We start from the raw sequence: 110,520 nt of genomic DNA, 5'->3' as shown, positions 1-110,520 counted from the left end.
TCCGGCTGAACTGGCGGCTGATCCACTTTCGCCTTCCGGTGATCGACTATGTGGTGGCGCATGAGCTGGCGCACCTGCGGGTGATGGACCACTCGCAGCGGTTCTGGGATACGGTGGAGAGCGTGGTGCCGGACTATGACCTGCTGCGGCAGCAGCTCAAGGATGAGGCTGTGCCTCGGTGGTCTTGAGGGTGGTTTTTTTGTTTTCCGGGGCCGGGATTCCGCCCGGCGGCGGACTCACTTTCTTTTGCTTCGCCAAAAGAAAGTGAGTCGCCCGCCGGGGCGAGACCCGGCCCCCACCCCAAAAAAATCACCGCGCGTGCGTAACTCCCCCATCCACCACCAACGTAGACCCCATCACATAGTCCCCCGCCCGGGAGGCGAGATAGATGGCCGCCCCCGCCATGTCCTCCGGCACCCCGATGCGCCCCGCGGGAATCCGCTCCTTCACCTCGTCGCCATGGTCGCGCGCCAGCTTGTTCATGTCCGAGGCAAACGCCCCGGGCGCGATCGCGCTCACCACGATCCGGTCTTGCGCGAGCCGCAGCGCCATGCGCCGCGTGAGTTGGATCAGGCCGGCCTTGCTCGCCGCGTACGAATAAGTCTCCTGCGGATTCACCGAGATGCCGTCGATGGACGCAATGTTGATCACCTTCGCAAGGTGATCGGTCGCCGCCTTCTTGAGCATCGGCGTCAGCGCCTGGGTCAGGAAGAAGGGCGTCTTCAGGTTCAGGTCGACCACCTTGTCCCAGCCGCTCTCGGGAAACTCGTCGTAGGGCGCGCCCCAGGCCGCGCCGGCGTTGTTGACCAGGATGTCGAGCGCGTCCTCATGCTTCGCATAGGCAGCGACCAGCGCCTGCGCGCCCTCCAGCGTGGACACGTCGGCCGGCAGCGACACGCAATGGCCGAAGGCCGAAAGCTCCTTGGCGGTCTGGTCGCAGGCCGCGGCCTTGCGCGCCGAGATGTACACGCGCGCGCCCTGGGCCAGGAAGCCCTCGGCAATCATGCGGCCGATGCCGCGCGAGCCGCCGGTGATCAAGGCACTGCGGCCCTTCAGCGAGAAGAGTTGAGTGGTGTCCATGGTGCAGGTGTCTCCTGAATGAAAGATTTCAGGAAACGAGCTTAGTGCGCGGCGTGCCCGCAGCGCGTCACCTTGGCGGCAGTGCCAGGCTGCGCGGGCTCGTGAAGCTGCGCAGCTCGCCGCTCACCGGGTCCTGGAACGCCACCGACTTGGCCAGCAGCTGCAATGGCCTGTCGAAGTCGTCGCTGTCGGGCGGCAGCAGCGTAGGGTAGAACGGATCGTTGACGATCGGCATGCCCAGCGCCATGCAGTGCACCCGCAGCTGGTGCTTGCGGCCGGTGACCGGCGAAAGCTCCAGCAGGGCGTGCCCACCCGCCGTCTCCCGCAGCGCGATGCGCGTTTCCGAATTCGGCTCGCCGGCCTCTTCCTTCACGCGCATGAAGTGGTCGTCGTCGACCAGCCGGCTGCGGTAGGTGCCGGGCACCGACGACACGCCCGGCCGCCACGGCACCACGGCCTCGTAGTGCTTGTCGATGCGGCGCTCGGGGAACATGGCCTGGTAGGCGCCGCGCGTTTCGGGACGCACTGAAAAGAGCACCAGCCCTGCCGTGCTGCGGTCGATGCGGTGCAGCGGCACCAGGTCGTCGAGCTTCAGCTTGCGCTTGAGCCGCACCAGCAGGCTTTCCTGCAGGTACTTGCCGGTGGGGGTCACGGGCAGGAACGGGGGCTTGTCCGCCACCACGAGCTGGTCGTCCTGGAACAGCACCTGCTCGTCGAAGGGAATGCGCACCTCGGCATCGAGCGTGCGGTAGTAGTACACGCGCAATGGCGCCTGGTAGCGGCGCTGCGCGGTCACGGGCACGCCGTGCTCGTCGACCACGTCGCGGGCCTCCATGCGGGCCATCCAGGCTTCGGGCGTGATCGCTGGAAAGCGTTCGATCAGGAACTCGGCGATGGTGGGCCATGTACCTTGCGGAAGGCCGATGCAGCTCGGGCCGACGCCGTCGCGCGTGGGCAGGGGCAGGCGCTGGCCTGTCATCGCGAGAGCTCGCCCTGGAGCAGCGCCAAGGCCTCGGCGAACGAGGGCCGCGCGGACACGTCGGCCTGCATGCAGCGGTCCTTCAGCGCAACCATGGCCTGCGGCGGCGCATCGTTGCAGCGCTCGAGCAGTTCTTCCAGCAGGCAGCCGAAGGCGCGCATCTCCAGCCGCTGCAGCGCCCGGGCTTGCATCGCGTCGAGCGCACCCGTCATCCAGGCCGCGCCGAAGTCGCCGAGCAGTCCGCCGCCCTGCGCGTTCCAGAGGATGTTGTGCGCGTAGAGGTCGCCGTGCAGGATGCCGCGCGCATGCAGGTGCTGCATGGCGGACGCGATGTCGTGGGCAATGCGCAATGCCACGCCGGAGGTCCACTGCGCATCGGCCGCATAGACGTCGCGCGTGCACGACGTCAGGTTCGGTGGGCCCGCGAGCGTGCGGAAGGAAGGATCCACCAGCGCCATGACCAGGCCTTCGATGCCGTCGGGATGCCCGTCGATCCGGCTTTGCGCGGCAATCAGCGTCGGATGCGCGCCGGCCGCGATGCTGGCGGCCATCTCGCTGTGCGGCCAGCCGTCGCTGGTGACCGCACCCTTGAACAGCTTGACGGCCACCGGCTGCGACGCGGGGCCCAGCGCCGCCTGGTGGATGACGCCCGATGCCCCTTCGCCGAGCTTTGGGCCAAGCCTCAGATCGCACCAGTCGACATGCGGCACCGACTGCGCAGCGATGGCTGCTTCCTCGGCCTGCATGTCGAAGGGATTGCCGGCCCCCGCGAGCCACGACAGGCGCGGCAGCGCAAGCAGCCATGCGGGCAGCGCCTCGAAGTTGTTGGCCGAAATGCGCAGCAGCTCGAGCCGGCCGCAGGCCGCCAGCGATTCGGGCAGCGCACGCAGCCGGTTGCCGGCGAGCATGAGCTTCTGCATGGCGGTGCACTGGCCCAGCGCCTCGGGCAGGGTCTCGATCTGGTTGTCCGTCAGGATCAGCCAGCGCAGCGTCGGCAGCTGCAGTGCGGCGGCAGGCACGGTGCGGATGCGGTTGGCCTTGAATCCGACCATCTCCAGCGCCTGGCACCGGCCGATGGATTCGGGCAGCTGCGTGAAGCGGTTGTCGGAACAGAACAGCACGCGCAGGCGATGCAGCCGGCCCAGGTCGGCGGGCAGCGCGTCGAGCGCATTGCCGGAGAGGTTCAGGGTCTCGAGCGAATCGGCCAGGTCGAAGATCTCGCGCGGAAACTCGGTGAGTCCGCACGAGAGGTCGATTCGTGTTGCGCCTGCCAGCCGGCCCGCGCGCAGCTCAGCCAGCGTGTCCATCCGCCGAGTCTAAAGTGCCGGGGCCGTGGCGCTGCGGGGTCCGAAGCGGTAGATGCCGTCCTCGCCCAGTTCGCGCCGGACCTGGCCTGCGAACCACAGCAGGTGCAGGTGGGCCACGGTCTCGCCCATGGCGAAGGTCATCTGGTGCAGATCGAGTTCGCGCTTGAACAGGATCGGCAGGCCCTCGGCCGCCGTGAGCGGGCGCGCGGTGCAGGCTTCGAGCAGTTCGGCCAGGCGGTCGCGGTGGTGCTCCTGCAGCTGGTCGACGCGGCGGTGAATGCCCGTGAACGGCTTGCCGTGCGAGGGCAGGCCCAGCGTGTCGGCCGACAGCGCCTTGAACTTGTCGATGCTGTCCAGGAAGAGCCGCAGCGAATTGGCTTCGGGCTCGCCCGCATGCACGCTCACGTTGGTCGAGATGCGCGGCAGCATCATGTCGCCGCCGAGCAGCAGCTTGAGATCGTCGCAGTAGAGCGCGATGTGCTCGGGCGCATGGCCATAGCCGCTGATGCAGCGCCAGGCGTGGCCGTTGATGGCCACGGTGTCGCCGTCCATCATGCGCGTGAAGCGGTCGGGCACGGAGGGCACCATGTTGGCGTAGTAGTTGGTGCGGGCGCGGATCTTGGCCACCGCCTCGGGGTCGACGAGGCCGTGCGAGGCGAAGAAGCTCGCCGCCGCGTCGCCGCCCGCCAGCGTGTCGCCGGCGGTGCTCAGCACGCGCGCCACGTGGTAGTCGGTCGAGCTGATCCACAGCGGCGCGTTCCAGCGCGTGCACAGCCACTCGGCCAGGCCGATGTGGTCGGGGTGCATGTGGGTGACGATCACGCGCAGGATCGGCAGGCCCTGCAGCTGCGTTTCGAACACCTGCTCCCACTGGGCGCGCGCTTCGTCGTGCGCGATGCAGCAGTCGACCACCGTCCAGCCCTCGACGCCGTCGAGGTTGTCGCGCAGCAGCCAGAGGTTGATGTGGTCGAGCGCGAACGGCAGCCGCATGCGGATCCATCGCACGCCCGGCGCGACTTCCAGTGCTTCGCCGGGGGCGGGCAGGGTGTCGCCCAGGGGGTAGTGGAGTTCGCGTTCGAGGAGGTTCATGTAAGATTGACGTTTACGTAAACGTCATGGGTTGAGGGCATCATTGTAGGCAGGGCGGGGCCATCCTGCTGTCGCCGCCGCAACGCCCCTCCAGACGGCTTTTTTGACAGATATCGGTCCATGTCCGCGCAAACCTTCACCATCAGCCAGCTCGCGAAGGAATTCGACCTCACGACGCGCGCCATCCGCTTCTACGAAGACATGGGGCTGCTCACGCCCGAGCGCGCCGGCGTGCAGCGTGTCTACAGCGCGCGCGACCGGGCGCGGCTCACGCTCACGCTGCGTGCCAAGCGCCTGGGCCTGAGCCTGACCGAGGCCAGGGACATCCTCGACATGTACGACAGCCCGCGCGACACCGTGCCGCAGCTGCAGAAATTCCTGGGCGTGCTGGGTGCGCACCGCGCCCAGCTCGAATCGCAGCTGGCCGAGCTGCAGGCCAACCTGGCGGAAGTGCGCGAGCACGAGAAAAAGGGCCGCGCGGCCCTGGCCAGGGCGCAGAAAGCCGCCAGGACCGCCTGAGATCCCGACCGAACCACGACTCATCGACAATCACGCCCATGTCCGACAATCTTGATGACCTGTTTGCCCACAACCGTGCCTGGTCCGCACAGATGGAACGCGACCGGCCCGGCTTCTTCACCAGCCTGGTGAAGCAGCAGACGCCGCGCTACATGTGGATCGGCTGTTCCGACAGCCGCGTGCCCGCCAACCAGATCACCGGCCTGGAGCCGGGCGAGGTGTTCGTGCACCGCAACGTCGCCAACATCGTGGTGCACTCCGACCTCAACGCGCTCTCGGCGATCCAGTTCGCGGTCGAGCACCTGAAGGTCGAGCACATCATGGTGGTGGGCCACTACGGCTGCGCCGGCGTGAAGGCGGCGCTCAGCGGCAAGCGCATCGGCCTGGCCGACAACTGGATCCGCCACATCCAGGATGTGCGCGACCGCCACGCCGTGATGCTCGACACCCTGCCCGAAGACGTGCGCGTCGATGCGCTGTGCGAGCTCAATGTGGCCGAGCAGGTGGTCAACGTGGCCGTCAGCACCGTCATGGTCGATGCCTGGGGCCGCGGCCAGAAGGTCAAGATCCACGGCTGGACCTTCGGCGTGCACGACGGCCTGCTGCAGGACCTGGGCCTCGACGTCGACGGCGCCAAGCCGCTCGACGCGGTCTACAAGGCCGCGGTGCAACGCATCCGCTACAAGTGGAGCAAGCCGCTGAGCATCTCGCCGTCAGCCCAGGCCGGTGCCGACGGAACCGAAACCGCCGAAGCCGTCCCGGTCGTCCAGACCGGGGAAAGCAGCGAAACGAAAACCGGCTGAACCCATGTTCCCGCAGCGTCTCGATTCACCGCTGGCCTACGACATCGCCAAGGCGATGATCGACGGGTTCAATCGCCACTACACGCTGTTCCGCGCCGAGTCGGCGCGCGCCAAGCACCGCTTCGAAACGGCCGACTGGCACGGCCAGCAGCGCGCGCAGCGCGAGCGCATCGAGTTCTACGACATGCGCGTGAACGAGGCCGTGGCCCGGCTCGAGAAAGAGTTCAAGGCCGGCGACCAGCCGATGGAGGTGTGGCACCAGGTCAAGCTGCACTTCATCGGGCTGCTGGTGGACCACCACCAGCCCGAGCTGGCCGAGAGCTTCTTCAATTCGGTGACCACGAAGATCCTGCACCGGGCCTACTTCCAGAACGACTTCATCTTCGTTCGCCCGGCCATCAGCACCGAGTACATCGAGCCGCGCGGCGCGCCGACGTACAGGCCCTACTACCCGTCGCACGATACGCTGGCCGACACCATCGAGCAGATGCTGGACGACTACGGCCTGCAGGGCGGCTTTGCCAACAAGCGGCGCGATGCCGAGCGCGTGGCGCACGCCATCATGGGGCGCTTCCACCAGGTGAAGCTGCGCGCCAACTTTCAGCTGCAGGTGCTCTCGGGGCTGTTCTACCGCAACAAGGGCGCCTACGTGGTCGGCAAGATCATGAACGGCTTCGTCGAGCTCCCGTTCTCGCTGCCGATCCTGCACGACAGCCATGGCAAGTTCTACGTGGACGCGGCGCTCTTCGGCGAGGACGACCTGCAGATGCTCTTCAGCTTTGCGCGCGCCTACTTCATGGTCGACATGGAAGTGCCCTCGGCCTGCGTGCAGTTCCTGCGCTCGCTCATGCCGCGCAAGCCGCGCGCCGAAATCTACAACGCGCTGGGCCTCGCCAAGCAGGGCAAGACGCTGTTCTACCGCGACTTCCTCTCGCACCTGAACTACTCGAGCGACCGCTTCCGCATTGCGCCCGGTATCAAGGGCATGGTCATGCTGGTGTTCGACCTGCCCTCGTTTCCGTTCGTGTTCAAGGTCATCAAGGACTTCTATCCGCCGCAGAAGGACACCACGCGCGAGCAGATCAAGGGCAAGTACATGCTCGTGAAGCAGCACGACCGCGTGGGCCGCATGGCCGACACGCTGGAATACAGCGACGTGGGTTTTCCGCTCGACCGCTTCGAGCCCGAGCTGATCGAGGAGATCCGCAAGTTCGCGCCCAGCCAGCTCGAGATCGGCGACCGCGACGGCAACGGGGAGATGGAGCTCGTGCTCAAGCACGTCTACATCGAGCGCCGCATGATCCCGCTCAACATCTTCCTGCAGGAGGCCTTCGACACGCTGGCCAACCCCGAAAGCCCGGCGCATGCCAAGCGCGCGAAGGAGCAGCTCGAGCATGCGGTGGTCGAGTACGGCAACGCCATCAAGGACATGGTGGCGGCCAACATCTTTCCGGGCGACATGCTGTGGAAGAACTTCGGCGTCACGCGCGGCGGCAAGGTGGTGTTCTACGACTACGACGAGATCGAATACATCACCGACTGCCAGTTCCGCAAGGTGCCCGCGGCACGCAACGAGGAAGACGAGATGAGCGGCGAGGTCTGGTATTCGGTGGGCCCGAAGGACGTGTTCCCGGAAACCTTCGGCCCTTTCCTGCTCGGCAACGATGCGGTGCGCGAAGCCTTCATGGCGCACCATGCCGACCTGCTCGACGCTGCCTTCTGGCAGCACCACAAGGAACGCATCCGGGCCGGGCAGATGCTCGACGTGTTCCCGTACGAAGAGTCGCAGCGCTTTCCGCACGAGGGCCATGCGACCCATTTCTGATTGAGCCCCGGTCGGCGACGACCGCTTTCTTTCTTTCCACTTCCCGAAGGAGACCACCATGCCTGAATCCATCGTCATCGTCGGCGCCGCCCGCACCCCCATGGGGAGCTTCCAGGGCGACTTCTCTTCCCTTGCCGCGCACGACCTCGGCGGCGCCGCCATCAAGGCCGCCGTCGAGCGCGCGGGCATTGCACCCGACAGCGTGGGCGAAGTGCTGTTCGGCAACTGCCTGATGGCCGGCCAGGGCCAGGCGCCGGCGCGCCAGGCGGCCTACAAGGGCGGCCTGCCCGACAGCGCGGGCGCGGTCACGCTCAGCAAAATGTGCGGCTCGGCCATGAAGGCCGCGATGCTCGCGCACGACCTGCTCTTGGCCGGCACGCACGAGGTGATGGTGGCGGGCGGCATGGAAAGCATGACCAACGCGCCCTACCTCATGCTCAAGGGCCGCGGCGGCTACCGCATGGGCCACGACCGCATCTTCGACCACATGATGCTCGACGGCCTGGAAGACGCCTACCAGCCGGGCCGCTCGATGGGCACCTTCGGCGAAGACTGCGCCGCCAAGTACAAGTTCACGCGCGAGCAGCAGGACGCCTTCGCCATCGCCAGCGTGCAGCGCGCCAAGGCCGCCACCGAATCCGGCGCGTTCAAGGAAGAGATCACGCCCGTCACGGTGAAGGGCCGCGGCGGCGACACCGTCGTTTCCATCGACGAAGGCCCGGGCAAGGTCAAGCTCGACAAGATCGCAACGCTCAAGCCCGCGTTCAAGAAGGAGAACGGCACCATCACCGCCGCATCGAGCTCGTCGATCAACGACGGTGCCGCTGCGCTGGTGATGATGACCGAGTCGCACGCGAAGAAGATCGGCGCCAAGCCCATCGCCCGCATCGTCGGCCATGCCACGCACGCGCAGCAGCCCGAGTGGTTCTCCACTGCCCCGGTCGGCGCCGTGGCCAAGCTGTTCAAGAAGACCGGCTGGACCGTCAAGGACGTGGACCTGTGGGAAGTGAACGAGGCCTTCGCGGTGGTGCCGATGGCGCTGATGCACGAGCTCGACGTGTCGCACGAGATCGTCAATGTGAACGGCGGCGCCTGCGCGCTGGGCCACCCGATCGGCGCCAGCGGCGCGCGCATCATGGTCACGCTGATCCATGCGCTGAAGGCGCGCGGCAAGAAGCGCGGCGTGGCCACGCTGTGCATCGGCGGGGGCGAAGGCACCGCCGTGGCACTCGAATTAATGTAAATTCAACATTTGTTTTACATTCATTTCTATTTACTTATCAATAATATTTGTTAAGTATCAAGAGGGTATGAAATTGCTTCTCTCTTTCTGATTCCCTGATACCATCCTGCCGCCGGTAATCGCCACCGCATGGCGGATGTCGAACAGGAAGAATTCAGGGAAAAGAATGAGCATAGAGAGAGGGGCAGTGCGGGCGCAAGCCGCGCGCTATTGGGTGGTCTCGCGGAAGTTATTGCATCGATTTGTCGATGTTTTTAAAATATCTTCTTTGTTTGTGGCGGCAATCCTGATGTTGATTGCTGCGCTACCTAAATCGCCTACCGATCTCGAGATTGCCGATGCTGACGATCTGCTCTTGAAGCTGACGGCATTGGGTCGCGAAGGGGCAGTTGTTCTGTGCGATCCTGGAAGTATTGAGAAATACCTTTCCGTTCATATTGATCAAGAAAGATTAAGCAAGAATGGCGGCAACAATTCCCCTGTTGCCGTGAATGCACGAAGCCAGCCTGTTTTTGGGAATTATTGGAAATTTCGAGCCGGCACGAGCACTGTATGCCGGCTCCAATTGCAGGTTTCCGGCCGTCGATTCTGTGACACGGATTCCGCGCGCACACAACGTTTGATCGGCAGCCGCGTTCAAACTCGACTGCCTGTACCGGGTGAAGCCGATTTCTACGATCACGGGTATGAACTGGCCCGCGATTCCAGGGAAAGATCGACCATCGGATGGCGGCACCCGAGTCAGTCATGTCCCGCTGAAGTCGAAATCGCTGTGGCGACCCGCTGAATGGCAATGCGTGAACGTCGTTCGCCAGCGTGGCCCGCGCTGCTCGCAGGAGTCCTTTTTTTTGCCGCGTGCGCCATGCTGGTGTACGAGTCGACGCGCGAATACTTTCCTCGCGGCGATTTGCGCGCGTTCGACACTCGACGTGCCGAGTTGTTGAGCGCCGAACGGCGGGCCGAATACGAGCGCGAACTGTTCAGCGAGTTGTCCCAATGGAATCGCCTCAGCCGTACCTATCCGACCGAGGCTGACATTGGTCAACGCGAACGGCGATGGAGGCAACTGGCCGACGAGGGGCTCGAGTTAGCGCACATCGCCCTGCAGGTGCTTCAACCTGATGGCCGCTTCGTCTACCCTCTTGAGAAGCCGATGAATCGGTTGCTGGCCCTCGCGGAGCGAGGCGACACCGGTGCAATGTGTCTGATGACAGTGCTTGTCAGTCAAGTCAAGAATTCGCGTTGGTCCGCCCAGCATTCCGAAGTGGCAAGGAAATGGTTGCTCCGGGGTGCCGAGCGCGGGCACCCGGAGTGCCAGCTGCAGTTAGGACGCCGTCTGATCCTGGGTATCGATGGGGCGACCAAAGATGCAAAGCGCGGTCTGGCCTTGGAACTGACGGCTCGTCGGAGTGGATACGCTCATGACGTAGATGGGCTGGTATCGCATTTTCAACAGCGATGGTCGACCGACCCTGCCGATCTCACAAGGTTGTATTGTTGGTTGTCGATCGATGCTCAGTCGCGCTTGACGGATGGGCCGCAGAACATGCTGAGGCTTCTGCGCGTCGAGGCGCAGCGCAACGATTCCGAGGAGCTGATGCATCTGGCAAACCAACTCGAGAACTCGCGGTTTTCCTTGCAGGCATGTGTTGACTTGAGCAGAGGCTGAGGTCATCGCAGGCGGCCAGGACGATGCCTAGAATGCCAGCTTCGTGCACATCTGGAGACCTTGTTCATGTATTCGGCCATTCTTCGCAACACCGTGGCTGCGTTGGCTACCCTGGCTTTCCTGGCGCCAGCCGCCGGCTGGGCGCAGAAGCGCGACAACGTGCTGTTCCAGGCCGCCACCGATGCGCAGCCCGCGGTGCTCAAGACGCTGGAGCAGCTGGTCAACATCGAAACCGGCACGGGCGATGCCGAGGGCATTGCGGCCGCGGGGAACTACCTCGAGGGCGAGCTCAAGAATCTCGGCTTCACCGTCACGCGCAGCAAGTCCGCCGGGCTCGTGGTGGGCGACAACATCGTCGGCAAGCTCAAGGGCCGGGGCGGCAAGAACCTGCTGCTGATGTCGCACATGGACACCGTGTACCTCAAGGGCACGCTCGCCAAGGCGCCGTTCCGCATCGAAGGCAACAAGGCCTACGGCCCCGGCATTGCCGACGACAAGGGCGGCAACGCCGTCATCCTGCACACGCTGAAGCTGCTCAAGGACTACGGCGTGCGCGACTACGGCACCATCACCGTGCTGTTCAACACCGACGAGGAAAAAGGCTCCTTCGGCTCGCGCGACCTGATCCAGGAAGAAGCCAAACAGGCCGACTACGTGCTCTCGTTCGAACCCACGAGCGCGGGCGACGAGAAGCTTTCGCTCGGCACTTCGGGCATTGCCTACGTGCAGGTCAACATCACCGGCAAGGCCTCGCATGCGGGCGCCGCGCCCGACCTGGGCGTGAACGCGCTGGTCGAGGCCTCGGACCTCGTGCTGCGCACCATGAGCATCGACGACAAGGCCAGGCACCTGCGCTTCAACTGGACCATGGCCAAGGCCGGCAACGTGTCGAACATCATTCCGGCCAGCGCCACGCTGAACGCCGACGTGCGCTATGCGCAGAACGAGGACTTCGAGGCCGCCATGAAGACGCTCGAAGAAAAGGCGCAGCAGAAGAAGCTGCCCGAATCCGATGTCAAGGTGGTGGTCACGCGCGGCCGTCCGGCCTTCAATGCCGGCGAAGGCGGCAAGAAGCTGGTCGACAAGGCCGTGGCCTACTACAAGGAAGCCGGCGGCACGCTGGGCGTGGAAGAGCGCACCGGCGGCGGCACCGACGCGGCCTACGCGGCGCTCTCGGGCAAGCCCGTGATCGAGAGCCTGGGCCTGCCGGGCTTCGGCTACCACAGCGACAAGGCCGAGTACGTCGACATCAGCGCGATTCCAAGGCGGCTGTACATGGCGGCGCGGCTCATCATGGACCTGGGCGCCGGCAAGTAAGCAAGAAAAAATACAGGAGACACGCCATGCTGCTCAGTGCCGACCAGGAAGCCATCCGCGACGCGGTGCGCGATTTTTCGCAGGCCGAACTCTGGCCCAACGCCCCGAAGTGGGACCGTGAACATAGCTTTCCGAAAGAAGCGCACCAGGGCCTTGCGGCACTCGGCGCCTACGGCATCTGCGTGCCCGAGGAGCATGGCGGCGCGGGGCTCGACTACCTCACGCTCGCGCTGGTGCTCGAGGAGATTGCGGCCGGCGACGGCGGCACCAGCACCGCCATCAGCGTGACCAACTGCCCGGTCAACGCCATCCTCATGCGCTACGGCAATGCGCAGCAGAAGAAGCAGTGGCTCGAACCGCTGGCGCAGGGCCGGATGCTCGGCGCCTTCTGCCTCACCGAACCGCAGGCCGGCAGTGACGCATCGAGCCTGCGCACCACGGCGCGCAAGGACGGCGATGGCTACCTGATCGACGGCGTGAAGCAGTTCATCACCAGCGGCAAGAACGGCCAGGTCGCGATCGTCATCGCGGTGACCGACAGGGGCGCCGGCAAGCGCGGCATGAGCGCCTTCATCGTGCCCACCGACGCGCCGGGCTACAGCGTGGCGCGGCTCGAGGACAAGCTGGGCCAGCACAGCAGCGACACCGCGCAGATCAATTTCGACGGCTGCCGCATCCCGGCGGAAAACCTCATCGGCGCCGAGGGCGAGGGCTACAAGATCGCGCTCGGCGCGCTCGAGGGCGGCCGCATCGGCATTGCCGCGCAGAGCGTGGGCATGGCGCGCAGCGCCTTCGACGTGGCCCTGGCCTATGCCAAGGAGCGCCAGGCCTTCGGTGGGGCGATCTTCGATCAGCAGGCCGTCGGTTTCAGGCTGGCCGAATGCGCCACGCAGCTCGAAGCCGCGCGCCAGCTGATCTGGCACGCCGCCAGCCTGCGCGACGCCGGCCGCCCGTGCCTCAAGGAAGCGGCGATGGCAAAGCTGTTCGCGAGCGAGATGGCCGAGCGCGTCTGCAGCGCCGCGATCCAGACGCTGGGCGGCTACGGCTACGTGAACGACTTTCCGCTCGAGCGCATCTACCGCGACGTGCGGGTGTGCCAGATCTATGAGGGCACGTCCGACATCCAGAAACTGCTCATTCAACGCGCGCTGGCTTGAGTGCCGGCATGCGACGCCGGCCGCCGGTGCTCCGGGTCGCCGCGGCGGTCCTGCTGCTGGCGCTGGCCGTCTGGACAGTTGCCATCGAGCCGCGCTGGGTCGCGGCACGCGTCGAGCCCTTGGGTTCGGCGCAATGGCAGGCGCCCGCCGGCCTCAAGGTGGCCATGGCGGCCGATTGGCATCTCAGCACGCGCTCGGCGTGGCGCATTACCAGTGTGGAGCGCGCCGCACGCATCGTCGACCAGATCAATGCTGCACAGCCCGATGTGATCCTGCTGCCCGGCGACTTTCTTGCGGGCTCGGGCGATGACGAAGACCTGTCCATCGAAGAAATGGCTGCCGTGCTGGGCCGCCTGAAAGCGCCGCAGGGCGTGTACGCGGTGCTCGGCAATCATGACTGGTGGCACGACGGCGAGCGCACGGCGCGCGCCTTGTCCGCTGAGGGAATCCGCGTGCTGGAGAACGCCTCGATGCGCCTGCCGGACCATGAGATCTGGGTGGTCGGCATCGGCGACGACTCGACCGGCCATTCGCAGCCGGACAAGGCACTGGCCGGCGTGCCGAAGGGCGTCGCCACGCTGGTCATGATGCACGATCCCTTCAGCTTTGCGGCCATGCCGCCCACCCGGGGGCTGGTGGTGGCCGCGCACACGCACGGCGGGCAGATCAGCGTGCCGGGCTACGGCGCACTGGTGGTGCCGGGGCGCGCGCCGCGCGAGTGGGCCCATGGCTGGATCGCGCACAAGGACCAGCGCGTGTACGTGACCAGTGGGCTGGGCGTGAGCATTCTCCCGGTGCGCTTCAACATGCGGCCCGAGTGGGTGATGTTCCAGTAGGAGGCCGCGTGATTCATGCCCCGATCGGCCCGTCGCCGGCAGTCCCCCGCACGGCCCCGGGCTTGCCCCATCCGGCGAAGGGCCCGGAGGATGTTCCAATAGAGGCCTTCATGAGCGCCACTGTTCCCACCACCGGACCTTGCCCCTGCGGCCGCACGGACCGCCGAGACAAGCCCATCGGCTATGCCCTGTGCTGCGGCCGCTACCTCGAGGACTTCGAGGGCACGCCCGCGCCCGACGCCGAATCTCTGATGCGTTCGCGCTATACCGCCTTCGTGCTGGAGCGCGGCCCTTACCTGCTCGCCACCTGGCATGCGTCCACGCGGCCGGCGTCGATCGAGTTCGAACCCGGCGTGAAGTGGCTGGGGCTGGACATCCGCTCGCGCTCGGTGCTCGACGCCGACCATGCCGAGGTCGAATTCGTCGCCCGCCAGCGCAGCAGCACCGGCGCCGCCACGCGCCTGCACGAGCGCAGCCGCTTCGTGCGCGAGGGCGACCGCTGGTTCTACCTCGAAGGCGATCTGCAGACCCCCGGTTGACGCACCGGGCCACGGCCCGCACAATAGTCCCCGCTCCGGGGTGCACGCATGTGGCGTGCTGAGATGGCAAAGTGCCGACCCGCGAACTTGATCCGGGTCATACCGGCGTAAGAAGAGCTGCACTCCCCGACTCCGGTCCCGCCACCCACCCATCCGACGTGGCGGCCCGAAGTCCTCAGAGCGATTGCGGAGCACCCTTTCCCTCAACAAGGAGTGCCCCGCATGAATGCCCCCGACAAGTTCACCTCCCTGCTCTCGCTCACGCGCGAGCCCTTTCCCGCATCGCACAAGTGCCTGATCCCGGGCAGCCGGCCCGACCTGAACGTGCCGGTGCGCGACGTGCTGCTGACCAATGGCGAGACCGTGTCGCTCTACGACACCTCGGGTCCCTACACCGATGCCAAAGTCGAGATCGACGTGCGCCGCGGCCTGCCGGGCGTGCGCGGCGCCTGGATCGCCGAGCGCAACGACACCGAAAGCTACGAAGGCCGCTCGCACCAGGCGCTCGACGAGGGCCTGAAGCACGCCCACGACCACGATGCCCAGCGCCTGGCCGAACTGCGCGCCGGCGCCTCGGCGCTGCAGCGCACGCCGCGCCGTGCCAAGGCGGGCGCCAATGTCACGCAGATGCACTACGCGCGCCGCGGCATCGTCACGCCCGAGATGGAATACGTGGCGCTGCGCGAGAACGGCAAGCGCGAGTGGATGGCCGAGTACCTCGCCAACGAGGAGCGCGCCAAGCGCGTGGCCGGCAACCCCATGGGCGCGAGCATTCCGCGCATCATCACGCCCGAGTTCGTGCGCGACGAGGTGGCGCGCGGCCGCGCCATCATCCCGGCCAACATCAACCACCCCGAAGTCGAGCCGATGGCCATCGGCCGCAACTTCAAGGTCAAGATCAACGCCAACATCGGCAACTCGGCCGTCACCTCGAGCATCGAGGAAGAAGTGGAAAAGCTCGTGTGGGCGATCCGCTGGGGCGCCGACAACGTGATGGACCTGTCCACCGGCAAGAACATCCACACCACGCGCGATTGGATCGTGCGCAACAGTCCCGTGCCCATCGGCACCGTGCCGATCTACCAGGCGCTCGAGAAGGTGGGCGGCGTGGCCGAGGACCTGACCTGGGAGATCTTCCGCGACACGCTGATCGAGCAGGCCGAGCAGGGCATCGACTACTTCACCATCCACGCCGGCGTGCGGCTGCCGTTCATCCACCTGACGGCCGACCGCATGACGGGCATCGTCTCGCGCGGCGGCTCGATCATGGCCAAGTGGTGCATCGCGCACCACAAGGAGAGCTTCCTGTACGAGCGCTTCGAGGACATCTGCGACATCATGAAGGCCTACGACGTGAGCTTCTCGCTCGGCGACGGCCTGCGCCCGGGCTCGGGCGCGGATGCCAACGACGAAGCGCAGTTCGCCGAGCTGCGCACGCTGGGCGAGCTCACGCAGATCGCGTGGAAGCACGACGTGCAGACCATGATCGAAGGGCCGGGCCACGTGCCGATGCACATGATCCAGGCCAACATGGACGAGCAGCTCAAGCACTGCCACGAGGCGCCGTTCTACACGCTCGGCCCGCTGACCATCGACATCGCGCCGGGCTACGACCACATATCGAGCGCCATCGGCGCCGCGATGATCGGCTGGGCCGGCACAGCGATGCTCTGCTACGTGACGCCCAAGGAACACCTCGGGCTGCCCGACCGCGACGACGTCAAGCAGGGAATCATTGCCTACAAGATCGCCGCGCACGCGGCCGACGTGGCCAAGGGACATCCGGGCGCGCGCTCGCGCGACGATGCGCTCAGCAAGGCGCGCTTCGAATTCCGCTGGCAGGACCAGTTCAACCTGGGCCTGGACCCCGACACGGCGCGCGAATTCCACGACGAGACGCTGCCCAAGGATTCGAGCAAGGTGGCGCACTTCTGCTCGATGTGCGGACCGAAGTTCTGCTCGATGAAGATCACGCAGGAAGTGCGCGAGTACGCGGCGAAGAAGGGCGTGGCCGAGGCGGAAGCCATGGCCGAAGGAATGGCGCAGAAGTCCAGGGAGTTCATGGCCGGCGGCGGCGAGATCTATATCCCGATCCAGCCGGTGTCCTGAGCCAGGCCGGGGTCATTGCTACCATGGGGGAATTCCCCCGAACCCCTCAGCGCAATGACCCCTTTCCCCTTCGACGCCGTCCTTTTCGACTGCGACGGCGTCCTCGTCGATTCAGAACCCATCACCAACCGCGTGCTCGCCGAGATGCTCGGCGAACTCGGCTGGCACCTCACCACCGAAGAGTCGATGAACACCTTCACCGGCAAGGCCGTGAAGGACGAAACCGCGCTCATCGAATCGAAGACCGGCGTCAGGATCACCGAAGACTGGCTCAAGGCCTTCAGGGCCCGCCGCAACGAAGCCCTCGAGCGCGACCTCGTGGCCATTGCGCACGCTCCCGCGGCCATCCGCGAAGTCCATGCGCGGCTCCGGGGCCGCATCGCCTGCGCCTCGGGCGCCGACCGCCACAAGGTCGAACTGCAACTGGCGAAGGTCGGCCTGCTCGAGTGCTTCGAGGGCCGCATCTTCAGCGGCCACGAGATGCCGCGCTCCAAGCCCTACCCCGACGTTTATCTGGCCGCCGCCGAGGCGCTGGGCGTCGACCCGAAGCGCTGCGCGGTGGTCGAGGACACCGTCACGGGCGCGATGGCCGGCGTCGCCGCGGGCGCCACGGTGTTCGGCTACAGCACCGGCGAATCTGGCCATAGCGGCCCCGAGGCGCTGCGCAGCGTCGGCGCGCTGCGGGTGTTCAGCGACATGCGGGAACTGCCCGCGCTGCTCGCTTCGCACGGCCTGCAGCCGGCCTGAAAAGCAGGCCTGGAAAAACCAAGCCCCTGCCGCCAGCAAGCCCGCGGTGTTTCTGCTGCAATGGCATCAAGCAAGCCAGTCCACAAGGAGCCGGATCCCATGACTTCCGAATACAAGACCGAGCAGCCCGACCGCGCCGAGATCGATGCCCTGAAGGGCCCGGCGGTGGTCGAGTTCGGCACCAACTGGTGCGGCATCTGCAAGGCCGCCCAACCTAATATCGCCGAGGCCTTTGCCAAGTACCCGGACATCCCGCGCATCAAGGTCGAGGACGGCAGCGGACGACCGCTGGGCCGCTCCTTCAACGTGCGGCTGTGGCCCACGCTGGTGTTCATGCGCGACGGCCAGCAGGTCGCGAAGCTGGTGCGTCCCGAAGACAGCCAGTCCATCGCCGATGCGCTGGCGCTGATTGCGCAGCCGGGCTGAGTTGGTGCCTTGTTCGGGATGCCGCTGGTTCAGGGCGCGCTCCCGCCGACGGGGTACCTTGCTCCGCGAATGTCCCCCGGCCTGCGGCCTCCTCCTTGATTTCGCTGCGCAAGGCACCCCATCGGCGGGAGCGTGATTCAGAGCAGTCGTTGATCAGCGGTACACCCAGAGCGTGCCCAGGTGCACAGGGCATCGGGTGCTCCCCGCAGCGAAATAAAGGAGGAGCCGAAGGCGGGGGACATTCGCGGAGGGGAGTACCCGGTGGCCTGTGCACGCGCCCCGAACGACGGCGCCAATAGAGCACAAATCAGAATCCCGCTACAACCCCCGCAGCCGAAAGTCCCGCGGCGCATGCCCCGTCCACTGCAGGAACGCACGCGAAAAGCTCTTCTCGTTGCGAAAGCCCACCGCCAGCGCCACCTGCTTGATCGGCCGGTTGGTGCGGCGCAGCTGCTCCACTGCCATCTCGTGGCGCACTTCGTTCTTCAGCGTCTGCAGCGACGTGCCCTCCTCGTGCAGCTGCCGGTGCAGCGTGCGGCTCGACACGTTGAGCAGCGTGGCCAGCGCCTCCGCCGTCGTGGCCTCGGCGGCGCGCGAACGCAGCAGCTCGCGCACGCGCTGGCCCAGCAGGCGGTCGCGCCGGTACTGCAGCACCGTGAGCGGCAGCGCCCGCTTGAGCATCGTGCGCAGCGCACGCTCGTCGCGCTGCAGCGGCAGGGCGAGGTAGCGCTCGTCGAAGCTGATGCTCGCCTCGGGCGCATCGAAGCGCACCTCGGGCGTGAACATCAGCGGATAGGCGTCGCGGTGCGGCGGCGCTGCAAAGGGAAAGGTCGCGTCGCGCAGCGAGATGCGCGAGTCGATGGCCCAGCAGACGTACCCGTGCAAGAAGCGCAGGCTCGTCACCAGGCAGAACTCGCGGAACGCCTCGTCCAGCGGGCGGTGCTCGGCGATGCGCAGCGTGGCCACGCCGCCCGACACCTCCAGCGCCAGCGTGATGTCCTCGGTCAGCAGGCGGTGATGGCGGCACCAGCGCTTGATGGCCACGCCCAGGTCGGGCGAGGTCAGCGAGGCGCGGCACAGCATGCCGTAGCTGCCCCAGGGCAGCCGCCGCGAGAACCAGCCGAGCGCCTCGTCGTCCAGCTCCTGCATCGCATGGCCCGACAGCGCCTCGAACTGCGCGGCCGTCACCCGCGCGCCCGGCCGGGCCAGCTCGCGCGGCGTGATCTGTGCCGCTTGCAGCGCCGCGGACGGATCGATGCCGTAGCGCTCGTAGCCCTGCACGATGGCTCTCACGAAGGCCATCGGCGTGACGGCGCGGGCGGGTCGGAGGAAGGACGGGGACGACATGGTCAGGTGGTTCCGGCGTGGCGCAATTTGCAACCATTGTGGCGCCAATTGCGGCGCAGCGAGGCGTAAGCTGCATTCTTCCAAGCGCCCATCCGCGTGGGATAGCCTGCCTGCGCGCCGACCCTTCAGAGGAGACAACACACATGCACGATCCCGGCCTGAACTTCGACCTGGGCGAGACCATCGATTCGCTGCGCAGCGCGATCCAGGACTTTGCGGCGAACGAGATCGCCCCGCGCGCCGCCGACATCGACCGCGACAACCTGTTCCCGCACGACCTGTGGCAGAAGCTCGGCGAGCTCGGCCTGCACGGCATGACGGTGAAGGAAGAATTCGGCGGCACCGAGCTGGGCTACCTCGCCCACATCGTGGCGATGGAAGAGGTGTCGCGTGCCTCGGCGTCGGTCGGCCTTTCGTACGGCGCGCACTCCAACCTGTGCGTGAACCAGATCCACCGCAACGGCAGCGATGCGCAGAAGAAGAAATACCTGCCCAAGCTGGTGAGCGGCGAGCATGTCGGCGCACTGGCCATGAGCGAGCCCAACGCCGGCTCCGACGTCGTGAGCATGAAGCTCAAGGCCGAGAAGAAGAACGGCTACTACGTGCTCAACGGCGGCAAGATGTGGATCACCAACGGCGGCGATGCCGACACGCTCGTGATCTACGCCAAGACCGAACCCGAGATGGGCGCGCGCGGCATGACGGCCTTCATCGTCGAAAAGGGCTTCAAGGGCTTCTCGGCCGGCACCAAGCTCGACAAGCTCGGCATGCGCGGCTCCAACACCTACCCGCTGTTCTTCGACAACTGCGAAGTTCCCGAAGAGAACGTGCTCGGCGGCGAAGGCATGGGCGCCAAGGTGCTGATGAGCGGTCTCGACTACGAACGCGCGGTGCTCTCGGGCGGGCCACTCGGCATCATGGCGGCCTGCATGGACGCGGTGCTGCCCTTCATCCACGAGCGCAAGCAGTTCGGCCAGAGCATCGGCGAATTCCAGCTGATGCAGGGCAAGCTCGCCGACATGTACTCGACCTGGCAGGCCACGCGCGCCTACGTGTACGCCGTGGGCAAGGCCTGCGACCGCAACGACCATGCGCGCACTTTCCGCAAGGACGCGGCCGGCGCCATTCTCTATTCGGCCGAGAAGGCGACGTGGATGGCCGGCGAGGCGATCCAGGCGCTGGGCGGCGTGGGCTACACGAAGGACTTTCCGGTCGAGCGGCTTTGGCGCGATGCCAAGCTGTACGAGATCGGTGCGGGCACGAGCGAGATCCGCCGCATGCTGATCGGGCGCGAGCTGTTTGCCGAGACTTCCTGAAAGCGGCCAGCCGAACTTTCAAAAAATATAAGGAGACAACCCATGACCTTGACCCGCCGCCACGCCGCGCTGGCTGTGGCCGCCACGTTGTGCGCTACCGCTTTCGCCCAGGACAAATACCCATCCAAACCCATCACCCTCGTCGTCCCTCAAACCGCCGGCGGTGCGAACGACGCCATTGCGCGCGTGGTTGCGCAGCGCCTGTCGGAGCAAATGGGCCAGAGCGTGATCGTGGACAACCGTCCTGGTGCGGGTGGCACGGTGGCCACGGCGGCGCTGGCGCGCGCCAAGCATGACGGCTACACGCTGCTGCTCACGGCAGACAGCGCCCACGTGGTCGGCCCCGCGCTCTACAAGAATCCCGGGTTCGATGCGGTCAAGGACTTCGAGCCCATCGCGCCTGTCGCCACGGCGGGCTATGTGCTGGTGGCCAACCCCTCCTTTCCCGCCAACAACGTGGCGGAACTGATCGCGCAGGCCAAGGCCCACCCCGGCCAGTACACCATTGCCTCGGCGGGCAACGGCACGCTCAACCACCTGATCGGCGAAATGCTGCAAAAACAGGCAGGCATCCAGCTCCGGCATGTGCCCTACAAGGGCTCGGCAGCGGCGGCGACCGACGTGGTGGGCGGGCAGGTGCCGCTGTCGGTGCAAAGCCTGCCTTCGGTCATGGGCTTCATCAAGGCGGGCAGGCTCAAGGTGCTGGGGGTGGTGAACGCCAAACGCGTGGCCGTACTGCCGGATGTGCCGACCATCGGTGAAACGCTCAAGGGCTTTGGCGAAGCGCCGTGGTATGCGTTGTTTGCGCCTGCAGGCACGCCCGCGCCCATCGTGGCGCAGTTGCAGGCCGAAGTGGCTCGCGCGCTGGATCAGAAGGACGTGGCCGACAAGCTTGCCGCCGTGGGCTGCGAGCCCTTCAAGGGCACCGCGGCCCAGTTGGGCGCGCTGGTGCGCGCCGACCTGCCCAAGTGGGCGCGCGTGGTGAAGGACACCGGTGCCACGGTGGACTGATTTCTGAATAGCAACAGGGAACACGCAACATGTCTCCACAATCGAGTTTTGCCCAAGGCGATACCCGCGTTCCGCTGATCGAGCAGACCATCGGCGACTTCTTCGATGCAATGGTGGCGCGCCAGCCCGATGCGCTGGCGCTGGTGAGCCGCCATGAAGGACAGCGCTTCACCTACCGTGAACTGCAGGCCGAATCGAACCGCCTCGCCAGCGCATTGCTGAAGCTGGGCCTCGCACCCGGCGACCGCGTGGGCATCTGGTCGCACAACAACGCGCCCTGGGTGCTGATGCAGATTGCGACCGCCAAGGCCGGGCTGATCCTCGTCAACATCAATCCGGCCTACCGCACCTCCGAGCTCGAATACGCGCTCAACAAGGTCGGCTGCAAGGCGCTGGTGACGATGGCGCAGTTCAAGACCAGCGATTACCTCGGCATGCTGCGCGAACTGGGCCCCAAGCGCCTGCCGCAGTTGCGCCACACCTTCTGGATCGACGGCAAGGCCGCGGCCGATGTGCAGGAGCCCGGCATGCAGCGCTTCAGCGAGCTGCTCGCAAGCGGCGATGCGGCCGACCCGCGCGTGGCCGCCACGCAGAAGACGCTCAAGGCCACCGACCCGATCAACATCCAGTTCACCAGCGGCACCACGGGCTTTCCGAAGGGCGCGACGCTGACGCACCGCAACATCCTCAACAACGGCTTCTTCATCGGCGAATGCATGAAGCTCACGCCCGCCGACAGGCTGTGCATTCCGGTGCCGCTCTACCACTGCTTCGGCATGGTGCTCGGCAACCTCGCCTGCCTCACGCATGGCTCGGCCATCGTGTATCCGAACGACGGCTTCGATCCACTCACCGTGCTCGAGACTGTGCAGGCCGAGAAATGCACGGGCCTGCATGGCGTGCCCACGATGTTCATCGCCGAGCTCGACCATCCGCGCTTCAAGGAGTTCGACCTGTCCACGCTGCGCACCGGCATCATGGCCGGCTCGCCGTGCCCGACCGAGGTGATGAAGCGCGTGGTGAACGAGATGCACCTGGGCGAGATCACCATCGCCTACGGCATGACCGAGACCAGCCCGGTGAGCTGCCAGAGCAGCACCGACACGCCGCTCGACAAGCGCGTGTCCACCGTGGGCACGGTGCAGCCGCACCTGGAGATCAAGATCATCGACCCCGAGACCGGCGCCATCGTGCCGCGCGGCAGCTCCGGCGAGTTCTGCACGCGCGGCTACTCGGTGATGCACGGCTACTGGGAAGACGAGCCCAGGACCCGCGAAGCCATCGATGCCGAGCACTGGATGCACACCGGCGACCTGGCCACCATGGACGCCGAGGGCTACGTCAACATCGTCGGGCGCATCAAGGACCTCGTGATCCGCGGCGGCGAGAACATCTATCCGCGCGAGATCGAGGAATTCCTGTACCGACACCCGAAGGTGCAGGACGTGCAGGTGGTCGGCCTGCCCGACAGGAAGTACGGCGAGGAGCTATGCGCCTGGATCATCGTCAAGCCCGGCCAGGCCGCGACCGAAGACGAGATCCGCGATTTCTGCAAGGGGCAGATCGCGCACTACAAGGTGCCGAAGTACATCCGCTTCGTCACCGAGTTTCCGATGACGGTGACGGGCAAGATCCAGAAATTCAAGATCCGCGAAGCGATGGCCGAGCAGCTCGGCCTCGAACAAGAAAAGACAGCATGAGCAAGATCGAAACCAAACTCAACGCCCGCTCGGCCGACTTCCAGGCCAATGCCGCAGCGATGCGCGCGCTGGTCGACGACCTGCACAAGCAGTTCGCGAAGGTGGAGCAGGGCGGCGGCGAGGCCGCGCGCGCCAAGCACACGGCCCGCGGCAAGCTGCTGCCGCGCGACCGCGTGGCCGAGCTGCTCGACCCCGGCACGCCCTTCCTCGAGATCGCACCGCTGGCCGCGCATGCGATGTACCTCGATGCCAAGGGCGCCGAGTCCGCGCCCGGCGCCGGCCTCATCGCGGGCATCGGCCGCGTGAACGGCGTCGACTGCATGATCGTCTGCAACGACGCGACGGTGAAGGGCGGCACCTACTACCCGATGACGGTCAAGAAGCACCTGCGCGCGCAGGAGATCGCCGAGCAGAACCGCCTGCCCTGCATCTACCTGGTCGATTCGGGCGGCGCCAACCTGCCGAACCAGGACGAGGTGTTCCCCGACCGCGACCACTTCGGCCGCATCTTCTACAACCAGGCCAACATGAGCGCCCAGGGCATCGCGCAGATCGCGGTGGTCATGGGCTCGTGCACGGCGGGCGGCGCGTACGTGCCGGCAATGAGCGACGAGTCGATCATCGTGAAGAACCAGGGCACCATCTTCCTGGGCGGCCCTCCGCTCGTGAAGGCTGCGACGGGCGAGGTCGTCACGGCCGAGGACCTGGGCGGCGGCGACGTGCACACGCGGCTCTCGGGCGTGGTCGACCACCTGGCGCAGAACGACCTGCATGCGCTGGCGCTCGCACGTTCGGCCGTGGCCAACCTCAATGCGGACGCGGCCTCGGCCCGGGACACTGCAAGGACCGAGGTGCGCCCACCCGAGTTCCCGCGCGAAGAGCTCTACGGCGTGATCCCGACCGACACGCGCAAGCCCTTCGACGTGCGCGAGATCATCGCGCGCATCGTCGACGGCAGCGAGTTCCACGAGTTCAAGGCCCGCTTCGGCGCCACGCTGGTCTGCGGCTTTGCCGAGATCGAGGGCATGCCGGTGGGCATCATCGCCAACAACGGCATCCTGTTCAGTGAATCGGCGCAGAAGGGCGCGCACTTCATCGAGCTGTGCTGCCACCGCAAGATCCCGCTGGTGTTCCTGCAGAACATCACCGGCTTCATGGTCGGGCGCAAGTACGAGAACGAAGGCATCGCGCGCCACGGCGCCAAGATGGTGACGGCCGTGGCCACGGCCAACGTGCCCAAGTTCACCATCATCATCGGCGGCAGCTTCGGCGCCGGCAACTACGGCATGTGCGGCCGCGCCTACAGCCCGCGCTTCCTCTGGATGTGGCCCAACGCGCGCATCAGCGTGATGGGCGGCGAGCAGGCCGCGAGCGTGCTGGCCACGGTGAAGCGCGACGGCATCGAGCTCAAGGGCGGCAGCTGGAGCAAGGAAGAGGAAGAGGCCTTCAAGGCGCCGATCCGCCAGCAGTACGAAGACCAGGGCCACCCGTACTATGCAACGGCGCGGCTGTGGGACGACGGCATCATCGATCCGGCGGACACGCGGCGGGTGCTTGCACTCGGTTTGGCTGCATCGCGCAATGCGCCGATTCCCGAGCCGAAATTCGGCATTTTCCGGATGTAGCACGTGGCACCGCTTTTGCCCAATTCGAGTCGATGCGGTCACCGCGCTTCAGGGCGCGCTCCCGCCGACGGGGTACGCGGCGAAGCGAATGTCCCCCGGCCTGCGGCCTCCTCCTTTATTTCGCTGCGCAAGGCACCCCATCGACGGGAGCGTTGGACAGAGCACTGGTTGATCAGCGGTACACCACGAGCGTGCCCAGTGCACAGGGCATCGGGTGCTCCCCGCAGCGAAATTAAGGGGGAGGCCGAAGGCCGGAGGACATTCGCGGAGGGGAGTACCCGGTGGCCTGTGCACGCGCCCTGAACAAAACAACAGCGCCCCGAACAAACATCACTGACATGACCTTCACCAAACTGAAATTCGAAATCCACGACGCCATCGCACGCATCTGGCTCGACCAGCCCGACGCGCGCAATGCCTTCGACGACGTGGTCATCGCCGAACTCACGCAGGCCTTCACCGAAGCCGGCGCCGCGCCGCAGGTCAAAGCCATCGTGCTCGGCGCCAACGGCCCGGCCTTCTGCGCGGGCGCGAATCTCAACTGGATGCGCCGCATGGCCGACTACACGCGCGACGAGAACATCGCCGACGCGGGCAAGCTGGCCGCCATGCTGCGCACGATTGCCGAATGCCCCAAGCCCACCATCGCGCGCGTACAGGGCGATGTGTATGCGGGCGGCATGGGCCTGGTCGCGGCCTGCGACATGGCCGTGAGCGTGGACACCGCGTGGTATTGCCTCAGCGAAGTCAAGATCGGCCTCGTGCCCGCGACCATCAGCCCGTATGTGCTGCGCGCCATGGGCACGCGCGCATCGCAGCGCTACTTTCTCACGGCCGAGCGTTTCACCGCGGCCGAGGCGCACCGCATCGGCTTCGTGCATGAAGTGGTCGCGGCCGATGTGCTCGATGCCAAGGTCGACGAACTCCTGAAGGCGCTCACCAGCGCCAGCCCCGCCGCGGTGCGTGCCTGCAAGCAACTGATCGCCGACGTGGACGGCCGCGAGATCGACGACGCGCTGATCGCCAAGACCGTCGAAGGCATCGCCGACATCCGCGCCAGCGACGAAGGCCGCGAGGGCGTGCAGGCCTTCCTGCAGAAGCGCAAGCCGTCCTGGCTGGGCCACTGAGCGCCACGCGATGAATGCGCTCGACATGCCCCAGCTGCTCGCACTGGCCGCGGCCATTGGCTGGGCCAGCGGCGTGCGGCTGTACCTGGTCGTGCTGCTGACGGGGTTGGCCGGCTACTTCGGCTGGGTGCCGCTGCCCAGCGGATTGCAGCTGCTGGCGCATCCGGTGGTCATCGCGGCCAGCGGCTTCATGGTGTTCATCGAATTCTTCGCCGACAAGATCCCGGGCCTCGATTCGCTGTGGGACGTGGTGCACACGGCCATCCGCATTCCCGCCGGCGCGGCGCTCGCGGCCAGCGTGTTCGGCGCCGACCATGGCGCGATGGCCATCGTGGCCGCGCTCGTGGGCGGCGGCTTTGCGGCCACCGCGCATGCGGCCAAGGCCACGACGCGCGCGGCCATCAACACATCGCCCGAGCCGTTCTCGAACGTGGGTGCGTCGCTGGTCGAAGACACGATGGTGCCAACCGGGCTGTGGCTCGCGGTAGCGCATCCGCTGGTCTTCCTGGTGCTGTTCGTCCTGGTGCTGGTGCTCAGCGTCTGGCTCATCCGCAAGAGCTGGCGCTTTCTCAAGGCGCTGTTCACTCGCGTGGCCCGCATCTTCAGCGGGCGGCCCGATCCGGGCGTCACGCCTGCATTCCAACTGAAAAAGAATCCTCCGGGAGACACTCCGAATGTTTAAGAAGATCCTGATCGCCAACCGAGGCGAGATCGCGTGCCGTGTTGCAGCAACGGCCCGCCGCATGGCCATCCGCACCGTGGCTGTGTACTCCGATGCCGACGCGCATGCCAACCACGTGCGCGCCTGCGACGAGTCGGTGCACCTCGGCGGCAGCGCGCCGAAAGACAGCTACCTGCGCTGGGAAAAGATCCTCGAAGCCGCCAAGGCCACGGGCGCCGAAGCCGTGCATCCGGGCTACGGCTTCCTGAGCGAGAACGAGGAATTCGCACAAGCCTGCGCCGACGCGGGCCTGGTCTTCATCGGCCCGCCGCCCTCGGCCATCAAGGCCATGGGCCTCAAGGCCGAGTCGAAGCAGCTGATGGAAAAGGCCGGCGTGCCGCTGGTGCCCGGCTACCACGGCCACGACCAGGACCCGGCGCTGCTGCAGCGCGAGGCCGACCGCATCGGCTACCCGGTGCTCATCAAGGCCAGCGCGGGCGGCGGCGGCAAGGGCATGCGCGCGGTCGATCGGGCCGAAGACTTTGCGGCGGCGCTCGCCTCGTGCCAGCGCGAGGCGATCAACAGCTTCGGCGACGACGCGGTGCTGATCGAAAAGTACGTGCAGCGCCCGCGCCACATCGAGATCCAGGTGTTCGGCGACACGCACGGCAACTACGTCTACCTGTTCGAGCGCGACTGCTCGGTGCAGCGGCGGCACCAGAAGGTGCTGGAAGAAGCGCCCGCGCCCGGCATGACCGAGGCGATGCGCAAGCAGATGGGCGAAGCCGCGGTAGCTGCGGCGCGTGCCGTGAACTACGTCGGCGCCGGCACGGTGGAGTTCATCGTCGAGCAGCGCGAAGGCGGTGAAATGAACTTCTTCTTCATGGAGATGAACACGCGCCTGCAGGTCGAGCACCCGGTGACCGAAGCGATCACCGGCCTCGACCTCGTCGAATGGCAATTGCGCGTGGCCTCGGGCGAGGCGCTGCCCGCGAAGCAGCAGGAGCTGCAGATCCACGGCCACGCGATCGAGGCGCGCATCTGCGCCGAGAACCCCGACAACAACTTCCTGCCCGCGACAGGCAGCTTGCGCGTCTACCGCAAGCCGCAGGCGACGGCCTTCCAGCGCAGCCGCGTGCGCATCGACGACGGCGTGCGCGAGGGCGGCGAGATCTCTCCGTTCTACGATTCGATGATTGCCAAGCTGATCGTGCACGGCAGCACGCGCGCCGAGGCGCTGGCGCGGCTCGACGCAGCGCTGGCGCAGGTGCAGATCGTCGGCGTGTCGACCAATGTGCAGTTCCTGCGCGGCATCCTCGCGACCGAATCGTTCGCCAAGGCCAATCTCGACACTGCGCTGATCGAGCGCGAGCGCGCCGTGCTGTTCGACCGCGAGGCGCTGGGCCTGCCGCTGGCCGCCGCCGCCGCCATCACGCGCACGCTGGTCACCGAACGGCCGACCGGCGCGCCTGACCCTTTCGAGCGGCGCGACGGCTGGCGCTCGCACGGCGAATACCGGCGCCACTTCGACTTCGAGTTCCGCGGTGCCGAGCAGACCGCCCTGCTGACCTACAAGCGCGACGGCAGCCTGTGGCTCGAAGCCGGCGGTGCCCAAGGCCCGCTGGTCGTGGGCCAGTTCCCGACGGGCGAGTTCGAGGTCGAGTTCGCCGGCTCACGCCAGACGCTCGACGTGCACCTCGATGGCGCCACGGCCCACATCTTCGCCTCGAAGGGCGCCACGAAGATCACCGCCATCGACCGCCTCGCCCACGCGGGCGACACTCACGCCGAAGCCGGCCGGCTCACCGCCCCGATGCCCGGCAAGGTGGTCTCCTTCGCGGTCAAGGCCGGCGACAAGGTCAGCCGAGGCCAGCCATTGGCCGTCATGGAGGCCATGAAGATGGAGCACACCATCGCAGCGCCGGCCGACGGCACGGTGGAAGAACTGATGTTCTCCCCCGGCGAGCAGGTGGCCGAAGGCGACGAACTGTTGCGGATGGCTGCGGCGGTGGTTTAACCCCGTTCCGGGCGCTCGCCCGTATCAGCTGCGGTAGCCATTTCTTCAAGGGATCTTTCATGACCTGCCGCAACAAGCATTTGCGTTCGCCTCTTTCTTCTTCTTTCACTTGCCGTCCGGGCGTTCTCCTGCTGGTCCTGGCCGCCGCTTTGTCGCTCGGCGGCTGCAAGAGAAGCGACAACGAGACCTCGGCCGCCGCCGAGCCTGCGGTGGCCTACGGCGGATCGATGCGGATGAAGAGCGCGCGGCTTGAAGCCGCGGCCCCGCCGGCTGCCACCGTTTCCGATCAGGCCCAGGACGCGCCGCTGCAGCGCTTTCTCGCGGTGCGGCAGGAGCTGAACGTCGAAGTCCCGCCCGAGCAACTGGCCGACGCCTGGGGCAAGGTGCGCGACCTGTGCGGCACGCTGCAGTGCGAGCTGCTGTCGTCCTCGCTGCTGCGCGAGACACCGCAGCAGCCCGGCAACGCCATGCTCGAGATGCGTGTGGCGCCGGCCGATGTCGACAGGCTGCTCGGCGGCCTGTCCGGCGTGGCCAGGGTGGTGTCGCAGAACACCACCAGCGAAGACAAGACCGCCGAGGTGATCGACGTCGAGGCGCGCATCAGGAACCGCATCGAGTTTCGCGACAGCCTGCGCCTGATGCTGCGCGACACGGTCACCAGGCGCACCATGGCCGACCTGCTCGCCATCCAGCGCACGCTGTCCGACACGCAGGCCGAGCTCGACGCCATTGCCACCCAGCGCAAGGTGCTGGAGCAGCAGACCAGCAAGCAGCACATCCAGGTCCAGTTCACGCCCGCACGCACGCTGGTGCAGGGCGGCCGCGGCTACAACCCGATGATGCGCGCGCTGCGCGAGGCGGGCTCGGTGCTGGCCGAGAGCGTGGGCGTGCTCATCACCTTCCTGGCGGCGGTGCTGCCGTGGCTGCTTCTGGTGGGCTTGCCGCTCGCGTGGCTGGTGCGGCTGCTGTGGCGCCGCCGCCGCGTCAAGGCGGCTTGAGCCGCCGGCGGGCGGTCAGCCCACCACCACTTCGCTGATCTGCATCACCGGTGCGATGTCGGTGTAGTTCTTGATGTCGCCCAGGATCTCCTTGGCATGCGGGCCGAACGCCGTCTGGAAGGCGTCGGCCGAGTCGCAGAACACGTGGCACATGCCGACGTAGGTCGGCGGCATGCCGGGCGCGCCGCCGGCCAGTCCCTTGTCGATGGTGTACGACCTGCAGGCGTCGCCCATGCGTGCCTTCAGGAGCGGCATGTGCTTGTCGCGGTAGTAGGCGTGGTCGAACCGCGCGCCTTCGGTGTAGGGATACATCACGCTGACTTTGATCATGCTTCGGTCTCCGGGTGTGGTGTCGATGTTCTGGATGGTCGCGCACGAGCATAGAAGAAGGCCCCGGGTGCCACAAGCCGCGGGTTCGGTTCATGGGCCCGGGCCCCTAAGATCCGGCTCATGAAAATCATCGTTTCCCTGACCGACAACCGCCCCGAACCCTGGATCGAAGGCCTCAGGGCCGAACTGCCCGATGCGCAGATCGAAACCTGGAAGCCGGGTACCGCCCAGGCCGACCATGCGGTGGTGTGGGCGCCGCCCCAGCAACTGCTCGACGAGCAGACCGGGCTGCGCGGCCTGTTCAACATCGGCGCGGGCGTCGATGCGCTGCTCAAGCTGCGCGTGCCGCCGCAGACGCGCATCGTGCGGCTCGACGACGCCGGCATGTCGGTGCAGATGGCCGAGTACGTGTGCCACACGCTGATCCGGCACTTCCGCGAATTCGACGTCTACGAGGCCGATGCGCGCGAAGGCCGCTGGAGCTACCGCAAGCCGCGGCTGCGGCGCGATTTTCCGGTCGGCATCATGGGCCTGGGCGTGCTCGGCGAGCGCGTGGCCAAGGCAGTCTCACAGTTCGAGTTTCCGGTGCTGGGCTGGAGCCGTTCGCCCAAAGCCATCGACGGCGTGAAGGTGTTCAGCGGCGAGGCGCAGTTCGACGAGTTCCTGTCGTCCACGCGCGTGCTGGTCAACCTGCTGCCGCTGACCGAGGCCACGCGCGGCATCCTCAACCGCGAGACGCTCGGCAAGCTGCGCCCGGGCGGCTATCTCATCAGCATCGCGCGCGGCGCCCACCTGGTGGAAGATGACCTGATCCCGATGCTCGATGCCGGCCAGCTGGCCGGCGCCACGCTCGACGTGTTCCAGGTCGAGCCGCTGCCCGCCGACCACGCCTTCTGGCGCCACCCGAAGATCACCGTCACGCCGCACGGCTCGGCGCGCACGCTGCGCGAGGAGTCCATCACCCAGATCGCCGGAAAGATCCGCGCGATGGAGCAGGGCCTGCCGGTCAGCGGCGTGGTCGACCCGGTCCGGGGCTACTGACGGCGGCACGCGTTACCTGCGATTACGCTGAAAGGAGGCGCAGCCAGGGGCAAACCCTGACGCTTTTGTTTTTCACATACGAGAAAATTTCTTCATGGTTGTGAAAACAGCGTTTCGCGTGATCGAGATCGTCGAGCTCTTCGCCCGGGAGAAGCAGCCGCTGGCGCTGTCCGAGATGGCGCGCCTGCTCGAGATGCCGGTGTCCAGCTGCCTCGGGCTGATCCGCACGCTCGAAGAGCAGGGCTACATGTACGAGACCGGCCGCCGCCAGGGCTACTACCCGACCGGCCGGCTGCTGGCGATGGCGCAGGTCATTGCGGCGCACGACCCGGTGCTCGACCGCGTGCGGCCCGCGCTCGAGGAGCTGCGCGACGGTGCGCGCGAGACCGTGCTGTTCGGCAAGTTCCGCGACCCGAACACCGTCGTCTACCTGGAAGTGCTGAGCGCGCCGCAGAGCATCCGCTATTCCGCCGAAGCGGGCGAGACGCGCCCCGCCTACGCCAATTCGATGGGCCGCGCGCTGCTCTCCACGCTCGCGCCCGAGGCGCGCCGCAAGCTGCTGGCAGCCACGCCGCTGGCGCCGCTGACCGACGCCACGCTGACCACGCCCGACGCCATCGAGCAGGAGCTCGAACGCTCGCCCGCGCGCGGCTGGTACGGCAACCTCGGCGAGAGCATTCCCGACCTCGTCGGCCTTGCATGGCCGCTGCGCATCGGCGGCGAGGCCTATGCCATTTCGGTGGCGGGCCCGCGCTACCGGCTCGAGCCGCGCATCGACGAGGCGGCCGCCATGCTGCGCTCCGCCTGCCTGGCCATCGAACACAAAGGCTGATCGAAACAATGACCTCCCCACGCTACTTCGTCCGCGAAAGCGACATTGCCGGCTACCACCCGGCCAACCACACCGGCACGCTCAACAAGCGGCTGATCGGCCCCGAGACCGTGGGCGCGAAGCAGCTCGAGGTGCTGGTCGGCCACATCCAGAAGGGCAAGGGCGCGCTGCCCCATGCGCACCCGGGCATCGAGCAGGTCTGCTACATGCTCGAAGGCCGCGCGGTCGCCGAGGTGGACGGCCAGCGGCAGGAGCTGCACCCCGGCGACAGCTGCTTTTTTCCGGCCGATGCGATGCACACCTTCACGGTGGTGAGCGACGAGCCGGTGCGCGTGCTGGTCATCTACAGCCCGCCGTACGAGGAATCGCCGGAGCGTGTGATCCGGCCCTGAACGACAACCACCCGGAGACAAGAACCATGCAGACGAAGAACGCGACAACCACGGTCGCGGTGGCAAGCCGCCGCCGTTTCATTTCCATCGGCGCCGCCGCGGGCCTGGCCGGCGCGGCACCCTGGGCCTTCGCGCAGGAGGGCTACCCGAAGCAGCCGATCAAGCTGATCGTGCCCTTTGCGGCCGGCAGCGGCACCGACGCGGTGGCGCGCATCACGGCGCAGATGCTGGGCGAGGCGCTCAAGGCCTCGGTCATCGTGGACAACCGCGCGGGCGCCAACGGCGTGATCGCCGCCGAGTTCGTGGCCAAGGCGCCGCCCGACGGCTACACGCTCTTCATGACCACCAACACCACGCACTCGGCCAACCCGAGCCTGATGAAGTCGCTGCCCTACGACCCGGTGAAGGACTTCGCGCCCGTGAGCCGCATCGGCAACCTGCCGTTCATGCTGGTGGTCAACAACGAGCTGCCGGTGAAGAGCGTGGCCGAGCTGCTGGCCTGGGGCCGCGCGCATCCGGGCAAGCTGACCTATGCGAGCGGCAACAGCACCGGCATCGTGAGCGGCGCCACGCTCTCGCGCATGAGCGGCGTGCCGATGCTGCACGTGCCCTACAAGAGCACGCCGCCCGCGATTGCCGACCTGATCGGCGGGCAGGTGTCGATGATGGTGGTCGACCTGGCCGCGGGGCTCGCCACGGTGAAGGCCGGCAAGATGCGCGCGATTGCGGTCACCACGCAGGAGCGCACCAAGCTCTTCCCCGAACTGCCGCCGCTGGCCGAGACGCCCGAGCTCAAGGGCTTCGACATCACCTCGTGGAACGGCGTGTTCGCGCCGGCCGGCACGCCGCGCGATGTGGTGCTGAAGCTCAGCAAGCTGCTGTCGGAAATGGCGAACGGCGCGGCCTTCCGCGAGCGGGTGGCGAAGCTGGGCTTCGATGCCTTCGGCAGCACGCCGGAAGAACTCGGGGCGTTCACCGTGTCGGAACTGGCCAAGTGGAAGAAGCTGATCCAGGCCGCGGGCATCCAGCCCGAATGAGCACCACGGGACCTCTCGACGGCATCCGCATCCTCGACCTCACGGCCGTGGTGATGGGCCCCTATGCCACGCAGACGCTCGGCGACCTTGGCGCCGACATCGTCAAGGTCGAGCCGCTCACGGGCGACAACCTGCGCGCGGTCGGTCCGATGCGACACGCCGGCATGGGCGCGATGGCGCTGCACCTGAACCGCAACAAGCGTTCGATCGTGCTCGACCTCAAGCAGCCGGAAGGACGCGAGGCGTGCCTGCGGCTTGCGGCGGGCTGCGATGCGCTGATCTACAACACGCGCCCGCAGGCGATGGCGCGGCTCGGGCTCGGCTACGAGGCCGTGGCAGCGGCCAACCCGAAGATCGTCTACCTCGGCGCCTTCGGCTATGGCGAAGAAGGCCCCTATGCCGGCAAGCCCGCCTACGACGACCTGATCCAGGGCGCGGCCGGCGTCGCCTCGCTGTTCGCGCAGCAAAGCGGCGACGCGCCGCGCTACGCGCCCGTCACGCTGGCCGACCGCGCCGTGGGGCTGCAGGCGGCCATCGCGCTGCTCGCGGCCGTGCTGCACGCGCAGCGCACGGGCCGCGGCCAGGCGGTCGAGGTGCCGATGTTCGAGGCGCTCTCGCAGTTCGTGATGGGCGACCACCTGGGCGGCCACAGCTTCGAGCCGCCGCTCGGTCCCACCGGCTATGCGCGCCTGCTCGCGCCGCACCGCAAGCCCTACGCCACGGCCGACGGCTACCTGAGCGTGCTGATCTACAACGACAAGCACTGGCAGGCCTTCTTCGACCTGATCGGCCGGCCCGAGCTGCGCACCTCGCCGATGTTCGGCACGCACACGGTGCGCGCCGCGAACATCGGCGCGGTCTATGCGTTCGTGGCCGAGGTGATGGCCACGCGCGGCAGCGATGACTGGATGGCCGCGCTGGAAGCGGCCGACATTCCGGTCGCGCGGCTGCACAGCACCGAGAGCCTGCTCGGCGACCCGCACCTGCGCGCGGTCGATTTCTTTCCCGAGTTCGATCATCCGAGCGAAGGCCGCATCCGCACGCTCGCGCCGGTCGGCCGCTACAGCGCCACGCCCGCGGGCATCCGCCGCATGGCGCCGCGCATCGGCGAGCAGAGCGTCGAGCTGCTGCGCGAAGCGGGCTACGGCGATGAAGCCATCGACCACCTGCTCGCACGCGGCATCACGCTGCAACCGGCTCCACCCAAGGACAACGACGAATGAACTTCTCCCTCAATGAAGACCAGCGCTCGCTGGTGGCCGCCATCGAGCGGCTGTGCGAAGACTTTCCCGCCGACTACTGGCGCGACCACGACGACCGCGCCGCGTTCCCGCACGAGTTCCACCGCGCCGTGGCCGACAGCGGCTGGCTCGGCATCGCGATGCCCGAGGCGCAGGGCGGCGCGGGCCTGGGCATCACCGAGGCCGCGCTGATGATGCGCGCCATCAGCGCGTCGGGTGCGGGCATGTCGGGCGCTTCGTCGGTGCACATGAACATCTTCGGGCTCAACCCGGTGGTGGTGTTCGGCAGCGAGGCACAGCGCCAGCGCTTCCTGCCGCCGCTGATCGCCGGCACCGAGAAGGCCTGCTTCGCCGTGACCGAGCCCGACGCGGGGCTCGACACCACGAGCCTCAAGACGCAGGCGGTGCGCCAGCCGAACGGCGGCTACCTGCTGCACGGCCGCAAGATCTGGATCTCGACCGCGCAGGTGGCCGACCGCATGCTGATCCTCACGCGCACCACGCCGCTCGACCAGGTGAAGAAGCCCACGCAGGGCCTCACGCTGTTCTACACGCCGCTGGACCGTGCCAAGGTCGAGGTGCGCGAGATCCACAAGCTCGGCCGTGCGGCCGTCGACTCCAACATGCTCTTCATCGACGGCCTCGAAGTGCCGGAGGAAGACCGCATCGGCGAGGAGGGCCGCGGCTTCGAATACATCCTGCACGGGCTCAACCCCGAGCGCATCCTGATCGCGGCCGAAGCCATCGGCATCGGCCGCGCCGCCCTGCGCATCGCCGCGCAGTACGCGCAGGAGCGCGTCGTGTTCGGCCGGCCGATCGGCCAGAACCAGGGCGTGGCGCATCCGCTCGCGCGCGCCTGGGCCAACCTCGAGGCGGCCGACCTGATGGTGTTCAAGGCCGCCACGCTGTACGACGCGGGCGAGCCCTGCGGCATCGAGGCCAACGCCGCCAAGTACCTCGCGGCCGAGGCGGCGCACGACGCCTGCCAGAACGCGGTTCTCACGCTCGGCGGCATGGGCTATGCGAAGGAATACCATGTCGAGCGGCTGCTGCGCGAGAGCTACATTCCGCGCATTGCGCCGGTCAGTCCGCAGATGATCCTGAACTTCATCGCGGAAAAGGCGCTCGGCCTGCCCAAGTCGTACTGATGTTGCCCATGCCATGAGTCCATCCGCCGTCACCCGCCATCTCGTCGTCCGCGGCCTGGTGCAGGGCGTGGGCTATCGCTGGTCGATGGTGCAGGCCGCGCGGCGCCTGGGCGTGCGCGGCTGGGTGCGCAACCGCCGCGACGGCAGCGTGGAGGCGCTGGCCTGCGGCCCGGCCGCTGCCGTCGATGCGCTGGTCGCATGGGCCCGCAGCGGGCCGGACGGCGCGCGCGTGGATGCGCTCGACGCGGTGGAGGCGCCCGCGCCCGCCGAGCCGCCATCGGATTTCGTGCAGCGCGAAACGGCGTGAACCGCAGCGCTGGCGCGATCTGCAACGCCGCTGGCAGGCATTGCAACCCCCGCAGCAGGCGCGGCCGAGCACGCAAGACGCAGACGGCCGACAATTGACGCACGCTTTTTCTCTTCCCCAGCGAACCCAGAGACATCCCATGAAACTCCCCGCCAAGGTCCAGATCGTCGACGTCGGTCCGCGCGACGGACTGCAGAACGAGAAGCAACCGGTCTCCGCCGAAGTCAAGATCGGCCTCGTGCACCGCCTGCAGGACGCCGGCCTGAAGGAGATCGAGGTCACCAGCTTCGTGAGCCCCAAGTGGGTGCCGCAGATGGCCGACAACGCCGAGGTGATGCACGGCATCCGGCGCTTGCCCGGCGTGCGCTATTCGGTGCTCACGCCCAACATGAAGGGCTTCGAGGCCGCCATTGCCGCGCCGCGCGAAGAGTGGCCCGACGAGATCGTGGTGTTCGGCGCCGCGAGCGAGGCCTTCAGCCAGAAGAACATCAACTGCTCCATTGCCGAGAGCATCGAGCGCTTCGCGCCCGTGGTCGCAGCGGCGCGCGAGAAGGGCATCGATGTGCGCGGCGCCATGTCGTGCACCGTGGGCTGCCCGTATGAAGGCGAGGTCGCGCCCGAGCGCGTGGGCATGCTGGCAAAGCTGATGAAGGACATCGGCGTGCAGCGCGTGGACGTGGCCGACACCATCGGCGTGGGCACGCCGCGCAAGGTGAAGGTCGCCATCGAGGCCACGCTGGCGCACTTCAACGTGGACCACATCTCGGGCCACTTCCACGACACCTACGGCCAGGCGCTGGTCAACACGCTGGCCTCGCTGGAACTCGGGGTCTGGAACTTCCAGTCGTCCTCCGCCGGGCTGGGCGGCTGCCCTTATGCCAAGGGCGCGACCGGCAACGTGGCGACCGAAGACGTGGTCTACATGCTGCACGGCATGGGCATCGAGACCGGAATCGACCTCGACAAGCTGATCGACGCGGGCGTGTACATCAGCGAGGCGCTGGGGCGCGAGCCGAATTCGCGGGCGTCGAAGGCGATCCGCACGAAGAGGGCGGGATGATGGGCATCGACGAAAAGCGGGGAGGCCTCTGATGTGCGGCGCTGAACTCCATTCGCTGCCCGAGGGCGTGCAGCGCGTCTCGCGCATGCTGCAGGACGCGGGCCATCCGCATTCGCCGCGCATGCTCGACGACGCCTGCCGCACCGCGCAGCAGGCGGCCGACGCGCTCGGCATCCTGGTCGGGCAGATCGCCAAGAGCATCATCTTCCGGCGCAAGAGCGACGACGCGGCGGTGCTGGTCATCACCTCGGGCGACAAGCGCGTCGACGAGAAGAAGGTCGATGCGCTGGTCGGCAAGACCGGCCGCGCCGATGCGGAGTTCGTGAAGGCGCGCACCGGCTTCACGATCGGCGGCGTGTCGCCGGTCGCGCATGCCACGCCGCCGGTGGTGCTGATCGACCGCGAGCTGTTCCGCTTCGAGGAGATCTGGGCCGCCGCGGGCCATCCGCATGCGGTGTTCCAGCTGCGTCCGCAAGACCTCGAGAAGCTCACCGGCGCGCCGGTGGCGGACGTGGTGTGACGACGTGAATCCAGGCGACGCGCAAAAAACGCTGGCCGAACGCGCCGAGGCCGTGCAGCGCTCGGCCGGCGACGATGCGCCCGGTGTGCCATCGCCCTGCACCTCGGTCTGCCGCATGGACAGCCGGAGCGGCTTCTGCGAAGGGTGCCTGCGCACCCTTCCCGAGATCGCGGGCTGGAGCCGCATGGAAGACGAGGCGCGGCGCGGCGTGTGGCGCGCGATAGAGTTGCGGGCGCGGGCCGGCCTCTGGCGCATCCCGGAACCCTCAGGAGACAAGCACGCATGAAGCACATCGACTTCTACCTCGACTTCATCTCGCCCTATGCGCACCTTGCGTTCGAGCACCTGCCCCAGGCGCTCGAAGGCCTGAGCTGCAGCGTGGCCTACAAGCCGGTGCTGCTCGGCGCGATCCTCAAGCACCACGGCCAGCTCGGCCCGGCCGAGATTCCCGCCAAGCGCAGCTGGACCTACCGCCATGTGCTCTGGCTCGGCCATGCGAACGGCATCCAGATCGAGATGCCGGCCTCGCACCCGTACAACCCGCTGCCGCACCTGCGGCTCGCGCTGTCGACCTCGGACGACGGCAGCATCAGCCGCCTGGTGGCCGAGACCATCCTGCGCAACGTATGGCGCGGCGGCGAGGAAGCCGGCGATGCCGCGCGCCTGGCTGCGCTGGCGGCGCAGCTGGAACCGAAGCGCGACATGAACGGCGACGAGAACAAGGCGCTGCTCAAGCGCAACACCGACGGTGCCCTGCAGGCCGGCGTGTTCGGCACGCCGACGTGCGTGGTCGACGGCCGCCTGTTCTGGGGCTTCGACGGCCTCGCGATGCTGCGCGCCTACCTGGCCGGCGACGCATGGTTCGACGGCCCGCAATGGGCCGCGGCCGACCAGCGGCCGTCCTTGCTGCGAAGCAGCAAAAGCTGAGCAATCGGCCGATTTCTTACAAGCTGAAACGGGCCCCGCGGGTTTCACCTTAATCCGTAAGCGTCGGTTCAGTTTCGCGAAAGGCTCGGGTCAGTCGCGCCTCCAAGAATGCTTCACGGCCCCGAATGCCGGGGCCGACCGAACGCATACACAGGAGACGACGCAAATGGCAGCAACACTGGATTCGAGGGGGATGCCGCATCCGGCCCCCCGGCCCATGTCCGCGGAGGAAAAGAAGGTCATCTTCGCTTCCTCCCTTGGCACGGTGTTCGAGTGGTACGACTTCTACCTTTACGGCTCGCTGGCCGCGATCATCGCGAAGCAGTTCTTCAGCGGCCTGGATGCCGGCGCGGCCTTCATCTTCGCGCTGCTGGCGTTTGCCGCGGGCTTCCTGGTGCGGCCGTTCGGTGCCATCGTGTTCGGCCGGCTCGGCGACATGATCGGGCGCAAGTACACCTTCCTGGTCACGATCCTGATCATGGGCCTGTCGACCTTCATCGTCGGCCTCCTGCCCAGCTACGCGACCATCGGCGTCGCGGCGCCGGTGATCCTGATCGCGCTGCGCATGCTGCAGGGCCTCGCGCTCGGCGGCGAGTACGGCGGTGCCGCCACCTACGTGGCCGAGCACTCGCCGCACGGCAAGCGCGGCGCCTACACCTCGTGGATCCAGACCACCGCCACGCTCGGGCTGTTCCTGAGCCTGCTGGTGATCCTGGGCGTGCGCACCTGGCTCGGCGAACAGGCCTTCGGCGACTGGGGCTGGCGCGTTCCGTTCCTGGTGTCGATCGCACTGCTCGGCATCTCGGTGTGGATCCGCCTCTCGCTGAGCGAATCGCCCGCCTTCCAGAAGATGAAGGCCGAGGGCAAGACCTCGAAGGCTCCGCTGTCGGAATCCTTCGGCCAGTGGAAGAACCTCAAGATCGTGATCCTGGCGCTGGTCGGCCTGACCGCCGGCCAGGCCGTGGTCTGGTACACGGGCCAGTTCTATGCGCTGTTCTTCCTGACGCAGCAGCTCAAGGTCGATCCCACCACCGCCAACCTGATGATCGCCGCCTCGCTGCTGATCGGCACGCCGTTCTTCGTGGTGTTCGGCACGCTCTCGGACAAGATCGGCCGCAAGCCGATCATCATGGCCGGCTGCCTGCTGGCCGTGGTGACCTACTTCCCGGTCTTCAAGATGATCACGGAATACGCCAACCCCGACCTGGCCCGCGCGCAGGCAACCGCCGGCGTCACGGTGACGGCGGATCCGAAGTCGTGTTCGTTCCAGGGCAACCCGGTGGCGCGCGAGATCGATTTCAGGAGCTCGTGCGACATTGCCAAGCGCTACCTGGTGCAGAACTCGGTGAGCTACGACAACGTCGAAGGCGCGCCCGGCTCCAAGGCCGTCGTCAAGATCGGCGACAAGACCATCGAGGCGCCGGTCGGCAACGTGGTCAACCTGAAGTTCGACGAAGCCTCCGCCAAGGAGATTGCCGCCTTCAAGAAGAGCGTGGCCGAAGACCTGAAGGTGGCCGGCTATCCCGCCAAGGCCGACCCCGCCAAGATGAACAAGGCGATGGTCGTCGGGCTGCTGTTCTGGCTGGTGCTGCTGGTCACGATGGTCTACGGCCCGATCGCCGCGATGCTGGTCGAACTGTTCCCCACGCGCATCCGCTACACCTCGATGAGCCTGCCGTACCACATCGGCAACGGCTGGTTCGGCGGACTGCTGCCGACCACCGCCTTCGCGATCGTGGCGACCACCGGCAACATGTACAACGGCCTCTGGTACCCGATCATCATCGCGGCCATGACGCTGGTCATCGGCACGCTCTTCATCCGCGAAACCAAGGACGTCGACATCTACGCGAACGACTGACGCGCGTTCAGGACAGGAGGGCGGCGACAAGCCGGCCCTCCGTTCAACAAAGGGGCTTCATGCCGTCCGGCATGAGGCCCTTTTCTTGAACCTTCGCATCCCACCATCAGGAGACAGAACCCATGTGGAAACTCGTTGTCGGCTTCGTCATCTTTGCCGCCATTGCCCTGTACGTCATCTCGCAAGCCGGCGACAAGATCGACATGTCGGGCGAGAAGCACGGCGGCGACACGACGCACGAGCCTGCGCCCGCTGCCGCACCCAAGTAAGCGCCCGCGTGGCGGCGATCAGCGCTTGAAGCGGCCTTCGCTGACGATCGACAGGTCGACGTAGTCGATGCCCGTGTGGTCCGTCGGCGAGTAGCTCACGTCGATGTTGCCGCCCAGGTCGTACTGGAGGCTGTTGAGCGTGGCAATCAGCCGGGCGCGCGTGGGCTTGGGGCCCGTGCGGCGCAGCGCTTCCACCATCACCTTGGTGGCGACGAAGCCTTCGAGCAGCGCGGGCGACAGCTCGGTCTGCCCCTTGGCCTTGGCGAGCGCCATCGCTTCCTTGATCAGCGGATGGCCGAACGAGCGCTCGTAGGGCAGCACCTGCGTGACGATCACGCCGGCGCTGGCCGAGCCCAGTTCCTTGATGAAGCCCGAGGCCGCGTTGTTCGACAGCGTGATGATCTGCGCCGCCGAGCCCGCGGCGCGCAGCGCCTTCACGCCTTCGGTCACCGCGGTGCCCGAGCCGATCCAGAGCACCGCCTGTGCATTGGCCTTGACCAGCTGCGGCACGATCACCGAATAGTCGGGCTTGCTGCGGTCGGCCAGCGCCAGCACGGCCGGTGCGAGCCCGGCCTTCTCGAAGCCCTTGCTCGCGCCTTCCATCGCATCCTTGCCGAACGAGTCGTCGGCCTGCACCACGGCAATGCGCTGGATGCCCGTGGTGTGCAGGTGCTGCACCGCCTTTTCAGCCTCGCGCTGGTAGGTCGAGCGCACGTTGAAGATGTTCTTCTGCAGCGGCTTGTGCAGCGCCATCGCGCCGGTGGAGGGCCCCACCAGCGCCACGCCGTGCTTGTCGAGCAGCGGAATGACGGCCAGGGTGTTGGGCGTGCCGCGGTTGAGCAGCAGCGCCAGCACCTTCTTGTCCTCGATCAGGATGCGCGTGTTCTCGAGCGAGCGCTTGGCATCCAGGCCGTCGTCCAGCCGGATCACCTCTATCTGCTCGCCGTTGATGCCGCCCTGGGCATTGACCTGGTCGATGACCAGCTGCGAGCCCATGATGGTTTCCTTCACGCTGGCGGCCACCGGGCCCGACAGGTCGGCCGACTGGCCGATCACGATCTGCGCCGACGCGCCGAGCGCGGACAGGGCGAAGAGCAGCGCAACAGCACGGGACGTGGACAACATCTTCATCATCGAACAGGCCTTTGGGCGAAGCGGATGCTTCTGTCAGAAGATGTGTAATGTGTTGCCGCAAGTGACATTCACTCGCTCGTGGAAACCCTGTCAAACCATAGTTCCCAGCGCCCCGGCGTTGCCGCCAGCGCCGCGCTCAGCGCTTGAAGCGGCCCTCGCTGATGATCGCGAGGTCGGCGAAGTCGATGCCCGAATGGTCCTGCGGCGAATAGCTGATCTCGAGCCCGCCGAGGTCGTAGCCGCGCAGGCTCTCGAGCGCTGCCAGCACCTTGGCCCGCGTCGGCTTGGGGCCGGCGCGGCGCAGCGCCTCGACCAGCACCTTGGCCGAGGCAAAGCCCTCGAGCGCGGCCGGCGACAGCTCGGCCTGGCCCTTGGCGCGTGCCAGCGCCAGCGCTTCCTTGACCATGGGATAGCTGATGGAGCGCTCGTTCGGGAACACCTGGGTCACGATCACGCCCTTGCTCGCATCGCCCAGCTGCTTGATGAAACCCGAGGAGGCGTTGTTCGACAGGGTGACCACCTGCGCGGCCGAGCCGGAGGCGCGCAGCGCCTTGATGCCCTCGACCACCGCAACGCCCGAGCCGATCCACAGCACCGCCTGCGCATTGGCGTCTTTGATGGCCGGCACGATGGCCTTGTAGTCGGGCTTTTCGCGGTCGGCCGGCACGGTCACGATGGGCTTGGCCTGCGCCTTGGCGAAGCCGGTCATGGCGCCCTCGAGCGCGTCCTGCCCGAAGGAATCGGTCACGTGGACCACGGCAATGCGCGCGATGCCGGTGGTGAGCAGGTGCTGGATCGCCTTCTCGGCTTCGCGCTGGTAGGTGGCGCGCACGTTGAACACATGCTTTTGCACCGGCTTGTGCAGCACCATGGCCCCGGTCGAGGGGCCGATCAGGGGCACGTCGTGCTTGTCGAGCCACGGGATGATGGCCTGCGAATGCGGCGTGCCGCGGCTCATGAAGAGCGCCGCCACCTTCTTGTCCTCGATCAGCACGCGGGCGTTCTCGGCGGCGCGCTTGACGTCGAAGCCGTCGTCCATGCGCAGCACCTCGATCTTCTCGCCGTGGATGCCGCCCTGGGCGTTCGCCGCGTCGATCACCAGCTGGGCGCCGCCGATGGTTTCATTCACGCTGGCGGCCACCGAGCCGGTCATGCCCGCCGTCTGGCCGATCAGGATCTGGGCCGGCGCGGATGTCGCGGCCACTGCGAGCAGGGCGGCGCAAAGAACGTGCAGCTTGTTCATGGATAACTTCAAGGTGGGATGGAACGTAAACAAAGGTGCTATTTGTTACATAAAGTGTTAATTGCTGAATCCGTACAAACCCCTGCGCGGCCGCAGACCATGTGACGGAGTGCACGAATATGTCACCGGCCCCTCCCTAGAATGTTTGCCCCACCCCCCAAGGCACTCATGACACAGGGCTCCATCCGGATTCGCGGCGCGCGCCAGCACAACCTCCAGAACCTCGACCTCGACATCCGCACCGGCGAGATGACCGTGGTCACCGGGCCCAGCGGCTCGGGCAAATCGAGCCTCGTTTTCGACACCCTCTATGCCGAAGGCCAGCGGCGCTATGTGGAGACCTTTTCCGCCTATGCGCGCCAGTTCCTGGACCGCATGGACAAGCCGGCCGTCGACAAGGTGGAGGGCGTGCCGCCTGCCATCGCCATCGACCAGACCAACCCGGTGCGCTCCTCGCGCTCCACGGTCGGCACGATGACCGAGCTCAACGACCACCTGAAGCTGCTCTACGCGCGTGCGGCCCAGCTGTTCGACCGCGAGACCGCGCTGCCGGTGCGCCACGACTCGCCCGACAGCATCTACGCGCAGATCGCCGAGCGGGCGGCCGCGGCGGGCGATCCGCGGCTCGTGGTCACCTTCCCGGTCGAGCTGCCCGCGGGCACCTCTGCGGACGAAGTGACGCAATGGCTGTCGGCCAGCGGCTTCACGCGCGTGCAGGCCGAGCGAGAGGTGGCCACGCCCACTGGCCCCCGCAAGATGCTCGACGTGGTGGCCGACCGCTTCCGCATCTCGAGCGCCGAGCGCGCGCGCGTGGTCGAGGCCATCGAGGTGGCGCTCAAGCGCGGCAGCGGGCGGGTCACGGTGCATGCCACGGGGGCTGAAGAAAACGCGTCTACCGACGTCTGGAAGTTCTCCACCGGCCTGCACTGCCCCGAGAGCGACATCCGCTACGCCGACCCGATCCCGTCGATGTTCTCGTTCAACTCGGCCGTCGGCGCCTGCGACACCTGCCGCGGCTTCGGCCGCGTGATCGGCGTCGACCTGGGCCTCGTGATTCCCAACGACAAGCTCACGCTGCGCGCCGGCGCCATCAAGACCATCCAGACGCCCGCCTGGAAGGAAGCGCAGGACGACCTCATGCGCCACGCCGAGGCGGCCGGCATTCCGCGCGACACGCCGTGGAACAAGCTCACCGACGAGCAGAAGCACTGGGTGATCGAGGGCACGCCCAACTACAAGGAAGGCAACTGGAACAAGCAGTGGTACGGCGTGCGCCGCTTCTTCGGCTACCTGGAGAGCAAGGCCTACAAGATGCACATCCGCGTGCTCTTGTCCAAGTACCGCAGCTACACGCCGTGCCCCACCTGCAGCGGCGCGCGCCTGAAGCTCGACAGCCTGATCTGGCGCATCGGCAGCAAGGAAGATGCGGATGCGGTGCTGGAGCCCGCCAAGCGCTTCATGCCGGCCGGCGTGAAGTGGACGCGCGCCCAGCTCGAGGCGCTGCCGGGGTTGTGCCTGCATGACTTGATGCTGCTGCCGATCGAGCGGCTGCGGCGGTTCTTCGACCGGCAGCAGCCCTCACCCCAACCCTCTCCCGCAAGCGGGAGAGGGGGCAAGACCGAACAGCCGGCCGGGGATTCCGATTCGCTCCCTCTCCCGCTTGCGGGAGAGGGCCGGGGTGAGGGTGAAATCCAGGCCCTCAAACTCCTCTTCGAAGAAATCACCACCCGCCTGCGCTACCTGCACGACGTGGGCATCGGCTACCTCACGCTCGACCGCCAGAGCCGCACGCTCTCGGGCGGCGAGGTGCAGCGCATCAACCTCACCACGGCGCTCGGCACCTCGCTGGTCAACACGCTGTTCGTGCTCGACGAGCCCAGCATCGGCCTGCATCCGCGCGACATGAACCGCATCACCGAGGCCATGCTGCGCCTGCGCGATGCCGGCAACACGCTGGTGGTGGTCGAGCACGACCCGGCCGTGATGCTCGCGGCCGACCGCGTGATCGACATGGGCCCCGGCCCCGGCATCCGCGGCGGGCAGATCGTGTTCGACGGCAGCACCGACCAGCTGCGCGATGCCGACACGCTGACCGGCCAGTACCTGGGCGGACGCAAGAAGATCGGCATGGGCTTCAAGCGGCTCGTGAGCGAGAACACGCACCGGCTCATCCTCGAAGGCGTGCGCGAGCACAACCTCAAGGACATCACGGTCGAGTTTCCGCTCGCGCGGCTGGTCTGCGTGACCGGCGTCAGCGGCTCGGGCAAGTCGACGCTGATCCAGGACGTGCTGGCGCCCGCGCTCATGCGCCACTTCGGCAAGGCCACCGAAACGCCGGGCGCGCACGACCGCCTGCTGGGTGCCGATCACCTGGGCGACGTGGTCTTTGTCGACCAATCGCCGATCGGCAAGACCGCGCGCTCCAATCCCGCGAGCTACGTGGGCGCATGGGACGCGATCCGCGAAATCTTCGCTACCGCCGCGCTCTCGCGCCAGCGCGGCTACACCGCGAGCAAGTTCAGCTTCAACTCCGGGGACGGCCGCTGCCCGACCTGCGGCGGCTCGGGCTTCGAGCATGTGGAGATGCAGTTTCTCTCGGACGTGTACCTGCGCTGCCCCGATTGCGACGGCAAGCGCTACCGCCCCGAGATCCTCGAGGTGAAGGTCGAACGCAAAGGGAAGAGCTACAACGTGGCCGACGTGCTCGACCTCACCGTGGCCGAAGCCGCGGCGGTGTTCGAGGTCGACCGCGACGTGCTGCGCGTGCTGCAGCCGATCTCCGACGTGGGGCTCGACTACGTCAAGCTTGGCCAGCCTGTGCCCACGCTGAGCGGCGGCGAGGCCCAGCGCCTGAAGCTCGCGGGCTTCCTGGCCGAGGCGGCCAAGAGCGCAACGGCCAGCAAGCAATCGGTCGCGCGCAGGGGCACGCTGTTCCTGTTCGACGAGCCCACCACCGGGCTGCACTTCGACGACATCGCGCGCCTGATGCGCGCGCTGCGCAAGCTGCTCGACGCCGGCCATTCGCTGATCGTGATCGAGCACAACCTCGACGTGATCCGCGCCAGCGACTGGTGCATCGACCTGGGCCCCGAAGGCGGCGAGGGCGGCGGCCGGGTGGTGGCGGAGGGCACGCCCGAGCAGCTGCGCGAGAACCGCGCCTCGCTCACCGGCGCGGCGCTGGCCGACTACGACCTGGCCATCGGCCCCGAGGCCTACAAGGTGGCCGAGCGCGCCGCGCGGCGCTACATCGCCAATGCCAAGACGGCGCCCGGCAGCCACGCGATCGAGATCGTCAACGCGCGCGAGCACAACCTGAAGAACCTCAGCGTGAACATTCCGCGCGGCAAGTTCAGCGTGGTGACGGGCGTGAGCGGTTCGGGCAAGTCGACGCTGGCCTTCGACATTTTGTTCAACGAGGGGCAGCGGCGCTATCTCGAATCGCTCAACGCCTATGCGCGCAGCATCGTGCAGCCCGCGGGCCGGCCCGAGGTCGATGCGGTCTACGGCATTCCGCCCACGGTGGCCATCGAGCAGCGCCTGTCGCGCGGCGGCCGCAAGAGCACGGTGGGCACCACCACCGAGGTCTGGCACTTCCTGCGCCTCCTGTACGTGAAGCTCGGCATCCAGCACTGCATCCACGACGGCGCGGCGGTGCAGCCGCAGACGCCCGACAGCATCGCCGCGCAGCTGATGCGCAACTTCAAGGGCCAGCACATCGGCCTGCTCGCGCCGCTGGTGAGCAACCGCAAGGGCGTGTACACCGAGCTGGCCGACTGGGCGCGGCCGCGCGGCTTCACGCACCTGCGCGTGGACGGCGAGTTCCTGCCGACCACCGGCTTTCCGCGCATCGACCGCTTCAAGGAGCACAGCATCGAGCTGCCGGTGGCGAGCCTCGATGTGCTGCCCTCGAAGGAGACCGAGCTGCGCGAGGCGCTGACGAAGGCGCTCGAACACGGCAAGGGCGTGGTGCATGTGCTGAGCCAGCTCGACGGCCTCAAGGCCGCGATGATGGCCGGCGTGTCGGCCTCGGGCATCGGCCGCGTCAACGTGTTCTCCACGCTGCGCGCCTGCCCGGTCTGCAGCACCAGCTATGCCGAGCTCGATCCGCGCCTGTTCAGCTACAACAGCAAGCACGGCTGGTGCCCCGACTGCGTGGGCACCGGCGTCAAGCTCAGCAAGGACCAGCGCAAGGTCTTCGACGACTCGATCCGCGACGACGACAACAAGGGCCGCGAACAGACCTTCGCCGAACCCGAGATCGAAGACCTGGCCGACACCGCCTGCCCGGCCTGCGAAGGCACGCGGCTCAATGCGACGGCGCGCGCGGTGGGCTTCGGCGCATCGCCGGCCGACGGCATGGGCGGCATCGGCATCACCGAACTCGCGCGCATGAGCGTGACCGAGGTGCGGCAGTGGTTCGAAGGCCTGGCGCTCACCGGGCGCGAAGCCGAGATCGCGCGCGACCTGGTGCCCGAGATCAAGAGCCGGCTCGAGTTTCTCGAAGAAGTAGGCCTGGGCTACCTCACGCTCGACCGCGGCGCACCCACACTGAGCGGCGGCGAGGCGCAGCGCATCCGGCTGGCGGCGCAGCTCGGCAGCAACCTGCAGGGCGTGTGCTACGTGCTCGACGAGCCGACCATCGGCCTGCATGCGCGCGACAACCAGATTCTGCTGGACGCGCTGCACAAGCTCGGCGACAAGGGCAACACGCTGGTGGTGGTGGAGCACGACGAGGACACCATCCGCCGCGCCGACCACATCATCGACATCGGCCCGAGCGCCGGCAAGCGCGGCGGCCGCCTCGTGGCCGAGGGCACGGTGGCCGACATCCAGAAGGCGGGCGATTCGCAGACCGGGCGCTACCTGCGCGATGCCATCAAGCACCCGCTGCAGGCGCGCCGCCTGATTCCCTCGCCCGATCCGAAGGCGGAAGACAGCGGCCGATGGCTCACCGTGCACGGCGCCGGCCTGCACAACCTGCAGGACGTGACCGCCACGCTGCCGCTGCACCGCCTGGTGGTGGTGACCGGCGTGAGCGGCTCGGGCAAGTCCACGCTCGCGCGCGACGTGCTGCTGGCCAGCGTGCATGGCATCGTGGTCCAGCGCATGACCAAGGCCGGCCGCGACGCCGATGCAGCGGGCAAGCGCCCGGCCTGGTCGGGCTGCGAGCGCGTCGAAGGCTACGAGAGCATCGACCGCGTGCTCGAGGTCGACCAGACCCCCATCGGCAAGACGCCGCGCAGCTGCCCGGCCACCTACATCGGCTTCTGGGACACCATCCGCAAGCTGTTCGCCGACACGCTCGAAGCCAAGGCCCGCGGCTACGGCCCGGCGCGCTTCAGCTTCAACACCGGTGAAGGCCGCTGTCCCGGCTGCGACGGCGCCGGCGTGCGCACCATCGAGATGAGCTTCCTGCCCGACGTGAAGGTGCCCTGCGAGGTCTGCCACGGCGCACGTTTCAACCCCGAGACGCTGGCCGTGAGCTGGCGCGGCAAGAGCATCGGCGAGGTGCTGCAGATGGAGGTGGACGAGGCGGTCGAGTTCTTCGCGGCCATGCCCAACATCAGCCATCCGCTGCAGCTGCTGAAGGACGTGGGGCTGGGCTACCTCACGCTGGGCCAGCCCTCGCCCACGCTCTCGGGCGGCGAGGCGCAGCGCATCAAGCTGGTGACCGAGCTCAGCAAGGTGCGCGACGACGTCACGCGCCGCGGCCAGAAGGCGCCGCACACGCTGTACGTGCTCGACGAGCCGACCGTGGGCCTGCACATGGCCGACGTCGAGAAGCTGATCCACGTGCTGCACCGGCTGGTGAACGGCGGCCACAGCGTGGTGGTGATCGAGCACGACCTCGACCTGATCGCCGAGGCCGACTGGATCATCGACCTCGGGCCCGAGGGCGGCAACGCCGGCGGGCGCATCGTGGCCGCGGCGCCGCCGGAGGAGGTGGTGCGGCTCGGCACGCACACCGGCGTGGCCCTGGCGCCGGTGCTGGCGAGATAGCGGGCAGGGCGGGGTGCGGGCCCCGCCTTTCCTCGTCTCTTATTTCTGGATGTCGCCGAGGCAGAGATACTTGATCTCGACGTAATCGTCCATGCCGTGGTGCGAGCCTTCGCGCCCCAGGCCCGACTGCTTCACGCCGCCGAAGGGCACATGCTCGGTGGCGATCACGCCGGCGTTGATGCCCACCATGCCGTATTCCAGTGCTTCTGCCACGCGGAAGATACGGCCCACGTCGCGGGTGTAGAAGTAGCTCGCGAGGCCGAACTCGGTGTTGTTCGCCGCGTCGATGCCGTCCTGCTCGGTCTTGAAGCGGAACACCGGCGCAAACGGCCCGAAGGTTTCTTCGCGCGCACACAGCATGTCGGCGGTGGCGTCGGCAATCACGGTGGGCTCGAAGAACTGGCCCTGCATCCTGTGGCCGCCCGCCAGCACCTTGCCGCCCTTGGCAACCGCGTCGGCCACATGGCGCTGCACCTTGTCGATGGCCGCTTCCTCGATCAGCGGGCCCTGCACCACGCCATCTTCAAAGCCGTTGCCGACCTTGAGCGCCTTGACCTTGGCCGCGAACTTCTGGACGAAGGCGTCGTAGATGCCTTCCTGCACATACAGCCGGTTCGCGCACACGCAGGTCTGGCCGGCGTTGCGGTACTTGCTGGCCATGGCACCCTCGACCGCCGAATCCACATCCGCATCGTCGAACACCAGGAAGGGCGCGTTGCCGCCCAGCTCGAGCGACAGCTTCTTGACCGTCGGCGCGCACTGGCTCATGAGGATGCGGCCCACTTCGGTCGAGCCCGTGAAGCTCAGGTGGCGCACGACGTCGCTCTCGCACAGCTCCTTGCCGATCGCGATGCTGTTGCCGCTGTCGGCGGTGAGCACGTTGAGAACGCCCGCCGGAATGCCGGCCCGCATGGCCAGTTCGGCGGCAGCCAGCGCGGTCAGCGGCGTGAGCTCGGCCGGCTTGATGACCACCGTGCAGCCCGCGGCCAGCGCCGGCGCCACCTTGCGGGTGATCATGGCGAGCGGAAAATTCCACGGCGTGATCGCCGCGCACACGCCGATGGGCTGCTTCATCACAAGCAGGCGGCGGTTGTTGTCGAACTGCGGCAGCACCTCGCCGTTCACGCGCTTGGCTTCCTCGGCAAACCACTCGACGAAGCTCGCGCCGTAGACGACCTCGCCCTTGGCCTCGGCAAAGGGCTTGCCCTGCTCGGCGGTCATGAGGCGGCCGAGGTCCTCGGTGTTGGCGATCAGCAGGTCGAACCACCTGCGCAGCACGATGCTGCGCTCCTTGCCGGTCTTGCCGCGCCAGGCGGCCAGCGCCTTGTCGGCGGCGGCAATGGCGAGTGCGGCATCTGCGCGCGTGAGATTGGCCACGTCGGCCAGCTTGCGGCCGGTGGCCGGGTCGTTCACGTCGAAGCGGCTCGCGCCCGCTGTCCATTCGCCAGCGATCAGCGCATCGGTCTTGAGCAGGGTCGGGTCGTTCAGCAGTGCGAGGGGAGAGGTCTTCATGTTCATGGTGTCAGGCCTTGTCTACGTTCTATTTGGGTTGGAGTGAAGGTCAGGGCGCGATGCTCGAGCGGCCAGCACGACGACAGCGCCCATGTGCGAATGGCATCGGGTGCTCCCCGCAGCGAAATAAAGGAGGAGGCCGAAGGCCGGGGGACATTCGCGGAGGGGAGCACCCGGTGTCATTCGCACGCACCCCGAACGGGCTCTCAGCGAAAAGGCACACCAGGAAGCACGCACAACATCTCGTACAGAAGATTGGCACCGAGCAGCGCGGTGTTCCCGCTGACGTCGTAGGGCGGACTCACCTCCACCAGATCGGCCCCGACGACGTTCAAGCCCCGGCAGCCGCGCACGATCTCCAGCGCCTGCGGCACGGTGAGCCCGCCGATCTCCGGCGTGCCCGTACCGCCGGCAAACGACGGGTCGATGCCGTCGATGTCGAAGCTGATGTAGACCGGGTGCGCCGGCCCGATGCGCTCGCGCACCTGCGCCATCAGCGGCGCCAGCGACTGGTACCAGACCTCGTGCGCCTGCACCACGGTGAAGCCCTGCTGGCGCGGCCAGTCGAAATCATCCGCCGCATAGCCGGTGCCGCGCAGGCCGATCTGCCAGACCTTGTCGCAGGTCAGCAGGCCTTCCTCGACCGCGCGCCGGAACGGCGTGCCGTGCGCGATGCGCTCGCCGAACATGTCGTCGTTGACGTCCGCATGCGCATCGACGTGCACCAGCGCGACCGGGCCATGCCTCTGCGCCACCGCGCGCAGGATCGGCAGCGCGATGGTGTGGTCGCCGCCCAGCGTCAGCGGCGTGCAGCCGGCGGCCAGCACCGCACCGTAGAAGTCCGAGACGATGGCCAGCGACTTGTCGAGCGAATAGGTGTTGATCGGCACGTCGCCCAGGTCGGCCACGTTCAGCTTGTCGAAAGGCGCCGCGCCGGTGGCCATGTTGTAGGGCCGCAGCAATGCCGACTCGGCGCGGATCTGGCGCGGCCCGAAGCGCGCGCCCGGCCGGTTGGAGGTGCCGATGTCCAGCGGCACGCCGATGAAGGCCGCGTCCAGCCCCTCGGCGGACGTGGCGGACGGCAGCCGCATCATCGTGCCCGGGCCGGCGAAGCGCGGCATCGTGTTGCCGCCGAGCGGCTGGTTCGGTGTGGCGTTGGGCATGGTGCGTGTGCGGAGGTTCAGCGCCGCCGGCCGCGCAGCCATTCGAGCGCGAGCAGCAGCGTGGTGGTGAAGACGATCAGCAGCGTTGCCACGGCGGCGATGGTGGGCGAGATGTTCTCGCGGATGCCGGTGAACATCTGGCGCGGCAGCGTGACCTGGTCCGGCCCCGCGAGAAACAAGGTGACCACCACTTCGTCGAACGAGGTGGCAAAGGCGAACAGCGCGCCCGAGATCACGCCCGGCGCAATCACCGGCAGCGTGACGCGCATGAAAGTCCTGAACGGTGTCTCGCCCAGGCTCAGCGATGCGCGCACCAGGTTGTGGTTGAAGCCGGCCAGCGTGGCCAGCACGGTGGTCAGCACAAAGGGCGCACCCAGCGCCGCATGCACCACGATCAGCCCGATGTAGGTGTCGGCCAGCCCGAGCGGCGCGAAGTAGAGATACGTGGCGACGCCCACCACCACGATCGGCACCACCATCGGCGAGATCAGCACGCTCATGAGCAGGCCCTTGAAGGCGAAGCTCGTGCGCGACAGTCCCACCGCCGCCAGCGTGCCCAGCACGGTGGCCAGCACCGTGGCGGCCGGCGCGACGATGAAGCTGTTGCGCGCCGCGCGCGCCCACTCGGGCGATTCAAACAGGTGGCGGTACCACTGCAGCGACCAGCCCCGGATCGGATAGGCCAGGAACGAGCTGTCGGAGAACGACAGCGGAATCACCACCAGGATCGGCGCCAGCAGAAAGGCCAGCACCGCGACGCAGCCGGCGCGCACCAGCCACCAGCCGAGCTTGTCGGCGAAGGTGGCATAGGCCGGGAATTGAGGGAGCTTGAACATGCGTGTCGGTCCTTCGTGCCGCTCAGCCGAGGCTCAGCTCGGCCTTGCCGATGCGGCGGTACACGGCATACAGCACCAGCGTGGCGACCAGCAGCACGGCGCCGAGCGCACAGGCCATGCCCCAGTTGATTTCCACGTTGGTGTAGCGCGCGATGTAGTAGCTGAGCATCTGGTCGTCCGCGCCGCCGAGCAGCGCCGGCGTCACGTAGTAGCCGATGGCCAGGATGAACACCAGCAGCGCGCCCGCGCCGATGCCCGGATAGGTCTGCGGCACGTACACGCGGAAGAAGGCCGCCAGCGGCGAACTGCCCAGCGAGACGGCCGCGCGCAGGTAGGTGGGCGGCACGCTCTTCATCACGCTGTAGAGCGGCAGGATCATGAAGGGCAGCAGGATGTGCACCATCGCGATGATCACGCCGGTGCGGTTGAACAGCAGCGCCAGCGGATGGTCGATCAGGCCGATGCCCATGAGGCCGCGGTTGACCAGCCCCTCGGACTGCAGCAGCACGATCCAGGCCGCCACGCGCACCAGGATGGAGGTCCAGAAGGGCACCAGCACCAGGATCATCAGCACGTTGGCCTTGCGCGCCGGCAGCGTCGACAGCCACCAGGCCAGCGGATAGGCCAGCAGCAGGCAGAAGAAGGTGACCACCGCGCTGATGTTGAAGGTGCGCAGCAGGATGCCGGCAAAGGCGCGCTGGTCGGCGGGCATGCGCTCCACCTCGCCGGCCACGTCGCGCCGCAGGTCGACCGAGGCGAGCAGGTAGTCGGGCGTCCAGCGCGAACCGTTCTTGGCAATCGCCTGCCAGAACGGCAGCTCGCCCCAGCGCGGATCGATCTCCAGCATGCGCGCCTTGACCTCGTCCGGCGTGCCGGCGATCGGCAATGCCCGGAAGGTGCCCATCACCAGCGAGCGGGCGCCTGCGATCTCGGTGTTGAGGCGGCGCGCCAGGGCGCCCGCGTCGGAGCTGTCGGGCAGCTGGGCGAGGTCGGCCGTGATGGCGGCATAGGCCGCGGGCGCAGGCGCCTCCTTGCGGTTCCAGCCGTCGAGCGCGCGCACGGTGCGCGGCAGCGCGTTGGCGACCTCGGGGTTCTCGACCGCGCGCTGCAGCAGCGCCACGATGGGCACCAGCAGCGTCAGCAGCAAAAACACCAGGAGCGGCGCCGTGAGCGCAAAGGCGCGCCACTTGCGGCGCGACTCGGCGCGCGCCAGCGCACGCCGGAGCTCGCCCGGCGGCGCCTCTGCCGAGGCCAGGGGGACAGGCATTGCCGCTTGCATGGCCTCTTGCCTTGCCCGCTTACTGCGTGGCCCAGGACGCGAAGCGCTTCTCGAGCGCCTCGCCCTGGTCGGCCCAGAAGCCGACGTTGAACTGCAGCGCATCCTTGGCGTTGGTGGCCGAGGTCGGCAGGTCGGCCAGCACCTTGGGGCTCAGCGAAGCCAGCGCCTTGGTGTTGGTGGGGCCGTAGGCGATGTTCTGGGCATAGACCGCCTGGTTGGCCGGCTGCATCGCGAACTGGATGTACTTGAGCGAGGCCTCCTTGTTCGGCGCGCCCTTCGGAATCACCAGGTAATCGAGGTCGTAGATGCCGCCCGGCCAATAGATCTTGAGGTCGCGGCCTTCGCGGTTGGCCGCGTCGATGCGGCCGTTGTACACGGTGGTCAGCACCACGTCGCCGGCCACCAGGAACTGCGGCGGCTGTGCGCCCGCTTCCCACCACTGGATGTTGGGCTTGAGTTCGGTGAGCTTCTTGAACGCGCGCTCGGCGCCGTCCTTGGTGGCCAGCACCTTGTAGACATCGGCCGGCTTCACGCCGTCGGCCATGAGCGCGAACTCGAGGTTGTAGCGCGCGCCCTTGCGCATGCCGCGCTTGCCCGGGATCTTCTTCACGTCCCAGAAGTCGGCCCAGCTGGTGGGCGCGGTCTTGAGCTTCTCGCCGTTGTAGGCCATCACGGTCGACCACACGAACAGGCCGACGCCGCAGTCGGTGACCGCGGCCGGCAGGAAGTCGGCCTTGCTGCCGATCTTCGAATAGTCGAGTTTCTCGAACAGGCCTTCGTCGCAGCCCCGCGCCGCGTCGGGCGACTCGACCTCGACCACGTCCCAGGTGACCTTCTTGGTCTCGACCATGGCCTTGATCTTGGCCTGCTCGCCGTTGTATTCGACCGGGATGATCTTGGTGCCGGTCTTTTCGTAGGGCTCGTAGTAGGCCTTCTTCTGGGCGTTGGCGTTGGCACCGCCGAAGTTGACCACGGTGAGCTGCTGCTGGGCCAATGCCGGCAGCGCGAAGCCGGCGGCGGCGATGCAGGCGAGAAGGGTCTTTTTCATGGTGGAGTCTTCCTGGGTGATGAACGAAAAGAAGGGAAACGAAGGAACGGCAGACCGGCTTCAGTGGGCATAGATGCGCGCATGCGCCATCGGGAATTCGAGCACCACCGCTTCGCCGGCCTGCGGTGCGGCGGCACCGCCCGCGCCATCGAGCGGCAGCTTCACGGTGGCGTCGGCCTGGCCGCCGCCCACGCTGCACAGCAGCCGCAGGTGGTCGCCGAAGTAGATGACGCGCGCCACCTGCGCGGCGAGCATGTTGGCACCCTGTGCAGCCGGGCTGCGGTGCAGCACCACGCGCTCGGGGCGGATGCAGGCCTCCACAGCCGCGCCCGCGGCCGCACCGCCAACGTTGAGCCCGTGCAGCACGCGGCCGTCGGGCAGCGTCATCTCGGCGCGTTCGCCGCTGCGGCCCAGCTGGCCCTTGAGCACCGTGTTGTCGCCGACGAAGCCGGCCACGAAGCGGTTGGACGGCGTCTCGTACAGCCCGTCGACCGTGTCCAGCTGCTGGATCACGCCTTCGTTGAACACCGCGACGCGGTCGCTCATGGTGAGCGCCTCGCCCTGGTCGTGCGTCACGTAGACGAAGGTCACGCCCAGCTGGCGGTGCAGGTCCTTGAGCTCGAGCTGCATGTGCTCGCGCAGCTGCTTGTCGAGCGCGCCGAGCGGCTCGTCCATCAGCACCAGCTGGGGCTCGAACACCAGCGCGCGCGCCAGCGCCACGCGCTGCTGCTGGCCGCCCGAAAGCTGGCCGGGCAGGCGGTCGGTCATGCCGCGCAGCTGCACCATGTCGAGCGCGCGCTGCACGCGGCGCTGCTGCTCGGCCTTGGGCACCTTGCGCACGGTGAGCGGATAGGCCACGTTCTGGCCCACGCTCAGGTGCGGAAACAGCGCGTAGTTCTGGAACACCATGCCGAAGTTCCGCTTGTGCGGCGGCGTGCCGGTGATCGGCTTGCCGTCGAGCAGGATCTCGCCCGAGGTCGGCGACTCGAAGCCCGCCAGCATCATCAGCGTGGTGGTCTTGCCCGAGCCCGAAGGCCCGAGCAGGCTCAGGAACTCGCCGCGGTGGATGTCCAGGTCGAGCTGGCGCACCACCAGGTGCTCGCCGTCGTAGGTCTTCTGGACGCGCTGGAAGCGCACCAAGGGTTCTGCTGTCATGGAGGATTTCAGGAAAGGATCGGTCAGCGCAGCGCGGCGAAGCTGTCCGCGAGAAGCGCCAGGCCTTCGTCCACAAGCAAGTCGGATGCCGTGAGCGGCACCAGCACGCGAATTACATTGCCATAGGTGCCGCATGACAGCAGGATTAACCCGCGCCGCGCCGCCTCCGCGACCACCCGGCGGGTCAGCCCGGCGTCGGGCCGGGCGGTGTCGCCCTCTTCGAACAGCTCGATCGCCACCATGGCGCCGAGCCCGCGCACGTCGCCGATGGCCGGCACCTCGGCCGCGATGCGGCGCAGCCCGGCCGTGAGCCGCTGGCCCAGCGCCCGGCTGCGCGCGAGCAACTGCTCGTCGTCGAACACCTTGAGCACCGCGAGCGCCGCCGCGCAGCCGATGGGGCTGCCGGCATAGGTGCCGCCCAGGCCGCCCGGCGCGGGCGCATCCATCACCTCGGCGCGGCCCACCACGCCGGAGATCGGAAAGCCGCCCGCCATCGACTTGGCTGTGGTGATCAGGTCCGGTGCCACCGGCCACTGCTCGCTGGCAAACCAGGTGCCGGTACGCCCCGCGCCGGTCTGCACCTCGTCGGCAATGATCAGGATGCCATGCCGGTCCGCGAGCGCGCGCAGGCCCTCGACGAAGTCGTTGGGCGCCACATAGAAGCCGCCCTCGCCCTGCACCGGCTCCAGGATGAAGGCCGCCACGCGCTCGGGCTCGATGTCGTTCTTGAACAGCAGCTCGACCGAATGCAGTGCATCGTCCACGCTCACGCCGTGCAGCGCGTTCGGGTACAGCGCATGGAACACCTCGCCTGGGAACGGGCCGAAGCCGAGCTTGTAGGGCGCCACCTTGCCGGTCAGGCCGAGCGTCATCATGGTGCGGCCGTGATAGCCGCCGTTGAAGGCAATGACGCCGGGCCGACGGGTGTGGGCGCGGGCGATCTTGACCGCGTTCTCGACCGCCTCGGCGCCGGTGCTCAGGAAGATCGACTTCTTCGCGAAATTTCCCGGCGCCAGCGCGTTCAGGCGCTCGGCCAGCTCCACATAGGGCTCGTAGGCCAGCACCTGGAAGCAGGTGTGCGAATAAAGATCGACCTGCGCCTTCACTGCGGCGCTGATCTCCGGATGGCAGTGGCCGGTGTTGAGCACCGCGATGCCGCCGGCGAAATCGATGTAACGGCGGCCCTCGACGTCCCACACTTCCGCGTTGGCGGCGCGGCTGACGAAGATCTCATGGGCCTGGCCAACGCCGCGGGCCACGGCCGCATTGCGGCGGGCCATGAGGGCGGCATTGCTGAGGTGGGGTTCGCGTTGCATGGGTACGGCCTGTGCTTTGAAGAAGGAATGCCGGCACTCTAGGTCGCGCGAATCGATCCAGCCATGTACACCGGAAGTGATCGCCCGGAAGACTGTACTGGTCTTGTATCCTGTACATACTTTCCTCAATATGGTGCAGGCCGGTCTGCCGGAGACGCCCCCGATGCTCATTCTTCGCCCCGAACAGCCGACGCCGCTGGTCAGCCAGATCGTGGAAGGGTTGCGCGGACTGATCGGCGCCCAGAAGCTCAAGGCCGACAGCAAGCTGCCGTCGATCCGTGCCTTTGCCGCGGCCCACGGCGTCAGTGTCTTCACGGTGGTCGAGGCCTACGACCGGCTGGTGGCGCAGGGCCTCCTGGTCTCGCGCGCCAACGCCGGCTTTTTCGTCAAGCGGCGCATCGAGGACAGCGCCGCCGGCGCGGCCAGCGTGCCCCGCCCGGATCCCCGCTTCGACGCCCGCTGGTACCTGCAGCAGATCTTCGAGAACCGCAACCTGCCGCTCAAGCCCGGCTGCGGCTGGCTGCCGCACGACTGGCTGTTCGAGGACGGCATGCGCCGCAGCCTGCGCCACCTGGCCTCCGAAGGCGCCGACATCGGCGGCTACGGCCTGCCCTTCGGCCACATGGCGCTGCGCATGGCGACGGCCGAGGCGCTCTCGGAGCAGCAGATCGTGGTCGATGCCGCGCAGGTCCTGCTGACCCAGGGTTCCAGCCAGGCGCTGGACCTGGTGGCGCGCCGCCTGCTCAAGCCGGGCGATTCGGTGCTGGTGGACGACCCGGGCTATCCCAACCTGATGTTCATGCTTCGCTTCCTGGGGGTGGAGATCGTCGGCGTGCCGCGCATCCCCACGGGCTACGACATGCCGGCGCTCGAGGCGTTGCTCGCGGCGCATCGGCCCAAGGCCTTCTTCACCCAGCCCCGGCTGCAGAGCCCGACCTGCTCGATGGCATCGCTGCCGCAGCTGGTGCAACTGCTGCAGCTCGCGCAGGCGCACGACTTCACGCTGGTCGAGAACGACATCTATGCCGAGATGGACGCCTCGATGCGCCCCTCGCTCGCCAGCCTGGGGCAGCTGCGCCGCGTGGTCTACGTGGGCAGCTATTCCAAGACCATCTCGCCCAACATCCGCGTCGGCTACGTGGTCGCCCAGCCGGAGCTGCTCGAAGAGCTGGCGCAGCTCAAGATGATCTCGGGCCTGACCTCATCCGACATCACCGAGCGGCTGGCCTTCGGCATCGTGACCGACGGCCGCTGGCGCAAGCATCTCAAGTCCCTGCGCGAACGGCTCGCGCAGGCGCAGGGCAGCGTCGCGCGGCGGCTGGACGGGCTGGGCTTCGAGCTGTTCCACGAAGCCGCGGCCGGCATGTACCTGTGGGCCCGGCACCCGGACATTGCCGACAGCGCCGAGCTCTCGCGGCGCGCCGCAGCGGAGGGCATCATGCTCGGCCCGGGCCAGCTGTTCCTGGTCAACCCGCATCCCACCGGCTGGCTGCGCTTCAACGTGGCCTTCAGCGAAGACGAGCGGCTCTGGCGCTTCCTGGAGCGCAGCATCGAAGAGCACAGGCACGACTGAGGGCCCTAGACCGGGCGGGGCTCGCCATGGCCTGCAAGCAGGCGCACAATGGCTCCAACCCCTGGCGCAGGCGCATCCTGGATCAGCCATGGTGGAGTGAGAACACTTGAAGGAATGAAGCGCCGCGTCCGGGCTACGCAAGGAGCCGCGCCATGACCCGCTTCATCGATGTTCACAGCCTGGTTCGCCTGGTGGACGAAACCGGCGTTCCTGAATTCCTCAAGGCCCTGGCCGACGCGCTGCGCGACGACTTCATGCGCTGGCGCGAGTTCGACAAGAAGGCGCGCGTGGCCAGCCACTCGCACCTCGGCGTGATCGAGCTGATGCCGGTGGCCGACGACGGCGCCTACGCCTTCAAGTACGTCAACGGCCATCCGCACAACACAGCCGTGGGGCTGCCCACGGTCATGGCCTTCGGCGTGCTGGCCGAGGTCGACACCGGCTACCCCGTGCTGCTGTCGGAGCTCACGCTCACCACCGCGCTGCGCACCGCCGCCACCTCCGCCATGGCGGCGCAGGCGCTGGCGCGGCCCGGCGCGCGCAGCATGGCGCTGATCGGCAACGGCTCGCAGAGCGAATTCCAGGCGCTGGCCTTCCATGCGCTGTTGGGCATCGAGGAAGTGCGCGTGTTCGACATCGATCCGCGCGCCACCGACAAGCTGGTGCGCCACCTGTCGGCCTGCACGCCGCTCGAGGTGGTGCGCGCGCCGTCGGTCGCCGATGCGGTGCGCGGCGCCGACATCGTGACCACGGTCACGGCGCACCAGGGCCACGCGGTCGTGCTCGCGCCCGGCATGATCGAGCCGGGCATGCACATCAACGCGGTGGGCGGCGATTCCCCCGGCAAGACCGAACTGCATCCCGACGTGCTGCGCCTCGCCCGCGTGTTCGTCGAGTACGAAGCCCAGACCCGCATCGAGGGCGAGATCCAGCAGCTGCCGGCCGACTTTCCGGTGCACGAACTCTGGGAGGTGCTGCTCGGCAGCGTGCCCGGGCGCGAGAGTGCCGGGCAGGTCACGGTGTTCGACTCGGTCGGCTTTGCGCTGGAGGACTACACGGCGCTGCGCTACATCCACCAGCTGTCGCTCGAGCGCGGCATCGGCCAGCAGATCGCGCTGGTGCCCGAGCTCGACGATCCGAAGGACCTGTTCGGGCTGACCGCGTCCGGCCGGCGCCGGGCGGTGCTGCGGCGTGCGGCATGATGGGCGGCATGCTCACCATCTACAACGACCAGCACGCACTGCACCAGGGCAAAGTCGAGATGTTCCGCGGCGAACTGGTGCCGTGCTTCGAGGTGCCCGCCCGCGTCGACCATGTGAAACATGAACTGGAGCGCCGCGGCCTCGGCCCGCTGCAGGCGCCCGATGCCTTCGACGAGGCGCTGCTGGCCAGGGTGCATGCGCCGCGCTACCTGGACTTCATCGCCCATGCCTGGGACGAGTGGGTGGCGCTCGATCCGTCCAACGCATCGCGCGACGTCCTGCCTTCGTATTGGCCCACACGCGGCATGCGCACCGATGTGTTGCCGAAGAGCTTTCCCGCGCGCATGGGGCTGTTCTCTTTCGATGCGGGCACGCCGCTCATGGCCGGCAGCTGGGCCGCCGCGCGCCATGGTGCCGCCTGCGCCTGGACCGCGGCGCAGCGCGTCATCGGCGGCGAGCGCGCCGCCTTCGCGCTCACGCGGCCGCCCGGGCACCATGCGGGCGCCGATTTCTTCGGCGGCTACTGCTTCGTCAACAACGCCGCCGTGGCCGCGCAGGCGCTGCGCGATGCGGGCGTGGAGCGGGTGGCGGTGCTCGACGTCGACTACCACCACGGCAACGGCACGCAGGCCATCTTCTACGAGCGCAGCGACGTGCATTTTGCGAGCCTGCATGGCGATCCGCTGACCGACTACCCCTACTACCTGGGCCATGCCGACGAGCGCGGCGCGGGCGCCGGGCTCGGCTTCAACCACAACCTGCCGCTCGCGCGCGGCACCGGCTTCGCCGCGTGGCGCGAGGCGCTGAAGGCCGCGCTCGACGGCATTGCCGCGGTGCGCGCGGGCGCGCTGGTGGTGTCGCTCGGCGTCGACACCTTCGAAGGCGACCCGATCGCGGGCTTCCGGCTCCAAAGCGGCGACTACCTGCGCATGGGCGAAGACCTGGCGCGCGCCGGCCTGCCCACGGTGTTCGTGTTCGAGGGCGGCTATGCGGTGGCGGAGGTGGGTGTCAACGCCGCCAACGTGCTGCAGGGATTCGAGCAGCAGGCCGCGGGCTGAGCCGCAGGCGACAGCAGTCGGGTGAGCACCGATTGCCGCCGCGCAAAGAGCAGGGCCCAATGCGCCCTTTTGCTTTTTTCCCGTTTCAGGAACCGCCACCATGTCCCGCCGATCCCTTTTCCGTGCCGCCACGCTTGCCGCAGCCTGCGGGCTTCTTCTTTCTCCGCTGGCGGCGCTCGCGCAGGCCTTTCCCGCCAAGCCGATCAAGCTGGTCATCGCGTTTCCCGCGGGCGGGCCCACCGACATCACGATGCGCCAGCTGGCCGACAATGCGAGCAAGATCCTCGGCCAGCCCGTCATCGTCGACAACAAGCCCGGCGCCGGCGGTACCCTGCCCGCGCAGGCGCTGCAGACCGCGCAGCCCGACGGCTACACCGTCGCGCAGATCCCGCTCGGCGTGTTCCGCCTCGGCTACACCACCAAGATCAACTGGGATCCGCTCAAGGACATCAGCTACGTGCTCAACGTCACGGGCTATGCCTTCGGCATCGTGGTGCCGGCCGACAGCCCGTTCAAGACCTGGGCCGACTTCGTCGCCTACGCCAAGGCCAACCCCGGCAAGCTCACCTACGGCTCCACCGGTAACCTGACGAGCCCGCATCTCACGACCGAGATCATTGCGCAGAAGGCCGGCATCCAGCTGCAGCACGTGCCCTACAAGGGCAGCGCCGATCTGATGCTCGCGGTGGTCAGCGGCCAGTTGATGGCGGCCGCCGACAGCACCGGCTTTGCGCCGCAGGTGGAGGCCGGCAAGCTGCGCGTGCTCAACACCTGGGGCGAGAAGCGCCTCGCCAAGTTCCCCGACGCGCCGACGCTGAAGGAACTGGGCTACGACATCGTGCAGAACTCGCCCTTCGGCATCGGCGCTCCCAAGGGCACGCCGCCCGAGGTGGTGAAGAAGCTGCACGACGCCTTCAAGCAGGCGATGGAAGAGCCGAGCTACGTGGCCTCGCTCGGCCGCTACGACATGCTGCCGAATTACATGAGCTCGGCAACGTACACCAAGTTTGCGCAGGACACGGTGGTGCGCGAGAAGGCGGTGATCGAGAAGCTGGGGCTGGCGAAGGAGAAGTGAGCCGGCGGCAGGGATGGCGCGACGGACCGGTCAGCGGACCGACAGCACGGCGCGCGCCGCCTCGGTAAAGCCCGCGCCGCGCTCGCTTTCGGTCACGTAGCGCGGCAGGTGCTCCAGCTGCGGCACGAAGCGCGCGACGTTCGCCACGCCGATGCTGTTCGCGAAGGTGCGGAACATGAGCTGGTCGTTGGTGGAGTCGCCCACGTAGGCCCAGCGGTCGAGTTCGTCGTCGAGCGCGCGGCCCCAGAGCTCGCGCACGATCCAGCGCGCGCCTTCGAGCTTGTCGTTGTCGCCGTACCAGCCGTTGATGTGGATGCTGCTCACGGTGGCGTGCATGCCTTCGCTGCGCATCAGCGCGACGACGCGGGCGATGGTTTCTTCGCCCAGCTGCACGAACTCGCTGTGGTCGATGGCGATGTCGGTCTCGCGGCCCGGTGAATCGGTGGCGCGCTGCGCGCTCGGGATCTCGCGTTCGATGCGCGCCAGCACGGCCTGCATGCGCTCGAAATTGGCGGTGCGCGTGGGCGCATCCTGCATGTAGCGCTTCTCGATCTTTCCATCGGCCGCGGGCAGCAGCGCCACCGCGCCGTTCTCCGCCACGATGGCATCGACCGGCCAGGTGTTGACGAAGGGCAGGCTCCAGCCGACCGGCCGGCCGGTGATCGCCACGATGGAAAGGCCCGCGGCCTTGAGATCGCCGAGCGCCTGCAGCGCATCGGGCGTGATCGCGCCTTCGGTGGTGAGCGTGTCGTCGATGTCCGTGAACACGCCGGCGAGCGCGCGGCGCGTGGGCGCGGCCCAGCGGTCCAGCGGCAGCAGGTGGGTGGGTGAGGGCGGCAGGGAAGACGGCGAAGGCATGGCGGGCGGGCAATCTCTGGAGAGCCCGTGATCGTACCGGCGGTTTCGTGTAGCATCCCGCCCCCGCCGCGCGTTCCACGCCGGCGCGGCGCTTTCCATGCCCCACATCCTCGTCGACCACCTCCTCAAGAGCTACCGCATCTCCGAGCGCGACCCGGGCGTGATGGGCGCGCTGCGCGGCCTCGTGCAGCGCCGCCATCGCACGGTGCAGGCGCTGTCGGGCGTGTCGTTCTCGCTCGAGCGCGGCGAGCTGCTGGGCTTCATCGGGCCGAACGGCGCGGGCAAGTCGACCACCATCAAGATTCTCTCGGGCATCCTGCGGGCCGACGGCGGCCGTGTGGAGATCGACGGACGCGATCCCTTCGCGGACCGCGAGCGGCACGTGGCGCGCATCGGCGTGGTCTTCGGCCAGCGCACGCAGCTGTGGTGGGACCTGCCGGTGGGCGACGGCTTCGACCTGCTGCGCGACATCTACCGTGTCGAGCCGGCGCGCTATCGGCGCACGCGCGACGAACTGGTCGCGCTGCTGCACCTGGAGCGGGTGCTCGGCCAGCCGGTGCGGCAGCTCTCGCTGGGCCAGCGCATGCGCGCCGAGATCGCGGCGGCGCTGCTGCACGAGCCCGACATCCTGTTTCTCGACGAACCGACCATCGGCCTCGACGCGCCCTCGAAGCTCGCGGTGCGCGACTTCGTGCGCCGCGCCAACCGCGAGCGCGGCACCACCGTGCTGCTGACCACGCACGACATGCACGACATCGAGGCGCTGGCCCAGCGCGTGATCGTCATCGGCCACGGCCGCGTTCTGGCCGACAGTCCGGTCGAGGCGCTGCGCGCGCAGGTCATGGCCGAGCGCCGGCTGGTGGTCGACTTCGCGCAGGATGCGGCACTGCCCGACCAGGTGCCCGGCGCCACGGTGCACGCGCGGGACGGCCAGACGCTGGTGCTCGACTTCGATCCCGCGCTGACCTCCGCCCCCGCGCTGATCGCGCGCATCGCGGCCGAACACGCGGTGGAAGACATCCGCCTCGAAGGCATGGCCATCGAGGCGGTGATCGCGCGCTTCTATGCCATGCACGGAGCGGCCGAAGCGTGAGCCCGCGCGAGCTGCTGCGCCCCTATGCCTCGGCCTTCGTGTCGCGCTTCATGCAGATGCTGCAGTACCGCACCGCGGCGCTCGCCGGCTTTGCCACGCAGTGCTGGTGGGGCGGCATCAAGGTGATGGTGTTCGCGGCGTTCTACAGCGGCAGCGCTGTTGCGGGCGCGGCGTCGCCGATGTCGCTCTCCCAGGCCATCAGCTACACCTGGCTCGCGCAAGGCCTGCTGGTGCTGCTGCCCTGGCTCGGCGACCCGGAGGTGGCGCAGGCCGTGCGCACCGGCGCGGTCGCCTACGACCGTTTGCGGCCGGTGGATGCGTACGCGCTGTGGTTCGCGCGCAGCGCCGGCTGGATCGCGGCGCGGCTGCTGCCGCGCATGGCGCTGATGGCGGCTTTCGCGGCGGTCGCGTTACCGTTGTCGGGGCTCGGCGAGTGGGCGTGGCAACTGCCCGCGAATGCGGTGGCCGGCATGGCGTTCCTGTTCTCAGTGGGGCTCGCGCTGCTGCTGTCGACCGCGATGGTGATGCTGCTCAACGTGGCGGCCACGGCCGCACTCAACGAGCGCGGCATCAGCGCGGTGGCCACCCCCGTGGTCATCGTGTTCTCGGGCAACCTGCTGCCGCTGGCGCTGCTGCCCGACGCCTGGCAGGCCGTGCTGCTGGTGCAGCCGCTGGCGGGGCTGTTCGACATTCCGGCGCGGCTGTACTTCGGGCAGCTGAGCGGCTGGCATGCCATGGGTGGATTGGGGCTGCAGTGCTGCTGGATCGCCGTGCTGGTCGCGTTCGGCCGCCTGGCGATGGGGCGCACGATGCGCAGTCTGCAGGTGCAGGGTGGCTGAGGTGACACGCTGTTCCTTCATGGTGCGCTGCTGTTCAGGGCGCGCTCCCGCCGACGGGGTACCTTGCTCCGCGAATGTCCTCCGGCCTGCGGCCTCCCCCTTGATTTCGCTGCGCAAGGCACCCCATCAGCGGGAGCGTTGGACAGAGCAGTCGTTGATCAGCGGTACACCGGCAGCGTGCCCAGGTGCACAGGCCATCGGGTGCTCCCCGCAGCGAAATAAAGGAGGAGGCCGCAGGCCGGGGGACATTCGCGGAGGGGAGTACCCGGTGGCCTGTGCACGCGCCCTGAATAACAGCAAAAAAAACACAACCAGCGGAAGCCACTGAAATGGGTTCGCTCCCCCTTTTTTTCCGCCTCATGGCCGCCTCGATCAGCGGCCAGGCGAGATACCCCGTCTCGGCCCTGCTGCTGACCCTGGGCCAGTTCCTCGGCACAGGCATCGAGGTGATCGCCGTCTGGGCGCTGTTCCATCGCTTCGGCGAAGTACAGGGCTGGACGATCGGCGAGGTGGCGCTGTTCTACGGCCTGGTCAACTGCATGTTCGCGATCGCCGACGCGCTGGGACGCGGTTTCGACGTGCTCGGCACCGACTTCCTGCGCACCGGCACCTTCGACCGGCTGCTGCTGCGTCCGCGCCCGCTGGCGTTGCAGCTCATGGGACACGATGTGCGAATCAGCCGCCTGGGCCGGCTGCTGCAGGGCCTGGGCGTGCTGGTGTTCGCGACCGTCCAGGCCCACATCGCATGGACCCCGGGGGCCGTGGCCATCTTCCTGTTCGCGCTGGCCGGCGGCATCGCGCTCTTCCTCGGCATCCTGGTGCTGCAAGGCACGCTGTCGTTCTGAACCGTCGAAAGCCTGGAGATCGCCAACGTGCTCACCTACGGCGGCGTGCAGGCGGCGCAGTATCCGCTCGCGCTCTATGCGCAGTGGTTCCGCCGCGTGTTGACCTTCATCGTGCCGCTGGCCTGCGTGGCGTACTACCCGGCGCTCGCGATCCTCGGCAAGCCGGATCCGCTGGGCGCGCCGGCCTGGGTGGGCCTGGTGTCGCCGCTCGCGGGCTTCGTGTTCCTCGCGGCGGCTTTCGGCGCATGGCGCATCGGGCTGCGCCACTACGCTTCGACGGGAAGCTGAGCCCGCGTCAGCCCGCGTTCTGCAGCGCCAGCCCCGCGTGCTCCCGCAGCGGATGGAAGTGGATCTTCGGAAAGCGCTCCTGCGCCAGCCGTACGTCGTAGGGCGAAGTGCACAGGAAGGCCAGCGTATCGGCCGCGTCCTTCGCCATGCGCTGCGGGTACGCGTTGACGAACTCGCGCAGCTCGGCCGGCGAATCGGCCGTGATCCAGCGTGCGCCCGTGTACTGGCAGCCTTCGAGCCGCACATCGGCGTCGTACTCGGCCTTCAGGCGGTGCTGCACCACCTCGAACTGCAGCTGCCCGACGGCACCCAGCAGCATCGGCCCGCCGATCTCGGGTCGGAACACCTGGATCGCACCTTCCTCGCCGAGCTGGGCCAGGCCCTGCTGCAGCTGCTTGGTGCGCAGCGGGTTCTTCAGGATCACCGTCATGAACAGCTCCGGCGCAAAGAAGGGCAGGCCGGTGAACTGCAGGCTCGCGCCGTCGGTGATGGTGTCGCCCAGCTGCACGCCGCCGTGCGTGGTGAAGCCCACGATGTCGCCGGCGTAGGCCTCTTCGACCGCCTCGCGGCGCTGGCTCATGAAGGTGACGACGCTGGTCGGCCGCAGTTCCTTCGACGTGCGCTGCACCTTGAGCTTCATGCCCGGCGTGTACTTGCCCGAGGCCATGCGCACGAAGGCGATGCGGTCGCGGTGGTTGGCGTCCATGTTGGCCTGCACCTTGAACACCACGCCCGCGAAGTCCCGGTCCTCGGGCTGGATCTCCTTCACCACCGGCTGGCGGTTGACCATCGTGGTGCTGGTGCGCGACTGCGGCGAGGGCGCGAGGTCGACCAGCGCGTCCAGCACTTCCATCACGCCGAAGTTGTTCACGCCGGAGCCGAAGAACACCGGCGTCTGCTTGCCGGCCAGGAAGGCCTCGCGGTCCCAGGTGGGCGAGGCGCCGGTGGCCAGTTCCATGCTGTCCATGGCGGATTCGAAATCGGCGCCGAAGCGCTTGGTGAGCGTGTCGCGCTCCGTGAGCGCGATGGTCTCGAAATCCTGCGGCAGCCGCTCGCTGCCCGACTCGAACACCGTCATCGCCTGCGTGCGCAGGTTCATGATCCCGCGGAAGCTCTTGCCCTGGCCGACCGGCCAGGTCATCGGCACGCAGGGCATGCCGAGCTCGCGCTCCACTTCGTCGAGGATGTCGAGCGGCTCGCGCACCTCGCGGTCCATCTTGTTGACGAAGGTGATGATGGGCGTGTCGCGTTGGCGGCAGACCTCGATCAGCCGGCGCGTCTGCGCCTCCACGCCGTTGGCCGCGTCGATCACCATCAGGGCCGAGTCGACCGCCGTGAGCACGCGGTAGGTGTCTTCCGAGAAGTCCTTGTGGCCGGGCGTGTCGAGCAGGTTGATCACGTGGTCGCGGTACAGCATCTGCATGACCGACGAGGCCACCGAGATGCCGCGCTGCTTCTCGATTTCCATCCAGTCGGAGGTGGCGTGGCGCGAAGCCTTGCGCGCCTTTACCGAGCCGGCGATCTGGATCGCGCCGGAGAAAAGCAGCAGCTTCTCGGTCAGCGTGGTCTTGCCGGCGTCGGGGTGGGAAATGATCGCGAAGGTGCGACGGCGGCGGGTTTCGGCGAGAAAAGACAAGATGGGGCAATCTGCAGGGGGATGGCCCGATTTTAGAAGGCGGCCCCGAGCCGCCTGCCCGACCCGCCGAAAACGCCTTACTTGCGCTGCAGCAACTTCGTCACTTCATCCACATTGGCCTGGATCCGCTGGCGCACCAGCTCGAACGCATCGGCCTGCGACTTGGCCGCAAGGTTGGCCAGTTCCTTGATGTCGTCGATGGCGCGCTGGAACGACTGGCGGCCGAGCTCGTCGAGCTTGGCGAGGTTGGCCTTGGCATCCTTGCCGGGCATTTCCTTGGCGGCCGTCTGCCATTCGGCGATGGCGCTCTTGATCATCTCGGTCTGCCGCTGCACCACGGTCTGCAGGCCCTGGTAGGACTTCTGGTTCGCCTGCATCAGGGCCTGGAGGTCCTTCTGCCCGCTCTCGAGCAGCTTGCTCGCGCCGCCGGTCAGGTTGAGGTCCTGCAGGCGGTCGGTCATGGCCTTGAGATTCTTCATCGGGTCGAGCATGTCGGCGGCGTCGGGAGCCGCCCGGGTGCTGCTGCTGGCGGTGGTCTTCTTCGCGGCGGCTTTCTTGGCTGTGGCCATGGTGCGGTATCTCCTGTGTCGGGTGAAGAACGAACGGGTGAGTGGCAAGGACCGGCCGGACGGCCAGCAGTCCCTCGCCACGATACGCCGCGGCAGCCCGCCCGCAGCGCCGCGGCGGCAGGATTTGCCTGCGGGATTTCCCTTGGAACCTCCGGGGTCGGGGCCAAGTCGATGTATGCCCCGGATGCGAATTGCGCTTTCCGGCATGTGGGATGCCCCGGCGATTGGCTCGCCTTGCCGCCCCGTCTACAATCCGCGGTTCCGAGGAGCGTTGCAGCGCCGCCAGGCGTGAGGCTCGGACCACATCGCAACCACGCTCACCCGCTGTTCTCGCGGTGAGTCTTTTCCCCCGAACGCAGTGGCACCTTTCAAACTAGCTTTGTTGGAGTTCTCATGAGCGCTGTTCTCAAGCCCACCCCCGTTTCCACCGCCGACCAGGCAATTGCCGATCTTTCGCTGGCCGCCTGGGGCCGCAAGGAAATCAGGATCGCGGAAACCGAAATGCCCGGCCTGATGGCCATCCGCGAAGAGTTCTCGAAGGCGCAGCCGCTCAAGGGCGCGCGCATCACGGGCTCGCTGCACATGACGATCCAGACGGCCGTGCTGATCGAGACGCTGCAGGCGCTCGGCGCCACCGTGCGCTGGGCCTCGTGCAACATCTTCTCGACGCAGGACCACGCCGCCGCCGCGATTGCCGCCGCCGGCACGCCGGTGTTCGCGATCAAGGGCGAGTCGCTGAAGGACTACTGGGACTACACCCACGCCATCTTCGACTTCGGTCCCAAGGGTTCGCAGGGCGAAGGCCCGAACATGATCCTGGACGACGGCGGCGACGCCACGCTGCTGATGCACCTGGGCCAGCGCGCCGAGAAGGACCTGGGCGTGCTGTCCAAGCCCACCAGCGAGGAAGAACGCATCCTCTACGCCGCCATCAAGGCCAAGCTGGCCGTCGATCCGACCTGGTACACCCGCAAGTCGGCCGAGATCATCGGCGTGACCGAGGAAACGACCACCGGCGTGCACCGCCTGAACGAGATGAGCGCCAAGGGCACGCTGCTGTTCCGCGCCATCAACGTGAACGACTCGGTCACCAAGAGCAAGTTCGACAACCTCTACGGTTGCCGCGAATCGCTGGTGGACGGCATCAAGCGCGCGACCGACGTGATGATCGCCGGCAAGGTGGCCTGCGTGGCCGGCTACGGCGACGTGGGCAAGGGCTCGGCCCAGGCGCTGCGCGCGCTGAGCGCCCAGGTGTGGGTGACCGAGATCGACCCCATCAACGCGCTGCAGGCCGCGATGGAAGGCTACAAGGTCGTCACCATGGAATATGCCGCCGACAAGGCCGACATCTTCGTGACCACCACGGGCAACAAGGACGTGATCACGCACGACACCATGGTCAAGATGAAGGACCAGGCCATCGTCTGCAACATCGGCCACTTCGACAACGAGATCGACGTCGCGTCGATCGAGAAGTACGAGTGGGAAGAGATCAAGCCGCAGGTCGACCACATCACCTTCCCCGACGGCAAGAAGATCATCCTGCTGGCCAAGGGCCGCCTCGTGAACCTGGGCTGCGGCACGGGCCATCCGAGCTTCGTGATGTCGTCGTCGTTCGCCAACCAGACCATCGCCCAGATCGAGCTCTTCACCAAGCCCGACGCCTACCAGGCCGGCAAGGTCTACGTGCTGCCCAAGCACCTCGACGAGAAGGTCGCGCGCCTGCACCTGAAGAAGGTCGGCGCGATGCTGACCGAGCTGACGGACGAGCAGGCCACCTACATCGGCGTGAGCAAGAACGGCCCCTACAAGCCGGACACGTACCGGTACTGATGCGCGCCGACCAATTGCTGGTGGAGCGCGGCCTGGCCGCGTCGCGTTCGCAGGCCGTGCGGCTGATCGCCGGCGGCATGCGCTGGCGCGATGCGGGCAGCGCGGACGCGTGGCGCCCGGTGGTGAAGAACCGCGACGAGGTGCCCGAGTCCGCCGAGGTCGAACTCGACGATGCAGCCGAGGCGCGCTACGTCTCGCGCGGCGGGCTCAAGCTCGAAGGCGCGCTGGCAGCCAGCGGCGTCAGCGCCGACGGCAAGCTGTGCCTCGACGTGGGCCAGTCGACCGGCGGCTTCACCGACTGCCTGCTGCAAGCCGGCGCGGCCAAGGTGGTGGGCGTCGACGTCGGCCATGGGCAGCTGCATCCGAAGCTGCGCGAGGACGAGCGCGTGGTCGCCATCGAAGGCGTCAATGCGCGTGCGCTGTCGCCGGACGATCTGCAGGACGACGAAGAAGGCGAGGAGCCTTCCGACCTGCGCTTCGACCTGATCGTCGGCGACCTGTCGTTCATCTCGCTCACGCTGGTGCTGCCGGCCGTGGTGCCGTTCCTGGCCGGCGACGGCCAGCTGCTGATGCTCGTCAAGCCGCAGTTCGAACTGCAGCCGGGGCAGGTCGGCAAGGGCGGCATCGTGCGCGACGCGTCGATGTACGCGGTGGTCGAGAAGCGGCTGCGCGATGCCTGCGAGGCGCTCGGGCTGCGCGTGCTGCGGTGGTTCGACAGCCCCATTGCGGGCGGCGACGGCAACCGCGAATTTTTCATTCACGCCGTTCGCGCAGACACTGCGAACGGTTCCTAGGAGACGCAGGTGCGCCTTCCATTGAGTTTCGAGTTCTTTCCGACCAAGACGCCCGAAGGCGCGGTCAAGCTGCGCGCGGTGCGCCAGCAGCTGTATGCGCGCAAGCCCGAGTTCTGCTCGGTGACCTACGGCGCGGGCGGCTCCACGCACCAGGGCACCTTCGGTGCGGTGCAGGAGATCCTGTCCGAGGGCGTGGATGCCGCGAGCCACTTCTCGTGCATCGGCGCCACGCGCGCCACCGTGCGCGAGCAGCTGGCCGAGCTCAAGGCGATGGGCGTGAAGCGCCTGGTCGCCCTGCGCGGCGACCTGCCGAGCGGCTACGGCATCGGCGGCGAGTTCCAGTACGCGAGCGACCTCGTGGCCTTCATCCGCGAGGAGACCGGCCGCGACTTCCACATCGAGGTGGCCTGCTACCCCGAGGTGCATCCGCAGGCACGTTCGCCCGAGGCCGACCTGCAGGCCTTCGCCACCAAGGTGAAGGCCGGCGCCGACTCGGCCATCACGCAGTATTTCTTCAGCCCCGAGGCGTACTTCCGCTTCGTCGACGACACCCGCAAGCTCGGGCTCGACGTGCCGATCGTGCCGGGCATCATGCCGATCACCAGTTCAACGCAGCTCATGCGCTTCTCGGATGCCTGCGGCGCCGAGATCCCGCGCTGGATCCGCCTGCGGCTGCAGGGCTTCGGCGACGACACGGCTTCCATCAAGGCCTTCGGCCTCGACGTGGTGACCGACCTTTGCGCGCGGCTGCAGGGCGGCGGCGCGCCGGCGCTGCATTTCTACACGATGAACCAGTCGGTGGCCACGCTGGCTGTACTGGAGCGCCTCGGTTGAAGGGGTGGCGTCCTGGAGCAGGCCATCGGCTGCTCACTTCGCTTCGCATTGCGCTCGTCGCGGCAACCTGCGTGCTGGCCGGCTGCGCCATGCCGCCGGCCACCGAGGGCGGAGCCGCGGCGGACGCGCAGAAGGACAAGGACGCCAATGCAAAGCTGCTGCCCCTGCCGCGCCAGCTGGCAGTTCCGCCGGGCGCACCGGCGCGATCGAACGTGCCTTCGGTGCGCTACGACCTTGCCGTATCGGGCACCGGCGAACTGGGGCCTGACGACGGCGTGCCCGGAGACAGCGGCCCGCGCGAGATCTTCGAGCGCGGCGGGGCTTCGTGGTACGGCATCCCGTTCCACCAGCGCAAGACCGCGAGCGGCGAGCGCTTCGACATGATGGCCATGACGGCGGCCCACAAGACCCTGCCGTTCAATACCCGCGTTTGCGTGCGCAGCCTTGTCAACGGCAGCGAGGTGCTGGTGCGCATCACCGACCGGGGGCCCTATGCGCAAGGCCGCATCATCGACCTGAGCCGCGCCGCGGCCGAACGCATCGGCCTGATCGGGCTCGGCATCAAGCAGGTGGCACTGACGATCATCGACCGCGAGAGCATGCGCTGCGGCGGCTCCGAGGTGGAAGAGGGCGAGGCGCAAGCGCCGGCGGCCTCTCCCGCACCTGCACGGCGCCAGGTGAAAGTGCCGCCGCGCCGCCGCCGATAAGCCTGGAAGAAGGCCCGCGGGGGGAGGCTGCTAGCCGCCCGCGTCGAGCGAGAAGGTGGCGTTCCGGTCCTGCCCCAGCCGCTCCGCCAGTTGGGGCAGGGCGGCCGCCAGCAGCGGCTTCAGCGTGTAGGGCGGGTTGATCAGGAACATGCCGCTGGCCGGCAGGCCCGGGCGCTGGGTTTCACCCGTCGGCGTGGTGGTCAGCTTGCTCGACTTGACCGTGAGCGTGGCATGCAGCCAGGGCTTGCCGGCCTTGGTGGCCAGGGTCTTGAGCCGGCGCGGCAGGTCGTGCGCCTCGGGGCGCGGAATGATCGGGTACCAGATCGCGTAGGTGCCGGTGGCAAAGCGCTTGAGCGCCTCGGCCGCGAAGTCGAGCACGCGGCCGTAGTCGCTCTTGATCTCGTAGCTCGGGTCCATCAGCACCAGCGCGCGGCGCGAGGGCGGCGGCAGGAATTTGGTCGCGCTGCCGAAGCCGTCCTCGCGCAGCACCGCGATCTGCCGGCCGGCCTCGAGCTGGGCGATGTTGGCGTCCAGCGTGCGCGCATCGGTCGGGTGCAGTTCGAACAGCTTGAGCTTGTCGTGGTCGCGCAGCAGGTGCTGCACGATGAAAGGCGAGCCGGGATAGATGCGGGCGCCGCCCTTGGGGTTGAAGTCGTGGATCACGCTCAGGTAGCGCGCAATCGCGTCGGCCAGGGGCGCCTCGGCTTCGGGCGCTGCCTTCTTGGCGGCGGACTTGGCGGCAGGGGCCGGCGAGGCGGGTGCTTTCTTGTCCGCCAGCAGGCGCAGCACGCCTTCGGCGGCCTCGCCGCTGGTGCCGGCGTAGTCGCCGTCCAGGCGGTACAGGCCGGCGCCGGCGTGGGTGTCGACCACGGTCAGCGCTGCTTCTTTTTCGAGCAGGTGGTCGAGCGTGGCAATCAGCACCGTGTGCTTGAGCACGTCGGCGTGGTTGCCGGCGTGGAAGGCGTGGCGGTAACTGAACATGGGGTCGATGGTAACGGCTTGGGCAGCCTCTTGGTCCAAATTTGCCCCGATTGGCCGATTCTTCGTATAATCGCGGGCTTCGCAGCGTTTTTGTAGCCCCGCGGCGGAGATTATCCCCACCTAAGAGATTCCCGTCAGAGGAACGCCGACCGTGGAAAAGGGCTCGCCAAACCCTCTTTATAGAGAAAACTCATGACCAAAACGTTCAGCGCCAAGCCCGCTGACGTGACGCACGAGTGGTTTGTGATTGACGCGACCGACAAGGTCCTCGGACGAGTAGCCAGCGAAGTTGCTCTCCGTTTGCGCGGCAAACACAAGGCCATTTACACGCCTCACGTCGATACCGGTGACTTCATCGTCATCATCAACGCAGCCCAGCTGCGCGTCACCGGCGCCAAGCCGATCGACAAGGTCTACTACCGTCACTCGGGCTACCCGGGCGGTATCACGGCCACGAACTTCCGCGACATGCAAGCCAAGCATCCGGGCCGCGCCCTGGAAAAGGCCGTCAAGGGCATGCTGCCCAAGGGTCCGCTCGGCTACGCGATGATCAAGAAACTCAAGGTGTACGGTGGTGCAGAGCACCCGCACACCGCCCAACAGCCCAAAGTGCTGGAACTGTAAGGAGCCTTGAGAATGATTGGTGAATGGAACAATGGCACCGGCCGTCGCAAATCGAGCGTCGCCCGTGTGTTTCTGAAAAAGGGCACCGGCAAGATCACGGTCAACGGCAAGGACATCCAAGAGTTCTTCGGCCGCGAAACCTCGATCATGATCGCCAAGCAGCCCCTGGTGCTGACCAACAACACCGAAGCGTTCGACGTCATGGTCAACGTGAACGGTGGCGGCGAATCGGGCCAGGCCGGCGCAACGCGCCACGGCATCACCCGTGCGCTGATCGACTACGACGCAAGCCTCAAGCCGGTGCTGAGCCAGGCCGGCTACGTCACGCGCGATGCACGTGAAGTCGAGCGTAAGAAGGTCGGTCTGCACTCTGCACGCCGCCGCAAGCAGTTCAGCAAGCGCTGATTCTGTTCACTGCGAACAAAAGCCGCCTCCGGGCGGCTTTTTCATTGCCGCAGCCTTGGCGGATGTGTGTTCGACCCCACTTGTGTTGGGTGCTCGATGCCTCCCGCCAGCCAGGAATGCGGCATTGCAGTAGCATTGGTCCATTGGCCGCATGTACGGCCCCCAAGGAGTTATCCCCCATGAGCGCTGTTGCCGAAAACATCCAGACCCAGATGCCCGAACCGATCGTCTTCACCGACAGTGCGGCCGCCAAGGTGGCCGACCTGATCGCCGAAGAGGGCAATCCCGACCTCAAGCTGCGCGTGTTCGTGCAGGGCGGCGGGTGCTCGGGCTTCCAGTACGGTTTCACTTTCGATGAAATCACGAACGAAGACGACACCACCATGACCAAGAACGGCGTGTCGCTGCTGATCGATGCCATGAGCTACCAGTACCTGGTCGGCGCCGAGATCGACTACAAGGAAGACCTGCAAGGCGCCCAGTTCGTGATCAAGAACCCGAACGCCACCAGCACCTGCGGCTGCGGATCGAGCTTCTCGGCTTGATGCCCGGCTGATGCTGTCGCCAGCATTCGCCCTTTAAAAAGCCGCCTTCGGGCGGCTTTTTGCTGCCCGCTGCAACGGCCATGAACGCCCCATGAGCCTCGGGTGGCGGCCGGTCAGGCGGGGTAGATCGCCCCGAGCACGCGGCCGCCCCTTGCGCCGGTCACGCTGGCCAGGTTGCCGGCTTCGCGCCGTACCGTGCTGCGGGCCAGCCAGGCAAAGGCCGCGGCCTCGACCTGCAGCGGGGGCAGGCCGTGCGCGGTGGAGGCGGCCACTTCCACGCCGGGCAGGTGCGCGCGCAGGCGCTCGACCAGATGGTCGTTCAGCGCTCCGCCGCCGCAGACGATCAGCAGCTTGCTATCGCTTCCGTAGCGAAGAACGTCGGCTGCACATACGCTGGCGGTGAATTCGGTCAGGGTGGCCTGCACGTCGGCGGGCGCTGCGCCGGTGGCCGGCCCCAAGGAGGCGGAAAGCCATGCAGGATTGAACAGGTCGCGCCCGGTGCTCTTGGGAGGCGCCTTCGCAAAATACGGATCGGCCTGCAGCCGCGCGAGCAGGTCGGGCAGCACCTGCCCACTGGCCGCCCATTGCCCGCCACGATCGAAGGGCTGGCCGATATGGAGCTGGCTCCAGTGGTCCATCAGGGCATTGCCGGGGCCGCAGTCGAAGCCGAGCACCGCCGGCTCTCCCGGCGCATCGGCCGCCGGCAGCAGGCTCAGGTTGGAAATGCCGCCGATGTTCAGCACCGCCACGGGTTCGCCCGCGCGCGCGAACAGCGCACGGTGGAAGGCCGGCACCAGCGGCGCGCCCTGTCCACCCGCCGCCAGGTCGCGGCTTCGGAAGTCCGCCACCACGTCGATGCCGGTCAGCTCGGCCAGCAGCGAGGGGTTGTTGATCTGCAGGGTGTAGCCGACGCCGTCGAACTCGGTGGGCCGGTGGCGCACCGTCTGCCCGTGCGCGCCGAGGGCCGCCACCTGGCTGGCGGGAGTGCCGCTGTCCGCCAACAGCTGGCTGGCGACGCCGGCGTAGATCCGGGCCAGGCCGTTGCCGGCCAGCGCGGCACGGTGGAGTTCGTTGTCGCCGGGGGTGTTGAGCGCCATCAGCTCGGCGCGCAACACTGCGGGAAAGGGCGCCGTGGCATAGGCCCGCACGGCGATGCGGCCATCCGCGAAATCCGCCAGCACGCCGTCGACCCCGTCGAGCGAGGTGCCGGACATCAGGCCGATGAACAGTTCGGCGGCCATCGAAATACGAGAAGGCGAGCCGCGCGCCGGGGGCGGCGCGAGGCTCAGTCCGCGCTGGCCTGGACGACCGAGAACGCGGCGGCCAGCTCGGTGCGCGCACCGACTGCCATGCGTTCGAAGGCCGGGCGCATGGCCGCGGTGATCGGGGCACCGCCCTCTTGCGCGATGGAAGCCGGGTCCTGGTATTCGCCGTTCACGCGGAACTCGAAGTGCAGGTGCGGGCCGGTGGCCCAGCCGGTGGAACCCACGGCGCCGATCGTCTGGCCCTGGGTGACGCTCTCGCCGGCCTTGACGTTGATGCGGCTCAGGTGGGCGTAGGCTGTCTGCTGGTTGTTGCGGTGCTTGATGATGACGATGTTGCCGTAGCCGCTCTGCGTACCGGCGAAATCGACCGTGCCGTCGCCGACGCTGCGCACCGCGGTGCCCGTGGGAGCTGCGAAGTCGATGCCGTTGTGCTGGCGCCAGCTGTTGAGGATCGGGTGCATGCGCATTGCGAAGCCGCTCGACACGCGCGAGAACTCGACCGGAGAGCTCAGGTAGGCCTTGCGCAGGCTATCGCCATTCGGGCGGTAATAGCTGCCCTTCTGGCCCGGGGGCTGGAACCAGACGGCCTGGTGCACCTTGCCGCCGCTCTCGAATTCGGCCGAGAGCACGCGGCCGCTGCGCAGCGCCTGACCGTCGGCCTCGAAGGTTTCGTAGACCACGGCGAAGCGGTCGCCCTTGCGCAGCGCGCGCACGTCGACGTCGCCCGCGAAGATGTCGGCCAGTTGGCTGGCCACCGCGTCAGGCACGCGGGAGTCGTCGGTGGCGGCGAACAGCGAGGTGCGGATGGTGCCGCTGGCCAGGCGCGTGCCCGGCGTCAGCGTGTCGCGCTCGGTGAGCGCCACGAAGCCGACTGGCGTGCGCTCGATGACGAAGCGCTTGAAGCCGCCGTCGCCATCGGGAATCCAGCGGGCGCTCAGCTTCTTGAGCTGGTTTTCCTGCGTGGCTTCGGCCGTGACGGTGCGCCCGGCGCGGGCGAACAGGGCATTGCGGGCTTCGCTGCTGCCGCGCACGAAGGCGGTGGCGGCAGGGTCGGAAATGCCCAGGCGCTTCAGCAGGGCCTCGGCCGTGTCGCTGGAGCGCGTGATGTCGGTACGGAACAGCGTGAAGCTGAAGTTTTCCAGCGATTCGCTCTGTTCGGCGAAAGACAGCGGAGCGGTCGCTTCGAGGACCTGCTGCACCGGGAGGTCGGAGGCGTCGGGGCCCAGGGAGGCCACCGCCAGGGTTCCGGCGCTCAGCAAGGCAGCCGCGATGAGCGCGGTGATCTGCTTGGGATAGGTCCGGAACGTATAGGCCACGCGAGAAGCCAAAAGCTCCTCGGCGGCGAGAATGCCGTTGATCAAACTATGAATTCCAGCTCAGGTTCTGCAAATCCGCGCTGCAAAGCCCAGGACGGACAGGGCGGCAGGACGGTGCGGAAAAAGCGCCGCTTAGAATTCGGCGCTAGAAAAGTCGGGCTGAGTATAGCTTCGGCAACCTGAAAATCAGCTAAAAAAGCCTATGAATGCCGAATCTGTTACATCCACAAGCCTCTCGGATGGTGTAAGACGAGCGCTCGAAATATCGCTCAGGGGCACCGACGAGCTGCTGCCGCAGGATGAATGGGTGCGCAAGCTGCAGCGCTCGGAAGCCAGCGGGACGCCGCTGCGCATCAAGTTCGGCCTGGATCCGACGGCGCCCGACATCCACCTTGGGCACACCGTGGTCTTCAACAAGCTGCGCCAGCTGCAGGACCTGGGCCACACGGTGATTCCCCTGATCGGGGACTTCACGACCACCATCGGCGACCCTTCCGGGCGAAACAGCACACGGCCGCCGCTGACGCGGGAGCAGATCGAGGCCAATGCGACCACCTATTTCGACCAGTTGCGCCTCGTGCTGAACGTCGACCGTGCGGAAGTCCGCTACAACTCCGAGTGGAGCGACCCGCTGGGCGCCCGCGGCATGATCCAGCTCGCCGCCAAGTACACGGTGGCGCGGATGATGGAGCGCGACGACTTCAACAAGCGCTTCAAGTCCGGCCAGTCGATCTCGGTGCACGAATTCCTGTACCCGCTGATGCAGGGCTACGACTCGGTGGCCTTGAAGAGCGACCTCGAGCTGGGTGGCACCGACCAGAAGTTCAACCTGCTCGTCGGCCGCCATCTCCAGCAGGAATACGGCCAAGAACCGCAGTGCATACTTACTATGCCGCTGCTGGAAGGGCTCGATGGCGTCGAAAAGATGTCCAAGAGCAAGAACAACTACATCGGCATCAGCGAAGACGCCAACACCATGTTCGCCAAGGTGCTGTCGATCTCCGACGAGCTGATGTGGCGCTGGTACACGCTGCTGAGCTTCCAGTCGCTCGCGCAGATCGAGGCGCTCAAGGCCGAGATCGCGGCCGGCCGCAATCCCAAGGATGCGAAGGTGGCGCTGGCCAAGGAAATCACCGCGCGCTTCCACAGCGCGGCCGCCGCCGAGACTGCGGAACAGGATTTCATCAACCGCAGCAAGGGCGGCGTGCCCGACGACATTCCCGAACTGTCGTTGGGCGGTGCGCCGCTGGGCATCGCCCAACTGCTCAAGCAGGCGGGCCTTGCACCTTCGGCCTCCGAAGGCAACCGGCTGATCGACGGCGGCGGCGTGCGGGTCGACTCCGTGGTGGTCAGCGACAAGGCGCTCAAGTTGCCCGTGGGCAGCTACGTGGTGCAGGTCGGCAAGCGCAAGTTCGCGCGCGTGACCCTCAGCTGAAGGCGCCGGTCAACGGCGGCGGGTGCCGCGCGTCTCGCCGTCAGCGGACTTCGATGGTGACGCGCCGGTTGCGCGGCTCGTCCACCTCGTCGGCGGTGGGTACCGCGAGTTCGCGCTCGCCGCGGCCCACGGCCTCGATGCGCTTGGCCGGGAACTGCCGTTCCACGAAAAGCTGCACCACTTCCTGCGCCCGCCGCTGCGAGAGCATGTCGTTCTGCTCGAGCGCGCCCTTGGTGTCAGTGTGCCCGGTCACCACGATGTCGCTGCCGCTGCGGGTCTGCGCGGCGATCAGCGCTTCGTTCATGACCTGCTGCGACGCAGGCGTGAGCGTGGTGCCGCCCACTTCGAAATACACCGTGTAGCGCTGCGGTGCGGGCGGCCGCATGTCGAACAGGACCTTGTGCTCCGCCTGCACCTTGGCGGGATCGGCCTGATCGACCACCGGTGCGCCGGAAGCGCCGACCGCGGCAGTTGCGCGCTGGTAGGGCCTGGAAAGAACTTCCTCGCCATCCTTGGCGCGCACGATCACGGCAGAAGGCTTGTCGTCCGCCTGGGGCAGCAGTACCACGCGGGTGCCCGGCGTCGAACATGCGGCAAGCAGCGCAGTGGCCAGCACGGCAGCGAAAAGGCAGGCCCGGTCCGTCGTCATCTTCCTCATGGCTGGCCGTCGGTCTGCACGATGAAGTCGGTTCCGCGAATACCGATGGTGGCGGTTTGCGTCTCCACCCGTATCGCGTCGGGATGGGTCTTGCCGATCAGGCCGGTGATCATGCGCATGGAGCCCCGCAGCAGCGAGACCAGCACGCCGCCTTCATGCGTGGTGGCGTTGAAATGGAATTCCTTCAGATCCAGCCGCGACGAAGGCCCGACCACCAGCGTGGTGTCGTCGCGCAAGACCACGGAAGCGGAAGAGTCGGGGCCGGTCAGGATGCGGTCCACTGCGGCCAGCGCGTCGCCCGCGTTGGCCGGGCGGGGTGTGCCGGCGGTGCTGAGCAGCTGCACGTTGCCCCGCACGGATTTCACGAACCCTGCCTGCGGTTCTGCAGAGGGCATGGAGCCTGCGGGGCGCGCAGGCGCCTGCGTCTGAGCCAACGCCGCTGCGCCCCAGAAGGCGAAGCCTCCCACGGCGATCAGGAATTTTTTCATCATCGTTCTTCTGCGAATGTCTCGCGGTGCCACAAATATTAAATACATGGAGTCGGCGGATGGAGGCCGCGCTCGATAATTCGATCGCGGATGCGGACCTTTGCCGCATTCTTGCCGACTTTTATCGCCAACGCCTTTCCTGCATGACTTTCACGCCCAAGACGCTGCTTCGTGTTTCCGTGGCGGTTGCGCTCGTCACCATCCTGCTCAAGGGACTGGCGGGCTATGTGACCAACTCGATGGGCCTGATCTCCGATGCGATGGAGTCCTTCGTCAACCTGGCCAGCGCGATGTTCGCATTGGGCATGGTGACCATCGCTTCGCGACCGGCCGATGAAGACCATCCCTACGGCCACCACAAGGCCGAATATTTCTCTTCGGGCTTCGAGGGCATCCTGATCGTCGGCGCCGCAGCCGCCATCCTCTGGGTCTCGGTGCAGCGGCTGCTTTCGCCGCAGCCGCTGGAGCAGCTGGGCTGGGGGCTCGGGCTGTCGGTGGTCAGTTCGGGCTTCAACGCGGCCCTGGCCCTTGTGCTGTTCCGCGCGGCGCGAGCGCACCGCTCGATTGCGCTCGAAGCCGATGCGCGGCACCTGATGACCGACGTGTGGACCTCGGCCGGGGTGGTGGTCGGCATCGCGGCCGTGCACTTCAGCGGCTGGCTCTGGCTCGATCCGGTGCTGGCCATCGGCGTTGCGCTCAACATCGTGCGCGAGGGCGTCAGGCTGGTGTGGCGCTCGTCGCAGGGGCTGATGGACGAGGCCCTCGACCCCGAGACCATTGCCACGCTGCGAACCACCCTCGACCAGTTTGCCGCGCGCATGCCGGAAGGCACGCGCATGCGCTTCGACGACATGGTGACGCGGCGCGCGGGGCAGCGCCGCTTTGCCGACCTGCACATGCATGTGCCCGGCGAGTGGACATTGCAGCATGCCGCCGCGATGCGCGACGAATTGGAACAGGCGCTGATGGACGCCGTGCCGGGCCTGCGCGTGACCATCCAGCTGCTGCCCCTGGGCATGGAAGCGCGCGGCCCGCACATCGAGGAAGAAGAAGCCGCATGAAGGCCATCGTCCAGCGCGTGGCCAGCGCGCGCGTCGACATCGCAGGGCAGACCGTCGGCGCCATCGGCGCCGGCCTGCTCGTGCTGCTGTGCGCCGAGCGCGGCGATGCCGACGCGATGGCCGACCGCATGCTTGCCAAGCTGTTGAAGCTGCGCATCTTTTCGGACGAGGCGGGCAAGATGAACCGCAGCGTGCAGGACATCGGCGGCGGCCTGCTGGTGGTGAGCCAGTTCACGCTGGCCGCCGACGTGAGCGGCGGCAACCGGCCCAGCTTCACGCAGGCGGCGGCGCCCGACGAGGGGCGGCGGCTCTACGACTATTTCGTGGACCGGGCCCGCGCCGCGCATCCGGTGGTGGCCACCGGCGAGTTCGGCGCCGACATGCAGGTGCACCTGGTGAACGACGGGCCGGTCACCATCCCGCTGCAGATGGCGTAGCGCCGCCGCGCGCGGCCTCAGCGGCCGTACGGATTGCGGATGCCGAGGCCCGCGAGGATCTCGATCTCGCGCGCCTCCATGGCCTCGGCGTCGGCCTCGCCGGTCTCGTGGTCCCAGCCCTGCGCATGCAGCGTGCCGTGAACCAGCAGGTGCGCGTAGTGCGCAGCCAGGGTCTTGCGCTGCTCCTTCGCCTCGCTCGCGACCACCGGCGCGCACAGCACCAGGTCGGCCATCACCATCGGGCTCTGGGTGTAGTCGAAGGTCAGCACGTTGGTGGCGTAGTCCTTGCCGCGGAACTCGCGGTTCAGGCGCTGGCCTTCCTCGGCATCGACGATGCGCACCGTGATCTCCGCGTCGATCTCGAGTGCATGGCGGATCCAGCGCGCGACGCTGTGGCGCGGCAGCGCGGCGCGGTGCCGTTCCACGCCCTTGAAGCGCGCGAACTGCAGCGAAAGGGACAGTGCGGGCAGCGCCATCTCAATGCGCCCCGCTGCGCTTGCGCTGTCCGTCGTAGGCATCGACGATCTTGGCCACCAGCGGATGCCGCACCACGTCGGCGCTGGTGAAGTGCGTGATCGAGATGCCGTTCACGCGCCTGAGCACGCGCTCGGCATCGATCAGCCCGCTCAGCTGCTGCTTGGGCAGGTCGATCTGGCTCACGTCGCCCGTCACCACCGCCTTGGCGCCGAAACCGATGCGCGTGAGGAACATCTTCATCTGCTCGACCGTGGTGTTCTGCGCTTCGTCGAGGATGACGAAGGCGTTGTTCAGCGTGCGCCCGCGCATGAAGGCCAGCGGCGCGATCTCGAGCGCATTGCGCTCGAAGGCCTTCTGCACCTTCTCGTAGCCCATCAGGTCGTAGAGCGCGTCGTACAGCGGGCGCAGGTAGGGGTCGACCTTCTGCGTCAGGTCGCCCGGCAGGAAGCCGAGCCGCTCGCCCGCTTCCACCGCCGGCCGCGTGAGCACGATGCGCTGCACCGCTGCGCGTTCCAGCGCATCGACCGCGCAGGCCACTGCAAGATACGTCTTGCCGGTGCCGGCCGGGCCGATGCCGAAGGTGATGTCGTGCTTGGCGATGTTGTCGAGGTACAGCGCCTGCGTGGGCGTGCGCGCGCGCAGGTCGGCGCGGCGGGTGACGAGCATGGCCGAATCCTCGTCGCTCATCGAGCCGTCGCCCGCGAGCGTGAGCTGCACCACGGCCGCATCGATCGGGCGCTGCGCGATTTCGTAAAGTGCCTGCAGCACATCCATGGCGCGCTGGGCGGCGGCCTTGGGGCCGTCGACCTTGAACTGCTCGTGGCGGTGCGCGATCTTCACGCCCAGGGCCTCCTCGATGCGGCGCAGGTGCGCGTCCAGCGGGCCGCACAGGTGGCCCAGGCGCGAGTTGTTGGGAGGAGCAAAGGTGTGTCGCAGAATCACGCCGGACATTTCAAGGAAAAAGGGCACCCATGATAGGCAAACTCACCGGCGTATTGGCCGAGCGCAACCCACCGCAGGTGGTGGTGGACTGCAATGGCGTCGGCTACGAGGTCGATGTGCCGATGAGCACGTTCTACAACCTGCCCGGCACCGGAGAGCGCGTTTCGCTGCTCACGCACTTCGTGGTGCGCGAGGACGCGCAGATTCTCTACGGTTTCGGCACCGCCGAGGAGCGTGCGGCCTTTCGGCAACTCATCAAGATCACCGGCGTGGGCCCGCGCACCGCGCTCGGCCTGCTGTCGGGCATGAGCGTGGGCGAGCTGTCGCAGGCGATCACGACGCAGGAACTCGGCCGGCTCGTGAAGATCCCGGGCATCGGCAAGAAGACCGCCGAGCGGCTGCTGCTCGAGCTCAAGGGCAAGCTGGGCGCCGACATCGGCCTGCCCGCCCATGCGGCCACCGACGCGCAGGCCGACATCCTGCAGGCGCTGGTCGCGCTGGGCTACAGCGACAAGGAAGCCGCGCTGGCGCTCAAGGCGCTGCCGAAGGACGCGACGGTGAGCGAGGGGATCAAGCTGGCGCTGAAGGCGCTGGCGAAATAAGGAGGGCGCGGGCCCCGCTCAGGGGTGGATCTTCTCGCCCTTCGCGAGCATTTCCACGAACTGCGCGATGCGCCTTGCCCGCGTCTCGGGCTTCTTCGCGCCCTGCGTGCGGAACAGCACCGCGTAGCGGTTGCGTGAATCGAGCTTGGCGAAGAAGGCGGCGGCCTTGGGGTTGGCGTCGAGCGCGGCCTGCAGGTCGGGCGGCACGGTGGCGATGCTCTGGGCGTCGTAGGCCGCATCCCAGCGGCCGTCGGCGCGGGCGCGCTCCACTTCGGCCAGGCCGGCGGGCTGCATGCGGCCTTCATCGATCAGCTTCAGGACCTTGTCGCGGTTGATCTTCGACCAGGTGCTGCGCGGCGTGCGCGGGGTGAAGCGCTGCAGGAAATACTGCTCGCCGTCGCCCTTGCGCTGGCCGTCGATCCAGCCGTAGCACAGCGCCACCTCGAGCGCCGCGGGGTGGTCGATGGAGGCGATGCCGCTGGCCTTCTTGGCCATGCGGATCCACACGCCGGCCGCGGCGGCATGGTGGCGCTTGAGCCAGCGCTCCCATGCGGCGGCGCTGGTGCACTCGATGGGCGTGTCGTGCGGAACGCGTTGGCTCGTGCTCACGGCACCCACCAGTAGCGCAATGCATGGAAGTAGATCGGGGCCGCGAAGATCACCGAGTCGAGCCGGTCGAGCATGCCGCCGTGGCCCTCGATCATCGAGCCCCAGTCCTTCACGCCGCGGTCGCGCTTGATGGCCGACATCACGAGCCCGCCGAAGAAGCCCATGAGGCAGATGGTGAGCGCCATCAGCGCGGCCTGCCAGGGGTTGAACGGCGTGGCCCAGTAGAGCGCCGCGCCCAGCGCCGTGGCGCTGGCCACGCCGCCGACCAGGCCTTCCCAGGTCTTGGAGGGCGAGAGCTCGGGCGCCACCTTGCGCTTGCCGAAGAGCTTGCCCCAGACGTACTGCAGCACGTCGCTGCCCTGCACCACGATCACGAGAAACGCGATCAGCAGCAGGTTGCGGCCTTCGAAGCCGGGGATCTGCAGCGTGAGCAGTGCGGGCACGTGGCTGATGCAGAACACGCAGACCATCAGGCCCCACTGGATCTTGGAGGTGCGCTCCAGGAAGCGCTGCGTGTCGCCGCCCACGGCCGCAAGAATCGGCAGCACGAGAAAGGCGTAGACCGGGATGAAGATCGAATAGAGCCCGTACCAGTCGATCCACACCAGGAAATACTGCACCGGCAGCCCGATGTAGAAGGCCGCCGCAATCGCATGATGGTCGCCGCGCCGCGTGTAGGCCAGGCTGATGAACTCGCGAAGCGCATAGAACGAGATCAGGTAGAACAGCACGATCACGCCGCCCTTGCCGAACGCGAAGGCCAGGCCGATCACCGCAACCATCACCCACCATGCGTTGACGCGCGCGTTGAGGTTGTCGATCACCGAGTTCGGCTGCCCCGCCGCCACGCGCCACTTGAGCAGCGCGCCAATGGCCGAGGCAAGGATCAGCACGCCGGCTACGCCGCCGAACAATTGCAGCGTGGTCTGGGTGGAAGCGGAGATGTTCATGGCGTTGCAGCTGCTGCTTTTTCTTGTTCGGGCAGGCGGTCGTACTCGGGCCGCAGGTCGAGCATGGCGGCGCGCGCGCGGGCGATGAAGGCATTCTTGTCTTCGCCTTCTTCGAGCCGGATCGGCGTGCCGTAGCGCACCGTGCACGCCAGCGGAATCGGCACCAGCGTGCCCTTGGGCAACACGCGCTTGAGGTTCTCGATCCACACGGGCACCAGCCGCACATTGGGGCAGGCGCGCGCCAGGTGATAGAGGCCGCTCTTGAGCGGCAGCAGGATCTCGTCGCCGGTGTTGCGCGTGCCCTCGGGGAACATGATGAGCGAGTCGCCGCCGTCCAGCGCCTCCTTCATCTGCTCGACCGGGTTCCCGCCCTGGCCCGAGCCGTCGCGCCGGATCATCAGCGCGTTGAACACGTCGGCGCCGATGAACTGGCGCACCTTGGAAGCCATCCAGTAGTCCTGCCCGGCCACCGGCCGCGTGAGCGCGCGCAGGTCGGGCGGCAGCGTGGCCCACAGCAGCACGAAGTCGCCGTGGCTCGTGTGGTTGGCGAAGTAGAGCGTCTGCTCGGCCTTGGGCGTGGTGCCGCTCCAGATGGCGCGCACGCCGGTCAGGAGGCCGGCCGCGCCGATGATGAGCTTGCCCGCGACCACGGCCAGTGCGCGGCGCAGCACCGTGCTTTCGGGGCGGCGGTCTTTGTTGTTGTGGTCTTCTTCGGTCAAGAGAGATCCTGTGTCATCAAGGCAAGAAGAAACATCGCACTCTGGCAGGCGACCACGATGGCATGCCGCTGCACGAGCTGGCGCGTGCCCTGCACGCGGTCGTCGAGCGGGCGCGGAGCCTTCGATGCCTCTGCATTGCGCAGCCCGAGCCGGTCGAGCGCGGTGTCGAGCGCGTCCAGCGAGGCGATCGCGCCACGCGCCAGGTCGGCGAACAGCGCCTGGTCGAAGCGCAGCCTGAACGCGAAATAGCGCTCGAGCGCACCCAGCAGCAGCACCGCGCCAAAGCCCACGGTGGCCGTGCTCGACAGCGAGCGCAGCGTGAGCGCGAGCACCAGCGCCGCAATGCATGTGAGCGCGAAGCCCCAGGCCGCCAGCACCGCCGCGGCGCGCAGCAGTGCGGCCAGCGATGCGCAGGTGGCGCGTTCGCTGTCAGTCATGGGGCGGGGCTCCCGAAGCGGCGGTGCCCAAGGGCGCGAGCGATATCCGCCACGCCGGCCGCAGCACGATCTGCGGACGCGCAAGGCGCACGGCATCCTCGGCCTGCGCCAGTCCGCCCACCGCGCCATAGCGGCCCAGCCAGGCGATCACGGCGGCGGCGCTGCGCGAAAAACCCAGCGCGCAGCACACCCACACGGCCGCGCCATCGGCATTGCGGCGCTGGCCTTCGATGACCGCGGCCGCGCGCTGCAGGCGCACGGTCGGCGGCACGGTCAGGTCGAGGATCGGCACGCAGCGCGCATGCGGCACGCCGGCCGGCATTTGCAGTTCGGCGCACAGGCTCACGAGACGGGGCCGGCCGGCGGCCATCCATTCGGCGCGCGTGGGCCGCCGCCCGAGCAGCAGGCCCGGCACCACTTCGACGAAAGCCGGCAGCCTGCGCGTCCAGAGCCATGCGTTGACGGCCGCACCCAGGCGATAGGGCGCAAGCAGCCAGCGCGCCGCCCAGCCCATGCGGCCTTGGCCGTTCATCTGGAAGCCGCGGGCGCCAAAGCCGATGTAGTTGAGCGCCACCAGCGCCAGCGAGGCCGAAGGCCAGGCGAGCCACAGCGCCACGCCGCCCAGCTGCATGGCCGCCGCGAGCAACAGCGCCGCGCCCACGGTGTAGAAGCCCGCGAGCTTCCAGCGCTGCGCATCGCGCGTGAAGCGCCAGGCGCGCGGCATCGAAACCGTGCGCTCCAGCGGCCACAGCCACACGCAGAACAGCCCGAGCAGCGCGCCGGTCGGAATGTCGATGAAATGGTGCTGCCAGGTCGTGAGCACCGAGGCGCAGATCGCGAACGCCCACACATGCAGCACCAGCCTGGCCCACGCGGCGCGCAGGAACTGCCGGTACCAGTCCCACAGGATCACCGCCAGCGCGATGTGCAGCGACGGCGCCTGGTTGTAGGGCTGGTCGAAGCCGCGCAGCGCGTTGAACAGGAAGGCCGGCGCGCCCTCGACCGCCGGCTGCCCGAAGCTGAAATGCAGCGGCCAGATGACGAAGCAGGTGCAGGCAATGAGCGTCGCGCTCACGAGCCGCAGCGCATGCCGGTCGAGCGTGTGCCTGCTGCGCGCCAAGAAGAGCGAGAGCGCGTAGAAGACGTTGATCGTCCAGTACGGAAAGATCGTCCAGGCCCAGAACGGCAGCTGCCGCTCCCACTCGAAGGCCATCGAGGGCACCTGCGCGCGCGTGGTGGCCCACCAGTTGGCCAGGCCGTAGGTCGCATAGAACAGCGGCCCCAGGAACACGAGCCAGGCGGCTGCGCGCTTCCAGGGCCGTTGTGCGGGCGGGGGGTTCATCTGGCGCGCAGCCCTGGGCTCACGCGACCCTCACCGCGAGCGAGACGGTGAAGATGCCCCATTCGTCGATGCGCTGGTCGATCTTGCGGAAGCCTGCTTCCTCCACCAGCTGGTCCATCTCGGCCTGCGTGCGGCGGCGCATCACCCAGGCTTCGCCCTGGCGATGGCTGGTGAGCGCGCGCGCAATCATCTCGAGCTGCGGATGCCAGGGCTGGCCGGTGTAGACCAGGTAGCCGCGGTCTTCCACCGCATCGCCCACGCCCGCGAGCGATCGCTGCACCATCTCGTTGTCGGGGAACAGCTCGTAGAGGCCCGACACCACCGCCAGCGTGGGCCGTGGTGTCACGGTGGCCAGGCTGATGCGGTCGAAGGCGTCGGCCTGCACGAACTGCGCCACGTCTTCCAGGCCCTTCTCGGCGATGAGCGCGCGGCCGTCGCGCACGTTGATGTCGCTGTAGTCGCGCAGCAGGATCGAGCTGGCCTTGACGGGGCTCGCAAGCACCGCGTCGAGCACGTAGCGGCCGTGGCCGGCCGCGATGTCCATCACGCGCACTTCGCGGTGCATCTCGGCCAGGCGCTCCATCGCGATGCGGATCAGCTCCTCGACGTGGATCTTGCGCTGCCGGATGCCGCGCCAGCCGATCGAGTTCAGGTAGGTCTTGTCGACGGAGCGGCCCAGCGCGCCCTTGCCCTTCGGCTCGTTGCGGTAGACGTAGTCGAGCGTGCTGCCCGAATCGAAGCCGGTGTCGTGCCCGAGCTTCACGCCGCGCGAGAGCATGCCGCCCAGGCGCAGGCTGGCGCGCGTCATGCCCCAGTAGGCGCCGCGTGCCGACAGCGGCGCCAGCGGCTCGGCCAGCGCACGCGATTCGTCGGCGGTGTTGCCAGCCAGGTGCGCGGCACGCAGGTCGACCGGCGCGGGCGGCTGGTCGAACAGCTGCAGGATGAATTCGCGGATCGCCTGCACCGCCGGCGCGCGGTCCTTCTCGCCCAGCGTGTCGTGGAAGAAGCCCGGCAGTTCGAGCCTGGTTTTGACGGCGCTGCCCAGCCGCTCGAAGAACTGGTGCTGCGGCTTGTGGTGCACCACCCAGTCCGAGCCCGAGATCAGCAGCTGCACCGGCAGCGTGATGGCGTTGGCATCGGCCACCACGCGGTCGGCCGCTTCATACAGGCCGAGCAGGATGTTGACTGCGATGGGGCGCGAGATCAGCGGATCGCTCTCGTAGCTTGCGATGCGCTCGGGGTCGTGCGTGAGGAATTTCGCCTTCACATAGCTGTTGACGAAGAACAGGCCGCGCAGCTTGTGCATCAGCCCGAGCCCGGCGCGTGCAAAGGGTACGTAGAGCTTCACCTTGAAGGCCGGCGAGGCCAGCGTGAGGCCGCGCACCTTGGGCGCGTAGTCGTGCGCCCAGGTGGAGACCAGCACGGCGCCCACGCTCTGCGCAATCACGTGGATGTCGTGCTCCGCCACGCCGTGCGCGCTGCCGATGTGCTGGACGAAGGTCTGCACGTCGCGCACCGACGTGGCAAAGCTCGGGCTGTAGCCGCGCTGGCCCGGCGAGCGGCCGTGGCCGCGCGCGTCCCACGCGAAGAAGTCGAAGTCGGGCAGGTCGAGCTCGTCGACCAGGTGCGCCATGCGCGCGCCGTGCTCATGGCCGCGGTGGAACAGCACGATGGCGCCGCGCCGTGCGCCGCCGGTGGCCGGCCAGTGCCGGTAGAAGAGCGATTCGCCGTCGTGCGTGCGGAACTGGCGCTCCTGCGGAATGCGTTGTGGATGGGTGCTTGTATCGGTCATCGGATCCCTGTCGCTATTTATATGTTTGTTCGTCGTGTGCCGGTCTACGCCGCCTCGGCCAGCGCGCGGCGCACGCGGTTGACCACCGTCCAGGCCACGAGCGCCGCGGCCAGCGGCATCAGCCACGCCGCCCAGCCCGGCAGCGGCCAGCCCAGCGCCACATAGAGGCCGAGCGCGCCGAACACGAAGGCGCGGTCGCTCTTGCCCAGCGGCCCGTCGTAGCGGCGCGAGGCGCCCACCGTGGGGCCCAGCGCGCCCGCGAATTCGCTCAGCCCCGCCAGCACGATCACCGTGCCGACCCAGAACGGGCTGAACGGCTGCACCAGCGCAAACGGCAGGTACAGCGCGGCATCGGAGACCACGTCGGTCAGTTCGTTGAGGAAGGCGCCGAGCTTGCTCTGCTGGCCGTGCTCGCGCGCCAGCATGCCGTCGATGGCGTTGAACGCCATGCGCACGAACATCCAGGCCGGGATCAGTCCGAAGGCGGCCAGCGACGGCGCCGCAAAGAAAAGCCAGAGCCCGAGCGCGACCGAAACCACGCACGCGGCCAGCGTGACCTGGTTCGCGGTGACGCCCAAGGCATGCAGGCGCCCCACGAGCGGCCGCAGCAGGCCCTGGAACCGGGGTTTCAGTTCGTAGATCGACACGTGCCGGCTTCCCCTCGTTTGTTATATGGCCGAAGCATTCTGCCAGTGTGGCAGGCACTAAACTTGCCCTTGCAGCCTCTCATTCCATGACCATCCAGACCGACGATTTCGCCCCTGCCCCGCCCCGCGTGGTGTCCGCCGCCCCCGCTTCGCCCCAGGAAGAGGCCATCGAGCGGGCGCTGCGCCCCAAGCTGCTGGACGAATACGTCGGCCAGGCCAAGGTGCGCGAGCAGCTCGAGATCTTCATCGGCGCGGCGCGCAAGCGCAAGGAAGCACTCGACCACGTGCTGCTGTTCGGCCCGCCCGGCCTTGGCAAGACCACGCTGTCGCACATCATCGCGGCCGAGCTGGGCGTCAACCTGCGCCAGACCTCCGGGCCGGTGCTCGAGAAGCCCAAGGACCTGGCGGCGCTCCTGACCAACCTGGAGCCCAACGATGTGCTCTTCATCGACGAGATCCATCGCCTGAGCCCGGTGGTCGAGGAAATCCTCTACCCCGCGCTGGAGGACTACCAGATCGACATCATGATCGGCGAGGGCCCCGCGGCGCGCAGCATCAAGCTCGACCTGCAGCCCTTCACGCTGGTGGGCGCCACCACGCGCGCCGGCATGCTCACCAACCCGCTGCGCGACCGCTTCGGCATCGTGGCGCGGCTGGAGTTCTACACGCCCGAGGAGCTCGCGCTCATCGTGCGGCGCAGCGCCGGGCTGCTCAAGGTGGACACCGACGCGGCCGGCGGCTTCGAGATCGCGCGCCGCTCGCGCGGCACGCCCCGCATCGCCAACCGCCTGCTGCGGCGCGTGCGCGACTATGCCGAGGTGAAGGGCAACGGCCGCATCACCGAAGAGATCGCGCACAAGGCGCTTGCCATGCTCGACGTCGACCCGCAGGGCTTCGACCTGATGGACCGCAAGCTGCTCGAAGCCGTGATCCACCGCTTCGACGGCGGCCCCGTGGGCCTGGACAACGTGGCCGCCAGCATCGGCGAGGAACGGGACACCATCGAGGACGTGATCGAGCCCTACCTCATCCAGCAGGGCTACCTGCAGCGCACCCCGCGCGGGCGCATCGCCACGCTGGCGGCCTACCGCCACCTGGGCGTGACGCCGCCTTCGAGCCGCTCCGACGGACAAGACCTCTTCGGAACCTGACAACCCATGCATACCCATGACCTGAGTGCCTGGCAGCACGACCATCATTTCGGCGCAGGCAACGAATCGGCCGAGCGCAGCACCCGCCTCGTGATGTGGATCACCCTTGCCGCGATGGTGGTCGAGATCGGCGCCGGCTGGTGGTCCAACTCCATGGCGCTCCTGGCCGACGGCTGGCACATGAGCTCGCATGCGCTGGCCATCGGCCTGAGCGCCTTCGCCTATGCGGCGGCGCGGCGCTATGCGCGCGATCCGCGCTTTGCCTTCGGCACCTGGAAGATCGAGGTGCTGGGCGGCTTTGCGAGCGCGCTGATGCTGCTCGGCGTTGCGGCGCTGATGGTGGTGGGCTCGATCGAGCGGCTCCTCTCGCCCTCGGTCATCCACTACCGCGAAGCCGTGGCGGTGGCCGTGCTCGGGCTGGTGGTCAACCTGGTCTGCGCGCGGCTGCTGGGGTCGGCGCACCATCACGGGCATGGGCACGACCATGGCCATGCGCACCATCACCACGGCGACCATGGCCATGCGCACGGCCACGACCTGAACCTGCGCTCCGCCTACCTGCACGTGGTGGCCGATGCCGCCACCTCGGTGCTGGCCATCGGCGCGCTGCTCGGCGGCTGGTTCTTCGGCTGGTCCTGGCTCGATCCGGTGATGGGCATCGTCGGCGCGGTGCTGGTGGCCGTGTGGGCCAAGGGCCTGCTCAAGGAAACCGGCAAGGTGCTGCTCGACCGCGAGATGGACCACCCCGTGACGGCCGAGATCCGCGAAGGCGTCGAAACGATGCTGGCCGATTCGGAAACCCGCGTGGCCGACCTGCACGTGTGGCGCGTGGGCCGCGAGGCCTATGCCTGCGCGCTCACGGTGGTGACGCACTCGCCCACGCTCACGGCCGACGAGGTGAGGGCCTGCTTCTCGATGCACGAGGAAATCCGGCACTCGACCGTGGAAATCCAACGCTGTTAGGGACGCCCCCCGAAGCGCCGGCTTCGGCGTCATCGATATGTCACGGGACCGCCATCGCCCGGTCACGCGTTGGTGGGAGCCTACCCGTCCATGCAACGCGACGATGCTTTCCTGCGCGCATGGCGCGACACCGCGACCCGGGCCCCCGAGCCGGAGGACGACGATCTTGCGCGCCCGCCGCTGCGCTGCCGCACGCTCTGGATCTCCGACCTGCACCTGGGCACGCCCGGCTGCCAGGCCCGCGCGCTGCTCGACTTTCTCAAGCACACCGAGTGCGAGACGCTGTTCCTGGTCGGCGACATCATCGACGGCTGGCAGCTCAAGCGGAACTGGTACTGGCCGCAGGCGCACAACGACGTGATCCAGAAGCTGCTGCGCAAGGCGCGCAAGGGCACGCGCGTGATCTTCATCCCCGGCAACCACGACGAATTCGCGCGCAAGTACCTGAACCACAACTTCGGCGGCATCGACGTGGCCGAAGAATGGATCCACGAGACCGCCGATGGCCGCAAGCTCTGGATCATCCACGGCGACCTGTTCGACGGCGTGATCCAGTGCGCCAAGTGGCTCGCGCACGTGGGCGATTCGCTCTACGAATTCACGCTCAAGCTCAACCGCCACCTCAACTCGCTGCGCGCGCGCATGGGGCTGCCGTACTGGTCGCTTTCCAAGTACCTCAAGGGCAAGGTCAAGCGCGCCGTGAGCTACGTGGGCGACTTCGAGAACGCCGTGGCGCGCGAGGCCCGCAAGCGCGGCGTGCAGGGCGTGGTCTGCGGCCACATCCACCATGCCGAGATGCGCGACATCGACGGTATCCTCTACTGCAACGACGGCGACTGGGTCGAGAGCCTCACGGCGCTGGCCGAGCATGCCGACGGCACGCTGGAGATCATCGACTGGGCGCAGCACATGCCGGTGCCGGCCAAAGCGGGCGCGCCGCGCGAGGCCATCGCAGCCTGAGCCTGGCCGGGGCTCGCTTGCCCGCTCTTCAGCGCCGCATCGTGTCGAGCTGCGTCACGGGCGCGCTGTCATTGCCCCACGATCCGCGAATGAAGGTCAGCACCGCGGCCACGTCGCCCGCATCGAGCACCTGCCCGAACGGCGGCATGCCGTAGGGCCGCGGATTGCCCGCGGTGGAGGGCAGGTAGCCGCCGTGCGCGATCACCTGGATCAGGTTGGTCGTCTGCGCCATGTTCACGGCGCGGTTGCCTGCCAGCGGCGGAAAGGCGCCGGGCACTCCCTGGCCCTGATCGCCGTGGCAATAGGCGCATTGCTGGTCGTAGATCTTGGCGCCGCGGATCATGGTGCCGGCGTCGCGGCGCGCCGGTGCGGCGGCCGTGCGCACTGGGGGCGCGGCTTGCGCCGGCACGCCGGGCAGGTCCTTCAGGTAGCTGGCCATCGCGGCCAGATCGGCCTCGCTCAGGTGCTGCGTGCTGCGAAAGACGACGTCGGCCATCGGCCCCATGACCGAGCCGCGCGGTGCCACGCCGTTCTTGAGCAGCGCCACCACGTCGGCCGTCGGCCAGTCGGCCACGCCGGCCTGGTGCGGGTCGGCAAGCGATGGCGCATACCAGTTCTCCACCGCGATCAGCCCGCCCGAAAGCCCCAGCTTCGCCTGCGTGGCGCCCAGCGAATCGCGGCTGCCGTGGCAGGCGATGCAGTGGCCCAGCCCGCCGACCAGGTAGGCACCCCGGTTCCATTCGGCCGGCTTGCCCGCATTCGCCACGAAAGCCTCGGGCTTGAAGGAGAGCGCCCGCCAGACCGCCAGCGCGGCCTGCGTGTCGTAGGGAAAGCGCAGCCGGTGCGCCAGGTTGGGCGCCGGCGCGGGCGGCACGCTGCGCAGGTAGGCGTAGATCGCGTCCGAGTCCTCGCGCGTGACCTGCGTGAAGTTCGGATACGGGAACGCGGGATACAGCAGGCGGCCATCCTTGCTGCGGCCGTTGTGCATCGCGCGCCAGAAATGCGCGCTGCTCCAGCTGCCGATGCCGTTCTGTGTGTCGGGCGTGAGGTTGCTCGAATACACGGTGCCGAAGGGCGTCTCGATCGGCAGCCCGCCGGCATAGGGTTGGCCGCCGCGCGTGGTGTGGCAGCCGGCGCAGTTGCCGGCCAGTGCAAGGTAGCGCCCGCGCTCGACCAGCTGCGGCGTGGCATCGAAGGCATCGGCCTGTTCGGGCAGCGGGTCTTCGCCGCGCAGGTTCAGCGCGACGATGCCGCCGGCCGCGGCGCCCAGCAGCAGCACCAGAACCAGCAGCGTCCAGCCGAGGTGTCGCATCTTCATCGGCGCCTCACTTCGGCATGCCGCCGCAGCGCATCGGCAGTGCGGCGGGCAGCGAGGCGGCGGGCTTCGGATCGGCCGGCATCGGCTGCACCGCGAGCCAGCTGGCCACGGCGTTGATGTCGGCCGTGGTCATGCGGCGGCCGATGTCGGCCATGCAGTCGGGCGCCAGCGCATGCCGCTCGCTGGTGAGCCAGGCGCCGAGCTGCGAAGACACGTAGAGGCGTGGCAGCCCCAGCAGCCCCGGAATGGCCGGCTGCACGCCGGTGAGCGCGGCGCCGTGGCATTGCACGCAGGCCGGAATTTGCCGTGCCGCATCGCCTTCGAGCGCCAGCTGGCGGCCGCGCGCCAGCTGCGCGGGTGGCGCGTCGCTCACGGGCGAGACGGGCGGGTAGGGCAGGTCCAGGCCGGCGAAGTATTCGGCCATTTCCATCAGGTAGGCATCGGAGAGGTGCTGCACCATGTAGCTCATGTCGGCGTTGAAGCGCCGGCCGTCGCGAAAGCTCCGCAGCTGGTTGAACAGGTAGCCCGCGGGCTTGCCTGAGAGGCGCGGAAAGTAGCCGGCATTGGTGGTCGCGCCTTCGCGCCCGTGGCAGGCGATGCAGGCGGCCACGCGCTGCTCGATGCCGCTGGCGGAAGAGGCGGCCGGAGTGGCCGGTGCGGCCGCCATGGCGCAGATGCCGTGGCCCAGCAGCAGCAATGCGATGGCCGCGAGGCGGCGGGCGGCGTTGTTCTTCGTCATGTGCCGGCCGCGAAGTGCGCCAGCGCCAGCAGCCCCGCAATGAGCAGCAGCACCGTGACCAGCGCAACGCCGACCAGCGGCAGCAGCCCCACCTGTGCGGTGCGCCGGTCGGCATCCGCGCGGCGGCCGCCCAGCCCGATGAAACTCCAGAGAACCGCGCGTACCGCGCGCATGAGATTGGACATGCACCGACTGTGCCGCAAGCGCAGCCAAAAAAACAGATGCAGATCCGAACCAAATCACCGGAGCAGATAAAGTCCCCCCACCGAATGAAGACCGCCCCGCCATGAAGCGCTACGAAGCCCTTGCCGCAGACATCGAGGCGTCGATCCGCCACGGCACGCTCAAGACCGGCGACCGGCTGCCCTCGGTGCGGCACACCGGCGAGAGCCGGGGCGTGAGCGCCTCCACCGTGTTCCAGGCGTACTACCTGCTGGAGGCGCGCGGCCTGGTGCGCGCGCGGGACCGCTCGGGCTACTACGTCACCGGCGGCGGGCTGCGCGATGCGCCGCCCGAGGCCAACCTCACCTCGCGCCCGGCCGAGGGGCCCAGGTCGCTCGACGTGAGCGACCACGTGTTCGACATTCTCGAAGCCAGCATGTCGCGCAAGGTCGTTCCCTTCGGCTCGGCGTTTCCGAGCCCGCTCCTGTTTCCGCTGGCGCGGCTGGGCCAGTTCATGGCCGCGAGCGCCAAGTCGCTCGACCCGTGGAGCACCGTGGACGACCTCACGCCCGGCAGCGCGGCGCTGCGCCGGCAGATTGCGCTGCGCTACCTGGGCGACGGCATGCAGGTCGCGGCCGACGAGATCGTCGTCACCAACGGCGCGCTGGAGGCGCTCAACCTGTGCCTCGCGGCGGTCACGCGCCCCGGCGATTCGGTGATCGTCGAATCGCCCACCTTCTATGCGGCCCTGCAGGCGCTCGAGCGCATGGGCCTGCGCGCCATCGAGGTGCCGACGCATCCCGGCGAAGGCATCGACCTGGCTGCGCTGGAGCTGGCCATTGCAGCCCACCAGCCCAAGGCCTGCTGGCTCATGACCACCTTCCAGAACCCGCTCGGCAGCCTGATGCCCGACGCGAAGAAGAAGGCGCTGGTCGAACTGCTCGCGCGGCATGCGCTGCCGCTGATCGAGGACGACGTGTACGCCGAGCTCTACTTTGGCGACCGCCGCCCGCCGCCGGCCAAGGCCTTCGACACGCAGGGCCTCGTGCTGCATTGCTCGTCGTTCTCGAAGTGCCTGGCACCGGGCTACCGCATCGGATGGGCGTCGGCCGGGCGCTTTGCGCGCAACGTGGCGCGGCTGAAGCTGACGACCACGCTCAGCACCTCCGTGCCCGCGCAGCTCGCGCTCGCAAGCTACCTGGAAAAAGGCGGCCTCGACAAGCACCTGCGCAAGCTGCGCCAGGTCCTGGCCGTGCAGCAGGCGAGCTTTGCGCAGGCAGTGGGCCACTACTTTCCTGTGGGCACGCGCGCCACGCGGCCGCTGGGCGGCTACTTCATGTGGGTCGAGCTGCCGGCGCAGGTCGATGCGCTCGCCATCCATGCGCAGGCGCTGGAGCGCGGCATCAGCGTGGCGCCCGGGCCGATCTTCTCGGCCACGCGCGGCTTCGCGCACTGCCTGCGCCTGAACTACGGGCATGCCTGGGATGCGCACAGCGAAAAGGCGATGCAGACCCTGGGGCGATTGGTGGCAGCGGCCGCGGCAGGCAGCCCGCCGCGCGAGAAAATCGCGGTGTCGTGACCTTCGATCTTTTTTCCGATGACCCCGAAGACGCCGCACTGCCGCGCGGCAAGGAGGCGATCGGCCCCGGCGCATTCGTGCTGCGCGGATTCGCGCTGCCTTATGTCGACGAACTGCTGTCCGCGCTGCACGAGGTCGAGCGGCGCGCCGCCTTCCGCCAGCTGGTGACCCCCGGCGGCTTCACGATGTCGGTCGCCATGACCAACTGCGGCCGGCTCGGCTGGATCTCGGACCGGCGCGGCTACCGCTATGGCGAGCACGACCCCGAAACGGGCCTGCTGTGGCCCGCCATGCCAGCGGCCTTTGCGCGCCTGGCCCAGGCCTCGGCCGCCGAGGCCGGGTTTGCGGGCTTCCAGCCCGACGCCTGCCTGGTGAACCGCTACGAGCCCGGCACGCGGCTGTCGCTGCACCAGGACAAGGACGAGCGCGACTACGGCGCGCCCATCGTCTCGGTGTCGCTCGGCATGCCAGCCACTTTTCTCTTCGGCGGACTCGCCCGCAGCGACAAGGCCGCGCGCATTCCGCTGGTGCATGGCGACGTGGTGGTGTGGGGCGGGCCCGACCGGCTGCGCTACCACGGCGTGCTGCCGCTCGAAGACCGGCCGCACGCGCTGCTGGGCAGCCGGCGCATCAACCTGACTTTTCGCAAAGCGGGATGAAGCGGCCGCTCAAGTCAAATTGATGACTTGTTCCTTTTTTCTGTGCACAACTCTGTGGGTTGTCTGAGGACCGGAGTCGCCAGAGCCAGCATTGACGGGGGTTGGCACTAGGTTGCCTGCGGAATGGGCAGGGGGGCGGGGCGGTGGAAAAACCGGTGCCGCCTGGAACGGGCGTCTCGAAAAAGCGGGCTGGATTCGTGACATACATCACGAATTTCGCCAAGGCCCGGCGGTTGGGGCGGAGGCCTTTGCCGCTTCGATCACAATCAGTTACCGATCGATGATGGAGCCGTTGCCCGCAAAGCCCTTGGTCCTCCAGCGGCGAGCGGACCCGGTCTTAAGGGCGCACGCATGGCTTACTTCCCTCAGGGCAAAACAACCGTTCATGCTCGCTGCAACACAGGTGAGCGCAAGCTCTTCGAGGCGCTGAAACGCCACTTGCCGGACGACCATCTGGTTTGGCACGACCTCCCAATTGGCGATGCGGGCCTGCAGCCTGACTTCGTGATCCTGAGCCCGCGACAGGGCTTGCTGGTGCTGGAAGTCAAGGACTGGAAGCGAAGCACGCTGGCCGGCGCTGACAAGCATCGTGTGCAGCTCAATGTGGAGCGGGGCGTGGTGACCAGCCCCCATCCGCTGGCCCAGGCGCGCCAGCACGTGCTTGCACTTGTCGATCGAATGCAGCTTGATTCGGCGCTGGTGGCTGCGGAGGGACGTTTCAAGGGAAAGCTGCTGTTCCCATGGGGCTGGGGCTGCGCTTTGGTGAATCTCAAGCGCGATAGCGTGTCGGACCCCGGCTTCGCGGAAATCTTCCCGCCAGAACGAACGCTGCTGCGTGACGATCTGGAGGACGACACGGACACAGAGCTCTTCAGCCAGAGGCTGTGGTCGATGATGCAGGTGAACTTCCCGCATACGCTGACCCTGCCGCAACAGGATCGTGTGCGCTGGCACTTGTTCCCGACCCTGCGCGTGGAGCCGCAGCAAGCGGCGCTTCAGCTGGGCGAGGCGAAGCCCAACGGCCCCATTCGCATGCACGACATGATGCACGTCATGGACATGCAGCAGGAACGCGAAGCGCGCCGCATGGGTGATGGCCATCGGGTCATCCACGGTGTCGCCGGATCGGGCAAGACCATGATCCTGGTGTTCCGTGCCCAGCATCTCTCCAAGGCGGCCGCGGCGGTCGGGCGGCCTGTACTGGTTCTCTGCTACAACCGCGCGCTTGCCGAGCGCATCGCCTACCTCTTGCAGCAGCGGGGAGTCGACGGAGCCGACCACGGTGTGGTGGTGCGCTCGTTCCATAGCTGGTGCGAGGACATGGTGCGCACCTACCAACTGGAAGTGAAGGCACCGCGCAGCCCGGCCGACGCCTACTTCACCGAATTGGCTGCCACCGTTGAACGTGCACTCGCAAGCGGCTTCGTACCCAAGGGCCAATACACGGCCGTGATGATCGACGAGGCGCACGACTTCGAGGACGCCTGGCTGCGGATGGCGGTGGAACTGGTCAACCCCGCCACAAAGGCGCTGTTGGTCCTCTACGACCATGCCCAGGCAATCTACAAGAAGCAGAATCGAAAGACGCCCTTCAAGGCCCTTGGCATCGATGTGGTTGGCGGCCGTCGCAGCACCATCCTGCGCACCAACTACCGCAATACGGCGGAAGTGCTGAGCCTGGCGCTGCGGTGCGCAGGCGAGTTGATGCCTCAAGGTCCGGCATCCGACTCCGCTGCCGACATGAACGACAGCGAACTCGGTGTGCTGCTGGATGGCGCAAACGATGACGCGCCGGTATCCGTCGTTCGGCCCGACTCGGCGGGGCGCCGAGGCCCGATGCCAGTGCTCCACGAAGCAGACTCTCCCCGGACCGAAGCGCTGTGGCAGGCCCAGCGCATCGCGCAGTTGCAGGCCGAGGGCGTGCGGCTGGGACAGATCGCGGTGGTGTTCCGCTACAAGGCGGCGATGGAGCCTCTGGAAGAGGCCCTGCGTGTGCATGGCATTCCCTTCCAGTCAATGCGCACCATCAAGCCGCGCGATCTGCAATGGGCCGACGATGAAGTGCGGATCTTGACTGCCCACAGCGTCAAGGGACTGGAGTTCTCCCATGTCCTGGTCGGTGCGATTGATGCGTTTGAAGAGGCCAAGCATCAATCTGCTGCCGACGAGTTGCGATTGCTCTATGTGGCAATGACTCGCGCCACCCTGTGGCTGGCGCTTTCGGCGCGCCGGGCGGGTCCGTTGGTCGATCAAGTGCGAGGGCAGTTGGAGAGGCTTCGGGCGGAGTGGGCGGAGTTGGGTTGAGCGTTGTTTGAAGACGCATGCGTGTGGCGGTATTGCGAAGGCGGCTACGCAGCGGAAGCGGACTGTCGCTGCTCAAGGCTAGACTTCCGAGTTCGGCCAGAAGCATCGGTGATCGGGCGGTCCTTTGGTCCAGACTTGGGGCCTCAGGAACGCGGCAACCCGCCGATCTGCTGCATCAGTCCGAGCAAGTCCGGTTGCCCCACTTCGGAGACGATCTTCCCGGTCGAGAGTCGATAGATGTTCAGCGCTTGCACGGCAATCGTCTTGCCGGAGGGAGGCACGCCAAAAAAAGCTCCGCGGTGCGTCCCGCGCATCGTGAATCGCGCCGCGATGACATCACCTTCGATGACGGTTTCCTCGAGAGTCCATTGAATGTCGGGGAATCCGCCGCGCATCATCCCGATGATCTCCAGGTAGCCTTGTGGCCCGTGCACGGGTTCGGCGCGCCCAGGAACGTGAAACACGGCGTCCGGAGCAACCAATTCTGTGGCGAGCCGCGGGTCCGCGGTGTTGATGAACTCCACGAAGCGGGCCATGAACTGTCGGTTTGTGGTTTGCATCTGTCGCCTCGGACTGTCTATCAGGATGGGAGCCGGGGCATGGGGGCCGCCCGACGCCCTTGTTCCCATATTGTTTGAGTTGCCGGCATGTTCGACACGATCAAAGTCGGTTGCCGCATGGTGAATATCGGACACAATGGGTCGATGCCGCGCGGAACGAGACCCATCGATATCGAACAGGTCGAATATCGGCCCTCGGCCGAGAGAGCGCTGGATCTCGAGGTCTTCTCGATGTCGGACCTGAGACGCAGGGTGCCCCGAGCCCACCTACAGCGTCACCATCGCTACGACTTTCACATGTTCGTGCACGTCAAACGCGGAAAATGCCGCGCCGTGGTGGATTTCAGTCACATAGAGTGTGGCGCCGGATCGCTGCTGACCATCCGGCCCGGACAGGTTCACCGCTTCGGCCCGGGAAGCCGCTGGGACGCAAACCTCCTGCTGTTCCGACCCGAACTGCTGCAGGCTTCGCAAGGCGAGGAACGCCTTCAGATGCCTGAACTGATTGATGCGCTTCCTGGCCATCTGCGCCTCGACCGGTCGACGGGTCGGTTCTTGGCCAACACGCTCACGCGGCTTGAGGAGGAGTGCGCGCTCGAAGCCCGGCAACCGCTGCTGAACTGGCTGCTCCAGAGTGAACTGGCAACCCTCGTGATGCGGCTGCACATCTTTCACGCCGAGCAACAGCCGCCCGCCGGAAAATCGGCCGACGCGCCGGAGCGCTTTCGTCTCTTCAAACGGCTTTTGGACGCGAAGGTGCATGAGTGGCATCACGTTTCGCGCTACGCACATGCCATGGGATGTTCTGAGAAGACCCTCACTCGCATCTGCAGTGCGGTGACTGGCGTCGGTGCGAAGGCCTTTATCGCCTCGCGCCTTGCGCTGGAAGCCAAGCGCTTGCTCGTGCACACGGAGATGCCGATTTCCGCCATCGCGCAGCGGCTTGGCTTCGATGAGGCGACCAACTTCACCAAGTTCTTTCGCAGCATTGAAGGATGCACGCCAGGCGACTTCCGCCGTCGGTTCGATGTCTCGTTGTAGCCGCGATACCCGTCGACTCGGATCGGACGTTGCATTCGATCTCGCGCACGGGCTGGTGGACTCTTGGCGTTCGCACCACGAGTCTGTCACATCTGATCCGTGAGGCGAATGTCCGCACCTGGCGGCATCTGTCTGGCCGGGATGCCAAGCTGCCATTCATTGCTGACCCAGCAAACCCGTAGGCCGCCACCACGCGCGGCATGGTTGACCGCATGTCAGCCGTGGACTGCTATGCCCCCGCCTTTATCAGATCCACGATAGTGCTCTCCGGTCGGAGTTTGCAGGCGCGGCACCAGTCCAGATAGAACAGGACGTCCATGTATCGCTCGCCCCGTTCGACCTTCGAAACATAGGACTGGTCGACCTTCAGCCGCGCGCCCAGTTCGGCCTGCGTTAGCCCTGCGGTAAGCCGTATCGCACGCAGGTGCTTGCGCAGGACTTCGTATCGGCGATGGTGGATGGACAGCAGCATTCATCGATGCTCATTGCCGCCCTGAAAAAGGCCATTTTGACCTTTTGTGATTATGATTCTCTCGAGCCAAAAATGTCACTTTGGCCTTTTTATCGATAGAAATCAGGGATCAAAAAATGAAAAGCAGGATGGTTTTCTTGAGCACCGCTCTCGTGTTGGCGGCTTGCGGCGGCGGAAGTGGAGGCGGCGGCGTGCCGATGGGTCCTGTCGCAGGGCTTCCTTCCACCCCGGCGCAAACGACGACGCCCACGGCACCGGCAACACCTGGGACACAGGCTCCAGCCGAGCCCGTGGCGCCAGTTGCTTCCGCCAGCCCGACCGATGCCGAAATCCTCAGCCTCGTCGATTCCACCAATCTCTCCAGCTCCGGCGACCCGTGGAACGGCCGGTACGCAGGCGTGGTGAAGCGCTGGAACCTGCCTATCCCGGTCAAGACCAATGGCGAAGCCCGCGCGGTGCCTGCGATGGACGAGATCGAAGCCAAGCTCGGGTTCGCCGTCTTCGACCACACCAGCATTGCCGCCGCCGCCGAGGCGACGATCACCCGCGGCATCGTGTTCCGCCAGGGCACGGCCTACCTGCCGGCCGGCGCCAATCCGCAGGGCTTCTGCGCGAACGTCAGCGATGCGCCCTTTGGCGGCGGCTGGTCCGCTTCCTTGCTCAGCCCGGGCGAACTTACCGGGCGGATGTACATGAACCTGGACAACGCGCAGTGCGTGGCAGACGGCGCCATCGTCATCCACGAGATCGGGCATGCCTTGGGCCTTGCAACCCACTTCAAGGGCTTTGGCGATGACAACGGCGCTATCGGGCCGGAGTTCTGGCCCGTGCTGGCGACGCTCTATGCGAACCCCATCGGTACGCCCAAGGCGTCCGTCCTCATCAAGCAGATCGACAAGAACTGAAGGAGGGGACGCAATGAAACTGATCGAAGGCAGGCTCAAGCGGCTGGGCGAGTCGACCGTGAACATGAAGAACGAGGTGGTCAAGTATTCGCTCATCCAGATCGGCGACAAGACGCTGACAAACGTGATGATCGACCGCAAGCTCAACAACTTCTTGCAGGACGGCGTCGAGACGGAGAAGGCCACACGGCTTTGGTTTCTCAACGGCGGCAAGATCGTGATGGGTGTGCAAGTCGGCGACGACACGCGGTACTACGGCACGATCAACCCGTTCTTCTACTTCGCGATGCTGTTCAACATCGTGTTCACCGGCATCGTGTTCACGTATCAGCCACTCGGCGCCTTGGCGTGGGCCGTGCTCATCTACGCGATCGGCGGACGCAGGTGGCTGGACTACCGCAGGGTGGCGGCTGCCGGCGGCATGAAGGTGTGAGGGGCACGGCCATGAAGCCAATTTCCATCTGGATGAATCCGGCTGGGTGCTGGTGAGCCTGGGCGGCGTATAGGCCGCAGGGCTTTGCTGCGCCGCCGGGCCCTTGCCCACGGCGTGCGAAGGTCCAAACAAAAAAGCCCTAAGTAGTTGATTTACTTAGGGCTTTTTGACTTAAGCGGACAACCGCAAAAGTAGTGTTGGTGGCTCTTCACGGACTCGAACCGCGGACCTGTGGATTATGATTCCATCGCTCTAACCGACTGAGCTAAAGAGCCGTTCAGCACAGTTTTGTGCCGAGCCCAAGATTATAGCGCAGGCTGCGGGTCCGGAATCAAGCCCGCCAAGCCGCACACGGTGTCTTTTTTGCGATGGCCAACCCCGAAGCCGGCCGCCGCCCGTACAACCCCGGGTGAAAATCCGCCGATGTCAGCGCTGCCCCGCGCCCCTTCCGCCAAAGCCGCCACCGAGCGCGACGCCATGCCCGACGACCAGTTGATGCTGGCCTACGCGCGCGGCGACGGCGCGGCGTTCGACGTGCTCTATGCGCGCCACGAGGGCGGGCTGTTCCGCTTCGTCAAGCGGCTGCTGGGTGCCCGGCTGGCCGCGCAGGCGGACGAGGTGTTCCAGGACACCTGGGTGCGCATCATCTCGGCGCGCGACAGTTTTTCGCCGCAGGGCGCCGCCTGGCGCACCTGGGCCTTCACGATTGCGCACAACCTGGCGATGGACCGGCTGCGCGTGAGCGGGCGCGAGGTGGCGCTCGATGCCGCCCATCCGGACGATGGCGACGACGCTGCTGCCTTTCCCACGCTCGACCGCGGCGTGCGCGGCGCGATGGAGGCCGCGGCGCATCCTTCGGCCGAAGAACTCGCGTTCTGGCGTGCCGCCGGGCGGCGCCTGCTGGCCTGCCTCGACGAATTGCCGGCCGAGCAGCGCGCCGCGTTCCTGCTGCACCATGAAGACGGGTTGACCGTCGAAGCGCTCGCGGCCAGCCTGCAGATCGGCTTCGAGACCGTGCGCAGCCGCCTGCGCTATGGGCTGCAGAAACTGCGCGGCTGCATGGAACGCTACCTGTCGGTGCTGGAGCAGCGCGCATGAACACCGGCGGCGGCAACGGCACCCCTGGCTTCGACGATGGCGGCGAGGATGCGGCGCTGCGCGATCCCGCACTGCGCCGCGCGCTCGACCACGCGCCCGACAGCGACGCACTGCCCGATCCGCGCACCCGCGACGCGATCCGGAAGATGGCGCACAACCTCGCACCGGTTCCCGCGGCGGCGCCGGCGGCCGAAGACAAGAGTGCCGTGCCGTGGTGGCGCCGGCTGTTCGGCGGCGGCGAGGGATCGCATGCCCGCATGCCGTGGAACGCGGCCTTTGCGACCGTGCTGCTGGCCACCTTCGTGACCGTGCTCTGGCATCGCGAACCGGTGCCCGATGCGCGGTTGGATGGAGAGGCGGGAGTTGCCTCGGCGCCTGCGACTGCTCAGGAGGCGGCGCCGTCTGCGGCTGGAGTTCCGGCACCGGCTGCGGCACCGGCGCCCGCGCCGGCTACCGCATCGGCCCCGCCACCGGCGCCAGCGCAGGCACCAGCGCAGGTACAGCCGCAGCCGCAGGCCGAAGCGGCGCGAGACGCGGTGAGCGAAGAGTCCATGCGAAGCAGGGATATCGCGGTGCGCCGATCGGTGCCGCCGCCCTCCGGCAAGCAGGCTGCTGCACCGGCGCCCGAGCCCCAGATCAGCCAGGCCGCGCCAGAGCCGCCGCCCCTGCCAGCGCCGCTTCCCGCACCTGCGCCACCAGCAGCAGTTCCACCGGCACCAGCATCACCAGCAGCAGCCATCGCGCCGCCGCCACCTCCTGCGCCCATGGCTCCCGCAGCGCCGCCCGCCGCCCGCGAGGCCATCGGCGGCGGCGTTTCCGCGTCTTCTCCAGCCCTGTCGGCGCCGCAGCGCAGTCCCAGTGCCGAGGCCGCCTCCGACATGTTGCGCTCGGCCCCCGCGCCGCGCACGGCCGTGATGGCAGGCAAGGCCGCGGCAGGTCCGGCTGAAGGTGCGTTCTCGGCGCTCGACCAATGGACTTCGCTGAACGCAACACGCGCCGGGCAGAGCGTGCGCCACGCGCGCGGCGACACCGAAGGGCTGGCCGCGCTGATCAACACGCTGGCCCGTTCGGCCACCGCGCCGGGCGCCGAACTGGCCGCGCCGATCGAGGCGCGGCTGGAGCTCTACCGCGGCGCCACCCTGCTCGCGGTGCTCGAGATCGCGGGCGACCAGGTGCGCTGGACACCGCAGGGCACGGCGGCCGACGCGTCGATCGGCATGCCGCCGGCACAGGCGCTGACCGAGTTGAAGGCGCTGCTCGCGCGCCAGTAGCGCAACAAGCAGCAGTGGCAGCGGCGCAGTACGCGAGCGACCGCTATCGTTCAGGCGTTCTTGAAATCGGGCTGGCGCTTGGCGAGGAAGGCATCCATGCCTTCCTTCTGGTCGGCCGTGGCAAACAGCGCATGGAACAGCCGGCGCTCGAACATCACGCCGTCGGAGAGGCCGCTCTCGAACGCGCGGTTGACCGACTCCTTGGCCGCCATCACCGCGATCTGCGAGTAGCCCGCGATGATCAGCGCGGCACCAAGCGCTTCGTCGGCCAACTGCGCATAAGGCACCACGCGGCTCACGAGCCCCGCGCGCTCGGCTTCGGCGGCGTCCATCATGCGGGCGGTGAGTGCCATGTCCATGGCCTTGCTCTTGCCCACCGCGCGCGGCAGGCGCTGCGTGCCGCCGGCGCCGGGGATCACGCCGATCTTGATCTCGGGCTGGCCGAACTTGGCGTTGTCGGCCGCAATGATGAAGTCGCACATCATCGCGAGCTCGCAGCCGCCGCCCAGCGCGAAGCCACTCACCGCCGCGATCACGGGCTTGCGGATCGAGCGGATGGTTTCCCAGTTGCGCGTGATGTAGTCGCCCTTGTAGGTGTCGATGAAGCTGTACTTGGCCATCGCGGCGATGTCGGCGCCGGCCGCAAAGGCGCGTTCGCTGCCGGTCACGATGATGCAGCCGATGGCGTCGTCGGCATCGAAGGCCTTGAGCGCGGTGCCCAGCTCGGTCATGAGCGCATCGTTGAGCGCGTTGAGCGCCTTGGGCCGGTTGAGGGTGATGATGCCGACCTTGCCTGCTTCGGTCCGCACTTCGATGTTTTCGTAGCTCATGGTGTCTCCGGGAGAGGGAAAAAACGCGCTTCACTATACCCAGCATCCGTCGCAGGCGCGCTGGCGGCGGCCACTTCGTCTTCAGGTCTAATTGAGAATCAATCTCATCTAGAATGCCCGCCATGGAGTTCCCGATGCAAGAACATGCCGTGCTGCTGCGGGCCTATGCCCGGGTCCAGGAACGCTGCTCGCGAGTGGTGGCCGAGCAGGCCGCGCGCATCGAGCAGCTCGAGGCGCAGGTCGTGCGGCTGCGCGGCGCGCTGGTGGCGCGCGATTCCGCCGTTGCGATCGTGCGCGAAGAACTCGCGGCGCGCGCCGCCGCGGGCAGTGCGCTGCCCAAGCGCCTCGATGCGCTGCTGGCACCGGCGGCAAGCCGGCGCCGCGCCATGCCGCGGCCCCTGGGCGCTGCACCGGCCGACCTGCGCGAAAAGGCAGTGCTGTGCGTCGGCCGCGAGGAAGAGGCGCCGTCGCTCGCGCGCCAGCTGGTGGAGATTGCCGGCGGCCGCTACCTGCACCACGACGGCGGCGACGATGCCGACGAGCTGGCGCTCGAAGCCGGCCTGCGCGCCGCCGACCTCGTCATCTGCCAGACCGGCTGCGTGAGCCATGGTGCCTACTGGCGCGTGCAGGACCATTGCCGGCGAACCGGCAAGCCCTGCGTGCTGGTGGGCGAGCCGCAGCCGATCCAGTTCGTGCGGCAGCCGCCGGCCACCGCTGCCACGGAAAGCGAACGCTAGCGGGTTCTCAGCGCCGCGCGCCCGGCGCGAGCCAGGCCGCGATCTTTGCCGCATCGTGCGAGAACAGGCGCCAGGTGGTGGCGCCTTCCGGCAGCACCAGCGGCAGCCTCAGCAGCTTGCGGTCGCGCGCCACCAGCGCGGTGCAGCGGGTGGCGTCGCCAAGGTACAGCGCCAGGTCGTCGAGCTTGGCGATGCGCCAGGCCTGCGCGGGGCGCTGCTGGCCCTTGCGGCCGACCGCGGGCAGCTCGACGCCGATCCATTCGTCGTGGGCCGAGAAGCCGGCCTTTTCGGCCGCGCCGCCGCGCAGCACCACCTTGACCTGGACGCTGCCATTGGCCTCGGCCACGCGCAGGCCCAGCGCCTGCGCCTGCTGCGACGGGTCTTCGAGCGCGGCCACGCCATGCGCGCGCAGCAGCTCGGCCAGGGGCAGCTCGTCGGTCGAGTGGATCCATTGCGCGATTTCCGCCGCATAGGAGCGGCCGCCCACGGCCTGGAGCGCCGCGGCCACATCGGCCTCGCTGATCGGGCCGCCGCCCTGGGTCCACAGGTGGCGCATCACGTCGTCGAGCGTGCCCTTGCCCTCGCGGCGCAAGCTGAGGTCGAAGCACAGCGCCACCAGCGCACCCTTGGTGTAGTAGCTGACGGTGCCGTTGGGCGTTTGCTCGTCCTGCCGGTAGTACTTGACCCAGGCGTCGAAGCTCGCCTCGGCCACCGACTGCACGAGCCGGCCCGGCGTCTGCAGCACCTGGTTCACGGTCTTGTTGAGCAGGCGCAGGTAGCCGGCGTCATCGATGCGGCCGGCGCGGCGCAGCAGCAGGTCGTCGTAGTAGCTGGTGAAGCCCTCGAAGAACCACAGCATCTGCGTGTAGTTCTCGCGGCCGTAGTCGTAGTGCGCGAACTCGGCCGGGCGCATGCGCTTGACGTTCCAGGTGTGGAAGTACTCGTGGCTGATGAGGCCCATCAGCGTGGTGTAGCCCTCGGGCTGCTTCTTCGCGCCGCGCTGCGGCAGGTCGCGCCGGTTGCAGATCAGCGCGGTGGAATGCCGGTGCTCGAGCCCGCCGTAGCCGTCGTCCACCGCGTTGAGCATGAACACGTAGCGGTCGATCGGCAGCTTGGGGCCGCCACGCTTGCCGGCCTTGTCGCCGTGCCAGAAGCGGATCTCGGCTTCGCAGATGGCCTGCGTGTCGGCAATCAGGCGTTCGCCGTCGAACGAGGCGGCGGCACCCGCGATGACGAAGCGGTGCGGTACGCCGCAGGCCTCGAATTCGGCGCTCCAGAAGGGGCCCATCTCGACCGGGCTGTCGGCCAGTTCGTCGTAGCCGGCCGCCAGGTAGCGGCCGAAGCCGTGCTTGTCGATCTTCGAGGGAACGAGCGCGGTGGCGCACGACCAGCGCGCATCGTCGCCGGGCGGCAAGGCGGGCGCACTGATGTCCAGCGCATGCGGCGCATCGGTCTGGCCCTCGACGCGCAGGCACAGGCTGGTGCCGTTGAAGAAGCCGCGGCCGGCGTCGAGCCACGCGGTGCGCACCGAGTTGTCGTAGGCGCAGACCTGGTAATGCAGCACCAGCGGCTGGCCCGGCACGCAGTCGACCTGCCAGCTGCACTTGTCGAGCTGCGTCAGCGCGGGCTTGCGGCGTCCTTGCGTGGCGCGCAGGCCCTGCAGGTTCTTGGCGAACTCGCGCACCAGGTAGCTGCCCGGAATCCACACCGGCAGCGCCACGCGCTGCTGCGCGGCGGGGGCCTCGATGGTCAGGGTGACGGCGAAGAGATGCGCATGCAGGTCCGCGCACTCGATGCGGTAGTGCACCGCGGCGGCCGGCGCAGCCGCTCGCGCGCGCCGGGAAACGGTCGGCGCGGCCATCAGTTGATGGAGGCGGCGAGTTGCTTCTCGACCTGGTCCGCGGGAATGGCGCCCGGCGCGCGGGTGCCGTCGCTGAAGATCAGCGTGGGCGTGCCGGTGATGTTGTACTTGCGGCCGAACTCGACGTTGCGCTGCAGGGCGGTCACGTCGCAGCTGGATGCCGCGCTGGCGGGCTTGACATTGGCTTCCATCCAGTCGCCCCAGGCCTTGCCCTTGTCCTTGCTGCACCAGATGTCGCGCGACTTGACGGCCGAATCGGGACCGAGCACGGGGTAGAGGAACAGGTAGACGGTGACGTTGTCGACCGCCTTCATGTCTTTCTCGAAGCGCTTGCAGTAGCCGCAGTTCGGGTCTTCGAACACCGCGAGCTTGCGCTTGCCGCTGCCGCGCACGATCTTGATGGCGTCTTTCACGGGCAGCTTGTCGAACGAGACCTGGCTGAGCTTCTCGATGCGCTCCTCGGTCAGGTTCTTGCGCGCATTCACGTCGATCAGGTTGCCCTGCAGCAGGTAGTTGCCCTGCTCGTCGGTGTAGTAGATCTGGAAGCCGTTCACGCGCACTTCGTAGAGGCCCGGCAGCGGCGACTTGGTGACTTCGTCGATGGTCGGGAACTGCGGAATGCGCGCCGGAAGGTTCTTGCGGATCTCGGCCTCACCGGCCAGGGCCGTGGCGGCCGCGGCCAGCGTGCAGGCGGCGAGAAGAAGGTTGCGTGCGAGTTTCATTGGAAGTCCGGTCGATGGATTCATGCCTTCAAGCCCATCGCCTGGTTGGCGATCCAGTGCTTGAGGAGGCGCGTGCGGTCGAAGCCGCGCATGCCCCAGTTGCGCAGCGCGGGCAGGGGCCCCACGCTGTGCGAGAACAGCTGCTGCAGGCCGTCGGTGGCCAGGCTCATCTGCAGCACGTCGGCGCGGCGCGCGCGTTCGTAGCGGCGCAGCAGGCGCGGGTCGCCCACGCTGCGCCAATATTCGCGCTGCCGGATCACGTCGGCCAGCATGGCCGCATCGGCCAGGCCGAGGTTGAGGCCCTGGCCCGCAAGCGGATGCACCGTGTGGGCCGCGTCGCCGGCCAGTGCCCACGACTGCGCGGCCGCACCCTTCGCCTGCGGCATGGTGCCGGTCCAGCGATCGGCAATGGCGCGCGCGAGCGGCCAGGCGGCGCGCTCGCTCGTGAGCCGGAGCGGGCCGAGCGCGCCATGGCTGGCCTCGCTCACCGCGGCATTGAATTCCTCGTCGCCTTGCGCCAGCAGGGCGGGCGCGCGGAGCTGGTCGACTGACCACACCAGCGCCAGCGAACGGCCCTGCACGCCGCCCATCGGCAGCAGCGCCAGCACCTCGCCCGTGTCGTTGAACCACTGGCGCGCCACGCCGTCGTGCGGTTGCGTGGCTTCGAGCCGCGCCGCAATCGCATGCTGCGGATAGCGCGTGACCGCGTAGCTCACGCCGA

General features: G+C 67.7%; 106 protein-coding genes, 1 tRNA gene, 1 pseudogene and 2 riboswitches (2 of these 110 running past the window's edge). Of the genes and pseudogenes, 66 read left to right on the top strand and 42 right to left on the bottom strand.

The window, feature by feature from the left end; all coding sequences use genetic code 11:
- Positions 1 to 188 carry the 3' portion of a M48 family metallopeptidase gene (locus RZE77_RS24380; protein ID WP_319442407.1) on the top strand. 766 nt of this gene lie to the left of the window's left edge, so the window shows 188 of its 954 coding nt (coding positions 767-954); its start codon lies off the left edge, out of view; the stop codon is at positions 186 to 188.
- A 121-nt stretch (positions 189 to 309) separates the two neighbouring features.
- Here RZE77_RS24380 and RZE77_RS24375 read toward each other — a convergent pair whose 3' ends face one another.
- The 4 genes from RZE77_RS24375 to RZE77_RS24360 all read right to left on the bottom strand — a co-directional run bounded on the left by RZE77_RS24375 (position 310) and on the right by RZE77_RS24360 (position 4,455).
- Positions 310 to 1,080 (bottom strand): SDR family oxidoreductase, encoded by a 771-nt coding sequence (locus RZE77_RS24375; protein ID WP_124958790.1) that lies wholly within the window; start codon positions 1,078 to 1,080, stop codon positions 310 to 312.
- A 67-nt stretch (positions 1,081 to 1,147) separates the two neighbouring features.
- Positions 1,148 to 2,059, bottom strand: a complete 912-nt coding sequence (locus RZE77_RS24370; RefSeq protein ID WP_319439637.1) for a pseudouridine synthase — start codon at positions 2,057 to 2,059, stop codon at positions 1,148 to 1,150.
- Positions 2,056 to 3,366, bottom strand: a complete 1,311-nt coding sequence (locus RZE77_RS24365; protein ID WP_319439636.1) for a leucine-rich repeat-containing protein kinase family protein — start codon at positions 3,364 to 3,366, stop codon at positions 2,056 to 2,058. Before RZE77_RS24365 ends, RZE77_RS24370 begins: the two co-directional genes overlap by 4 nt.
- Positions 3,367 to 3,375: 9 nt before the next feature.
- Positions 3,376 to 4,455, bottom strand: coding sequence for an MBL fold metallo-hydrolase (locus tag RZE77_RS24360; protein ID WP_319439635.1), 1,080 nt, complete (start codon positions 4,453 to 4,455; stop codon positions 3,376 to 3,378).
- Between the two features lie 120 nt (positions 4,456 to 4,575).
- Here RZE77_RS24360 and RZE77_RS24355 point away from each other — a divergent pair, with 120 nt between their 5' ends.
- The 13 genes from RZE77_RS24355 to RZE77_RS24295 all read left to right on the top strand — a co-directional run bounded on the left by RZE77_RS24355 (position 4,576) and on the right by RZE77_RS24295 (position 17,645).
- On the top strand, positions 4,576 to 4,974 hold the full coding sequence (locus RZE77_RS24355; RefSeq protein WP_319439634.1) for a MerR family transcriptional regulator: 399 nt from the start codon (positions 4,576 to 4,578) through the stop codon (positions 4,972 to 4,974).
- Between the two features lie 38 nt (positions 4,975 to 5,012).
- Positions 5,013 to 5,777 (top strand): carbonate dehydratase, encoded by a 765-nt coding sequence (gene can, locus RZE77_RS24350; RefSeq protein ID WP_319427836.1) that lies wholly within the window; start codon positions 5,013 to 5,015, stop codon positions 5,775 to 5,777.
- A gap of 4 nt (positions 5,778 to 5,781) precedes the next feature.
- Positions 5,782 to 7,602, top strand: a complete 1,821-nt coding sequence (gene aceK, locus RZE77_RS24345; protein WP_319439633.1) for a bifunctional isocitrate dehydrogenase kinase/phosphatase — start codon at positions 5,782 to 5,784, stop codon at positions 7,600 to 7,602.
- 58 nt (positions 7,603 to 7,660) lie between these two features.
- The gene (locus RZE77_RS24340) at positions 7,661 to 8,845 is read left to right on the top strand and encodes an acetyl-CoA C-acyltransferase (protein ID WP_319439632.1); all 1,185 of its coding nucleotides are present in this window, start codon (positions 7,661 to 7,663) and stop codon (positions 8,843 to 8,845) included.
- Positions 8,846 to 9,011: 166 nt separating this feature from the next.
- A complete protein-coding gene (locus RZE77_RS24335; RefSeq protein WP_319439631.1) occupies positions 9,012 to 9,632 on the top strand; it encodes a hypothetical protein in 621 nt (206 codons plus the stop codon).
- On the top strand, positions 9,633 to 10,514 hold the full coding sequence (locus tag RZE77_RS24330) for an SEL1-like repeat protein (protein ID WP_319439630.1): 882 nt from the start codon (positions 9,633 to 9,635) through the stop codon (positions 10,512 to 10,514).
- A gap of 66 nt (positions 10,515 to 10,580) precedes the next feature.
- Positions 10,581 to 11,831 carry a glutamate carboxypeptidase gene (locus tag RZE77_RS24325; protein WP_319439629.1) on the top strand — a complete coding sequence of 417 codons (1,251 nt, stop codon included), beginning with the start codon at positions 10,581 to 10,583 and terminating at the stop codon, positions 11,829 to 11,831.
- A gap of 26 nt (positions 11,832 to 11,857) precedes the next feature.
- A complete protein-coding gene (locus tag RZE77_RS24320) occupies positions 11,858 to 12,988 on the top strand; it encodes an acyl-CoA dehydrogenase family protein (protein ID WP_319439628.1) in 1,131 nt (376 codons plus the stop codon).
- Positions 12,989 to 12,996: 8 nt separating this feature from the next.
- The gene (locus RZE77_RS24315; RefSeq protein WP_319439627.1) at positions 12,997 to 13,824 is read left to right on the top strand and encodes a metallophosphoesterase; all 828 of its coding nucleotides are present in this window, start codon (positions 12,997 to 12,999) and stop codon (positions 13,822 to 13,824) included.
- Between the two features lie 110 nt (positions 13,825 to 13,934).
- The gene (locus RZE77_RS24310; protein WP_319439626.1) at positions 13,935 to 14,363 is read left to right on the top strand and encodes a YchJ family protein; all 429 of its coding nucleotides are present in this window, start codon (positions 13,935 to 13,937) and stop codon (positions 14,361 to 14,363) included.
- Between the two features lie 26 nt (positions 14,364 to 14,389).
- A riboswitch (TPP riboswitch) is annotated at positions 14,390 to 14,494 on the top strand.
- Between the two features lie 91 nt (positions 14,495 to 14,585).
- Entirely contained in the window at positions 14,586 to 16,472 is a 1,887-nt protein-coding gene (gene thiC / locus RZE77_RS24305; RefSeq protein ID WP_319439625.1) for a phosphomethylpyrimidine synthase ThiC, read from the top strand.
- A 54-nt stretch (positions 16,473 to 16,526) separates the two neighbouring features.
- Positions 16,527 to 17,219 (top strand): HAD family hydrolase, encoded by a 693-nt coding sequence (locus RZE77_RS24300; protein WP_319439624.1) that lies wholly within the window; start codon positions 16,527 to 16,529, stop codon positions 17,217 to 17,219.
- A gap of 99 nt (positions 17,220 to 17,318) precedes the next feature.
- Positions 17,319 to 17,645 carry a thioredoxin family protein gene (locus RZE77_RS24295; RefSeq protein ID WP_027730156.1) on the top strand — a complete coding sequence of 109 codons (327 nt, stop codon included), beginning with the start codon at positions 17,319 to 17,321 and terminating at the stop codon, positions 17,643 to 17,645.
- Positions 17,646 to 17,963: 318 nt separating this feature from the next.
- Here RZE77_RS24295 and RZE77_RS24290 read toward each other — a convergent pair whose 3' ends face one another.
- Positions 17,964 to 18,992: an AraC family transcriptional regulator gene (locus RZE77_RS24290; protein ID WP_319427827.1), complete on the bottom strand. Its 1,029-nt coding sequence runs from the start codon at positions 18,990 to 18,992 to the stop codon at positions 17,964 to 17,966.
- 143 nt (positions 18,993 to 19,135) lie between these two features.
- Here RZE77_RS24290 and RZE77_RS24285 point away from each other — a divergent pair, with 143 nt between their 5' ends.
- From RZE77_RS24285 to RZE77_RS24250, 8 genes are all read left to right on the top strand, one after another.
- A complete protein-coding gene (locus RZE77_RS24285) occupies positions 19,136 to 20,308 on the top strand; it encodes an isovaleryl-CoA dehydrogenase (RefSeq protein ID WP_319439623.1) in 1,173 nt (390 codons plus the stop codon).
- A 42-nt stretch (positions 20,309 to 20,350) separates the two neighbouring features.
- On the top strand, positions 20,351 to 21,319 hold the full coding sequence (locus RZE77_RS24280) for a Bug family tripartite tricarboxylate transporter substrate binding protein (protein WP_319439622.1): 969 nt from the start codon (positions 20,351 to 20,353) through the stop codon (positions 21,317 to 21,319).
- Between the two features lie 29 nt (positions 21,320 to 21,348).
- Positions 21,349 to 23,019, top strand: coding sequence for an AMP-binding protein (locus RZE77_RS24275; RefSeq protein ID WP_319439621.1), 1,671 nt, complete (start codon positions 21,349 to 21,351; stop codon positions 23,017 to 23,019).
- Positions 23,016 to 24,644 carry a carboxyl transferase domain-containing protein gene (locus RZE77_RS24270; protein WP_319439620.1) on the top strand — a complete coding sequence of 543 codons (1,629 nt, stop codon included), beginning with the start codon at positions 23,016 to 23,018 and terminating at the stop codon, positions 24,642 to 24,644. Before RZE77_RS24275 ends, RZE77_RS24270 begins: the two co-directional genes overlap by 4 nt.
- A gap of 338 nt (positions 24,645 to 24,982) precedes the next feature.
- Positions 24,983 to 25,771, top strand: coding sequence for an enoyl-CoA hydratase/isomerase family protein (locus RZE77_RS24265; RefSeq protein WP_319439619.1), 789 nt, complete (start codon positions 24,983 to 24,985; stop codon positions 25,769 to 25,771).
- Positions 25,772 to 25,781: 10 nt separating this feature from the next.
- Positions 25,782 to 26,453, top strand: coding sequence for a DUF4126 domain-containing protein (locus tag RZE77_RS24260; RefSeq protein ID WP_015867481.1), 672 nt, complete (start codon positions 25,782 to 25,784; stop codon positions 26,451 to 26,453).
- Positions 26,446 to 28,449 carry an acetyl/propionyl/methylcrotonyl-CoA carboxylase subunit alpha gene (locus RZE77_RS24255; RefSeq protein ID WP_319439618.1) on the top strand — a complete coding sequence of 668 codons (2,004 nt, stop codon included), beginning with the start codon at positions 26,446 to 26,448 and terminating at the stop codon, positions 28,447 to 28,449. Before RZE77_RS24260 ends, RZE77_RS24255 begins: the two co-directional genes overlap by 8 nt.
- Before the next feature lie 59 nt (positions 28,450 to 28,508).
- Entirely contained in the window at positions 28,509 to 29,447 is a 939-nt protein-coding gene (locus RZE77_RS24250; RefSeq protein ID WP_319439617.1) for a DUF4349 domain-containing protein, read from the top strand.
- Positions 29,448 to 29,462: 15 nt separating this feature from the next.
- Here RZE77_RS24250 and RZE77_RS24245 read toward each other — a convergent pair whose 3' ends face one another.
- Positions 29,463 to 29,777, bottom strand: a complete 315-nt coding sequence (locus tag RZE77_RS24245) for an EthD family reductase (RefSeq protein ID WP_319439616.1) — start codon at positions 29,775 to 29,777, stop codon at positions 29,463 to 29,465.
- Positions 29,778 to 29,897: 120 nt separating this feature from the next.
- On the opposite strand from RZE77_RS24245, the gene RZE77_RS24240 reads away from it, so the two are divergent.
- From RZE77_RS24240 to RZE77_RS24180, 13 genes are all read left to right on the top strand, one after another.
- On the top strand, positions 29,898 to 30,818 hold the full coding sequence (locus RZE77_RS24240; protein WP_319439615.1) for a 2-hydroxyacid dehydrogenase: 921 nt from the start codon (positions 29,898 to 29,900) through the stop codon (positions 30,816 to 30,818).
- Between the two features lie 94 nt (positions 30,819 to 30,912).
- Positions 30,913 to 31,650: an IclR family transcriptional regulator gene (locus RZE77_RS24235; protein WP_319439614.1), complete on the top strand. Its 738-nt coding sequence runs from the start codon at positions 30,913 to 30,915 to the stop codon at positions 31,648 to 31,650.
- 8 nt (positions 31,651 to 31,658) lie between these two features.
- Positions 31,659 to 32,042 carry a cupin domain-containing protein gene (locus tag RZE77_RS24230; protein ID WP_319439613.1) on the top strand — a complete coding sequence of 128 codons (384 nt, stop codon included), beginning with the start codon at positions 31,659 to 31,661 and terminating at the stop codon, positions 32,040 to 32,042.
- Positions 32,043 to 32,068: 26 nt separating this feature from the next.
- Entirely contained in the window at positions 32,069 to 33,079 is a 1,011-nt protein-coding gene (locus RZE77_RS24225) for a Bug family tripartite tricarboxylate transporter substrate binding protein (protein ID WP_319439612.1), read from the top strand.
- Positions 33,076 to 34,302 (top strand): CaiB/BaiF CoA transferase family protein, encoded by a 1,227-nt coding sequence (locus tag RZE77_RS24220; protein ID WP_319439611.1) that lies wholly within the window; start codon positions 33,076 to 33,078, stop codon positions 34,300 to 34,302. Before RZE77_RS24225 ends, RZE77_RS24220 begins: the two co-directional genes overlap by 4 nt.
- Positions 34,299 to 35,468: an acyl-CoA dehydrogenase family protein gene (locus RZE77_RS24215; RefSeq protein ID WP_319439610.1), complete on the top strand. Its 1,170-nt coding sequence runs from the start codon at positions 34,299 to 34,301 to the stop codon at positions 35,466 to 35,468. Before RZE77_RS24220 ends, RZE77_RS24215 begins: the two co-directional genes overlap by 4 nt.
- A 13-nt stretch (positions 35,469 to 35,481) precedes the next feature.
- Positions 35,482 to 35,775: an acylphosphatase gene (locus RZE77_RS24210; RefSeq protein WP_319439609.1), complete on the top strand. Its 294-nt coding sequence runs from the start codon at positions 35,482 to 35,484 to the stop codon at positions 35,773 to 35,775.
- A gap of 139 nt (positions 35,776 to 35,914) precedes the next feature.
- Positions 35,915 to 36,835, top strand: a complete 921-nt coding sequence (locus RZE77_RS24205; protein ID WP_319439608.1) for a hydroxymethylglutaryl-CoA lyase — start codon at positions 35,915 to 35,917, stop codon at positions 36,833 to 36,835.
- 31 nt (positions 36,836 to 36,866) lie between these two features.
- Positions 36,867 to 37,355 carry a YbaK/EbsC family protein gene (locus RZE77_RS24200; protein ID WP_015867470.1) on the top strand — a complete coding sequence of 163 codons (489 nt, stop codon included), beginning with the start codon at positions 36,867 to 36,869 and terminating at the stop codon, positions 37,353 to 37,355.
- A 4-nt stretch (positions 37,356 to 37,359) separates the two neighbouring features.
- Positions 37,360 to 37,641 (top strand): DUF1289 domain-containing protein, encoded by a 282-nt coding sequence (locus RZE77_RS24195; protein WP_319439607.1) that lies wholly within the window; start codon positions 37,360 to 37,362, stop codon positions 37,639 to 37,641.
- The gene (locus RZE77_RS24190; protein ID WP_319439606.1) at positions 37,638 to 38,282 is read left to right on the top strand and encodes a 2-hydroxychromene-2-carboxylate isomerase; all 645 of its coding nucleotides are present in this window, start codon (positions 37,638 to 37,640) and stop codon (positions 38,280 to 38,282) included. The genes RZE77_RS24195 and RZE77_RS24190 overlap by 4 nt, the downstream gene beginning before the upstream one ends.
- A 166-nt stretch (positions 38,283 to 38,448) precedes the next feature.
- Positions 38,449 to 40,143 carry an MFS transporter gene (locus tag RZE77_RS24185; protein ID WP_319439605.1) on the top strand — a complete coding sequence of 565 codons (1,695 nt, stop codon included), beginning with the start codon at positions 38,449 to 38,451 and terminating at the stop codon, positions 40,141 to 40,143.
- A 122-nt stretch (positions 40,144 to 40,265) separates the two neighbouring features.
- Entirely contained in the window at positions 40,266 to 40,412 is a 147-nt protein-coding gene (locus RZE77_RS24180; protein ID WP_164547807.1) for a hypothetical protein, read from the top strand.
- 18 nt (positions 40,413 to 40,430) lie between these two features.
- Here the strand turns inward: RZE77_RS24180 and RZE77_RS24175 are convergent, their stop codons facing one another.
- Together RZE77_RS24175 and RZE77_RS24170 are read right to left on the bottom strand one after the other, a co-directional pair.
- On the bottom strand, positions 40,431 to 41,546 hold the full coding sequence (locus tag RZE77_RS24175) for an ABC transporter substrate-binding protein (RefSeq protein WP_319439604.1): 1,116 nt from the start codon (positions 41,544 to 41,546) through the stop codon (positions 40,431 to 40,433).
- Between the two features lie 136 nt (positions 41,547 to 41,682).
- Positions 41,683 to 42,789, bottom strand: a complete 1,107-nt coding sequence (locus RZE77_RS24170) for an ABC transporter substrate-binding protein (protein WP_319439603.1) — start codon at positions 42,787 to 42,789, stop codon at positions 41,683 to 41,685.
- A 168-nt stretch (positions 42,790 to 42,957) separates the two neighbouring features.
- On the opposite strand from RZE77_RS24170, the gene uvrA reads away from it, so the two are divergent.
- Positions 42,958 to 48,789 carry an excinuclease ABC subunit UvrA gene (uvrA, locus tag RZE77_RS24165; RefSeq protein ID WP_319439602.1) on the top strand — a complete coding sequence of 1,944 codons (5,832 nt, stop codon included), beginning with the start codon at positions 42,958 to 42,960 and terminating at the stop codon, positions 48,787 to 48,789.
- 39 nt (positions 48,790 to 48,828) lie between these two features.
- Here uvrA and RZE77_RS24160 read toward each other — a convergent pair whose 3' ends face one another.
- The 7 genes from RZE77_RS24160 to gabT all read right to left on the bottom strand — a co-directional run bounded on the left by RZE77_RS24160 (position 48,829) and on the right by gabT (position 57,098).
- On the bottom strand, positions 48,829 to 50,307 hold the full coding sequence (locus tag RZE77_RS24160) for an NAD-dependent succinate-semialdehyde dehydrogenase (RefSeq protein ID WP_319439601.1): 1,479 nt from the start codon (positions 50,305 to 50,307) through the stop codon (positions 48,829 to 48,831).
- A 200-nt stretch (positions 50,308 to 50,507) separates the two neighbouring features.
- Positions 50,508 to 51,464, bottom strand: coding sequence for an agmatinase (gene speB / locus RZE77_RS24155; RefSeq protein ID WP_319439600.1), 957 nt, complete (start codon positions 51,462 to 51,464; stop codon positions 50,508 to 50,510).
- 17 nt (positions 51,465 to 51,481) lie between these two features.
- Positions 51,482 to 52,300, bottom strand: a complete 819-nt coding sequence (locus tag RZE77_RS24150) for an ABC transporter permease (protein WP_319427802.1) — start codon at positions 52,298 to 52,300, stop codon at positions 51,482 to 51,484.
- Between the two features lie 22 nt (positions 52,301 to 52,322).
- A complete protein-coding gene (locus RZE77_RS24145; RefSeq protein ID WP_405546461.1) occupies positions 52,323 to 53,567 on the bottom strand; it encodes an ABC transporter permease in 1,245 nt (414 codons plus the stop codon).
- A 31-nt stretch (positions 53,568 to 53,598) separates the two neighbouring features.
- The gene (locus tag RZE77_RS24140; protein ID WP_319439598.1) at positions 53,599 to 54,627 is read right to left on the bottom strand and encodes an ABC transporter substrate-binding protein; all 1,029 of its coding nucleotides are present in this window, start codon (positions 54,625 to 54,627) and stop codon (positions 53,599 to 53,601) included.
- 60 nt (positions 54,628 to 54,687) lie between these two features.
- Positions 54,688 to 55,782, bottom strand: coding sequence for an ABC transporter ATP-binding protein (locus RZE77_RS24135; protein WP_319439597.1), 1,095 nt, complete (start codon positions 55,780 to 55,782; stop codon positions 54,688 to 54,690).
- Between the two features lie 23 nt (positions 55,783 to 55,805).
- Positions 55,806 to 57,098, bottom strand: coding sequence for a 4-aminobutyrate--2-oxoglutarate transaminase (gabT, locus tag RZE77_RS24130; RefSeq protein WP_319439596.1), 1,293 nt, complete (start codon positions 57,096 to 57,098; stop codon positions 55,806 to 55,808).
- Positions 57,099 to 57,261: 163 nt separating this feature from the next.
- On the opposite strand from gabT, the gene RZE77_RS24125 reads away from it, so the two are divergent.
- From RZE77_RS24125 to RZE77_RS24110, 4 genes are all read left to right on the top strand, one after another.
- Complete coding sequence (locus RZE77_RS24125) at positions 57,262 to 58,671, top strand: aminotransferase-like domain-containing protein (RefSeq protein ID WP_125965204.1); 1,410 nt, start codon at positions 57,262 to 57,264, stop codon at positions 58,669 to 58,671.
- A 152-nt stretch (positions 58,672 to 58,823) separates the two neighbouring features.
- A complete protein-coding gene (locus RZE77_RS24120) occupies positions 58,824 to 59,873 on the top strand; it encodes an ornithine cyclodeaminase (protein WP_319439595.1) in 1,050 nt (349 codons plus the stop codon).
- An 8-nt stretch (positions 59,874 to 59,881) separates the two neighbouring features.
- Positions 59,882 to 60,931, top strand: coding sequence for a histone deacetylase family protein (locus RZE77_RS24115; RefSeq protein WP_319439594.1), 1,050 nt, complete (start codon positions 59,882 to 59,884; stop codon positions 60,929 to 60,931).
- 100 nt (positions 60,932 to 61,031) lie between these two features.
- Positions 61,032 to 62,006 carry a tripartite tricarboxylate transporter substrate binding protein gene (locus RZE77_RS24110; protein ID WP_124958746.1) on the top strand — a complete coding sequence of 325 codons (975 nt, stop codon included), beginning with the start codon at positions 61,032 to 61,034 and terminating at the stop codon, positions 62,004 to 62,006.
- Between the two features lie 30 nt (positions 62,007 to 62,036).
- Here the strand turns inward: RZE77_RS24110 and RZE77_RS24105 are convergent, their stop codons facing one another.
- Entirely contained in the window at positions 62,037 to 62,864 is an 828-nt protein-coding gene (locus RZE77_RS24105; protein ID WP_319439593.1) for an HAD-IIB family hydrolase, read from the bottom strand.
- 97 nt (positions 62,865 to 62,961) lie between these two features.
- Here RZE77_RS24105 and RZE77_RS24100 point away from each other — a divergent pair, with 97 nt between their 5' ends.
- From RZE77_RS24100 to RZE77_RS24090, 3 genes and pseudogenes are all read left to right on the top strand, one after another.
- A complete protein-coding gene (locus RZE77_RS24100; RefSeq protein WP_319439592.1) occupies positions 62,962 to 63,957 on the top strand; it encodes an ABC transporter ATP-binding protein in 996 nt (331 codons plus the stop codon).
- Complete coding sequence (locus RZE77_RS24095) at positions 63,954 to 64,796, top strand: ABC transporter permease (protein ID WP_319439591.1); 843 nt, start codon at positions 63,954 to 63,956, stop codon at positions 64,794 to 64,796. The genes RZE77_RS24100 and RZE77_RS24095 overlap by 4 nt, the downstream gene beginning before the upstream one ends.
- A 329-nt stretch (positions 64,797 to 65,125) precedes the next feature.
- Positions 65,126 to 65,929 (top strand): annotated as a pseudogene (locus tag RZE77_RS24090) (ABC transporter permease).
- Between the two features lie 7 nt (positions 65,930 to 65,936).
- Here RZE77_RS24090 and RZE77_RS24085 read toward each other — a convergent pair.
- Both RZE77_RS24085 and phaP read right to left on the bottom strand, forming a co-directional pair.
- Positions 65,937 to 67,565 (bottom strand): peptide chain release factor 3, encoded by a 1,629-nt coding sequence (locus tag RZE77_RS24085; protein ID WP_319439590.1) that lies wholly within the window; start codon positions 67,563 to 67,565, stop codon positions 65,937 to 65,939.
- Between the two features lie 77 nt (positions 67,566 to 67,642).
- Complete coding sequence (gene phaP, locus RZE77_RS24080; protein ID WP_015867446.1) at positions 67,643 to 68,134, bottom strand: TIGR01841 family phasin; 492 nt, start codon at positions 68,132 to 68,134, stop codon at positions 67,643 to 67,645.
- Between the two features lie 257 nt (positions 68,135 to 68,391).
- Positions 68,392 to 68,460, top strand: a riboswitch (S-adenosyl-L-homocysteine riboswitch).
- Positions 68,461 to 68,527: 67 nt separating this feature from the next.
- On the opposite strand from phaP, the gene ahcY reads away from it, so the two are divergent.
- The 4 genes from ahcY (at position 68,528) to RZE77_RS24060 (ending at position 72,302) form a co-directional block, all read left to right on the top strand.
- On the top strand, positions 68,528 to 69,967 hold the full coding sequence (gene ahcY, locus RZE77_RS24075) for an adenosylhomocysteinase (RefSeq protein WP_319439589.1): 1,440 nt from the start codon (positions 68,528 to 68,530) through the stop codon (positions 69,965 to 69,967).
- Positions 69,967 to 70,761: a TlyA family RNA methyltransferase gene (locus RZE77_RS24070; RefSeq protein ID WP_319439588.1), complete on the top strand. Its 795-nt coding sequence runs from the start codon at positions 69,967 to 69,969 to the stop codon at positions 70,759 to 70,761. Before ahcY ends, RZE77_RS24070 begins: the two co-directional genes overlap by 1 nt.
- A gap of 9 nt (positions 70,762 to 70,770) precedes the next feature.
- Positions 70,771 to 71,595 carry a methylenetetrahydrofolate reductase [NAD(P)H] gene (gene metF, locus RZE77_RS24065; protein ID WP_319439587.1) on the top strand — a complete coding sequence of 275 codons (825 nt, stop codon included), beginning with the start codon at positions 70,771 to 70,773 and terminating at the stop codon, positions 71,593 to 71,595.
- 89 nt (positions 71,596 to 71,684) lie between these two features.
- The gene (locus tag RZE77_RS24060; RefSeq protein ID WP_319442406.1) at positions 71,685 to 72,302 is read left to right on the top strand and encodes a septal ring lytic transglycosylase RlpA family protein; all 618 of its coding nucleotides are present in this window, start codon (positions 71,685 to 71,687) and stop codon (positions 72,300 to 72,302) included.
- Positions 72,303 to 72,332: 30 nt separating this feature from the next.
- Here the strand turns inward: RZE77_RS24060 and RZE77_RS24055 are convergent, their stop codons facing one another.
- Positions 72,333 to 73,283, bottom strand: a complete 951-nt coding sequence (locus RZE77_RS24055) for a 23S rRNA (adenine(2030)-N(6))-methyltransferase RlmJ (RefSeq protein WP_319439586.1) — start codon at positions 73,281 to 73,283, stop codon at positions 72,333 to 72,335.
- Positions 73,284 to 73,475: 192 nt separating this feature from the next.
- Between RZE77_RS24055 and rplM the strand changes: the two genes are divergently transcribed.
- The 3 genes from rplM to erpA all read left to right on the top strand — a co-directional run bounded on the left by rplM (position 73,476) and on the right by erpA (position 74,857).
- Positions 73,476 to 73,907, top strand: a complete 432-nt coding sequence (gene rplM, locus RZE77_RS24050; protein ID WP_015867439.1) for a 50S ribosomal protein L13 — start codon at positions 73,476 to 73,478, stop codon at positions 73,905 to 73,907.
- Positions 73,908 to 73,919: 12 nt separating this feature from the next.
- Positions 73,920 to 74,312 (top strand): 30S ribosomal protein S9, encoded by a 393-nt coding sequence (rpsI, locus tag RZE77_RS24045; RefSeq protein WP_319439585.1) that lies wholly within the window; start codon positions 73,920 to 73,922, stop codon positions 74,310 to 74,312.
- 179 nt (positions 74,313 to 74,491) lie between these two features.
- Positions 74,492 to 74,857, top strand: coding sequence for an iron-sulfur cluster insertion protein ErpA (erpA, locus tag RZE77_RS24040; protein ID WP_007827949.1), 366 nt, complete (start codon positions 74,492 to 74,494; stop codon positions 74,855 to 74,857).
- Positions 74,858 to 74,970: 113 nt separating this feature from the next.
- Here the strand turns inward: erpA and RZE77_RS24035 are convergent, their stop codons facing one another.
- Positions 74,971 to 76,098, bottom strand: coding sequence for an anhydro-N-acetylmuramic acid kinase (locus RZE77_RS24035; RefSeq protein ID WP_319439584.1), 1,128 nt, complete (start codon positions 76,096 to 76,098; stop codon positions 74,971 to 74,973).
- 44 nt (positions 76,099 to 76,142) lie between these two features.
- The gene (locus RZE77_RS24030; RefSeq protein ID WP_319439583.1) at positions 76,143 to 77,483 is read right to left on the bottom strand and encodes a peptidoglycan DD-metalloendopeptidase family protein; all 1,341 of its coding nucleotides are present in this window, start codon (positions 77,481 to 77,483) and stop codon (positions 76,143 to 76,145) included.
- Positions 77,484 to 77,640: 157 nt separating this feature from the next.
- On the opposite strand from RZE77_RS24030, the gene tyrS reads away from it, so the two are divergent.
- Positions 77,641 to 78,873, top strand: a complete 1,233-nt coding sequence (tyrS, locus tag RZE77_RS24025; protein ID WP_319439582.1) for a tyrosine--tRNA ligase — start codon at positions 77,641 to 77,643, stop codon at positions 78,871 to 78,873.
- Positions 78,874 to 78,913: 40 nt separating this feature from the next.
- Here tyrS and RZE77_RS24020 read toward each other — a convergent pair whose 3' ends face one another.
- Positions 78,914 to 79,531 carry an OmpA family protein gene (locus RZE77_RS24020; RefSeq protein ID WP_405546450.1) on the bottom strand — a complete coding sequence of 206 codons (618 nt, stop codon included), beginning with the start codon at positions 79,529 to 79,531 and terminating at the stop codon, positions 78,914 to 78,916.
- Positions 79,528 to 80,022, bottom strand: coding sequence for a FecR family protein (locus RZE77_RS24015; protein ID WP_319439580.1), 495 nt, complete (start codon positions 80,020 to 80,022; stop codon positions 79,528 to 79,530). The genes RZE77_RS24020 and RZE77_RS24015 overlap by 4 nt, the downstream gene beginning before the upstream one ends.
- Before the next feature lie 140 nt (positions 80,023 to 80,162).
- Here RZE77_RS24015 and RZE77_RS24010 point away from each other — a divergent pair, with 140 nt between their 5' ends.
- Both RZE77_RS24010 and dtd read left to right on the top strand, forming a co-directional pair.
- Entirely contained in the window at positions 80,163 to 81,080 is a 918-nt protein-coding gene (locus RZE77_RS24010) for a cation diffusion facilitator family transporter (RefSeq protein ID WP_319439579.1), read from the top strand.
- Complete coding sequence (gene dtd, locus RZE77_RS24005) at positions 81,077 to 81,517, top strand: D-aminoacyl-tRNA deacylase (RefSeq protein ID WP_018906190.1); 441 nt, start codon at positions 81,077 to 81,079, stop codon at positions 81,515 to 81,517. The genes RZE77_RS24010 and dtd overlap by 4 nt, the downstream gene beginning before the upstream one ends.
- Positions 81,518 to 81,534: 17 nt before the next feature.
- Here dtd and ybeY read toward each other — a convergent pair whose 3' ends face one another.
- A complete protein-coding gene (ybeY, locus tag RZE77_RS24000) occupies positions 81,535 to 81,993 on the bottom strand; it encodes an rRNA maturation RNase YbeY (RefSeq protein WP_319427774.1) in 459 nt (152 codons plus the stop codon).
- A 1-nt stretch (position 81,994) separates the two neighbouring features.
- Positions 81,995 to 82,945 carry a PhoH family protein gene (locus RZE77_RS23995; RefSeq protein ID WP_185738307.1) on the bottom strand — a complete coding sequence of 317 codons (951 nt, stop codon included), beginning with the start codon at positions 82,943 to 82,945 and terminating at the stop codon, positions 81,995 to 81,997.
- Positions 82,946 to 82,965: 20 nt separating this feature from the next.
- Here RZE77_RS23995 and ruvA point away from each other — a divergent pair, with 20 nt between their 5' ends.
- Entirely contained in the window at positions 82,966 to 83,538 is a 573-nt protein-coding gene (gene ruvA, locus RZE77_RS23990; protein ID WP_319427772.1) for a Holliday junction branch migration protein RuvA, read from the top strand.
- 18 nt (positions 83,539 to 83,556) lie between these two features.
- On the opposite strand, the gene RZE77_RS23985 is transcribed toward ruvA, so the two are convergent.
- From RZE77_RS23985 to RZE77_RS23955, 7 genes are read right to left on the bottom strand one after another with little or no spacing between them, the layout of a single operon-like run.
- Positions 83,557 to 84,147, bottom strand: a complete 591-nt coding sequence (locus tag RZE77_RS23985; protein ID WP_319439578.1) for a YdeI/OmpD-associated family protein — start codon at positions 84,145 to 84,147, stop codon at positions 83,557 to 83,559.
- Positions 84,144 to 85,097: a phosphatidate cytidylyltransferase gene (locus RZE77_RS23980; protein ID WP_319439577.1), complete on the bottom strand. Its 954-nt coding sequence runs from the start codon at positions 85,095 to 85,097 to the stop codon at positions 84,144 to 84,146. Before RZE77_RS23980 ends, RZE77_RS23985 begins: the two co-directional genes overlap by 4 nt.
- On the bottom strand, positions 85,094 to 85,816 hold the full coding sequence (locus tag RZE77_RS23975) for a lysophospholipid acyltransferase family protein (RefSeq protein ID WP_319439576.1): 723 nt from the start codon (positions 85,814 to 85,816) through the stop codon (positions 85,094 to 85,096). The genes RZE77_RS23980 and RZE77_RS23975 overlap by 4 nt, the downstream gene beginning before the upstream one ends.
- Positions 85,813 to 86,253: a hypothetical protein gene (locus tag RZE77_RS23970; RefSeq protein WP_319439575.1), complete on the bottom strand. Its 441-nt coding sequence runs from the start codon at positions 86,251 to 86,253 to the stop codon at positions 85,813 to 85,815. The genes RZE77_RS23975 and RZE77_RS23970 overlap by 4 nt, the downstream gene beginning before the upstream one ends.
- On the bottom strand, positions 86,246 to 87,595 hold the full coding sequence (locus RZE77_RS23965; RefSeq protein WP_319439574.1) for a phosphatase PAP2/dual specificity phosphatase family protein: 1,350 nt from the start codon (positions 87,593 to 87,595) through the stop codon (positions 86,246 to 86,248). The genes RZE77_RS23970 and RZE77_RS23965 overlap by 8 nt, the downstream gene beginning before the upstream one ends.
- A gap of 19 nt (positions 87,596 to 87,614) precedes the next feature.
- A complete protein-coding gene (locus RZE77_RS23960; RefSeq protein WP_319439573.1) occupies positions 87,615 to 89,387 on the bottom strand; it encodes a bifunctional alpha/beta hydrolase/class I SAM-dependent methyltransferase in 1,773 nt (590 codons plus the stop codon).
- A gap of 44 nt (positions 89,388 to 89,431) precedes the next feature.
- Complete coding sequence (locus RZE77_RS23955; RefSeq protein WP_319439572.1) at positions 89,432 to 90,034, bottom strand: CDP-alcohol phosphatidyltransferase family protein; 603 nt, start codon at positions 90,032 to 90,034, stop codon at positions 89,432 to 89,434.
- An 86-nt stretch (positions 90,035 to 90,120) separates the two neighbouring features.
- On the opposite strand from RZE77_RS23955, the gene ruvB reads away from it, so the two are divergent.
- From ruvB to RZE77_RS23940, 3 genes are all read left to right on the top strand, one after another.
- Entirely contained in the window at positions 90,121 to 91,185 is a 1,065-nt protein-coding gene (gene ruvB, locus RZE77_RS23950; RefSeq protein ID WP_319439571.1) for a Holliday junction branch migration DNA helicase RuvB, read from the top strand.
- 6 nt (positions 91,186 to 91,191) lie between these two features.
- Positions 91,192 to 92,148 (top strand): CDF family Co(II)/Ni(II) efflux transporter DmeF, encoded by a 957-nt coding sequence (dmeF, locus tag RZE77_RS23945; protein WP_319439570.1) that lies wholly within the window; start codon positions 91,192 to 91,194, stop codon positions 92,146 to 92,148.
- Between the two features lie 90 nt (positions 92,149 to 92,238).
- Positions 92,239 to 93,108 (top strand): UDP-2,3-diacylglucosamine diphosphatase, encoded by an 870-nt coding sequence (locus RZE77_RS23940; protein WP_319439569.1) that lies wholly within the window; start codon positions 92,239 to 92,241, stop codon positions 93,106 to 93,108.
- A 28-nt stretch (positions 93,109 to 93,136) separates the two neighbouring features.
- Here the strand turns inward: RZE77_RS23940 and RZE77_RS23935 are convergent, their stop codons facing one another.
- The 3 genes from RZE77_RS23935 to RZE77_RS23925 are packed head-to-tail and all read right to left on the bottom strand — an operon-like array spanning position 93,137 to position 95,350.
- Positions 93,137 to 94,426 (bottom strand): cytochrome c, encoded by a 1,290-nt coding sequence (locus tag RZE77_RS23935; RefSeq protein ID WP_319439568.1) that lies wholly within the window; start codon positions 94,424 to 94,426, stop codon positions 93,137 to 93,139.
- 7 nt (positions 94,427 to 94,433) lie between these two features.
- The gene (locus RZE77_RS23930) at positions 94,434 to 95,165 is read right to left on the bottom strand and encodes a c-type cytochrome (protein WP_319439567.1); all 732 of its coding nucleotides are present in this window, start codon (positions 95,163 to 95,165) and stop codon (positions 94,434 to 94,436) included.
- The gene (locus RZE77_RS23925; protein ID WP_018906214.1) at positions 95,162 to 95,350 is read right to left on the bottom strand and encodes a DUF2970 domain-containing protein; all 189 of its coding nucleotides are present in this window, start codon (positions 95,348 to 95,350) and stop codon (positions 95,162 to 95,164) included. The genes RZE77_RS23930 and RZE77_RS23925 overlap by 4 nt, the downstream gene beginning before the upstream one ends.
- Positions 95,351 to 95,451: 101 nt before the next feature.
- Here RZE77_RS23925 and RZE77_RS23920 point away from each other — a divergent pair, with 101 nt between their 5' ends.
- The 3 genes from RZE77_RS23920 (at position 95,452) to RZE77_RS23910 (ending at position 99,869) form a co-directional block, all read left to right on the top strand.
- Positions 95,452 to 96,906 (top strand): aminotransferase-like domain-containing protein, encoded by a 1,455-nt coding sequence (locus RZE77_RS23920; protein WP_319439566.1) that lies wholly within the window; start codon positions 95,452 to 95,454, stop codon positions 96,904 to 96,906.
- Positions 96,903 to 97,565 (top strand): DNA oxidative demethylase AlkB, encoded by a 663-nt coding sequence (gene alkB / locus RZE77_RS23915; RefSeq protein WP_319439565.1) that lies wholly within the window; start codon positions 96,903 to 96,905, stop codon positions 97,563 to 97,565. The genes RZE77_RS23920 and alkB overlap by 4 nt, the downstream gene beginning before the upstream one ends.
- A 351-nt stretch (positions 97,566 to 97,916) precedes the next feature.
- Positions 97,917 to 99,869 carry a 3'-5' exonuclease gene (locus RZE77_RS23910; protein WP_319439564.1) on the top strand — a complete coding sequence of 651 codons (1,953 nt, stop codon included), beginning with the start codon at positions 97,917 to 97,919 and terminating at the stop codon, positions 99,867 to 99,869.
- A 143-nt stretch (positions 99,870 to 100,012) separates the two neighbouring features.
- Here RZE77_RS23910 and RZE77_RS23905 read toward each other — a convergent pair whose 3' ends face one another.
- Complete coding sequence (locus RZE77_RS23905) at positions 100,013 to 100,405, bottom strand: ester cyclase (RefSeq protein ID WP_319439563.1); 393 nt, start codon at positions 100,403 to 100,405, stop codon at positions 100,013 to 100,015.
- 111 nt (positions 100,406 to 100,516) lie between these two features.
- Between RZE77_RS23905 and RZE77_RS23900 the strand changes: the two genes are divergently transcribed.
- Positions 100,517 to 101,470: an AraC family transcriptional regulator gene (locus tag RZE77_RS23900; protein WP_319439562.1), complete on the top strand. Its 954-nt coding sequence runs from the start codon at positions 100,517 to 100,519 to the stop codon at positions 101,468 to 101,470.
- A 229-nt stretch (positions 101,471 to 101,699) separates the two neighbouring features.
- Here RZE77_RS23900 and RZE77_RS23895 read toward each other — a convergent pair whose 3' ends face one another.
- Positions 101,700 to 101,942 (bottom strand): helix-turn-helix domain-containing protein, encoded by a 243-nt coding sequence (locus RZE77_RS23895; RefSeq protein WP_319439561.1) that lies wholly within the window; start codon positions 101,940 to 101,942, stop codon positions 101,700 to 101,702.
- A gap of 137 nt (positions 101,943 to 102,079) precedes the next feature.
- Here RZE77_RS23895 and RZE77_RS23890 point away from each other — a divergent pair, with 137 nt between their 5' ends.
- Positions 102,080 to 102,847, top strand: coding sequence for a zinc metalloprotease (locus tag RZE77_RS23890; protein ID WP_319439560.1), 768 nt, complete (start codon positions 102,080 to 102,082; stop codon positions 102,845 to 102,847).
- Between the two features lie 13 nt (positions 102,848 to 102,860).
- The gene (locus tag RZE77_RS23885; RefSeq protein ID WP_319439559.1) at positions 102,861 to 103,280 is read left to right on the top strand and encodes a hypothetical protein; all 420 of its coding nucleotides are present in this window, start codon (positions 102,861 to 102,863) and stop codon (positions 103,278 to 103,280) included.
- Between the two features lie 198 nt (positions 103,281 to 103,478).
- Here RZE77_RS23885 and RZE77_RS23880 read toward each other — a convergent pair.
- Positions 103,479 to 103,555: transfer RNA gene (locus RZE77_RS23880), tRNA-Met, on the bottom strand.
- A 148-nt stretch (positions 103,556 to 103,703) separates the two neighbouring features.
- Here RZE77_RS23880 and RZE77_RS23875 point away from each other — a divergent pair.
- Positions 103,704 to 104,378, top strand: coding sequence for a sigma-70 family RNA polymerase sigma factor (locus RZE77_RS23875; protein ID WP_319439558.1), 675 nt, complete (start codon positions 103,704 to 103,706; stop codon positions 104,376 to 104,378).
- Positions 104,375 to 105,649, top strand: coding sequence for a hypothetical protein (locus tag RZE77_RS23870; RefSeq protein WP_319439557.1), 1,275 nt, complete (start codon positions 104,375 to 104,377; stop codon positions 105,647 to 105,649). Before RZE77_RS23875 ends, RZE77_RS23870 begins: the two co-directional genes overlap by 4 nt.
- A 50-nt stretch (positions 105,650 to 105,699) precedes the next feature.
- On the opposite strand, the gene RZE77_RS23865 is transcribed toward RZE77_RS23870, so the two are convergent.
- Positions 105,700 to 106,479 (bottom strand): enoyl-CoA hydratase, encoded by a 780-nt coding sequence (locus tag RZE77_RS23865; RefSeq protein ID WP_018906228.1) that lies wholly within the window; start codon positions 106,477 to 106,479, stop codon positions 105,700 to 105,702.
- Between the two features lie 134 nt (positions 106,480 to 106,613).
- On the opposite strand from RZE77_RS23865, the gene RZE77_RS23860 reads away from it, so the two are divergent.
- Entirely contained in the window at positions 106,614 to 107,216 is a 603-nt protein-coding gene (locus RZE77_RS23860) for a DUF2325 domain-containing protein (protein ID WP_319439556.1), read from the top strand.
- Positions 107,217 to 107,223: 7 nt separating this feature from the next.
- On the opposite strand, the gene RZE77_RS23855 is transcribed toward RZE77_RS23860, so the two are convergent.
- The 3 genes in view from RZE77_RS23855 to RZE77_RS23845 are tightly spaced (at most 20 nt apart) and all read right to left on the bottom strand, a layout consistent with a single transcriptional unit that may run on beyond the window.
- The gene (locus RZE77_RS23855) at positions 107,224 to 109,077 is read right to left on the bottom strand and encodes a M61 family metallopeptidase (protein ID WP_319439555.1); all 1,854 of its coding nucleotides are present in this window, start codon (positions 109,075 to 109,077) and stop codon (positions 107,224 to 107,226) included.
- On the bottom strand, positions 109,077 to 109,799 hold the full coding sequence (locus RZE77_RS23850; RefSeq protein WP_319439554.1) for a DsbC family protein: 723 nt from the start codon (positions 109,797 to 109,799) through the stop codon (positions 109,077 to 109,079). The genes RZE77_RS23855 and RZE77_RS23850 overlap by 1 nt, the downstream gene beginning before the upstream one ends.
- Positions 109,800 to 109,819: 20 nt before the next feature.
- Positions 109,820 to 110,520: the 3' portion of an FAD-dependent monooxygenase gene (locus RZE77_RS23845; protein ID WP_319439553.1), read on the bottom strand. 436 nt of this gene lie beyond the right edge of the window; 701 of the gene's 1,137 nt are visible here — the last part of the coding sequence; its start codon lies beyond the right edge, outside the window — the gene reads right to left on this strand; its stop codon occupies positions 109,820 to 109,822.

The sequence above is a fragment of the Variovorax sp. SPNA7 genome, from assembly GCF_033807855.1.
Classification (GTDB): Bacteria; Pseudomonadota; Gammaproteobacteria; order Burkholderiales; family Burkholderiaceae_C; genus Variovorax; species Variovorax beijingensis.
Note: the sequence above shows the minus strand (reverse complement) of the source record. Positions and strands in the feature narration are given on the sequence as shown.

Bases quoted from the DNA above. Each gene is read 5' to 3' on its own strand.
- RZE77_RS24265 (WP_319439619.1), top strand. From the start codon at position 24,983: ATGACCTTCACCAAACTGAAATTCGAAATCCACGACGCCATCGCACGC.
- RZE77_RS24035 (WP_319439584.1), bottom strand. From the start codon at position 76,098: ATGGCCGCCGAACTGTTCATCGGCCTGATGTCCGGCACCTCGCTCGAC.
- RZE77_RS24160 (WP_319439601.1), bottom strand. From the start codon at position 50,307: ATGAACATGAAGACCTCTCCCCTCGCACTGCTGAACGACCCGACCCTG.
- RZE77_RS24365 (WP_319439636.1), bottom strand. From the start codon at position 3,366: ATGGACACGCTGGCTGAGCTGCGCGCGGGCCGGCTGGCAGGCGCAACA.
- RZE77_RS23910 (WP_319439564.1), top strand. From the start codon at position 97,917: ATGGCTTACTTCCCTCAGGGCAAAACAACCGTTCATGCTCGCTGCAAC.
- RZE77_RS24270 (WP_319439620.1), top strand. From the start codon at position 23,016: ATGAGCAAGATCGAAACCAAACTCAACGCCCGCTCGGCCGACTTCCAG.
- RZE77_RS24205 (WP_319439608.1), top strand. From the start codon at position 35,915: ATGAAACTCCCCGCCAAGGTCCAGATCGTCGACGTCGGTCCGCGCGAC.
- RZE77_RS24215 (WP_319439610.1), top strand. From the start codon at position 34,299: ATGAACTTCTCCCTCAATGAAGACCAGCGCTCGCTGGTGGCCGCCATC.
- aceK (WP_319439633.1), top strand. From the start codon at position 5,782: ATGTTCCCGCAGCGTCTCGATTCACCGCTGGCCTACGACATCGCCAAG.
- RZE77_RS24015 (WP_319439580.1), bottom strand. From the start codon at position 80,022: ATGATGAAAAAATTCCTGATCGCCGTGGGAGGCTTCGCCTTCTGGGGC.
- RZE77_RS24180 (WP_164547807.1), top strand. From the start codon at position 40,266: ATGTGGAAACTCGTTGTCGGCTTCGTCATCTTTGCCGCCATTGCCCTG.
- RZE77_RS23855 (WP_319439555.1), bottom strand. From the start codon at position 109,077: ATGGCCGCGCCGACCGTTTCCCGGCGCGCGCGAGCGGCTGCGCCGGCC.
- RZE77_RS24280 (WP_319439622.1), top strand. From the start codon at position 20,351: ATGACCTTGACCCGCCGCCACGCCGCGCTGGCTGTGGCCGCCACGTTG.
- RZE77_RS24245 (WP_319439616.1), bottom strand. From the start codon at position 29,777: ATGATCAAAGTCAGCGTGATGTATCCCTACACCGAAGGCGCGCGGTTC.
- RZE77_RS23960 (WP_319439573.1), bottom strand. From the start codon at position 89,387: ATGACCGATACAAGCACCCATCCACAACGCATTCCGCAGGAGCGCCAG.
- RZE77_RS23970 (WP_319439575.1), bottom strand. From the start codon at position 86,253: ATGACTGACAGCGAACGCGCCACCTGCGCATCGCTGGCCGCACTGCTG.
- RZE77_RS24335 (WP_319439631.1), top strand. From the start codon at position 9,012: ATGAGCATAGAGAGAGGGGCAGTGCGGGCGCAAGCCGCGCGCTATTGG.
- RZE77_RS24330 (WP_319439630.1), top strand. From the start codon at position 9,633: ATGGCAATGCGTGAACGTCGTTCGCCAGCGTGGCCCGCGCTGCTCGCA.
- RZE77_RS24140 (WP_319439598.1), bottom strand. From the start codon at position 54,627: ATGAAAAAGACCCTTCTCGCCTGCATCGCCGCCGCCGGCTTCGCGCTG.
- erpA (WP_007827949.1), top strand. From the start codon at position 74,492: ATGAGCGCTGTTGCCGAAAACATCCAGACCCAGATGCCCGAACCGATC.
- RZE77_RS23930 (WP_319439567.1), bottom strand. From the start codon at position 95,165: ATGACGAAGAACAACGCCGCCCGCCGCCTCGCGGCCATCGCATTGCTG.
- RZE77_RS23965 (WP_319439574.1), bottom strand. From the start codon at position 87,595: ATGAACCCCCCGCCCGCACAACGGCCCTGGAAGCGCGCAGCCGCCTGG.
- phaP (WP_015867446.1), bottom strand. From the start codon at position 68,134: ATGGCCACAGCCAAGAAAGCCGCCGCGAAGAAGACCACCGCCAGCAGC.
- RZE77_RS24285 (WP_319439623.1), top strand. From the start codon at position 19,136: ATGCACGATCCCGGCCTGAACTTCGACCTGGGCGAGACCATCGATTCG.
- RZE77_RS24235 (WP_319439614.1), top strand. From the start codon at position 30,913: ATGGTTGTGAAAACAGCGTTTCGCGTGATCGAGATCGTCGAGCTCTTC.
- RZE77_RS23920 (WP_319439566.1), top strand. From the start codon at position 95,452: ATGAAGCGCTACGAAGCCCTTGCCGCAGACATCGAGGCGTCGATCCGC.
- RZE77_RS23900 (WP_319439562.1), top strand. From the start codon at position 100,517: ATGTTCGACACGATCAAAGTCGGTTGCCGCATGGTGAATATCGGACAC.
- RZE77_RS24240 (WP_319439615.1), top strand. From the start codon at position 29,898: ATGAAAATCATCGTTTCCCTGACCGACAACCGCCCCGAACCCTGGATC.
- RZE77_RS24020 (WP_405546450.1), bottom strand. From the start codon at position 79,531: ATGAGGAAGATGACGACGGACCGGGCCTGCCTTTTCGCTGCCGTGCTG.
- RZE77_RS24170 (WP_319439603.1), bottom strand. From the start codon at position 42,789: ATGAACAAGCTGCACGTTCTTTGCGCCGCCCTGCTCGCAGTGGCCGCG.
- RZE77_RS24115 (WP_319439594.1), top strand. From the start codon at position 59,882: ATGCTCACCATCTACAACGACCAGCACGCACTGCACCAGGGCAAAGTC.
- RZE77_RS23885 (WP_319439559.1), top strand. From the start codon at position 102,861: ATGAAACTGATCGAAGGCAGGCTCAAGCGGCTGGGCGAGTCGACCGTG.
- RZE77_RS24010 (WP_319439579.1), top strand. From the start codon at position 80,163: ATGACTTTCACGCCCAAGACGCTGCTTCGTGTTTCCGTGGCGGTTGCG.
- RZE77_RS24210 (WP_319439609.1), top strand. From the start codon at position 35,482: ATGAGTCCATCCGCCGTCACCCGCCATCTCGTCGTCCGCGGCCTGGTG.
- RZE77_RS24185 (WP_319439605.1), top strand. From the start codon at position 38,449: ATGGCAGCAACACTGGATTCGAGGGGGATGCCGCATCCGGCCCCCCGG.
- RZE77_RS23860 (WP_319439556.1), top strand. From the start codon at position 106,614: ATGCAAGAACATGCCGTGCTGCTGCGGGCCTATGCCCGGGTCCAGGAA.
- gabT (WP_319439596.1), bottom strand. From the start codon at position 57,098: ATGCAACGCGAACCCCACCTCAGCAATGCCGCCCTCATGGCCCGCCGC.
- RZE77_RS23875 (WP_319439558.1), top strand. From the start codon at position 103,704: ATGTCAGCGCTGCCCCGCGCCCCTTCCGCCAAAGCCGCCACCGAGCGC.
- RZE77_RS24310 (WP_319439626.1), top strand. From the start codon at position 13,935: ATGAGCGCCACTGTTCCCACCACCGGACCTTGCCCCTGCGGCCGCACG.
- ruvB (WP_319439571.1), top strand. From the start codon at position 90,121: ATGACCATCCAGACCGACGATTTCGCCCCTGCCCCGCCCCGCGTGGTG.
- RZE77_RS24300 (WP_319439624.1), top strand. From the start codon at position 16,527: ATGACCCCTTTCCCCTTCGACGCCGTCCTTTTCGACTGCGACGGCGTC.
- RZE77_RS23865 (WP_018906228.1), bottom strand. From the start codon at position 106,479: ATGAGCTACGAAAACATCGAAGTGCGGACCGAAGCAGGCAAGGTCGGC.
- RZE77_RS24225 (WP_319439612.1), top strand. From the start codon at position 32,069: ATGCAGACGAAGAACGCGACAACCACGGTCGCGGTGGCAAGCCGCCGC.
- RZE77_RS24060 (WP_319442406.1), top strand. From the start codon at position 71,685: ATGCCGCCGGCCACCGAGGGCGGAGCCGCGGCGGACGCGCAGAAGGAC.
- RZE77_RS23940 (WP_319439569.1), top strand. From the start codon at position 92,239: ATGCAACGCGACGATGCTTTCCTGCGCGCATGGCGCGACACCGCGACC.
- tyrS (WP_319439582.1), top strand. From the start codon at position 77,641: ATGAATGCCGAATCTGTTACATCCACAAGCCTCTCGGATGGTGTAAGA.
- RZE77_RS24110 (WP_124958746.1), top strand. From the start codon at position 61,032: ATGTCCCGCCGATCCCTTTTCCGTGCCGCCACGCTTGCCGCAGCCTGC.
- ahcY (WP_319439589.1), top strand. From the start codon at position 68,528: ATGAGCGCTGTTCTCAAGCCCACCCCCGTTTCCACCGCCGACCAGGCA.
- RZE77_RS23895 (WP_319439561.1), bottom strand. From the start codon at position 101,942: ATGCTGCTGTCCATCCACCATCGCCGATACGAAGTCCTGCGCAAGCAC.
- RZE77_RS24275 (WP_319439621.1), top strand. From the start codon at position 21,349: ATGTCTCCACAATCGAGTTTTGCCCAAGGCGATACCCGCGTTCCGCTG.
- can (WP_319427836.1), top strand. From the start codon at position 5,013: ATGTCCGACAATCTTGATGACCTGTTTGCCCACAACCGTGCCTGGTCC.
- RZE77_RS24325 (WP_319439629.1), top strand. From the start codon at position 10,581: ATGTATTCGGCCATTCTTCGCAACACCGTGGCTGCGTTGGCTACCCTG.
- RZE77_RS24375 (WP_124958790.1), bottom strand. From the start codon at position 1,080: ATGGACACCACTCAACTCTTCTCGCTGAAGGGCCGCAGTGCCTTGATC.
- RZE77_RS24315 (WP_319439627.1), top strand. From the start codon at position 12,997: ATGCGACGCCGGCCGCCGGTGCTCCGGGTCGCCGCGGCGGTCCTGCTG.
- RZE77_RS24230 (WP_319439613.1), top strand. From the start codon at position 31,659: ATGACCTCCCCACGCTACTTCGTCCGCGAAAGCGACATTGCCGGCTAC.
- RZE77_RS24105 (WP_319439593.1), bottom strand. From the start codon at position 62,864: ATGCCTTCGCCGTCTTCCCTGCCGCCCTCACCCACCCACCTGCTGCCG.
- RZE77_RS24250 (WP_319439617.1), top strand. From the start codon at position 28,509: ATGACCTGCCGCAACAAGCATTTGCGTTCGCCTCTTTCTTCTTCTTTC.
- RZE77_RS24320 (WP_319439628.1), top strand. From the start codon at position 11,858: ATGCTGCTCAGTGCCGACCAGGAAGCCATCCGCGACGCGGTGCGCGAT.
- RZE77_RS24260 (WP_015867481.1), top strand. From the start codon at position 25,782: ATGAATGCGCTCGACATGCCCCAGCTGCTCGCACTGGCCGCGGCCATT.
- RZE77_RS24220 (WP_319439611.1), top strand. From the start codon at position 33,076: ATGAGCACCACGGGACCTCTCGACGGCATCCGCATCCTCGACCTCACG.
- RZE77_RS24355 (WP_319439634.1), top strand. From the start codon at position 4,576: ATGTCCGCGCAAACCTTCACCATCAGCCAGCTCGCGAAGGAATTCGAC.
- RZE77_RS23870 (WP_319439557.1), top strand. From the start codon at position 104,375: ATGAACACCGGCGGCGGCAACGGCACCCCTGGCTTCGACGATGGCGGC.
- RZE77_RS24100 (WP_319439592.1), top strand. From the start codon at position 62,962: ATGCCCCACATCCTCGTCGACCACCTCCTCAAGAGCTACCGCATCTCC.
- RZE77_RS24070 (WP_319439588.1), top strand. From the start codon at position 69,967: ATGCGCGCCGACCAATTGCTGGTGGAGCGCGGCCTGGCCGCGTCGCGT.
- rplM (WP_015867439.1), top strand. From the start codon at position 73,476: ATGACCAAAACGTTCAGCGCCAAGCCCGCTGACGTGACGCACGAGTGG.
- RZE77_RS24190 (WP_319439606.1), top strand. From the start codon at position 37,638: ATGAAGCACATCGACTTCTACCTCGACTTCATCTCGCCCTATGCGCAC.
- RZE77_RS24340 (WP_319439632.1), top strand. From the start codon at position 7,661: ATGCCTGAATCCATCGTCATCGTCGGCGCCGCCCGCACCCCCATGGGG.
- RZE77_RS23925 (WP_018906214.1), bottom strand. From the start codon at position 95,350: ATGTCCAATCTCATGCGCGCGGTACGCGCGGTTCTCTGGAGTTTCATC.
- RZE77_RS23850 (WP_319439554.1), bottom strand. From the start codon at position 109,799: ATGAAACTCGCACGCAACCTTCTTCTCGCCGCCTGCACGCTGGCCGCG.
- RZE77_RS24200 (WP_015867470.1), top strand. From the start codon at position 36,867: ATGTGCGGCGCTGAACTCCATTCGCTGCCCGAGGGCGTGCAGCGCGTC.
- RZE77_RS24120 (WP_319439595.1), top strand. From the start codon at position 58,824: ATGACCCGCTTCATCGATGTTCACAGCCTGGTTCGCCTGGTGGACGAA.
- speB (WP_319439600.1), bottom strand. From the start codon at position 51,464: ATGCCCAACGCCACACCGAACCAGCCGCTCGGCGGCAACACGATGCCG.
- ybeY (WP_319427774.1), bottom strand. From the start codon at position 81,993: ATGGCGCTGCCCGCACTGTCCCTTTCGCTGCAGTTCGCGCGCTTCAAG.
- rpsI (WP_319439585.1), top strand. From the start codon at position 73,920: ATGATTGGTGAATGGAACAATGGCACCGGCCGTCGCAAATCGAGCGTC.
- RZE77_RS24295 (WP_027730156.1), top strand. From the start codon at position 17,319: ATGACTTCCGAATACAAGACCGAGCAGCCCGACCGCGCCGAGATCGAT.
- RZE77_RS23980 (WP_319439577.1), bottom strand. From the start codon at position 85,097: ATGAACATCTCCGCTTCCACCCAGACCACGCTGCAATTGTTCGGCGGC.
- thiC (WP_319439625.1), top strand. From the start codon at position 14,586: ATGAATGCCCCCGACAAGTTCACCTCCCTGCTCTCGCTCACGCGCGAG.
- RZE77_RS24255 (WP_319439618.1), top strand. From the start codon at position 26,446: ATGTTTAAGAAGATCCTGATCGCCAACCGAGGCGAGATCGCGTGCCGT.
- RZE77_RS24360 (WP_319439635.1), bottom strand. From the start codon at position 4,455: ATGAACCTCCTCGAACGCGAACTCCACTACCCCCTGGGCGACACCCTG.
- RZE77_RS23905 (WP_319439563.1), bottom strand. From the start codon at position 100,405: ATGGCCCGCTTCGTGGAGTTCATCAACACCGCGGACCCGCGGCTCGCC.
- RZE77_RS23995 (WP_185738307.1), bottom strand. From the start codon at position 82,945: ATGTCCGGCGTGATTCTGCGACACACCTTTGCTCCTCCCAACAACTCG.
- uvrA (WP_319439602.1), top strand. From the start codon at position 42,958: ATGACACAGGGCTCCATCCGGATTCGCGGCGCGCGCCAGCACAACCTC.
- RZE77_RS23935 (WP_319439568.1), bottom strand. From the start codon at position 94,426: ATGAAGATGCGACACCTCGGCTGGACGCTGCTGGTTCTGGTGCTGCTG.
- RZE77_RS24370 (WP_319439637.1), bottom strand. From the start codon at position 2,059: ATGACAGGCCAGCGCCTGCCCCTGCCCACGCGCGACGGCGTCGGCCCG.
- RZE77_RS24125 (WP_125965204.1), top strand. From the start codon at position 57,262: ATGCTCATTCTTCGCCCCGAACAGCCGACGCCGCTGGTCAGCCAGATC.
- RZE77_RS24055 (WP_319439586.1), bottom strand. From the start codon at position 73,283: ATGTTCAGTTACCGCCACGCCTTCCACGCCGGCAACCACGCCGACGTG.
- ruvA (WP_319427772.1), top strand. From the start codon at position 82,966: ATGATAGGCAAACTCACCGGCGTATTGGCCGAGCGCAACCCACCGCAG.
- RZE77_RS24175 (WP_319439604.1), bottom strand. From the start codon at position 41,546: ATGATGAAGATGTTGTCCACGTCCCGTGCTGTTGCGCTGCTCTTCGCC.
- RZE77_RS24290 (WP_319427827.1), bottom strand. From the start codon at position 18,992: ATGTCGTCCCCGTCCTTCCTCCGACCCGCCCGCGCCGTCACGCCGATG.
- RZE77_RS24135 (WP_319439597.1), bottom strand. From the start codon at position 55,782: ATGACAGCAGAACCCTTGGTGCGCTTCCAGCGCGTCCAGAAGACCTAC.
- dmeF (WP_319439570.1), top strand. From the start codon at position 91,192: ATGCATACCCATGACCTGAGTGCCTGGCAGCACGACCATCATTTCGGC.
- dtd (WP_018906190.1), top strand. From the start codon at position 81,077: ATGAAGGCCATCGTCCAGCGCGTGGCCAGCGCGCGCGTCGACATCGCA.
- RZE77_RS24145 (WP_405546461.1), bottom strand. From the start codon at position 53,567: ATGCCTGTCCCCCTGGCCTCGGCAGAGGCGCCGCCGGGCGAGCTCCGG.
- RZE77_RS24150 (WP_319427802.1), bottom strand. From the start codon at position 52,300: ATGTTCAAGCTCCCTCAATTCCCGGCCTATGCCACCTTCGCCGACAAG.